Genomic DNA, 115,343 nt, shown 5'->3' on the forward strand with positions numbered 1-115,343 from the left:
TTACTTACAACAAAATCGAGATAGAATGCGAGCGCATTACGATAGAGTGGTAAGCAAAGCAGCACCAGATCTTTTTGCGTTAAGTTTGCAGTTAACGAAAGAGCAAGAACGCGAGTTTTTGAGTAATGTACAAGAACATTATCAAGAGCGAAACGCAAAATATGCCGATAAGACAGAAGACGAAGTGCGTGAAATTATTCTGGATAACACTGAAGAGTGGATGGAAGAATGGCTGGGGAATCTATCAGGAAATCAGCGTCAATTAGCTCAAAGATTTTCTCAGCAAGTTATTTTAAACAGCCCTTTATGGAGAGATTATCGAGCCACGGTATATCAAGAGCTCGAATACTTGTTCGACAACAAATCTAATGTTGTGACTTATCAAGATATATTTATGCGACTCTTGTTCGAGCCAGAGAGTTATTATAGTGAGCAGCTTTCTCTGAATATTGACTCTAACTTTGCATTGGTTGATCAACTGACATTAGATGTTTCTCGTTCGATGACCGATAAGCAATGGCGTCATTTTCGTGAAAAGGTTAAAGAGTGGCGAGTATTGGCTGAGGAACTTTTAGATTAAATTCATGCTTCAATGAGCGAAAGCAAAGCGCAAAAGCCTTTCTTATCAAAAAATGATTCAAAGCAAATTCTTATTGAGCTAAGAGCGTAACATAGCGTGAGGTTTGATGAGGCAACGTCAGCTTATCAATGCGTGATAAGGCCTCATCGTACAAAACAATGAGAATAAATATGAAACATTTAGTTGAAAGATTTCTTCGATACGTCACGTTTGATACCCAATCCAATCCACATGTGACGCTTTGCCCAAGTTCACCTGGTCAGCTTGTGTTTGCTGAGTTACTTAAAAAAGAGATGATCGAGCTTGGTTTAAGTGACGTGACTTTGGATAAAAATGGCTACTTGATGGCTAAACTGCCAGCCAATGTTGATTATGAGGTTCCTCCTATCGGCTTCATTGCCCATATGGATACCGCGCCGGATGCATCTGGCAAAAACGTAAAGCCGCAATTCATCGAAGATTACCAGGGTGGCGATATTGCATTAGGGTTGGGGGATGAAGTGTTATCTCCCGTGCAATACCCAGATTTACATCACCTACATGGCCACAATCTTATTACTACCGATGGCACTACATTACTTGGCGCGGATAACAAAGCCGGTATCGCAGAGATTCTTTCCGCGGTAGCTCTGCTACTGGAAAACCCAGACATTCCACACGGCGACATTTGTATCGGCTTTACTCCGGATGAAGAAATCGGTCGTGGTGCAGATTTGTTTGATGTTAAAAAATTTGGCGCGAAATGGGCATACACTATAGATGGTGGCCCGCAAGGTGAATTGGAATACGAAAACTTTAATGCAGCAAACGCTGATGTAATTTTTCATGGTGTTAGCGTTCATCCAGGTACTGCAAAAGGCAAAATGGTCAATGCGATGAACTTGGCTGCGAAATTTCAAGTTCAAATGCCCCAAGATCAAACTCCGGAAACAACCGAAGGTTACGAAGGGTTCTTCCATCTAAAATCGGCAGAAATGGGCGTTGCACGAAGCGAGCTAGGTTACATTATTAGAGACTTTGACCGTCAAAGACTTGAGGATCGAAAAGCCTTTATGCAGAAACTCGTCGATGAAATGAACACGGGTTTACGCCATGGTTCTGTAGAGCTAAAAATAAAAGACAGCTATTACAATATGAGAGAAATGGTTGAGCCTTACCCTCATATCATTGAGCTGGCAAAGCAAGCGATGGAAGCGTGTGATGTGGAACCGATTATAAAACCTATTCGTGGTGGTACAGATGGCGCTCGTTTATCTTTTATGGGTTTGCCGTGCCCGAATATCTTCACCGGTGGTTTTAACTTCCACGGAATTCATGAGTTTATTTCTGTTGAAATGATGGAAAAATCAGTACTCGTTATTGTCAAAATTGCTGAGCTCACAGCGAAAAAACACAGTTAAAAGACTACGTCGAGACCTCTTGCAGATTTAATAACAAAATAGCCCAGATCTTCCTGGGCTATTTAAATATTAAGATGGAATACTAGCGCACGTCTTTGTCTTCAATTTCAATGTCTTCTAGTGGTAACCAGTCGACTTTCACACCCGCTTGATCGAACATATCTTGACTGACTTGGATTTTATCTCCCCAGCGAGATAAAAAGTCTTCAGACTGCTCAGGGCAGTGTACGTGTGAGATCCCTGTTTGAATGATCTTTGCCGCGCAGTTAGGGCAAGGAAAATGCGTTACCCAAATATCACATCCGTCTAAGTCACGTTTTGAGAACAAAATTGCGTTCTCTTCCGCGTGCAGTGTTTTAAGGTATTTCAACTCGCGCTCATCGGTGTCGACACTGTCAGAAACACCATGCGGATAGCCATTAAATCCAACAGATACAATGCGATTCTGTTTAGTAATAACGGCACCGACTTGTGTTGATGGGTCCTTACTCCAAGACGCCACTAGTTCTGCCATCTGGTAAAAGCGTTTCGCCCATTTAGAAATCATAGTCATCCTCTCTGTCGAAGGCGTTGAATTAATTGAATGATAACCCATTTATATTAAAAAAATAGTCAAAATCGGGGTCTTGAGTATGAAGGCGTCACTTTTTACCTTTTTAGCCACAAAACGTTCTTATCTTGAGCACTGAATCTCACTTTACGCCCGAATACAATACTCCCGTTAGTGTTTCCAAGCACACGCTAAAATTCGCGATCTCCTAAGGCGTATATTAAATAGTTATGATTGAGTTGTATGTATATTGCTCATTGAATACCACTGTTAACTAAATTACTTTATTTTCCTTTTGTTTCTCATGTTTACATTTAGAAACACCTTGGGCGCTTTTCAGTGAAGTTTTCAGTGGCAGCAAGGAGTAAGGTTGATAGGAATTCAACAATATCCTGTTCTATAAAGACGGTAAATACATGCAAAAGAAACCACTTGTCGCACTAATGGCGGCTACAGCAATCCTCGCTGGATGCGGGGAAGCTAATAATGCCCAAACGAAAGGTCAAGCGCCTCTCGTAGTGACTCAGGATGTCACGGTTATCGACTACCAACCGAGCAAGTCTTATATCGGTCGCATTGAAGCAGTAGAAGATACCAATATTACCGCGCAGATTTCTGGCTACTTAAAAGCTCGTCACTTTGAAGAGGGGCAAATGGTAGAAAAAGGGCAGCTCCTTTACTCTATCGAGCCATCTTCTTTTGAAGCCCAAGTCGCGAGTGCTAAAGCCGCACTTGCACAAGCTAAAGCGGCGCTAAAAAAAGCCGAATTAGATCATACTCGAGGTAAAAACTTGTTGCCTCGCGGTAGTATCTCTCAATCTGAGTTTGATGCTTTAACTGCGGCACTTCTTGGTGCGAGAGCAGAGCTAGAAGCGGCAAATGCTCAACTTAAACTTGCTGAAGTTAACCTTTCCTATACTCAAATCCGAGCACCTTTTGGCGGACGTATTAGTGATACCAAAGTTAGTACGGGTGATCTGGTTTCTCCGTCATCTGGCGTGCTGACAACTCTGGTGAGTTTAGATCCAGTTCATACCTCATTTAGTGTGAGTGAGCGTGAGCGTTTAGCTATGGGTATGGATCAAGTAAAAGGTGATGGCTCGGCTGAATCAAACCGCGTTGAAGTTCAGCTTGAACTGGAAAATGGACAGTTTTTTGAGCATCTTGGTAAGCTTGATTTCTTAGGTAATCGTATTGACACCAAAACGGGTACGATTGCTATGCGCGCGCTAGTGCCAAACCCAGAGCAGAAGTTACTTCCGGGTCAACACATCAAAGTGAACTTGAGAGATAAGAACACGAAAGACGTTATTGTTATCCCACGACGTGCCGTACAGACTGACTTAGAAGGTGACTTTGTGATGGTGATGGCTGAGGGAAGTGTGGCAGAGCGTCGTAACGTCGAGCTTGGCCCTCAGGTTGAACAAGGCATTATCATTCGAGAAGGGCTCGATCAGGAAGATACGGTTATTACACAAGGCCTACAACGTGTGCGTAATGGTGTAGAAGTGCGCCTTCAAGCACCTGCTGAAGATAAGCAGTAGGGGGCACTATGTTAAGTCGTTTCTTTATTCAGAGACCTAAATTCGCGCTGGTTATTTCGATCATATTAACGCTAGCCGGCGCGATCTCACTGGCGATTTTGCCAGTGGCTGAGTATCCACAGATAAGCCCGCCATCAGTAAGCGTTTCGGCTTACTACACTGGCGCGAGTGCGGAAGTTGTCGAGCAGGCCATTGCGGACCCCATAGAGACCTCAGTCAACGGCGTTGAGGATATGATATACATGTCTTCAAAGAGCGCGAACGATGGCTCTTACAGCCTAAACGTCACGTTCGATGTTGGCACCGATCCAGATATGGCGCAAGTTAACGTGCAAAACCGCGTGTCACAGATTGAGTCAAAACTGCCTCAAGAAGTTCGCATGGTTGGTGTGACGGTGAAAAAGCGTTCACCTGACCTGCTGATGGTACTTAACTTCTATTCACCTGATGGCAAATACGATGATCAGTTCTTGATTAACTACATTAACTTGAATGTAAAAGATCAGTTGGCTCGTGCGAAAGGTATCAGTGAAGTTAACGTGATTGGTGGTGGCGAATACGCAATGCGTGTTTGGTTAGATCCTGAAAAAATGGCCAACCTTAAGCTAACCACGTCAGACGTATACGCCGCTTTGGCTGAACAGAACGTTCAAGTTGCGGCAGGGCGTGTAGGTGCAGCACCATACAACAATCCGCAAGAAGTTCAGTTTAACCTTGTGACCAAAGGTCGCTTGGAAAGCGTGAGTGAGTTTGAGAACGTAGTCCTTCGAGCTAATCCCAATGGCTCTACGGTTTATCTGAAAGATGTTGCTCGCGTTGAACTAGGCAAAAAGTTCTACGATGGTAACGGTAAGTTCCGTGGCCAGGACGCGTCAATCGTTGCGTTGTCTCTTCAATCGGATGCGAATGCGTTAGAAAGTGGTCAGGCCGTCATGGAGCTCCTTGAGGGCTTGAGCAAAAACTTCCCAGAGGGAATGGAATACGAGACCAGCTACGATACAACCGTGTTCGTATCTGAATCGATCAAAGGGGTAGTAAAAACACTGATTGAAGCGATTCTATTGGTGATTGCTGTAACTTACTTGTTCTTGGGTAGTGCGCGTGCAACGTTGATTCCTGTTGTCGCGATCCCCGTTTCTCTGATTGGTACGTTTGCCATCATGCAGGCAACGGGCTTCACCATTAATACGGTTACTTTGTTTGGCTTGATCCTTGCGATTGGTATCGTGGTGGATGATGCGATTCTGGTTATCGAAAACGTCGATACTACCATGGCGAAAGACCCAACTATTTCACCGCGTAAAGCGACGTTGCTAGCGATGAAAGAAGTAACGGGCCCAATCATCACGTCGACCTTGGTCCTACTTGCGGTATTCATACCTGTTGCCATGCTGCCAGGTATCACCGGTATCATGTATCGCCAGTTCGCTTTGACCATCTGTATTTCGGTTGTGATTTCATCCATCAATGCATTGACGCTGTCTCCAGCACTTTGTTCCCTGGTATTGAAGCAGGGTGGGGGCAATACCGCTAACTGGTTCCAGGCTTTCAACCGAGGCTTAGAGCGCATTACTACGCGTTATGGCCAGATCGCTGGTTTCTTGGTGAAGAAGTCTTTACTGCTCGTGACGTTCTTTATAGTTGCTATCGCAGCGGTCACTTTCTTTGCGAAAACCACCTCTACAGCGTTTGTTCCTCAAGAAGATAAAGGCATTTTGCTGGTTAACGTACAGCTACCAGATTCAGCCTCTTTATCACGTACTGAAGAAGTCACCAATGATTTAATGAAAATGATCGGTGAAGAACCTGGTGTGGATGGTGTGACGGTTGCGAACGGTTACTCGTTTATGACAGGCGCAGCAGCATCAAACGGTGCTTCTGTATTTATCAAATTGCATGACTGGGATACTCGTAACTCGCTGCAAGGAGAGCACTCTGCTAATGCTATCGCGGCACGTATTAACGGGCGAGCGGCGACAGAGTTACCTCAAGCGGTTGTTTTTGCGATGGGACCACCGGCGGTTCCAGGTATGGGCGCTGCGTCTGGTTTTGAGTTTGTGCTTGAAGAAACGCTAGGGCGAAGTCGTACCGACTTGTCGATGGTCATGGGAGAAATGATCCAAGCGGCTAACCAAGCGCCTGAAATTGCCTACACGTTTAGCACGTTCCGCGCGAATGTTCCGCACTACTACGTTGATATCGATCGTGAGAAAGCGCAGCAATTAGGTATTTCGCTGTCGTCTATTTTCCAAACCTTGCAAGGCAACTTAGGTTCGCTTTATGTGAATGACTTCACCATGTTTGGTAAGAACTTCCGCGTAACCATGCAAGCTGATAGCCAGCACCGTAGCAGCATGGAAGATCTAGAGCGTTTCCATGTTCGTTCTTCGAACGGTGATATGGTCCCGTTAAGTACGCTAGTGAGCTACGAGCAAGTGTTTGAGCCTGATGTGGCGTGGCGTTACAACATGTACCGCAGTGCTATCATTCAAGGCCAACCAGCTCCGGGTTACTCTAGTGGTGATGCGATTGCAGCAATGGAACGCGTTGCTGCTGAAGTTCTTCCGCAAGGGTACACGTATGAATGGACAGGTATGGCTTATCAGGAAGTGCTTGCGGGTAACCAAGCCATTTATGCGTTTGCGCTGGCTTTGATCTTCATTTACTTGTTTATGGTGGCTCAGTATGAGAGTTGGAGTATTCCACTGGCTATTATTTTGGTGGTCCCAGTAGCAACGTTAGGTTCCTTCCTTGCGTTGAATCTAACTGGCACGCCGCTTAACTTGTATGCCCAAATTGGTCTTGTCTTGCTCATAGCCTTGGCGGCGAAAAACGCAATTTTGATTGTGGAGTTCGCCAAGCAAGAGCGTGAAGAAAAAGATGCTGATATCGATAGTGCAGCGGTTAAAGGAGGCACGTTACGTTTCCGCGCTGTGAATATGACCTCTTGGTCATTTATCCTGGGTATCTTCCCGCTTATCTTTGCCGCTGGCGCGGGGCACGTGAGTCAAAACTCACTCGGCGTGTCGCTGATTGGTGGTCTATTGTGTGTGCTTCTAGCAGGTACATTCTTGATCCCAGGCTTCTACGCTCTGGTGCAAAGACAGCGTGAGAAAGTTCATGGCGGCAACACCAAGCTGGTTCCTCTTGATGATGAATAATCACATCCGAAGTGCGCAGTAAGCACGAAGTGACAATTGAAAAAAGCCCGAAGCAATGATTGCCTCGGGCTTTCTATTTTGAAAAAGGGTTATTTTAGCGCAGTTTTGAATTGTGCAACGGCTTCATCCATATCATGAGCTTGAGCAGAGACAGAGTTCACTTCATGCAAGCATTCCTGAGCGGATTGCATGTTATTCTCAGATATTGCGTTTAGCTCGGTGATTGAACCGCTAACTTGGTTCATAACGATACCTTGTTCTTCAATTGCTGAAGCTATGCGCTCCGAATTACCTTGAATTGAATGCATGTCAGTGATGATCTGCTGTAGGCTAGAATCCAGTTTTTCAGAAGCATTAAGTGTTTGTTGCCCTTGATCGTTACATTGATCAATATCAGCAACAACTGTAGACATTTGAGTTTGAATATCTGCAACGACCCGCGTGATTTCCTCTGTGGATTGATGAGTTCGGCTAGCTAGGGCGCGTACTTCATCGGCGACAACTGCAAACCCGCGGCCTTGTTCGCCTGCTCGCGCGGCTTCAATTGCTGCGTTGAGAGCTAGTAGGTTGGTTTGCTCTGCAATTTCTTGGATGATGTTCACGGCACCACCAATTTTATCTACATGCTGATTCAGCGAGCCAATCGACTGCTGGCTGTTTGATAAAATCGTGGTTAGTTGACCGATGTTGGTTACCGTCGCCTCAACAACTCCTCGACCTTGTTCGGCATTATTCGCTGCCTGATGTACGCCTTCTACCGCAACTGATGTGCTTTCAGAGATTTCACCTATTGTGGCAACCATTTGCTGAACTGCCGTCGCCATTGATGCAGTGTGGTCAGTTTGAGTGTGGAATTGCTCCATAACGCCTTCTAACTCACGATGCATATTATCGGTACTTGCAGTGAGTTGCGCCGATTTTTCTTGGGTACTACTAATTAGATGCTCAAGCTTATCCAATAGGTCATTGAGGTGATGACTGATATCAAATAGCTCGTCTTGACCTTTCAAATCAGATCGAAGTCCCATGTTGTTCGTTTCGCTGATACTTCGAATGGTGCCAAGTAAGCTATTCACTCGCGTATTGATTGAACGTGAAATTTGCCAAATCAATGCGAAAATAACGACTAAGATCAGAGCTGTAATGACCTGCTTGATGGTCGACATTTGTTCATCACGTTGTGCGGCAGCAGAGCTAAGGGCTGTGGAAAAGGTTTCAAATTGCTCTTCTACGGCATGGGATAATGCGCGAGTTTCACCGAGTAGGCCTTTGTCATAAGCAACCCCAACAACTTGCTTTTGGGCCGCCAATTGCTTACCTGTTTTGATAAGCTCCGGAGCATATTGCCCCTCAAGCAAGTCACTATTGAATAGTCCTGCTTTTACCGCAGAGTCAAAACGGACTAATGCCAATAACTGCTGGTGGTCTGAACGTTGTTTTGCTTCTAATAGTGCTTGTTCGTAACCAGCGAGAAGCCCACTCTTTGAATCAAGCCCGTATAGTTGGTAAGCGCTGACCAGATTCTGAAAGCCCCTTTGGTATGCGAGCAAGTCTTGCTTAAATTGTTGACTGGAAGGTAATTCATTACTCTTGAGTATGTTCGCAAGCTCTTTTTCTGTGTCTATAAACTTGTCAACATTGGCGTCAAACTTATTTAGATATTTGTCATTACTACGTAGTAGGAAATCTTTTTCATTTCTGCGTAAGTTGAGTAAGCGTATTTCTAGATCACCAACGAGTTTGATCGCGTGATTTAGATCATTGCTCTTGTTTTCAAAATGGGATGACGTACCCAAAAGGGCCACGATGCCTAAAATGGCGATAACTCCGAGGAAGTAGAGTTTTTGCCTAATAGTCATATTGTTGTTTCCTGAATAAGTAACTAAAAAGAGAAATCCAATGAGATTTCCAAGGGCTAGCAAACGTTGTTCAACTAACATGTCGAGAAAACGACATTCACTAATACAGCACTTTTTTACGTTGCTGTTTTTTCGCTCCGTGCTTGTTTTTTGTATCAAGTCGTCGGCGTTGAGAAGCGCGGGTTGGTTTCGTTTTAATACGCTTCTTCTCCTGTAAAGCGGCAGCTTTTATCAATGCTTGAAGCCGATTTAGGGCGTCTTCCTTATTTTGTTCTTGTGTCCGAAATTGTTGCGCTTTGATGATGATCACGCCATCTTTACTTATACGACTATCAGAAAGTGCAAGTAATCGCTCTTTGTAAAAGTCAGGTAAGCTGGAATGCCGGATATCAAAGCGCAGGTGTATAGCGGACGCTACCTTGTTAACGTTCTGGCCACCATTTCCTTGAGCTCTAATTGGGGATAATTGAATTTCCCACTCTTGAATTGTGACGGAGTTCGAAATTTTGAGCATGATAAGTAAATGCCGGTAAGGACGATTGAAAGAGCTGATAAATTAACATTACAGATGCACAAATAGAAGAAAAGACATGAGCACGATTGATTTTAGACCCTATGAGGGATTCATATTTGATATGGATGGTACTCTAATCGATACCATGCCAGCCCACTTGGCAGCTTGGCAAGCAACTGCTGAGCGTTTTGATTTTCCGTTTTGCCAGGAATGGTTTCACAGTTTGGGAGGGATGCCGAGCTTTAAAATTGTTGAGGAACTAAATCGTGTGCATGAGCTTTTATTAGATCCTAAAACTGTCGCGACATTTAAAATGGAAACATTCGCTGCTATGGAGCTTCATGGTGACGTTATTCCTTGCACGAACATCGTGTTAGAGGAATATTTAGGCCATAAGAAAATTGCAGTCGGGACTGGCAGCCAACGAGAAAGTGCCATGCGCTTATTAAGTCATGCAGGTTTATTAGACAAGTTGGATGTTGTAGTAACCGCGAGTGATGTAGAGAACCATAAACCCTTTCCAGATACCTTTTTGGTGGCCGCGGAACAACTCGACTTGGAGGCGTCACAGTGTCTTGTGTTCGAGGATACTGAGCTGGGGAAGCGAGCGGCGCATGCAGCTGGTATGGATTGCGTTATGGTGCAAGATAATGAGTTGATCTTTTTCCCAAAACCATAGTGGCAATATCCCTTAATATGAGATCAAAATGGGGTGCAAATGCACCCCATTAATTTTTACCACATCATCGATCATGAATCATAGATGCTTATTCTGGTTGAACTAGCTCTTGGTATTCAAATGAAGGTACCACAACTTCTACGCGACGGTTTTTCTCACGACCTTCGCGAGTGCTGTTGTCAGCAACTGGGTTTTCTTCACCCATACCTTTAACTGTCAAACGATCTGAACCAATGCCAGCTGCGGTTAGGTAATCAGCAACAGATTGAGCACGACGCTCAGACAGTTTTTGGTTGTATGCCGCAGGGCCTGAGCTATCCGTGTAACCAGTAATCTCTACTTGAGCTTGAGGATATTCGTTCAAAAATGAAACAAAGTTGTCCAGACGTTCAGAAACGGACTCTGTTAACTTAGCACTATCGAATTCAAACGTACCTGTACCATACTCTTCTTTGTGCACCTTGCTCATCATCACTGGTTCTGGATCTGGCTCGATCACTTCTTCCGTTACAACTGCTGCAACAACTGGAGCTGCTGCGAATTTGTAGTTAACACCGATACCAAAGAAGTTAGCATCCATGTCGTCCCACACGTCGTCAGACATGTCTTGGTAACGTTGGTATTCAGCGCGAACACTCCAGTTTCTATCGATCGAGTATTCAGCACCCAAAGAACCTGTTGGGACAAAGTCTGTTTCGTCATCAGACATCATGTAAGCACCACCGATCTTAGCAAACAGATTCCAAGAGTCGTTTAAGTGCCAGTTGAATTTAGGTGCAAGTGTTAAAGCCGTTAGATTGCCGTCAATCGTATTAATCGTATTAGCCCCTGACCTAGAGTTTCCTTCATAGTCGCCTAAGAAGTCTACGCCGTACTCTAGCCCGATGATATCGGTAAAGTCATAACCGATATGTAGTCCTGCACCGAACGCTTCATCATCACAAGGGCTATTTAGATAGCAAGCGTCGTCAAGTGTAGTCATGCCCACTTTGCCCCCGATGTACATTTCAGCTTGAGCAGAGTTTAAAAGCGCGCTACTACCAGCTACCACTGCTGCTACTGCAATTGCTACTTTGTTCATAATGTTTCCTTGTATTGATTGCATATTAACTTCTACTTCGTTTTATCAAAAAATTAGAAAAAACCAGCGTTTATAAGAAATTAGTTTAATATTCTAATCATTTCATATCAAGCAACAATATATTTGAACTTGATCAACATTTACTACCCAAAAATACCTCACAAACTTCTGATATTTCTTACATTGTAGTAAAGATTTTTTGGTGCATAAGAAAATTGATGATTATTTTGAACTTTTTTTCGTAAACTTTACTTTACACTGTGCGTGGTGGTTAACAGGTGGTTTTTGTTTGCATTTATTTGCAAAAACTGATTGCAAGTCTACGCCTAAGCCGATAAGTTACTTAAACGCTAGACAGAAAATGACCACAGCCCTTGATGCTGCTCGCTTTGTGAACAATGTTGCAATGAGTTCAGTTGGTAAAAATGGGGTCGGAAATAAAACCAGGAAGTAGAAGTAATGTTTCAAACTGATGATGTAAGAATAAATAGAGTAAAAGAGTTATTGCCACCTGTTGCAGTATTAGAGAAGTTCCCAGCGACTGAAACCGCTTCTTCGACCACTTTTGATTGCCGTAACGCCATTCACAATATTCTTGAAGGAAAAGACGATCGATTACTCGTGATCGTTGGCCCGTGTTCTATTCACGATCCGGCTGCCGCGGTTGAGTACGGTAAAAAGCTAAAAGTACTACGTGATGAACTGGGCGAGCAGCTTGAGGTTGTTATGCGAGTTTATTTTGAAAAGCCGCGTACGACCGTTGGTTGGAAAGGCCTTATCAATGACCCTTACTTAAATGACACCTATAAGCTAAATGATGGTCTACGTATCGGACGTAAACTTCTTCTTGATCTAACCGATATGGGCTTGCCAACGGCAAGTGAATTCTTAGATATGATCACACCTCAGTACGTGGCGGATTTGATCAGTTGGGGCGCTATCGGTGCTCGTACGACAGAATCTCAGGTTCACCGCGAGCTAGCTTCTGGTCTTTCTTGTCCTGTAGGTTTCAAAAACGGTACAGACGGGAATATTAAAATAGCGAGCGACGCGATTCGTTCTGCAAGCGCTTCCCATCACTTCCTTTCAGTAACAAAATACGGTCATTCCGCGATCGTAGAAACCGCTGGTAATCCAGACTGCCATATTATTCTACGTGGCGGTAAAGAACCAAACTACAGTGCAGCACATGTAGCTCAAATTAAAGATGAGCTGGACACCGCAGGTCTGCCGAAAAAAGTGATGATTGATTTTAGCCATGCTAACAGCTCGAAGCAGTTCAAGCGTCAAATGCTGGTGTCTGATGATGTATCCGAACAAATCTCTGCTGGCGAAGAAGCCATTTTTGGTGTGATGATCGAGTCTCATTTAGTTGAAGGTCGCCAAGACTTAGTGGATGGCAAAGCAGCCACTTATGGTCAGTCGATTACTGATGCATGTATTGGTTGGGAAGATACGGAAACGGTACTTCGTCAGCTTTCTGATGCAGTAAAAGCGCGCCGCAACAAGTAAGCTCAACAGAAAAACTTTTTAAAAGCGAAAAGTGAATAGTGAAGAGCCAGAGGTACTATGCCTCTGGCTCTTTTTGTTGAGAATTACTCTCATATCTTTCTATTGTTTCTGCTTTCCTATATGTTATCTGTATACGTTGTAACCAAAAGGAATTTGGAATTGAATCGTAATGTATGGCTTCTATCCCTCTGCCAAGCCTTATTAATGACAGGGAATATTTTACTCATATCTGTTATTGCCCTTATTGGCAAAACACTTGCGCCGTCATCAAGTTTTATCACATTACCAGTTGCACTGCAGTTTTTGGGACTGATGGCCGCGACAATTCCTGCGTCGCTAATTATGGGCAAGTTAGGGCGTCGCCTTGGTTTTAGCCTTGGTAATGTCATTGGCATTTTGGGTGCTAGTCTAGCGACGTATGCATTAAGTCAACAAAACTTCTATCTGTTCTGCATGTCTACGTTTTTGCTTGGTGTTGGTATAGGTTTCGGTACTCTATACAGGTTTGCTGCCATTGAAGTGTGTGAAGAGTCGGCAAGGCATAGGGCGATTTCGATATCTATGGCGGGTGGGGTGTTAGCGGCGATCCTTGGGCCTAATCTGGCCGTGTACTCGCAGCAGTGGTCAGATGATGGCTTATACATTAGTGCATTTGCTGTGCTTGTCGTGCTTTATATAACCGCGTTGGTTGTGCTACAAACCATTCGTTTTCCACCTGCACACACGCAGGCGCTACACGCTAAGGCGGATAAGCTGAGACTGATTATTCGTCGACCTAATTTCATGCTGGCAGTTATCGCGGCAATGGTTGCGTACGCGGTGATGAACATTTTAATGACAGCAACTCCTTTAGCGATGATTGGTTGTGGCTTTGATTTTGATAAAGCGGCGGGAGTGATCGAATGGCACGTGTTGGGTATGTTTGCACCTGCGTTTGTCACGGGCCGTCTGATAGAGCGGTTTGGCGCTAAGAATATGATTTTAGCGGGTGGATTGCTATTTGTTGCTTGTATTGGAATTAACATACATGGAGTGTCTATCTGGCATTTTAGCCTTGCTTTAATCCTGTTAGGAATAGGGTGGAACTTTATGTTTATCGCAGCAACCGGGCTGTTTAGTCAAAGCTATGAAGCGAAAAACAGAAGCAAGGCTCAAGCGTTTAATGAATTCTTCGTGTTCAGTTGTGTCACCATCACCGCATTACTATCTGGTTGGCTTGAGTCTACCGTAGGTTGGCAGAATCTTAATTTGTATGTTCTTCCATTTGTGTTACTCGTTATCGCGATGTTTGCGTTAAAAACGAATAAAAAGCCAGAATCACAAACCGCTTAATTAAGGCTTAATATATAACCCGGCCGATCGTGTCGGGTTTGTTTATTAGCTCAAATCAACAATCTCTTCTTTATCTTTTTATCGATAATGTGAATTCCCACAATAAAAATGTCGATTTGATAAGACTTTTTATCTAACTTTTTGTAATAAAAATAAAAATCCTGTATATATCTTGCCGAAAATCAATAAAAACTAAAGAAGTTTCGTCTATGTCAGCCAATATTTCTCATAAAGCTCAAGAAACTCTCGTGAGGGAGTCTGAGGAGCTCGTCTCAACAACGAACTTACAAGGTGTTATTACATATTGTAATGAAGCCTTTTGCCGCGTTGCTGAATACACTCACGAAGAACTTGTCGGTCAGAACCACAATATAGTTCGTCATAATGATATGCCTAAAGCCGCTTTCGGTGACATGTGGGCACGCCTTAAACAAGGTAAAGCCTGGCGTGGAATGGTTAAGAATGCCACTAAGTCTGGCGGTTACTATTGGGTTGATGCTTATGTCACCCCTATCTACGAAGACAACCATGTTGTTGGGTATCAATCAGTGCGCGTGAAACCAAAGCGAGAGTGGGTTGATATTGCGACAAAAGCCTACAAAAGCATGCGTGCTGCAGAGAAGTCTGGCCGAACTTGGTCGTTGAAAATCAATGAAACCATTCGCTATGCGATTCTACTTGGTGCACTAACCGCACCTGCAACCGCATATGCGTTGTCTGTTGAAGGGCCGTTGGCTTGGCTTGCAAGTGCGTTACCTGCAAGTGTTCTAGCTCTGTTATTCCGCCAAGAGTTAATTGATACACCTCAGCAACTTAAAAAGTTACAAAAGCAATATGACAGCGTAAGTCGCTTGATCTATTCCGGTAACACGGCATTTTCGATTGCCGATTTCCATATCAAAATGCTATCCGCAAGAATTCGAACCGTGTTAGGAAGAATGACTGACTCCGCATTGCCTTTGCAGCATTGCGCCGAAGAGCTCAGTCAAACAACGGCAGAAGTCTCGGCTGCATTAAATCAGCAAAATACCGATATTCATCGTGTGCGAGATGCTACCCAAGAGGTGGAGTCGTCGGCAAATTCGGTTTCTTCGAGTACCAATGATGCCCATATGTTGATTGATGATACATTGAAGTCATGCTTGATGGCGAAGGAGACCATTGATCAAACGCACACCAATCTAGCGAAGTTAAGCCTTCAAGCTGAAAAAGCGACGGAAACGACGTATCAACTGAGTGATCAGGCGCAGAAGGTGAACCATTTGATGGAAGAGATTGGTGGGATCGCAGAGCAAACCAATTTACTGGCACTCAACGCGGCGATTGAAGCGGCAAGAGCAGGGGAGCAAGGTCGTGGTTTTGCTGTTGTAGCTGATGAGGTCCGCGCGCTTTCTGGGCGAACATCCAATGCAACTGAACAAATCCAAGCCTCTATCTCCACTATGTTGGCAACGATTCAAAGTTGGCAGAAAGATATTCTGGCAAACAAAGAGCAAACCGATGCCTGTTCTCAAGTAGCAGAACAAAGCGCGTTGCGTTTGTCTGAAGTTGAACAGATGATGCAAACCATGAGTGGGCTGATGGTTGATGTAGCAGAAGCGGCGAATAACCAGTTAAAGCTATCTAGTGATGTAAACCAGCACATTCATTCTATTGCTTCGACCGCAGAACAAAACTTGGCAGCAACACATTCAGTTGAGCAAAATAGCCGACAGTTGAAAGACCAAGTACAAGATTTCTATCAGCTCGCACTTCGATTTGAAGACAAATAGTCGTAACGAAAGTTGTGATGTTTATGTCCTGGCTGCGTTTATGCGAATAGGAGCCAGATAAAAGAAAGCCCCGCCATTGCTGGTGGGGCTTTTCAGTTTTCACATTCGCAATAGAGAAAACTGACTATCTTTTTACTGCAATTACGCGAGTAGCTCTTTTGCTGTGTTCACTACGTTTTCAGTCGTGAAACCAAACATTTTGAATAGTTCGCCGGCTGGTGCAGATTCACCGAATGAAGTCATACCAATGATGCGACCGTCGAAACCTACGTACTTGTACCAGAAGTCAGCAATACCTGCTTCAATTGCGATACGTGCTGTTACGTCTGATGGCAGTACAGATTCACGGTAAGCGGCGTCTTGTTTGTCAAATGCATCTGTTGATGGCATTGAAACAACGCGTACTTTCTTACCTTCAGTAGTTAGCTGTGCTGCTGCTTCTACTGCTAGTTCAACTTCAGAACCTGTTGCGATAAGGATTAGCTCTGGCTTGCCTTCGCAATCTTTCAGAATGTAAGCACCTTTCGCGATGTCTGCTACTTGTTCTGCTGTGCGCTCTTGTTGCGCAAGGTTTTGACGAGAGAAGATAAGTGCTGTCGGTGCATCTTTACGTTCAATCGCTAGTTTCCAAGCTACAGCGGACTCAACTTGGTCACATGGACGCCATGTGCTCATGTTTGGTGTTAGGCGTAGCGATGCCATTTGCTCAACTGGTTGGTGAGTTGGACCATCTTCGCCAAGACCGATAGAGTCATGCGTGTACACTTGGATGTTCTGAATTTTCATCAGCGCAGCCATACGCATTGCGTTACGTGCGTACTCCATGAACATTAGGAATGTTGCGCCGTAAGGAACGAAACCACCGTGTAGCGCGATACCGTTCATGATCGCTGTCATACCGAATTCACGCACGCCGTAGTGGATGTAGTTACCAGAGAAGTCGCTTGCTTCTAGAGACTTAGAACCAGACCACATTGTTAGGTTAGAAGGTGCTAGGTCAGCAGAGCCACCCATGAACTCTGGTAGTAGAGCACCAAATGCTTCTAGAGCATTTTGAGACGCTTTACGTGATGCAATGTTTGCTGGGTTAGCTTGAAGATCAGCAATGATTTGGCTTGCTTTCTCTTCCCACTGTGCAGGAAGCTCACCGTTTACGCGGCGTTTAAATTCAGCTGCCAGCTCAGGGTACGCTGCTTCATAAGCTGCAAATTTCTCGTTCCACGCTGCTTCCTTAGCTGCGCCTGTTTCTTTCGCTGACCATTCTGCGTAGACTTCTTGCGGAATTTCAAAAGGACCGTGCTCCCAACCTAGTTCTTTGCGTGTTGCTGCGATTTCTTCTGCACCTAGTGGCGCACCGTGACAATCGTGTGAACCAGATTTGTTTGGTGAACCAAAACCGATGATAGTCTTAGTACAGATAAGTGTAGGACGTGGATCCGCTTTCGCCGCTTCAATTGCTGCGTTGATTGCGTCAGCATCGTGACCATCGACTGCAGGGATTACGTGCCAACCGTAAGCTTCGAAACGCTTAGGTGTGTCGTCAGAGAACCAACCTTCAACGTGACCGTCGATAGAGATGCCGTTGTCATCCCAGAACGCGATCAGCTTGCCTAGACCTAGAGTACCTGCAAGAGAACATGCCTCGTGCGAAATACCTTCCATCAGACAGCCGTCGCCCATGAACACGTAAGTGAAGTGGTCAACGATGTCGTGGCCTTCTTTGTTGAACTGTGCTGCTAGCGCTTTTTCAGCTAGAGCCATACCAACCGCGTTAGTGATGCCTTGACCTAGCGGACCCGTTGTGGTCTCGATACCTGGCGCGTAACCATACTCTGGGTGACCAGGAGTTTTAGAGTGAAGCTGACGGAAGTTTTTCAGATCGTCGATAGACAACTCGTAACCTGCAAGGTGCAGTAGAGAGTAAATCAGCATTGAGCCGTGGCCGTTAGACAGTACGAAACGGTCGCGGTCTGCCCACTCAGGGTTTGATGGGTTGTGGTTTAGATGAGAGCGCCAAAGAACTTCAGCGATGTCAGCCATACCCATAGGTGCACCTGGGTGACCAGAGTTAGCTTGTTGAACACCATCCATGCTTAGCGCACGGATTGCATTTGCTAGATGTTTACGATCCATAGTGATTACTTCTCGATATTTGATTTAAATAGAGGGAACTCGCCGAAACAAGTTCAAATAGAATTTTTTGAAAATAGTGCTGATGGTAAAAGCGAGTAGACGGGCTACTCGCTTTTGGTAAGCAATTAAAGCTTAGCTTCGATCATCGCTTCTAGTTTGCCTTGGTCAACGGCGAAGTTGCGGATACCTTCAGCCAGCTTCTCAACAGCCATTGGGTCTTGGTTATGTTCCCATAGGAACTCTGCGTGAGTCATTGGTGCTGGACGCTCAGCTGCGCCTTTAGAATCAACTAGTTTCTCAACTACTTCACCTTCAGCTGCTTCTAGTTCTGCAAGTAGAGCAGGAGCGATAGTTAGACGGTCACAACCAGCTAGCTCTAAGATCTCACCGATATTACGGAAGCTTGCGCCCATAACTACAGTTTTGTAGCCGTATTCTTTGTAGTAGTTGTAGATCTTAGTTACAGATAGTACGCCTGGATCTTCTTGAGCTTCGAAGTCACGGCCTTCTTTCGCTTTGTACCAGTCCATGATACGACCAACGAATGGCGAGATTAGGAATACACCCGCTTCTGCACAAGCACGTGCTTGAGCGAACGAGAATAGAAGCGTTAGGTTACAGTTGATGCCTTCTTTTTCTAGGATCTCAGCTGCGCGAATGCCTTCCCAAGTTGAAGCCAGTTTGATAAGGATACGGTCGTTAGTGATGCCAGCATCGTTGTACATTTTTACTAGTTGACGAGCTTTCGCTACACTGCCTTCCATATCGTAAGATAGACGAGCGTCTACTTCTGTAGAGATACGACCTGGGATAGTTTTTAGGATTTCTTTACCGATGTTTACTGCAAGCATGTCACAAGTGTCTTGAACTTGTTGAGCTTTGTCATTGCTCTGTGCTTTAGCGTATTCGATTGAAGCATCGATTAGAGGTGCGTACTCTGCGATTTGAGCGGCTTTAAGGATAAGAGAAGGGTTAGTTGTTGCGTCTTCTGGCTGATACTTTTTAATTGCATCAATTTCGCCAGTGTCTGCTACTACAGTCGTTAGTTTACGAAGTTGCTCTAACTTGTTGCTCATAATCGATCATCCTATTTAAATGGGCTTAAGCGTGATTTTTGTTATCACGGCTTGTGCATTTGCAAGCGAGTTAGCTAACCGTCTCATCGCATTTAATGAGACATCTGCTCAGCCAACTACGGAAAATTTCGTTACCGAACAAATGCTATGAACATTTGATCGATAGCTGAGTAAATGATGTGTCCATATTTATCCTATCTATGCTGAAAGTCAATCGCTGAAATGGACTTATAGTGAACTTCATCAACGTTTTTTTACTGTGTGTTTAGTGGTTAACCCAAATAAACGTTTGCCCTTATTGTTCAAAGCTTGAGCGTTGTCCAATAGGGTAAAAAATTGTAGTGAGAAAATGTTATTGCGATGAGCAAATGTAGCGTTTAAATTGATAAAGAACATATGCTAAGTCAATGAGCATATGTTCACTTATTGCATACAATATCGATCCTCTTAAAGGGCGAGAGAAACCATGAGCAGTTCTAATCAAGATATTTCCATTGAAAACACGGATTTGTTGACAGAGATTTCCGTCGCGTATTATCAAGACGGTGCGACTCAGGAAGAGATATCGAGAAAATTTGCCATATCACGCGCAAAGGTCGGGCGAATGCTCAAGCAGGCGCGTGATGAAGGCATTGTTGAAATTACCGTTAAATACCATCCGGTGTTCAGCGCCAAGATTGAACAACGTTTGATCGAGCGATTCGGCGTTAAGCGCGCGCTTGTTGCTCTTGATCAACCGAATGAAGAAGCGCAACGACTACAGGTATCGGGATTGGTGTCCAATTATCTCACTAGCACGCTCAAAAACGGCATGGTGGTGACGGTCGGACAAGGGCGCAACGTTTCGTCTGTCGCTCACCATATTGGTGTTATTACGCCGCGTGACTGTAAATTTGTGTGTGGCATTGGTGGTATTCACCCGCGTGGCGGTATGTATAACGCCGACCATATTTGTCGTCAGTTGGCGAAGAAATATGGGGGAACCTCTGAAACCCTTTATGCGCCGGCATACGCAGAAAATAGAGAACAGAAGTTGGCCTTCATGCAAAATGCAACCGTGAAACAAACGCTCGACCTAGCACGTAAAGCCGATGTTGCTTTGGTTGGTATTGGTGACATGAGCGAAAACAGTTACATGGTCGACTTAGGTTGGTTTACGCCTGATGAAGTGGTTCAGTCGAGACTTCAACAAGGTGTGGTAGGGGATTTTGCAGGTTATGACTTCTTTGATATTCACGGTAATGTAGCGAACACGGTAATGAGTGACCGAGTAATTGGACTTGGTATTGAAGAGTTTCGGCCGATCTCGGAAGTCATTGCGATCGCAGCTGAGAACAGCAAGCCACTCGCTCTACTCGGAGCATTAAGAACTGGAGCGATAGACGTGATCGCCACGAGCGTTAGTAACGCATTAACCGTGCTCAACTTAGATGAGCAAATGCACGGCAACGCGACATCTGAACGCTAACGGAAATAGTCGGCTTTTGATGTAGTCAGGCTATGAGGGGTGACAAATCACTCATAGCCAGTTTCTATTTCGAAATGACAAGTTTGGTTTAGAAGCTGCGTTTAGTTTATTGGAACACATCATCTTTAGATAAACGTAAGATACTTTGTTAAACAGACACTTGTCTTAACACTCGATAGGTAGAGAGTGGTCAGCACCCCATTCGGTCCAAGAACCGTCGTACACCGACAGATTGTCTAGACCAATTTGATACGCCGCGAGTAATAAAATGCATGCGGTTACACCGGAACCGCAACTAAAAATAATCGAATTGTCACTATCTATCGTTAGTGCGCTAAATATCTGTTGCAACTCTGAGTTTGGTTTAATGTGACCGTTGGTCAAGAGCTCTTGAAACGGTAAGCAAACCGAATTTGGGATGTGCCCACTACGTAGACCTTCTCGTGGCTCAGGCACTTCACCAAGGAATCGTGCTTTGGCTCTGGCATCGATGATGTTGGCACTTTTATTGGTTGAATGAGCAAGAACATCTTGTGCACTCAAAAAGGCATTTTGGTTGAGCTTACCTGCAAAGTTACCTTCTTCGCTTGGTTGCGATAGGGTACTTTCAACAGGGAATCCGGCTTCAACCCAAGCGGGAAGGCCGCCGTTTAAGACTCGAACATTATCATGTCCCATAGCTTTGAACATCCACCAAGCTCTTGGCGCGGCTAAAGTGCCAGAGTTGTCGTAAACCACAATCAAATCTTCGTTGTTCAAACCGAGTTGTTGCGCACTTTGGTTGAAGCCTTCTTCTGTTGGCATCATATGCGGCAGGGAAGAACCGGGTAAACAAAAGTCATTGTCGTAATCGAAGCGTAAAGTATTTGGAATCCACTTATCTTGAATCTTTTTGCCTTCAGAAGGGATTTGAAACGCAATACTAGCGTCGAGGAGCTTGACGTTAGGTTGGCCGAGAAAGCTATTGAGTTCATCAGTACTAATCAGTGCTTGCATTGTCTTTAGTTTGCTAGGTGGATAATCTTACTGTTTTACAACAAAAAAATCGCATGTTCAAAAGAACGATGCGATTTTTAAGCTTGAGATTGAAGATTTATGATGAAAGGTCGCTTTCGCCATGCCTTCAATCTATCTAGTTACATGGTCCAAGTGTTGTCTCCAGAAGTAATCACTTTCTGAATTGGGTCACTGCCGTCATAGAACCAAATTTCAACAAGTAGGCTACCTTGGCTATCAGAAACATTAAAGTCGACGTTTGCTGTACCGTTGTTGAGTGGAACCGATGCGACTTTGCTTGGATATTTTGCATCGTAGTTACCTGAACTGTTCTCGACAAACTCTTTGTACACGCTTAGGTGTGCACGTTGTGAAGAGAAACCACTGATGTTTACATTGAGCGTACCCTCCGTCACTGGGTTGTAGCTAAAGCCATCCGGTACTACTAGGTCCTGCATGGTTGCATTTTCTACAGTTACGGTAGTCTCTTCTACGGTTGTTTCTTCCTGTTGGGTTGTGTCTTCCTCTGCAACGGTGGTTTGGGTTGGTGAAGGTGGTGTACTGTTACCACCTCCGCCGCCACCGCCACAAGCCGTTAGTGCTAATCCCATGATGATTGTGATAAGTGCTTTCATAATGTTATCTCCCTATGGAATGTAGCATTTGTTAGGTGTTGGAGCGGTGTGCCAATCTGTGCTTCGTTCGCCACCAGACTCAGCCCAAGTTTGGAATTGAGGGTATGCATCGACCATGTCTACACGCTCTAGCGGCCAATCCCAATCTTCTACTATCAACAGTGCCCAAGGTAAGTTGTTTGCTGTTTTGAAGTACACACCTTGCGCAGGGTCACTTGCATCGACGCCGACACCGAAGAGGTTTTGGTCATCAAACTGTTCTGTTGGTGCTTGGTCTGCTAAGTGAACTTCCCACTTACGCCCTGGTTGGAAAGTAATACCATCGCCATGGTAAGTGCCCGGTGTTGCAAAGATGAACGGGTCGTATGGCATGGCTTGAATTGCTGAACGGTCAGAGCCTTCAGTGAAGTACACATTCAAGGTAAAGGTGAGTGAAACGTTATCATCACAGCCAGACTCGGTACGGAAGTAGCTACAGCTGCTCGCCGCGTGTGTGCTTAAGTCTTCACTGATGATGAAAATGGCTTCATCAGAAATACTTTCCAAGCCATTAGATGCTTGTTCTACACCATTGAAGGAGAGCGTTGTTAGTCCGTTTTCAATCGAGCTTCTTAAAACACCCGGTAGTCGGATTGCGAAGCCATTTTTGTAACTTGCGCCGTAAGCCGCTAGGTCACCAGTAATTTGAATATTCTCAACATGACCAGCAAGACTGGTTTCAGTGATGCGGAATTTCACGACCACATCGTTCATATCGTAGTCTGCGGTGTATGGCCAGTTATCTTCGTAAGCGACGGTGGCGTAATCTTCTGCACTCGGGAAATATTCCACTGAGTAGCCATTACCAGTGATGGTAATTGGGTAATCTTCCACCTCACCAGATGTCGAACCACCATCGTAGTTTAATCCGGTTTGTTGGCTAAAGCGGAATCGGCTCCAGCTAGACCCTTCCGTTGCAGCGGTTGAAACGACAAACGGTAGGGGATTATTACCCGCAGACAGTAGTTGGTCAGTAAAGACTTGTTCGCCTTCATCATTAAAGTCACCATCGCGGTTCCAGTCAAACCATGCTGATAGGTAACCAGAAGTAGAAGCAGTCACATTCACAATTGAGCTTAAGCCTGGGTCAAGTGCGGATACAAAACCAACACCATCTTCATCGGCTGTGCCCACAGAGTTGTCGTTTGCTTGACCGTCGGCATCACCATCAGGAGCGACTGAACCAAGCCAAGTTACACCGTCGACTTCGTGGCGAGGACCGTTTGACGCAAGTGTTGTGTGGTAGCTGTCTGGAGCATCACCGAAATCAATTGGCTCGTCTTCGTTAATCACCGGAGCATTTGCACAACGTGCGCCATCATTTTGGCTTGAGCTTGGACCGTTGGATACAAACTCAACCGCAGGAACGATACCTGCTGCGATATTGGCTGCGTTACCTTCCGAAAGGTCAACGCGATAGATTTTGCCATCTTGGTTACGTGACACGTAGTAGTTGCCGTTTACATCGAAGTAGCCAGCACCAAATGTGCCTTTCTCACCTGTGTCACCTATCGCAGTTGCGCTACCATTTGATGGGTTGAACTGATATAGCACACCAGAGTTGTTGTCGATGCCGTAAAGGGAGCCATCACCTGGATGAAATGCAAAGTCGGTTAGGTTCACAGTCGCTGTTGAGCTGATTTTCACGATGCTCAATGTCGCATTTGGATCAGAATCGAGCGGAGAAAGGTCAATGGAGAAAAGTCCTTTGCCTTTGCGGTACAAGTAGTAGACGTGGTTGTAAACGTCACCTACGTAAAACGTGTGGTCGGTAGGAAGACCCGAAACATCAAGTGTCTCTGCTTGGAAGTCTTGACCAAGACGAACAATCTTTTTGTTTGTGGTGTCGTAGCCGTAGATATAACGGTCAGTGAAGTTAAAGCCTACACCGTTGATGCCCGAAGCCAAACCTGTGTCGTCCTCTAAAAGAGTCGTAGAGCCTGTAACCAAATTGACGCCATAGATTTGAACCGGGGTTGATTGGAACAGGTATGCTTGGCTTGGGCACGTATCAAATGCCGCCGCTTGTGCGTAAGCGCTCGCTACTAGAGACCCAAGTAGTAGTGATGTCCTTTTCATAATTCGCCCTCTCATTGGTTCGTGATATATGTAATGAAAGGAATGTGCCAACTTTTAAGTTGTTGAATTTTATAGAGCTAAGATTTGTAAGAAGAAGGGTTGTAAATCTGATTGTCAAAATGAGAAAAAGCCCAACATCGAGTTGGGCTTTTTGGGAATGATTAGAGATATAGAGCTAACTACAAACCGGGCATGTGGGCATTTTCATCAGATTCATTTCTCGCCAAGACATGCTGAGCGCATCCAAAATCAGAATTTTGCCTTTCTTTGGTTGGCCGTAATCAGCAATCACTTTGATCGTCTCCATCGCTTGTACTGCGCCAACAATACCCACAACAGGAGCCATGACTCCGGCTTCGACACAACTTAACGCACCGCTGCCGAAGAGGGCACTTAAGCACTGGTAACATGGTTGAGTTGGGTCGTCGTAAGTAAACACACTCACTTGGCCTTCCATACGAATAGCCGCGCCTGAAATTAGCGGTGTTTTAGTCGCAAAACATAGGCGGTTAAGTTGATTGCGCGTATCGACGTTATCTGATGCATCGACAACAATAGTGTGTTGCTTAATCAGGCTCTCTAACGCGGTATCATCAAGACGTTTTGCGATGGTATCTACGACAATGTGCGGATTAAGTTCACGTAGTGCATTGGCCGCCGAGTCTACCTTCTTACGACCAATATCCGCATCGTGGTGCAGCACTTGGCGCTGAAGGTTAGAAAGCTCGACGATATCATCATCAATCAGCGTGATTTTACCGACACCAGCCGTCGCCAAATATTGGCTTGATGCGCAGCCTAAACCGCCAGCACCAAGCATTAATACCGATGCTTGCTTGAGTGCTTCTTGTCCTTCAAAGTCAAACTGACGAAGAATGATTTGGCGGTTGTAACGCAACATTTCCTGATCGGAAAGAATATCCACAACGTCTTCCTAGTAAAGGGTTGAGTTGAATAGTTGAATCTGAACCGTTTCGCCCACTTCAACTCGGCCGCGTTCACGTTCCAATACAACAAAACAGTTCGCTAGGCTCATTGAGCGGAATGCACCAGAGCTTTGGTTACCGGTTGTTTCAACGACAAACTTGCCATCTTCCAATGTATAGATACCACGTTGGTAATCGGTACGACCTGGCGCTTTCTTAAAGGCGGTTTTGGTTGTTGCTGGAATAGATTCGGGTGCTTTCCATTCTGTATGGCCTGCAAGTTTTGCCAGCATTGGTTGAACAAGCACGTACGTAGTAAGAACTGCAGAAACAGGGTTACCCGGCAGCCCACAGAACCAAGCTGTACTTAGCTTACCAAATGCGAAAGGTTTACCCGGCTTGATTGCTAACTTCCAGAAACCGATTTCACCAAGCTCTTCAAGAATGTCTTTGGTGTAATCCGCTTCGCCCACACTAACACCGCCTGAGGTCACAACCACATCTGCCAATGTTTGTGCTTGTTCAAAGGTTGCTTTCAGAGTCTCTGGGCAATCTGGAATGATACCAAGATCAACGGCTTCACAACCGAAGTTCTCGATAAGTGGTTTAATACCGTAACGGTTGCTGTCGTAGATCTGACCTTCGTCTAGCGGTTCGCCCAGTGGTTTAAGTTCATCACCAGTAGAGAAGAAAGCAACTTTTGGCTTACGTACTACTGTCACATGGCTAACACCAAGCGACGCAATCATCGGAATATCGCGAGGTGTCAAACGTGCACCTTTTGCCAGTACGATGTCGCCTTGTTTGATGTCGTCACCTGTTGGGCGGATGTTGTTTTGTGGCTTCACGTCGGTTTGGTTGAACTGAATGCCAGCATCTGTTACTTCAGTGTTTTCTTGCATGATAACGGCATCACAACCCTGTGGGATTTTTGCGCCAGTCATGATGCGAACACAGGTACCTTGAGGCCATTCACCTTCAAAAGGTTGTCCTGCAAATGATTTACCTGCCAGAGGCAATACAGAAGATGACTCAAGATCTTGAATGCGAATAGCGTAGCCATCCATTGCTGAGTTGTCGAATGGCGGTACGTGGATAGGAGACAAGATATCTTCTGCCAGTACAAAACCGAGTGCTTCAGCAAGTGGAAGAGAAAGCGTTGTTTGGATAGGTTTGATTCGCGATAACATTTTGTCCATCGCTTCTTCAATTGGCATCAAGCCAGGTGCGTCGCAGCAGCCCATTGAGAAAATCCTGTGTTCTTTTGTTTTGTGGCAACTTTACCATAAAAGGGGACTGAGTAAGAATGTCCACCTATAAAATATGGGTGTAATTATTCAAAAATCCGAGTATCCTTGTCAGCCATCCAAAAGGGGTAAAAAACCTGCGGAGCTCAAGAAAATCAGCTCAGTACCTTCATCTGATGTGACTTGGTGTAAAGACACGAACTGAGCAACTCAAAGCGAAAAGTATGAATGCAATTTTGATTGGGTTTGTACGAAGGCTGAAGTAAAACAAAAGAGGAAGTGGAATGTCAGGTCTTAGCGAGTCAGCGAAGTTAGTAAAAGAAGCGCTAGAGCAACGCGGTTTGGAAACGCCAATGCGTCCAAACAACGTAAGTCGTGAAGAGAAGAAAGAGAAGATCGAACACCACATGCGTGAGATTTTAGGTCTACTTCAACTTGACCTCACTGACGATAGCCTAGAAGAGACCCCTCACCGCATTGCTAAGATGTACGTTGACGAAATCTTCTCTGGTCTGGATTACTCCAACTTTCCTAAAATCACGGTGATTGAGAACAAGATGAACGTGAGCGAGATGGTTCGCGTGAAGGACATCACAGTGACCAGTACTTGTGAACACCACCTTGTGACCATCGATGGCAAGGCTGCTGTGGCTTACATTCCACGTGGCAAGATCATTGGCCTGTCAAAGATCAACCGTATCGTTCGCTTCTTTGCCCAGCGTCCACAAGTTCAAGAGCGTATGACTCAGCAAATTCTTGTTGCACTTCAAACGTTGCTTGAGTCCGATGATGTGGCAGTGACGATTGACGCAACACACTACTGCGTGAAATCTCGCGGTGTGATGGATGCAACCAGCGAAACCACGACAACAGCATTGGGCGGTATCTTCAAAAGCAACCCAGCAACGCGTGCCGAGTTTCTGCACGGTTTACGTTAGGTAACCAAGCACTATTCTAAGAGGATGGCAAACGCCATCCTTTTTTTATGCTTGTTTAGAAAATGACTTCATGATTTCTGGCCAATACATTTTGACGTAACCTGCCGATACCCAAACAACCAATACAGTCGCGATACTGAGCTCTAGAAAACCAAAGTCGTGTAGCCAGTGCCAGTGAGGGTGCGATTCGGCGAAAAAAGAAGTCAAGCGATGCATTGCGATGGCGCTGATCACGGAAGGAAAGGTTACTGCCGCGATAGAAGGTTGAAACTTCAAGCGAAGTAAGCGGAAGTAACATAAGTAGATCAATAACGTCATAGTGATGGCGATCCCGGCCAATGCGCCTGTCAGTATCGGATCAGGTAAGGGAAAGTTCACCAAGTATGCTGCTAATGACAAGTTTACCGGCGCGGCCATAATCGCGAGGGTCGGTCTTGCTCGCCTTGGTAGAGAGCCGAAAAACACCAAACGATACAACACGAGTGGCAGCATGAAGAAATAAATGCCGATGCACATCATCGCTAACGTTTCGGAGAATAAGTTGTGACCTAGTTGAGAACCGGCTAGTGAACTACTGATCAGCCCCACCGGATAAAGAAACCAACTCGGTACGATATTGGACATTTTGAAGTTCATTAGCTGAAAGCTAAAAAACAGCACCATCATAGTAAAATGCAGCAAAAGCGCCATAAACCAAAGTGGATAAGCGATGATAGGTGCTACAGCGGCAAGATAATCTGCAAGGATCAGTAACGCCATACTCATTGGTGCCATTAAACTACCACTCAGTGGGTGACGAATGTCGACCATGAATAATCGTGGATTCGCGGCATATTTTATGAGTACAGGGGCGAGTAAAAGTGCGCCGAGTGACGCCAAAAATGGGCGTATCGGTTCACCAATCTCAGGAACATAGAGTGCCCAAGCTTGCCCTAAACCTATCATACCTAGTGCCAACGCGGCTTGAGACGGCGGGACACTATAAAACTGCACAAGTCTTCTCCAGTTCAAATCTACTCCATTTGATTTTTGCCTGAATGAAACAAAACATGACGATTTGGATGAAATGCTCTATTTAAGTAGCGAATACTAACAAGTATGGAGAGGGGTTTCTCATGAAAGGTGGTGAGCAAATATCAGAGAATGATAATTTTGTGAGTTTGGTATCGAATATTTGGGAAAAGATGTAAAAATGCAGAGTTTATCGCTCCAAACCCTTCGATAGTCTGGAGCGAAGTGATAACAAAGAGAATGTTATGTTGATTGATTCTCCGGTAGATCCTGTTGGCGTAACTTTTCGTTTTTGATTGTGCGATGCAGCAACTGGCTGTAAATAGGTTGTCCACCCAACAATTGAGCAATAATCACAGCGCCCAAACAAGTAATGATCAATGGCAGGATTAAGTAGTAGTTATTCGTCATTTCAATCACTAACAGAATACCTGTAATCGGTGCACGTACCGTTGCAGCAAACAGGGCACCCATGCCCGCAATCGCAAATACACCAGGCTCGATATCAAGCGCAGGGAGCAAGACATCAGCACTTGCTCCGAACGCATAGCCAAATAAGGTTCCCAGAGCAAGCATAGGTGCAAAGATGCCTCCCGGCGCACCAGAACCAAAACAGAGCAGGGTTGTAATTACACGACCAAAGAAAAGCAAAACTAAAATAGATACCGAGTAGTTACCGTTAGTAATGTCAGGAATAAGGCCGATACCACCACCAGTTAGTTGGGGTACGTACAAAAGAAGCAAACCAAACACGCCTCCCAGTAGCGAACCCACAATCAAGTAGCGCTTACGATCGTTTTTGTGAATTGCGACAAAACTGTCTTGTGCCACGGTAATCAGTTTATTGAAGATCACGCCAAACACGCCAAACAATGCGCCAAGCAATAAAAACAGCCATAGGGTTTGAAGCTCTGGCGACTGGTATTGCGGCATAGTGATAACGGCGTCTTGCCCGTTGATGGCGCGAAACACTATGTTCGCCATAATGGCAGAAATGATCACTGCGCGAATTGAGATCAAAGAGTAGCGAAACTGAGGTCGCATTTCCTCCACAACGAACATAATGCCTGCGAGTGGGGCATTAAAAGCCGCAGCCAAACCGCCAGCAGCACCAGAAGCGAGCAGGGAGTGGCGGGTATCGTCATCCTTTACCCGGAATATATCGGTCACCATTCGACCTACAGCACCACCCATTTGAACGGTTGGACCTTCACGACCCAGCACCATACCTGAGCCAAGTGCGCCCATGCCGCCGAAGAATTTTACTGGTAGAACTCGCCACCAGCGCACTGGACGAATATTATCCATTGCCCCTTCGATTTCAGGAATACCAGAACCTGCCGCTTCTGGCGCAAAGCGGTGCACAAGAAAATAGCCAATAAAAGCTAAAAGTGCGCTAATGAGAACCGCTGCCAGCCACAACGGTAGAACATTACCAATTTCGCTTCTTAACCATTCTGTTCGTGTTTCAGAAACGAAATGAACGGCAAGCTCGAAATACGTACCGACAAAACCAGCCAACGTACCCACAATGGCGGCCATAATGAGAACAGAAAATGGTGTTGACCCTCGAGAGACAAACTGGTTAATCGCATCTTTCGGTACGTGCGCCAACACAGATTTCACAATTCTCTCGCGTTTGGTCATTAACAAGCTCTCCTGTTGCTGTGGGAAGGGACGAAAGAAAGTATACGCTTCGCAGAGTCTAGACCTAATCAATAAAGATGCAATTTAGCTTTTCACTATTGAGTGTTTGAAGTGTCGCGATATTATTCATTCACTCAGATTGTGCTATTGCTCTCATAATTTAGGGTAAAAAACTTGTTTTTTGAGAAAAATGAACCATGCTTTAAATGTAAAGCAACATGACTGCTTCAGAAGGAGGGATGTGAGGTTTTACACACAATTTGGATGGATTCAAACCCTACGGTAAGTCCTCGTTTTATGTTCGGGATGCATCAATAGACATCGCCGATTCGCACACTCACGATTGAGTAACGAGGTAGAGGCGCACGCACATGTGCGCCTTCTTAATTTCTGCGTCATAACTTTCATCACCACCTACAACTATTTTTCTCTTGAACATTTTCTTGCAGTTAGTAATGTCTTAGTTCGATGTCAACCAACTAGAGCAGTGCATGCGCTTTTATCTTCGACTCTTACTTTCTTTATGTTGTTGTTCGGTAACGTTTCCGGCACTTTCAACGCCGAGCTGGTGGCAAGACACGTTGTCAGCAATGCCATATTCCAATCTAAAAGAACGTATAGAAAAAAGTGGAAGCTGGTATGGTTGCGAAGTGCAGCTGCGAGACAACTCAACGTTTATCAGCGCATTTTGTTTGGATGATTTTTCGTACTACCAGCAGCACTTGTATGGTGAGGTGATTTTGAGAAGAGAAAGTGCTCAGTTCTCGTTTCTTACTGAATACGAGTGGCAGCGTCTGAATGACTTACTTCTCAACTTAAGAAAGGATGGGTTAGTTTTACGCAGAGTCACTATCGGAAAAGAGCAATATGATGTCGTTGAAGCTCTGGAAAAGAAATCTTCCGAGCTTGTCGATAAAGAAGTTATTTTGTTGATGAACCGCTATCCACAAGAAACGATTCGAAGTTTGCTTTGGGTAAAACCGGACGAGTTTCTTACGCCATCACCGTCCTTAAATGTGCACTTGCGCAGTGATGGCGAAATTATCGAGGTCAAAGTGACTCGTTTTTAGATTCTTTATGGAGAGATAGGAAGGTCGCCATTGCTGATTCATCCAAAAAACCATCCGATTTTTTGTGAGCGCGCAGGTATTGATAGCCTGCGATTAGCTTGCGGTGTAGCTCTTCTGCATCGTCTGACAACGGCTGATTCATAACGTGTTGAAAGGCAAGTTTGTACGCATCCATATCCACGACTTCAGCACGGCGATATAAATAACCACATCCCGTTGCTAACCATTCGAGAGAGCAATTGGCGCGCATTGCAATTTGATTTGCTTTGGTTAGGCTAGGTTCACTGCCTTTAAGGTATTTGCGTATTAAAGCTTCAGACACATCGACGCGTCGAGCGAACCCGCTGATGCTTTCTTCTCCGATCAGGGTGGCTAGGCGTTGGGCAAAAGACATATTTCGTACTCCAGTTCGAATTGCGAAAGTTTACCCGTTGAGCCGGTACGAAAACAAGACTACGATGAATGCAGATCAATTGAAGGAGAAAACCCATGGTTGCAAAAGTAGTAACTGCACCAAAAGGCCCAGAGTTCTCAGAGCTGGTTCAAGGATATTGGCGTGCAGTTGAGTGGGGAATGACGGCTCAAGAGCGTTTGTCATTTCTTAAGCAACACATTGAGTTAGGCATTACGACAGTCGATCACGCCGACATCTACGGTAATTACGAGTGTGAGGCGTTGTTTGGTGAAGCGTTAGCTTTAGACAAGAGTGTTCGTGAGCAAATTCAGATCGTGACGAAATGCGACATCAATTTGTGTGGCGATAAAACGCCAGAGCGTAAGATCAATCACTACGACACGAGCTCAGCACATATCTACCAATCGGTGAATAACTCGCTAGAACGTTTGAATGTGGATGAAATCGACGTACTTTTAATTCATCGTCCTGACGTGTTAATGGATGCGGACGAGGTTGCAGAAGCATTTTCTGAGCTTCACAAAGTCGGCAAAGTGAAGCACTTTGGCGTGTCTAACTTCACTCCACGCCAGTTTGAACTGCTGCAATCTCGCTTAGGTAAGCCGTTGGTTACTAACCAAGTGGAAATCAACCCACTTAACTTTGAGGTTGCTCACGATGGAACGCTTGACCAAATGCAAATGTTGCGTACGCGACCAATGGCTTGGTCTTGCCTCGGTGGAGGTTCAATTTTTAGTGGTGACAGTGAGCAAGCTGTTCGTGTCCGTAACGAATTAGAAGCAATTCGTGAAGAAGTGGGCGCAGCGAGTATTGACCAAGTAATTTATGCCTGGGTACGTCGTTTGCCATCTAACCCTATTCCAATCATTGGCTCTGGTAAAATCGAGCGTGTGCAAACTGCAGTTAATGCATTGAACATCGAACTTACTCGAGAGCAATGGTATCGCGTATGGGTGGCTTCTAAAGGTCATGGTGTGCCATAGAATTGATATCTTATCGATGAAATTGTTATTAAAGGCATCCTCTAGCAGGGTGCCTTTTTAGTTTTAGCGCGTTACTGTTTACCCATTATGGAAATGGAAAGAATGAAATTCGAGCAAAAATGGGCTTTGGATGTTAGCTGCAACTTTTTGCTTACTTTGGGTGGAGGAGTTTTACCCATGTTTGTTTTATGTCACTAAACAGCGAATGTGATGCTTGCTTTTTAGTCATTTTGTTCACTCATTCATTCATATTGCGTATGCTTATTGAATAATAAAGAAATAAAAAACTCGTCAGTTTTCTCGTATTACATGCTGTAACAATCTGTTAGACTCCGGCGCAGATTGTGGAATATAAAAAGGTGATTGAATGTCTTTTCCCGTACTCATCTGTGATGATTCAGCGTTAGCACGCAAACAGATGGCGAGATCACTACCAGCCACATTGAATGCCGATATTACGTTTGCTATCCACGGAAAAAACGCGCTAGAAGAACTCGAAAAAAACGAGTTTAAATTGATGTTTCTTGATTTGACCATGCCAGAAATGGATGGCTTTGAAACACTAGAGCACATGCAACGGTTGGGGGATAAAACTCCGGTGGTTGTTGTGTCGGGGGATATCCAACCTAAAGCGAAAGAGCGCGTGTTCGCACTGGGTGCAAAAGCGTTTATTCAAAAACCGATCGCCAAAGATGAACTCAAGAAGGCGCTTAAAGAGTTGGTCGAGCCAGAACCTCGTCCTCAAATTATCACGCCTGTCTCTATTGAGTTACCGATTTTACGTCGTCGCGATATTTACATGGAAGTGGCTAACGTTTCAATTGGTCGAGCAGCCGATGCGTTGGCGCGTCACTTTGATGTGTTTGTGCAACTACCTCTGCCGAACGTCAATATCTTTGAAGTGAGCGAACTTCACATGGCCCTACGCGACTTGGCGTCGCATGACAACGTATCGGGCGTTTGTCAGGGATTTTGTGGCGAAGGTATTGCTGGCGAAGCGCTAGTGATTTTGAGTGATTCAAGCGTATCTGATCTCAAAAAGTTGATGAAAGTACCAGCAGACAGCGAAGAGCTAGAAGAGCTTGAGCTGCTAATGGATATTTCTAATATTTTGGTGGGGTCGTTCTTAAATGGTTTAGGCGAGCAGTCTGAAGTCCGATTCTTCCAAAGTCCACCGGTACTCCTTGGTCAACATATCTCAATTGACTCGATCATTGAATCTACAACTGGAGCATTCAGCCGCACGATGACATTCGAAGTGAGCTACAACATTGAAGGAACGTCGATTCGTTGTGACTTGCTGTTTATGTTTGTGGATGAATCCTTGCCGCTGCTTGATAACAAACTGTCTTATCTAATGGAGGAGTTCTAATGTTGAATATGCCAGCAGAGTTTGAACAATTCCATTGGATGGTGGATATGGTACAAAACGTCGACATGGGCTTAGTGGTCATTGATCGAGATTACAATGTACAGGTCTGGAATGGGTTTATGACTCATCACAGTGGTTTGCAGTCTCATGATGCGATTGGTCGTTCTATATTTGATATCTTCCCTGAAATCCCACAGGAGTGGTTTAAATTAAAAACAAAACCAGTGTATGACCTAGGCTGCCGCAGCTTCATCACATGGCGACAACGACCTTACTTATTCTGCTGTCGCAATGTTCGACCAGTTACGCAGCAAGCGGAGTTTATGTACCAGAATGTTACGTTGAACCCAATGCGCACACCGACTGGAAAAATCAACTCGTTGTTTTTGTCTATACAAGACGCGACGGCTGAAGCTCTGATGTCTCAGAATCAATAGCGATAAAAAACTTTCTCAAAAGCCAAGGTCCGCCTTGGCTTTTTTGTATACTTATAATTGTGTTTCCCAATGCGTAGAACGTGAATATGGACTTTAATCTCGCCCTAAAACTCTACACCGCAGAGCAAGTAAAAAACGGTGAAACGCTGGCTGCGCAAATGGCTGGTGTTTCTATGTATAGCTTAATGCAACGCGCTGGTATGGCCGTGTATGAGCGCTTTTTACATCTGTATCCTAAATCAAAAAATATCTTAGTGATTTGCGGTAAAGGGAATAACGGTGGCGATGGTTACGTATTTGCATCTCTTGCGAAACAAGCTCAACTCAATGTACATGTTTTCCAAATTGGTGATGTATCTGCGCTAAAAGGTGATGCTTTGCGCGCATACCAAGATTGGCAGTCAATCGACGGTGTTAACAATGATTGGGATGAATGGAATACCGCATTGCTAGAAGCAGATGTGATCATTGATGCCATGTTAGGTACTGGTTTAAGCGGTGAGGTTCGTTCGGAGTATCGTCGCTATATTGACCAAATTAATCAAATTCATACCCCTGTGATTGCAGTCGACGTTCCTTCTGGTCTGTGTGCTAATACAGGTGCAGTTTTAGGTGATGCTATTCGTGCCGAGCATACTGTAACCTTCATTGGGGTTAAACAAGGCTTATGCACTGGACAAGCGAGAGATCGAGTTGGCGAGCTCTACTTTTGTGGTTTAGGCGTCAATACTAAGTTTGATACTATCGAAGTAGAAAGTGCATTAGGTATTGATCATCAGGTTGTTTCAAGATTAATGCCCAAGCCAAATCCAACGGTCCATAAAGGTGACAACGGGAAGTTGCTTTGTGTTGGTGGCAATCAAGGGATGTCTGGAGCGATTCGTTTATGTTCCTCCGCTGCGATTAGAGCCGGAGCGGGTTTAACTGCCGCAATTACTCACACGAGTAGCCTTATTCCACTGCAGGTTGGTTGCCCAGAAGTAATGAGCCAGAGCATCACCGCTGACTTACTCAGGGATACTGAGAACGACTTAACTAAACGCATTCGCTGGGCTGACGTATTAGTGTTTGGTCCTGGCTTTGGAGATGATGAGTGGGCTTATCAAGCCTATCAATATCTGGCTCAAGAGCAGAAACCTAAAGTTGTTGATGCTGATGGCCTCAATATTCTAGCGATGCTGAGCCAGCGATGCGATGGCACTCTGGTGTGCGACAACCATCGAGTGATCACGCCGCATCCTGGAGAGGCAGCTCGACTGCTAAATGTAACCATTCAACAAATAGAAAGTGACCGATACTCTGCTGCAAGACAACTGCAAGAGCGTTATGGCGGTGTAGTGGTTTTAAAAGGCGCGGGGACGCTTATTTACGATGGAACGAGAATGTACGTCTGTCTAGCGGGTAACGCCGGAATGGCGACGGGGGGAATGGGAGATGTGTTATCTGGAGTCATTGGTGCATTACTAGCCAAAGGTTTACCAATTTCTGTTGCCGCACGTTTAGGTGTGGTACTTCACAGTCATGCTGCTGATATAAACGTGAGTCAGAATGGTCAAATTGGTCTTTTGGCAAGTGATGTCGTTAGCACTCTTCGTACCGCTATCACCCAAGAGCTCTATCGAGTTTAATTAGATTTCATGCATTTTTGAGAAAATTGGTCGATTTTTTTGAGTACTTTTTTACGAATTAGCAGGGCATCTTAGTATTAGGTGATTGAGTTTTAGGCAGATTTGAGAGGTGATGCGTTTTAATTTTTAAGATATGATGCAAAGGTTTGCGCAATGGGTTAACTTAAGTGCTTTCTCAAGTTGTTGATAGTTATAAATAATAAGAGGTTTTGGTGACTTGGGGAGCGTTTTTGATATGCGATTTTCAAGATGGTATCACAAAAAAAATTCAAATATCAGACTTGTAGGAAATAAATCACAGCCTATAATGCTGAAAACCGGAGCGTCTGCCAACGCTCCGGTTTTTTTGTGTCCGAAGAACAGTGAACTCGTCTGCCAACGAAATCACTACGCACTCTGAAATGACACATATACATATGAATCAAGGAATTACACAATGCGTATCGAACAAGAACTTAAGTTAGGTTTTAAAGATGTACTGTTTCGCCCGAAACGTTCTACCCTTAAGAGCCGTTCTCAAGTAAATTTAACCCGCGATTTTACATTCAAGCATAGTGGTCGTCAATGGTCTGGTGTGCCAGTAATCGCAGCAAACATGGATTCGGTTGGTAGCTTTGCAATGGCTAAAGCGCTGGCTGAGCATGGTGTAATGACCGCTGTTCACAAACATTACACGGTAGAAGATTGGGCTGAGTTTTCTAAATCAGCAGATAAAGTAACCATGAATAACGTTATGGTGTCTACGGGAACATCTGACGCAGACTTCCAAAAAACCAAAGACATCATGGCACTTTCAGATGAATTTATTTTCATTTGTATCGACATTGCTAATGGTTACTCAGAGCATTTGGTCGAGTATGTTGAACGCGTGCGAGCAGAGTTCCCAGACAAGGTCATTTCTGCAGGCAACGTGGTTACTGGTGATATGTGTGAAGAGCTAATCCTAGCTGGTGCAGACATCGTTAAAGTGGGTATCGGCCCAGGCTCAGTTTGTACAACTCGTGTAAAAACGGGTGTTGGTTACCCGCAGCTTTCTGCAATCATCGAGTGTGGCGATGCAGCGCACGGCCTTGGTGGCATGATCGTCGGTGACGGTGGTTGTTCTTGTGCGGGTGACGTAGCGAAAGCATTCGGTGGTGGAGCGGATTTCGTAATGCTAGGCGGGATGCTAGCGGGTCACGAAGAGTCAGGCGGCGAAGTGATCGAGAAAGACGGCGAGAAGTTCATGAAATTCTATGGCATGTCGTCGAAGAGCGCGATGGATAAGCACTCAGGTGGTGTCGCTGGCTACCGTGCGGCCGAAGGTAAAACCGTATTATTGCCATACCGTGGTAGTGTTCACGGCACTATTCAAGACATCCTTGGCGGAGTTCGCTCAACATGTACATACGTAGGTGCAGCAAAGCTTAAAGAGCTAACCAAGCGTACTACATTCATCCGTGTTCAAGAACAAGAGAACAACGTGTTCGGTAAAGAGTAAATCGACTGAATGTAAAAAGTGTAAAAGCAACCATATATTGATATTTGGTGCAACCATAATTTGATATTGCCTCTTCATAAGTCTATTGCTTTTTATGTTTATGACATTTTTGAAGGGGCTATTTTATATCTGCTTTAGGATGAAATACCTAGCTAAGTGAGTTTGTTTAACACTTCTATCATGGCGTAGGTTTTTCCAACTTGAGCATTGTAATTTCTCAAACTTAACTAAGCGGCAATGAAAATACATGCTTAACCATAGGAGCCATCGTAATCGCTAAGTCATTAAATAGGCGAGGTCTTCCAGGTTGGTTCCCTTGCTTGATTTGCTTCCATAGCTGAACCGTCTCTTAATTAAAAATGTCCGTTAACAGCGGGTGATTAAAGCTTGGTTGTTGTGTTTCCAATTGGTTGTTCTGTAGCGAGGCTGGCTATTAGCCTAAGTATATGAGTGAACTTAGCTGCTCAGCTCATGGGTTGAAGATTTAGTTGCCTGATTTAGGAAACAAAGCTAGTACTCGGCACTAATTTGAATTTTAAGGTAATAAATCACGAATATAACAGTAGAAGTGAAAGACATGCGCTTAATCTGATTAAGCGCATTTTCTGTGTTTTAAGTTTAGTATTTCACTTCGTAGTTCAAGTGGAAGCGACGACCCGGTGCGTTGTAGTAACGTGAGTTGTTACGCTCTGATTGCGCGTACGCCGTCATGTAGTCTTCGTTGAATAGGTTTTCAACAGCGAAGCTTAACGTACCGAACGGAAGATCGTAGTCCACACCAGCGTTTGCAACGAAGTAGCTGTCTACTGCGTATTTCGCGCCAGAAGTGATTTCATCTTCTTTATCACGGTTGCCTGAGTAAACCAGCGTCATGTTGTAGCGACCGAATTCGTAAGCGTCGTAACTGATAACAGACGTTACTTTCAATGGTGCGATACGCGTGCCGTCTAGTGGTTCCCAGCCGCTGTCTTCGTTAAGTTTACGCTCACCTTCTTGCCAAGAGATCGTGCTGTCTGTACGAAGGTTAGCAAGAATGCTGTAACCAAGCGTTGCTTCCGCACCCCAAACTTTTTCTGGTGCACGAGTACTTTCTAGCGCATCGCCGGCTTCGTTTACGTTCAGTGTCGAACCTAGGTCAGATTCGCTGTAGAACGCTGCAAGAGAGTAGTCCGCTTCACCAAGGAAACCGCGCACACCCACTTCGTAGTTGTCAGTAGTAATTGGCTTGATAGCACCTTCAACTGTTGAGCTGTTGCCAGAACGAATGTCACGTAGTGCTTCGTTCGTTGACATACCTTGCGCGAAAGATGCAAACAGCTGGTGGTTGTCGGTCAGATCGTGTGTCACACCAATGTTGAATAGGAACTCGTCAAAGTACGGATCACCGCCTTGAACTTGATCACCTGCATTGTTGTGCGTGTTACCTACCGTGAAATCATCCACGCTTAGGCGAACGTACTCGTAACGGATACCGTAAGAAAGAACCGTGTTATCGCTTACATCAGTAATGAACTGTGCGAATGGTGCGATAGCAAATTGCTCTACATCCGGTGTGTTGTTGTAGAAACCGACGCTGTTTGGCTGTTTGAACGACTGTTGTTCAACGTCCATACCCCAAGTCACGAATGCCCAATCAATTTGGCTAGAGATGTTGGCTTTCACGCCGAAACGATCAAAATCTGTCTCGTTGTGGCCATATAGCGTTTGACCAAAGGTTGGAGAATTTGGGTTCTTATCTTTCATCGCAAGCGTGAACGTCTCAGTATCTTGAGCCATCCAGTAACCCGTTACATCGAGCATACCTAAGCTAAAGCCCAGATCTTGGTAACGCGCTTGGTAGTTAGCGAACGTACGTGTCACATCGTTTGGTTTCGCGCCATCTTTGCCTGCAACGCCGTTGTTGTAACCTGGGCCACAGTGAACCGCTTCGGCAGGTTTGCCGTTAGCTGCATCGCCATTCGCTGCACACCAGCCGTCGTTGTCAGTAATGTTACGAACGCCAACAGTCAAAGTCAGTGAACGATCTTCGTCGATGTTACGGTTCCAAACGCCGTTTACGTTTAGGTTGTCCATGTCATCTTCGTTGTTTACCGAAGGTAGGCGGTCACCGTTAGCATCGTAGCTGCCGCCACGTTGCTCGTAACCCAAACCTAAACGCCATTGATCTTTCTCATCACCGCCTGTCGCTTCTTGGTACACGTTCCAAGTGAACGCATCGCTACCAAACTCTTGGAAGCTTGTGCCAACTTTAGTGCGGTATTCTACTGCGCCTTCTTCTGGCATTTTGGTGATCACGTTGATGATACCGCCCTGTGCGCCAAGGCCGTATACCGCAGAACCACCGCGGATAACTTCGATACGCTCAACGTTTTGCGGATCAATCGCCGACAACTCTTGGCCAAAATCTAGGAAGCTGTTGTTTTGTGCAACACCGTCAATCAATAACAGAACGCGACGACCACGGATTTGGTTTTGACCTTTGCTGCTCAGGTTACCGTGAACAGAAGTCCCCATACCTGGAACCAAGGTTGAAAGCACATCGTTGATGCTGCGGCTTTGGCTCAATTGAGATTGAAGTTGTGCTTGGTCGATAACGGTCACAGAGCGAGGAACGTCGTTAAGCAGCTGTTGAGAACGGCTTGCGGTAACAACCATTGTTTCCATTGCTTGGACTTGGTCGTTACTTTCCGCTGAAACGCCGAAAGGTGAAAGAGTAATTGCACTTACCACTGCAATATTTAGCTTAGATAGTTTGAGTTTCATAACTTCCTGCAACTAAAAGTTGTCTTTTATAAACTTGTTAATAAATTGATTTAGCTAGCGATTATTGAGCACTTTGTAATTACGTGGTAGTCTAGCACGCAAAGAAGCAATGTAAATATCAATAATTATCATTTGTAATTTAATGGGCAGTTTTACAGCAGTCGTTATCATTTCAATAATTAGCCAAATGCTGTCTATTCAGCTTGCTTATGCAAGTGGATTAAACGCATCAGTTGTCGATGATCTAGACCATACTATTTCGACGTCGAATGTGACCCATTTCCCGCGTGTTGCAAGCGTGTCTACTTTTGGTGCAGAGCTAGTAATAGCAATGGGTGAGAAGCCTGTTGGTGTATCCGATTATCCTGGTGGATTTCCTCCTTATCTTTCTGCTTTAAATGACGTGCCAAGTCTTGGTAATCGTTCAAGAACCAGCTTTGAAGCTTTGTACGATGCGAAGCCAGATTTGGTTGTTGGTTTGGGGCGAATGTTAGAGCCTTACTATCAGCGCTTCGTCGAAATCGCACCGCCTCTCGGTTTTGATTTGATTACTTTAGAAGACAGTTTTTCTGCGGTAGAGCGTGCAAGCATGGCAATGGGGCGAGAAGAGCAAGGGAAATCACTAAATATGTGTTTTCAGACTTTTCTTGATGAAATGCAATCAAAGCTCGGTAATAGACAGTTTTCTGGTTTATTTCTGACAAGTGCTGGCGTCACTCCGCGAGCATACTACTCACACTTTATGTCCGTTGCTCTTATGGAAAAATTGAATATCCGAAGTGCGAATGGTGACTCGCCGTACGCGACGAAAACGCCTTTTTCTGGGCAAGTGGGTCTTGAGTGGTTGGTAAAACTCGATCCCGATGTGATTTTTATGTACCAGAACGCCGAGCCACAATTTACCGAATCGAAAATTTGGCAAAGCCTAAAAGCGGTGAAGAACAATCGAGTTTACTTGGTTGATATGACATGGCGAGAGCCAGAAGGGCCACTTTCACGAATTTGGGTCGCGATGGATATCGCCCACAAAGTGTATCCCGATCTTTTCCCTGCGCCTTCTGTTGAACGAGTTTATGAGGTGATCAATGGCTCATGTTCTTAGGATAACCAAACCAAGTGCGGTGATGGTTCGCAGTTTGGCGACGGCTTTGTTACTAGGTGTGGTTTATGTGTCTTTGTCGAGTGGCATTTACCATTTTGATGCCCAGCAGATCATGGCGTTTTTGATTTCTGATTCAAGCAACCAAGCATCCTTAGTGTTTTGGGAACTACGTTTACCTCGCACCTTAATCGCACTCTTTGGTGGGGCGGCGTTGGCGGTATCCGGCTCGCTCATGCAAGACATCGTTCGCAACCCGTTAGCGTCTCCAAACCTGACCGGTGTGATGTCTGGCGCTGCGCTTAGCGTGTTAACGGCGACCATGTTCTTGCTGCCATTGCCAACTTTGTTTTGGGGGATTGTAGGTGGTTTGCTTGGCGGTGCCATTACCTTATCCATTAGTTGGAAACAGGGCGTCACACCAGCGCGTTTGGCGTTAGCTGGCATTTCCGTGAGTGCGTTTTGCCAAGCAGCGGTGACCTACATTCTTCTGTCGGATCGCGTAGACAGTGAGTCACTGTTTTTCTGGTTAACGGGCAGTAACGCAGGCGCGAATTGGTCGGTGTTTACGCCGCTTGTTTATACCGTCATTCCTGCGTTTATATCGCTTGCGGTGACACATCGACAGCGTGGTTACTTACTGCTGGATGACACGGTTGCTCGTGGTTTAGGTATCGCGATCAACCGTTATAGATTGGCGTTTGGTTTTGTCTCTGTCGTGCTTACTGCGGTTGCGGTTGGTGCATTTGGTCCTGTCGGTTTTGTTGGCCTTGTTGCCCCTCATCTCGCTCGCATGATGGGGTTGGGACTTGGCGGTGCAGCTTTGATTGGTGCGGCACTCGTTACCGCAGCAGATCTCCTTTCTCGAACCCTGCTTATGCCGTTGGAAATTCCGATTGGCGTCATTACCGCGACTTTAGGTGCGCCTTGGTTTCTTATGTTGATTGTTCGTAAGCTGAGAGGGAAATAATGAAAACGCGTTTCTTATTCCCTTGCTTGGCTTTGCTGGTGTTCGCTCCTGCACTGTTTATCGCTTCTAACCCAGAGCTTAGACAAGCAGGTGAACTGTTTATTACTCGCGGTACTTACCACCCATTTTGGTCGCTAACGTTACCAAGATTTTTGCTGGCGATTATGGCGGGTATGATGCTGGCAGTATCAGGCTTATTGCTGCAAACCACCCTCAAAAACCCGTTGGCAGACAGCGGTATTTTAGGGGTGAACGCTGGTGCTTCTCTTGGTGCTGTTTGTGCGATTTTGTTGCCCGCTTGGTTTAATTGGAATATCACCACAGAAAGCGCGTTACTGCTGTTTTCAATGGCGGGTGGTTTGCTCAGTGCGATTCCTGTTTTGATCGTTAGCCGAATCGGAAATACCAGTCTCACTCTACTCACAGGTGTAGCGATCACGGCGATTCTTGGCGCGTTGAGTTCGGCGCTAATCTTCACCATTGGTCAGGGTAAAACCGATATCGCATTGCAATGGATGGCGGGTGGTATGTACGGCCGAGGTTGGGAACAAGTGAGTTATCTTTTGCCTTGGTTCTTGGCCTGTTTAGCGTTCATTATTTTGGTGTATTTGCCATTGAAATGGGTACGCTACGATGACGCGATTTTGCGTGGCATTGGTATCAACGGTGCTCTGCTGCGTTTGGGGATTCTTTTAGGTACGGTATTTATTACTGCGCCTGCCGTCTCAGCAGTTGGGCCGATTGGTTTTGTGGGATTGGTGATTCCGCACATTGCACGTTTGCTCAGTGCGAATGATCCTTTGCGAACCATGTTCACGACTTTGATTTTCGGCGCTGGCTTCCTCGCTCTTTCAGATGTTTTAGCCAAACACTTACTGTTCCCAACCGAAATTCCTGCGGGCGTGATTACCGCACTGCTTGGTGTGCCATTTTTCCTCTTCTTGTTAAGGAAACACTCATAATGACCCTATCTTCAAACGGGCTTGAAGGGCAATCGCTCACTTCAGGTTACAACGATACGATGATCTTGAACGATGTGAACATCTGTCTTCAAGAAGGTAAGGTGACTGCGTTCATTGGCCCAAATGGGTGCGGTAAAAGTACGCTGATGAAGACCTTAACCGGTGCGATAAAAGCGAAAAAAGGCGACGTGACTTTTAAAGGCAAAGCGCTTAACCAATGGAAGCTTAAAGATCTCGCTAAGCACATTGCGATTCTGCCTCAACATCCTACGGCACCAGAAGGTGTATTGGTTGAGCAGCTTGTTGCGCTTGGTCGTGTTGCTCATCGCAAGTGGTATCAGGGCAACAGTGAGCGTGACCAAGAAGTGATTACTGAATCGCTTGCCTCTGTCGGATTGGCTGGTTACGAAGAGCGTGTAGTGAGTACGTTGTCGGGTGGTGAGCGTCAGCGCGTTTGGCTGGCGATGTGTTTGGCGCAAGAAGCGCAGTGGTTATTGTTGGATGAACCAACCAGTTATCTCGATTTAGGTCACCAACTCGAGTTACTTGAAGTGCTCTATAAGTTGAACAAGGAACGCAACTTAACCATCGTTTATGTCCTGCATGAACTGAGCCAAGCTGCGCAGTTCTGCGATGAACTGGTACTAATGAAAAAAGGTCAGATTTTAAAACAGGGATCGCCTTTGGATGTGCTCACTGAATCGACCCTTGAATCGGTGTTTAAAGTGGAAGGAAAAATGGAAGTCATTGATGGCTACGTTTACTGTTTACCAAAAGCTTATGTTCGTGAGGAAGCGCGTTAATGGGAAACCTGTTTAATCAGTTTCGTACTTTGGTGGCTTTGCCTGAGAATGTTAAAACGCTGAGCATCACCGAGCAGCAAGCCATCTTGAATCACCATGAACCTTTCTTCCGCTTACGTTTTGCTGAACAGCCGAATGGCACTAAAGCCAGTGAATGGTTTGAGCGTGAGTTTCCTGCTGTTGTGCAAGATTACGCAGGTTCTATTGAGGCGAAATTGCCATTTGCCGTGCCGATTTGGCAGAAAGTGTTCAACGCGATTTTGCTGACGTCACTGGTCGGTCACCGTGTGGTGTTTGATCGCGTGTTGCAGTTAACACTCGATGATCTGTATCTGACGATTGGTGAGGACCATCGTGTCGCAAGCATTGAAGTGTCGAGTGCAATCCCTTTCTTTGCTCTTGAGGCTGGCAACGAAAACGCGATGCAAGTGGAGTCAGAACTGGCTTTAGATGAGAAACTTGCGCAAGTCATTACGACGCTCTCTGAGCCATTGGTGCCGCTGTACAAAAAGCAGAAAGTTAGCCCGAAAGTGTTTTGGGGGAATGCCTTGTACGCGTGTGATTTGGCGTTTTCTAAACTTGCGCATCAACCATTAGCCAATGACAGGTTAGATCTAGACGTGCAAGCGGCATCAAAGTGGCAGCAAAACCTATTTAACGCGGTAACACCAAAAGGCGGTGAGTTAAACACGGTAAAAAAGGTGACCTTTAATGGCTTTCAAAAGCTCTACGTGAGACGAGAAACGTGCTGTCTGAAATACAAAATTGAAGGCAAAGAGAAGTGCTCAACCTGTAACTTGCACGATTCAGAAATCCAAGAAAACATCATGCGTATGAACATGCTTGGGTTATTTCAGTAAAATCGATAAATTATCATTTTTTATTGACCACATGTAATTTCAGTAAAAGTCGCTTATTTGAAAAGGTTTTATGTGATTTAGAGCAAAGTTATGGTCTACTGTAGTTGCGGATAAATGACAGTAGGAAGAATACACGAATCGAAGTGGCTGTTGTTACCTGTTTGACTACTTATACCGTTGCCATTCCGCTGTTAATTCTGCTTTTTCTTTTCTCGCTGCAATCAGCATTTCTATATTTACGTCAGTGTTTGGGTGCCTTTGAATGTATCGCTCGTAATCAATCGGAACACCATTGATGTGCAGTTCAAGATGTAAATGCGGCCCTGTTGTTCTTCCTGTGTTACCCGTTTTCCCTATCACTTGTCCTCGGCTGATCTTCTCACCAATATGGACGTTGCGCTGAGATAAGTGTAGGTAGCGTGATACAGAGCCATTTGTGTGGCGGATATTAATATAGTTGCCAGCAAAACGGTTGTAGCGGGACTTTAAAACGATGCCATCAGCAATACTACGAATCGGTGTACCTACAGGTGTGGCATAATCAGTGCCTAAGTGCGGAGTCGTTATATTGGTCACTGGATGTGTTCGCTTTAAGTCATAGTCAGAGCTCACTCTGTAGTTTTTATCAAAGGGTGAAGAAAACATGAACTGATTATTTATCGACACACCATGCTCATCAAATACGTTGCCGTGACCATCATTGATAATAAATAAATCAGTTTTACTGCCTAAATAGTAAAAAGAACTAATGTAAGTTTCATTTTTACTATTTAATTTAGTTCTTAAGATAAAGTTATCACCTCTTTTAATAGAGTCAATAATATTAAACTTGCTTTTGATCAGTGCTAATAGCAAGTTGATCTCTTTTTGACTCACTCCTGATTTTAATAATGAAGCGACAAAAGAGTATTCAACCACACCGATAGTGATTTTTTGCCTACGAGTATTCTTTTTAATTGGTGGCTGCACATTCTCACTTTCGAATTCTAAAGGCTTGATGGTAGGTAGCCTATCCACAGGAGTGAGGAAGTAGTGAGAAAGCGATACGCTAATCAATATGATTAACGCAGTAGTGATAAGGGCTACGGTAGGAGCTTGCACACTCCTTTTTATTATTAAAATAGTCATTAGTTTTGTTGATTTATCAATACTGACAGTTGTGCGTAGAGTATAATATTTTAAATAAAAACTAGCATTAAAGCATGAGTAATTCCTCTGTTTTAACTAAGTTAATAATTATAGGATGTGAGAATAATTTTAATAATTCAGTCAAAGTGACGGTTGGCTTGGTGTTTATGCCTATTTTGTTGGTGTTAATGTCACGTTGAGAAAATATTTTTCAATAATATAATCTCGGGAAAATATATTTTGCCAAATTACTATGTTCGCTAAAAATACGCTGAAATTAACATTAGGTCTTACGCTTACATCTCTTTTATTGAGTGCATGTGGTGGTGGTGATGGAGGAGACAACACACCTCCAGCTAGAAGCAAAGGAAGCATTTCCGGTATGGTGTTTGACGCCCCAGTCAATGGCGCCAAGATTGAGGTTTTCGAGTTCAAAAATGGAAACTTAGGTCGGAAGTTGGCTAACACGACGTCTGATGCCTTCGGAAACTATCTGCTAGAGTTTGAATCGTCGTCAATGCCTCTTTTTGTTGTTGCAAAAGAGGGGAGTTATACCGATCCGTTTACAAATGAAACGGTATCTGTGAGTAATGCGAAGACACTTAAATTTGAAGGTGTTGTGAACTTTAAAGAGGGGAGTGAGCAAAAGTTAATGCTTACTCCGCTGTCGAACTTGGCAGCAGGCTTGGCAAAGTACAAAATTTCTCAGGGGGCCACAGATGAAAGTGCCTTTTCAACTGCTTTGGATAGTATCAATAGCATGTATGGTTTTGACGTAAATGAGACCAAACCTATTGATATTACCAAAGGTGGGCAAAGCAGTTTTGCTAGTACTGGGCATCAATACGGTGCTTTATTAACAGCATACTCGTCTTACTCTTACGATCTTATAAAAAAATACGGCAACAGCGATAACGTCTACACTTCGATGCACTTCGCTGACATCCAATATCGGGATGTTATTGCAGATGGTGTTCTTGATGGTCTTGAAGTGAGCAAGACTTCAGGAGCAGTGACTCCCCTCAGCTTTGGACAGAAAAAGATAAACAGCGACGTTTACACACGTGACTTATCTCAGCACGTTTTGATCGTGGTAAACGACCCAAGTATCAATATTTCAGGTACTGATGCTGCCGACTATGTCGACTTTAGTAAGAAGCTTAATGACTTAGGTACATATGGCAGTACAGATGGCGTCATTCCACCGCGAGATGGGACGGAGATTGATACCACAGCGCCTATCGTGACACGCATTGACCGTGATGTACTTGCAGGCACCGATAAAGTTGACCTAAAAATTGTTGATGATATCGGTGTAGAAGACGTATCCGCCTTTATTCAGTATCAGATTAATGGCTCTTGGTCTGGTGAATTTCAATGTAACGACATACAAGATTTTGGAAGCACATTCTGTTCGGTTGAATTTGATGATTTTGAAGTTGGCCTTCGAGAGACCAACGTTAAAGTTAACATTAATACCAAAGAGATCGATAGTGTAGATATAAACCCTGCCACTGGGCTCTCAAACGTAACAGCAGCACGGTTAGTCTTATATACAGCGGATGTACTGGGTAATGAGTTAATTCCAGGCAGCCATTCGGGTCTTCATATCAACTTTGAGTGGGATAACGATGCGCCTGTTATCGATATTACATCGGCGAGTGCAATTAATAACCAACTTAAAGAATACGTTCTGAAAGGGGTTGTAAAAGAAAGCTCGCAAGAGATTAGTTCGGTCAGTATTTCATTTAAAGATGGCTTACATGAGGGCGTCACATGTTCTCCTGTCACTGTAGAGTCTGGAAATGCTTGTGAGTTTAGTAAGGCTTACCCAACTGATGAATTCCTATCTACGACGGTCTTTGAGGTTCGAGCGAGGGATAGCAAAGGCAATACGGGCTCTGCGCAGCATGCAGTAAGTCGTGACGATCAAGCGCCAGCACAGACGATAACCTATCCTGAAGGTACGTCAATGACGTACGTAAATGTGGGGTTAGATGGTGAACGAACCACTTACGATGGTATCTACTCTCAAGATACGTACACCCCAGACAATGTTCAAGCAAGCCGCGATTTCCTGAAGATTGACTATGCGTATGCAAGTTTAGGGATTCAGAGCTCATTAAAAGGGATAGATTTTAGTAACTTCAACGCTAATTTATTGAAAGAGAATAAAATCCCTTATGTTCGTGTGAAAGTATCAGACGTAAATACCGATACGGTTTTAGGCTCCAACGCTAATAAGCTTAAGCTCGTCGTCAAGTACTACGTAAGCCAAAACAACGATAACAACTACTCACTTCAGCAAGTTATTGATACAACGGCATCCGATGACGATTACATCGCAAAAATTCCGCACGAAACGCTGTTAGATAGCAATGGGCGAGTTGAGGATGTCATTTATTACATTCCATTTGTAAGAGATATTTTGGGTGACAGCTTTAAATCGGTATCAGAAAACAGTAGTCAAAAGTTAGTCATTCAAACCATCGATGAGTCTGATAACGAAAGCACTCCAAGAGAAGTATATTTTAGAAGTAGCTTTGACCTACCAACCATAAAAGTGGTGACACCATTTATTGGTGCGCGAGCTCAACTTGAAGGGTTGAGCCCAAGTGGTGAATTCACTTCACTTGCAAGTTGTACCACTATCCAGCAACTGGAAAGTGACCAGTCCATGGCTCTTGACGTAGCGAGCTGTGAAACCACAACTGACGTAGTGAATTATGATTTCATGCGTGTTCGTTTAATTGGTATCGAAGGCAGTGAGCCATACTATTACCAATGGAAAAGAGATCCAGGGACCAAGAAAGTAACGGTTGACTTAAACAAGGCCAATATTGGTGTGTATTTTAAGCTCAAAGGTTCTCAAACTTACTATATTACTGAACTATCGACATATCAGACTGGTTTGTTTGATTTCCAGTGGGATCAAGTGACAGCGGGAGAGAAAACTTCAGAACGTGCGATTCAAATTCTTGATGAGGTGCGCTACGCGTTATCAGGTACGAATAACAACTCATTCTTTGGGTTTGACCCAACGGTTGTGTCTTATGCAACCAATGAAATGCTTACAACTAAAGCGATTCCAGACAAGCCATCAAATGACTATCTACACCGATTCCTTGTTGAAGCAATTGATAGTATTGCCGAGAGAATGCCAAGAAATAACTCATTAGATTTTGCATCTGCTATTTACGATGATTTTAGCTACGATGGAAAAGCAAATGGTATAGGGGCAGGAGGAAGTCAAGTTACGCTCGATTCTTACACGTTTGGCGCTGAAACTTACCGAAAAGACCTGGCGCAATCGTATTATGAAATCATGGCGAGCAAATACGGTATTGAGACCAATATCGCGCAGCTCTATGCTGATGATATTTCGATGGCTAATCCTGACTTAAATGGTAAGAACATTTTTGATACAGAGGGTAGCAGTATCGATACCTTGCCTCCGCAGCCAAAATTAACCATTGAAAGCGGTAGAGAGACGATGGTTGGTAATAGGCTTTATATCGCTGGCGAGGTTGTTTCTAAAATTGTCCTAGACGATCCTTCTGGTATTGTAGGAACCGACGCTTACGGCCCGAAGTTTAGCACGATGTGGTATCAAGCTAATGAGCCAAATATTGAAATACCACTGGACATCAACATCGTAGAAAACTCAGGCAGCAGCAATGCTTATCGAAAAGAGTACTTCTTCACCCTCAACTCCCAGTCTAGTGAACTAAAAGACATTATAGAGTTTGCCGTGGAGACCAGTGCTATGGACCCACATGGCAATGCGTATGGTTATAATGGTAAATCTCCGTTTATAGAATCGGTGTTTATTGATAACGATTTCCCTAAGGCCAGTTATCTTCCACCGAATGATGTCGATGGTAAACCTGTAGAAAACGGTATTTATTTAAATGCGAACAATACTCATGAATTAACCTTCAAGGTTGAGGATATTGTTGGTGATAAGCTTGCCTCGAGGGGCCTTGTTTTCTACCAGCAAACCGGTGAAAAAGTAACATACACACCAGAAAACTTTGCAACTAACTCAAAAGACGCGTTTAAAGTCAAACTATGTACGGGCGAGATTTGTTCAAATCAAGGCTCTACGATTTATCCTGGTGATGGAGATTGGTTAGTTGTTGCCGCAGCAGAGGACAACTTAGGTAACTCCGTTTCAGAGTTAACTAGCACCGCTCCGAGATTCAATATTCGTATCGACTCTGAAGCTCCTATTGTAAAAAGCGAGCAGGTTCAAAGCCGTTTAGGCGGTAATAACCAATGGACACCTGTCATTGATTGGGGGACGTTAAGCTCTGGCAATAACGTAAAAATAGATCTGCGCCGCGGATCTGGTCAGGCTCTGACATTAGAAAGCTGTGACCCTCTAACAGAGGCGTGTGACGTACCATACCTAGTTGGTGAACAGCCTGACGTCAAAGTCCAACTGGTTTCAAAAGCATTTGATTACGATGAATGGAATGAATTTTACGTCACTGCGACGGACAACGCTTACCCTGCCAATGTCAGCACAACAGGGAAATTCACCTTCCAAGTCGATAACAAAGGCCCTGAAATCATCCTAAATACGCCTTGGGTTGAAGACACATTGTCTAAAGAGAACTATGTCATAGGGCGTGAGTTCAATGTGCGATTTAAATCCGTAATAGACGATTCAGACCTTGAGCAAGTCTCGCTGTATCAAAGTGGTAAAGATTCGCCAATTAAGACAATTGTGCCAACGGATTCATCTAAAGAGTTTGTCATGTCTCTTATCAAGAGTGACACAGATAAAATAGACATTTCTGAAGATGAAAAAACAACGTCATTGTATGTAAAAGCAACCGATATTTATGGTTTTGAGTCTAGTTCTAACACGCACAAGGTTATTCTTGATCGTGATGGACCAACATTAGGATTAAGTGGTTTCAATGCGAATGACTACTACTTAGGTAACTATGTCTTTGACCTAACGGCGCTAGACCTAAATGCAAACGGTGATGTTTCAATTAATGGTGTCAATCGAGAAAGCCTAGAGTATTGGACGTTTAGCGATCTGGAGCCATTACCTGGCTCTCCAGGTAAAAAAATCAATGAAGATCTCAAAGTGAGTCTTGGTGATTTAGGTTCGGGTACACACAAGATTCGTTTAAAAGGGGCTGATGTTCGTGGCAACACAACCTTAACCAGTGATGAGCAAGATTTTACCGTCAAAGTATACAACTCAATCCCGCAGGTGACGCTGGCGATGAGTTACACGGATGGAACGCCAATTACAAACAACACCATCTATCAAGATGGGAATATCGTACTTACGCTTGATATTGTTGATGATAGTGGCGTTGATCGAATTGACTCAACGTATAGATTCTCTGGAGAGCAAAACGGGACTAACTTTACGTTCTCAGAAACTGCAGATGGCACTTGGACGGCAACGTTGCTTTCTACACAAATTGCCAAAGATGGTAATTATGAACTTGATATCAAGGTTTATAACAAAGTTCGTTACCTTGATGAAAAAGACCGAAAGGTTGGAAAAGTAAACCAAACCTTTAGCGTACAGCGTGAAGGCGTGGTTCTAACAGTTGAAAGCCCGCTGGACTTCCAAAATTACTTATCTGATGGTGTTCTTGATGTCACCTTTACTACATTGAGTGCGGTCAAAGCCAAAACGTTAGAGTGTTGGGTTCGTGAAGAATACAACTCTCTAGATGCGCCACCAACTAATGAGCAACCAACTTCTGGTGTTATCAACGTATCGCAAGAACCTTACAGTTGTAGTGTCAATGTTGGGCAAAACATGACCAAAGCACCTGTTACTTTGATCACTAAAACCTTGGGTACAAATGGGCGTGAAACGATCAACAAGTTCAATTTCTCGATGGTGGATATTGATGCACCGACAGTCGTAGATGGTAACTCATACAGTTTTAAAGGAAGTGATGTTTGGTTTGATGAAGCTTTGAAGAAGAAGATGCTCACATTTGAGCTCTCTTTTAATGATGCTTTATCAGGCGTGAATACCGAAAGTTCAGATGAATATCCAAAGTTGGTTCGTAATCTTGGCAACAAAGCTTATACACCAACGACTTGTGCCAAAGGTGTTGGAAATATCAAGTGTACGTATTCTGAATCGTATGCCGATATTATTGATGGCCTGAGTACAACTCAAGAATACAAAATCAAGAACTTATCTGATTTAGCAGGAAACTTGACGCCAGAGCACGATCTACTGCTTGAATTACCTAAAGGTTCGGTAGTCGTCGAAATTACTGATCCGGTCGGAAACACAACCATTAATGGTCAGCAGCTTGTCGCCAAATTCAGAATTAAGCTGTATGAAAACTCTAGACTAGACAATGTGATGGCCAGGTTTGGAACGGAATCCTACAACTATAAAGATAATCCGGAGAAGTTTGCACAATTAGAGGTGTGTGCAGATGACCCAACCTACAAGTGTTCAACATTTACAAGTGAACTTCCTAGCGATGCGGATGGAAAAACGATCAGGACAACGATTACCGCAACGGATGTGTGGTCGAGAGTCGGTGAAGCGACCGTTGATATTAAAGTTGACAACACACCTCCAAGTGTTGGCGATGAGATTATCGTAACCGAATCGCCAACAAATCCTGATAATGTTCGTTTTCGTTTCGACATAACGGACACTGGTAGCAGCCTGGCAACAGTAAACTATTCGGTTTTAAACCCAAGCCATCAAGAAGAAAGAGTAGAGGATGGGAACGGTTCATCTACGTACTTTGAACTACCGAAATCTCAGTTAGAGGGGCGTGGTTCAATCACGGTTGATATCAAAGCGACAGATAGCGTCGGACTGTATTCTGATATCAGAAAAGTCATTGATATTAGTGTTCCTAAAGTCACAGTTGATTTCGATGGAATTACGAGTTTGCAGGGTGGCAAACTGTTTTTAACCAAGGCGAGCCAGCCGTTTACGGTATCTACGGTGGAAGGAGAAAGAGTGAAAGCTTCACAATATTCTGTGGAGCTTATTCCAAGCCTCGGTGATTCCTTGCGTTACTCAGGTGATGTTATCTCTTCTAGTGGTAATGGAATGATGAACTTTGCCGTCGATAACCAAGGGGCATATACCCTTAAGGTGACGGTGACGGACTCAGTTGGAAGAGAGAATACAAGCTTTGAATTACTAGGCAAAAGTTATGATGGACAAGTGATCGAGTCTATTGTTGATTATGACGCTCCAAGTATTTCTGGCTTAAGTGCTAATCAAATCTCTAAGGTGCCGACAAACGATAAGTATCAACTAGAAATTAGTGCATACATTACAGATAAAAATTTAAATCTCGTCACGTCAAAAGCGGTGAGTGGTGGCAGCACTGTGGCTCCTCAAGCGATTACTGAGCCGACAACTGAAGCGGGGCCTTATGTTATAAGCTATTTGTTACCGAAAGGCGAGCATACGATCACGGTGGCAGCAACAGACAAAGTGGATAATAAGAACGAGAGCTCTATTGACGCACATGTGGAAGCTGCAACCGTTCCCGGGCTAAGTATATCTACTGCTTCAAGCGCCCCTCTTTTTGGAGGTGAAGAGATTACACTTACGTTTAACTTTACAGAAGAAGTTACTAACTTTGATATCTCAGATGTCCACCTTGTCGCTAGTGATAACGGCGCAACAGGAACGTTAAAGCAAGATACGTGGTCCACGTCAGACAACGTTACGTGGACGGTTAATTACATCAGTCCAGAAAAGCAAGATAAAAACATAACAATACAGGTAGAGGATGATAGCTACCAAAGTACCAACACCATTCCTGGAAAAGGAAGCAGTTTAAATATCGCGGTTGAAGGAACCTTACCAAAACTGACCAATGTGACATTTAACCCTGAGCATCAGAGCGTGGGGCAAAGCGTGAGTGTCTCGCTTGAGTTTGATAAAGAGCTCCAAGAGGCGACCGCTACGCTTGGCGGCAATCGCATTAGTTCTCTATCAGCAACGGTAGATAAAAAGGTCTGGGTTGGTGATGTACAAGTTCCGAGCACCGCGCTGTTAAGTGTCGACTTGGTTGTTAGTCAGTTTAAAGATTTGACTGGCAACATAGGTGAGGATAACACCGCTCACGAATTGCCGATCACGCCAACCTTAGCTATTACGCCAGTGGGCAATGTGGATGAAGCGCATGCCGCCACGCTACAATTTGAAGGTACGTCGACACGTTTTGATGGTCAGTCCCTGCGTCTTGAAGTGAAAGCCCAAGGCGGCGCGACGGTATTGAAAAGCAGCAGCGCAACGGTACAAGCCGGTGGCACTTGGACCAGTGACGCGATTGATATGAGTCATCAAACCAATGGCACTTACATCGTGATGGTGACGGGGACGAACTCAGCGGGCATTGAAGTGAGTGAAAGTCAGAGCTTTACACTGGCGCAATCTCTGCCAACGCTGACTAACGTGACGTTTACGCCTGAGCACCAAGCCATCGGCCAAAGCGTGACGGTAACGCTGGAATTCGATAAAGATCTGCAGTCCGCCGCGGCGGAGTTAGGTGGCACGACGATCACCTCATTAGTGGCAACCGCGGACCCAAGCGTTTGGACTGGTGATGTGGTGGTACCAAGTACGTCGGAGCTCAATGTGGCGTTGCTTGTTCGTGACTACCAAGACTTATCAGGGAATACCGGTAGCCAGAGCACGGCTTACTCCATGCCGATCACGCCGACCTTAGCCATCACGCCGGTGGGCAGTGTGGATGAAACGCTTGCCGCCACGCTACAATTCGAAGGCACGTCGACACGTTTTGACGGCCAGTCCCTGCGTCTTGAAGTGAAAGCCCAAGGCAGCGCGACGGTACTAAAAAGCAGCAGTGCAACGGTACAAGCTGGTGGCACTTGGGTCAGTGACGCAATGGATATGAGTCACCAAACCAATGGCACTTATACTGTGATGGTGACGGGGACGAACTCAGCGGGCATTGAAGTGAGTGAAAGCCAGAGCTTTACACTGGCGCAGTCTCTGCCAACGCTGACTAACGTGACGTTTACGCCTGAGCACCAAGCCATCGGCCAAAGCGTGACGGTAACGCTAGAATTCGATAAAGATCTGCAATCCGCCGCAGCGGAGTTAGGTGGCACGACGATCACCTCGTTAGTGGCAACCGCGGACCCAAGTGTTTGGACTGGTGATGTAGTGGTACCAGACTCGTCAGAGCTGAATGTGGCGTTACTAGTTCGTGACTACCAAGACTTATCAGGAAACACCGGTAGCCAGAACACGGTTTACTCCATGCCGATCACGCCGACCTTAGCCATCACGCCAGTGGGCAATGTGGATGAAACGCATGCCGCCACGCTACAATTCGAAGGCACGTCGACACGTTTTGACGGTCAGTCCCTGCGTCTTGAAGTAAAGGCCCAAGGCAGCGCGACGGTATTGAAAAGCAGCAGTGCGACGGTACAAGCCGGTGGCAATTGGACCAGTGACGCGATTGATATGAGTCACCAAACCAACGGCACTTACACCGTGATGGTGACGGGGACGAACTCAGCGGGCATTGAAGTGAGTGAAAGCCAGAGCTTTACACTGGCGCAGTCTCTGCCAACGCTGACTAACGTGACGTTTACGCCTGAGCACCAAGCCATCGGCCAAAGCGTGACGGTGACGCTGGAATTCGATAAAGATCTGCAATCCGCTGTGGCGGAGTTAGGTGGCACGACGATCACTTCATTAGTGGCAACCGCGGACCCAAGTGTTTGGACTGGTGATGTGGTGGTACCAAGCACGTCGGAGCTCAATGTGGCGTTGCTTGTTCGTGACTACCAAGACTTATCAGGGAATACCGGTAGTCAGAACACGGCTTACTCCATGCCGATCACGCCAACCTTAGCTATTACGCCAGTGGGTAATGTGGATGAAGCGCATGCAGCCACGCTACAATTTGAAGGTACGTCGACACGTTTTGATGGTCAGTCCCTGCGTCTTGAAGTAAAAGCCCAAGGCAGCGCGACGGTATTGAAAAGCAGCAGTGCGACGGTACAAGCCGGTGGCAATTGGACCAGTGACGCGATTGATATGAGTCACCAAACCAACGGCACTTATACCGTGATGGTGACGGGGACGAACTCAGCGGGCATTGAAGTAAGTGAAAGCCAGAGTTTTACATTGGCGCAGTCTTTGCCAACGCTGACTAACGTGACGTTTACGCCTGAGCACCAAGCCATCAGCCAAAGCGTGACGGTAACGCTAGAATTCGATAAAGATCTGCAGTCCGCAGCGGCGGAGTTAGGTGGTACAACGATCACTTCATTAATGGCAACCGCGGACCCAAGTGTTTGGACTGGTGATGTGGTGGTACCAAGCACGTCAGAGCTCAATGTGGGGTTGCTTGTTCGTGACTACCAAGACTTATCAGGGAATACCGGTAGTCAGAGCACGGCTTACTCCATGCCAATTACACCGACAATACACCTAGACGCTATCAACGATGTTACTGGAGTGGAAAGCGTGACAGTAAGTGGTAGCAGTGAACGATTTGAAGATGGTGAGTTCATAGATATCAAAGCAGTCGACGCTGATGGTACAGAAGCCACAGGCATGGCAACCGTGCTTTCAGACTCATGGACAACTGATTTAGATCTTTCAGGACTGAAGGAGGGGGTAGTGACGATTTATGTAAATGGTACCAACAAGCTTTCCGCCTCTGCGGAAGAGGCTCAAGCAACATTTAACTATGATCGTTTCGCAAGTACAGCCTCCTTAGGTGCTGTTTACAACCGATATTTTAGTGATAACAAAACTTTAAAAAATGCGGCATAAATAAAGCGAGCGTTTAGCTCGCTTTATTTCTTTGGGACTTTTTGTGATATTTATCAAAATAATTGCCTTTATTGATAAGTTACTCGAATTAATGAATCGTCTTAATACAAGGCTGAATAACTATAATAACTAGGCCAATGTTGCTTTTAGGTGTGTATGAAGTGATTGTGATGGTCGCTCGGCAGGTGCTGTGGTGAATGTGTCGCGTTGAAAATCTTTTTAAATATTATATATTTACGCTCGTTTCTATACTCTGAGTATAGTGTTCTGCATGAGGTCGATGGGTCATACCTCGCCTCTTTAACTCGCGATGAAGCAAATTTAATCCTAGCAAGCTTCAGAGCAGTTACTTTTGTGAGTGCGTAATGCGCTCACCTTTTTATTTAAACTTCCTCAGTAACAGTCAATTTGTTGTTTGTTGCTGAGGAGGGCACCTCATAAACTTCTGAATTTCCTCGTGCTTACCTGAAGCGCACGTTACTGCGATTTTTGTTAACTTCAGTCCATAAATTAAATTTTTTTAGATAGTAAGATTTTACCATTTTGACAGAGTGGGTGATGTTGATGGCTTTTATTGTGGTTAAATCGCATGTTTTAATAGTAAAAATCACCATTTTTTTGGTGTTTTTGATTTCGGGCGATTTTTCTATCTCGTTGAAAATAAATGGCTAAGTAAGTAGGATACGCAGACCAAATCGTACTTGTAAGCCTTATCAGCTTAATTGTCACCGCAGCCATATTTACGATGTTGGTTGTGGAGAATTCAAATGCATTTAGTTTGCAAATTTATACTTAGCTCGAAGCTATCCTCCAACGAGCTATCTTATGTTCTTACACCGGACGAGTGTATAGGACAGCTTTCGCGTTTGCGAAATTCAGATGACATCCTTAGAAACCTCCCTAAAGAATTGGCGCAAAAGATTTCCATCTCTGCCAAAAAAACGACCAGCGCATTGCTAGCTGCGATAAGAATCGAATTGGGAAAAGGCAATTGGGTGTCATTATCTACCGTTGCACGTCGGTCGCCATTGACGGACTCTCAGCTGCAAAGCTTCCCTAGACTTAAATCACTCGTTGACTCTGTATCTGCTTCGAATGAAAGCAAAGCTTTTAAAGCAGGATACAAGCAGGTTACCGAAGATGTTGCTTTAGTTCGTAGTTACACGCATGTCCCCTCTGAGCCAAGTCCAGATCAAAAAATCGTTGTCGAGTTTGCAGGGCAGTGGTCTAGCAACGCGGCATGTTTGATGTTGGGAAAAACCGAAGCTCAAAAAGAAAAAGTGACTGTAGGCAAGGCTGATACAGAAAACAAACACCGCAGCCTCGCGATATTTAAAGATCTCGAAGCTGAGGGCAAAACGCTCTATATCAAAATCCCTTGCACTGACCAGCCTCAGCCAATTTTGCTTAAACTCGCCGAAGACCTGCAACCCGTTGATAAAGAAACTCAGATGGATGAGTGGGATAACGTGTTGGTGCCTGTGGTTCCGCTGCACTTCCCTGGTAGCGATAAATCAGATGAAGCTGCAGAAGTGTTTAAATCAGGCTACGTGTATGTTGTTTGGAACAATAAAATTTGGCGCGAAGTGGCAATTACGGAAAATGGTTACTTTTCAGATACGGACATTAATAGTGTTCGTGAAGGCTCTAGACCCAAAAGGCACGCCGATATCTATATGACCAATCCTGAAACAGGCGGTGTTTTCGCTTATGAGCCTTTCCAAATCGTGCAGAACGGCAAGGTGGTAAGTGAAGGCTCTTTGAATGGCTCTGGAGAGGCTCGAGTGTTCAACTTAGTTGAGGAAGAAGTTGAGATAGTCATGACAGGCTATGAGCCACAAATCAAAGAAAAGATTGAAACAAATTTGAGCCCTATTAATGCTTCTAGCCCAGTGGAGCGGAGCGCGCAAGGTTACCCTCTCCCGCATATATGGCTTCCTTACAAGATTAAAGGTGAGCCTCAAGAAGTATATTTGGCTTATAACAGTAAACGATTGAGCGAGAGTGAACTATCTCAACTAGAAAGTGATCCCGGAACCAAGGCCATAAAAGTCACTGATCTTAACCATTATAGCAGTGAGAAAAGCTTTAAAATTGGAGACGGTTCTGTTCGTCTGCTCTCAGTATTACCAAGTGCTGCGACCTCAAAACCTGAAAAATACGCAATGTTACGAAGCCAGGTAAATAAAAATGTAGCGGTCGTGTATTTACTTAAATCTGTCGAGATAGTTTTCGAGTATCCGGGCTATACGACGCTGGACGAGTCAGATGATTACTTTGAGTTAAGGCAAAGCGATGGTGATTGGTCGCAGCGAGTGTGCTTGCGCCAATGTATAAAAAAAGAGAATGGTTCTAGGTTGATTCGTTTTACTGGTTGGCCTGCAGAGGTTAAAGAAGTGGATCTTCTCCGTGGTTATCAGGGCAATAGTCATCACGGAAGAGATAATAAAACGGTCATTTTTGCTCAAACACCCATTGCGGATTTACTGGCTTATAAGAAAAAAGATCAGCCAAGTTAACAAAACAACTTATTCGGGTTGCGTTGTCACATTATTAAACGCGATCGAGAAAGATAACGAAGAGAATATAAGATGAACCTACGTCATACATTATGCTTGATTACCTTAGCGGTCTTATCTGGTTGTAATCAAGAATCAGCCAAGGAACCAGAACAACACGCGCCAAAACCTCAGACGGTTCAAGACCGAATCGCAGAAAAAAATGCTCAACAGTGGGAAGATGGTCGTGTTTATATTACAGAAAACAATTACGTTATTTATGACAAAGAGACGGGTAAACCTAAACACTTTATTTTTAAAGCTAAAGAATGGCCACGTGAAGATCTCACCAATGAAAGCTCTTATGATTTACCACGTGTAGTGTTTCGTTGGGATAACGCCCGAAATGAAGCGAAAGACCACTATGATCAAAGGGATAAAGTGTGGAGTATCAAAACGGATGGGACGGACTTGCGTCTGGTCGCAGATGAGTTTGTTGGCAAAGTTCGTCTAATGCGTGTCTCTCCAAATAATCGCTACTTGGCTTTGGCCTATTCGGCCTCAGAAGGGATGTTTAAAGTAATTAAAGATCTTAAGACGGGTGAGTATATTGAACTAGGTCGTTCACGTGGCTACCCAGAGTTTCTATGGGCAGAAGACAGCAGCTATCTTTACTACGTAGACAAGTTTAAAGACTGGAAGTACACCTTAGCGACAGGCGACAAACAGCAAGTAGACACAGAGTTTAATGAGTATTCCGTGATTCAAAAAGGAAAAAGATACGTACTAAACGACTTTGGCGTTGCAGTTTATGATGAGGCAAAAGACGAATTTCTCTTTAGCACGGGAATTAATCCTGATGAACAAAATCTGGGTGATTATAAGTTTAACAAACGTAGTATTAGTCCAGACGGTAAGTACGCTTGGGGTGAAAGTAGGAAGTTTCGTTATCTAATTGATATCGAGCAGGATTCATTTCAACAAGAAGAAATTGTACCGCGAGCGGTAGGTAAACTGCGCTATTTTGAAATTTTGAGTAAAGATGCGAATTATGCTCGGGATGGAGCGGCGCGGGCCATCCTCAGTAAACTAAAAGAAAATAAAGAATTTGGTTCTTATTTAAAATGGGAGCAAATAGGGACGGGCCATAGTGCCAGTAACTCTTCTCTTTACAACGCCTTTGCCAACAATGGTGATTTTGTTAAAGGGGATGAACTGTGAGCACTCATGATACCAGTAACGCGATACCTTTGTGTGCAAATTACTATTTGTTTGGTGTTTATTATGAGGGGGAATTTAACTCTCAAACTAAAACAACTGAATTCCCATCTTGGCATTCAGAGGAAAGCTTGGTAAGAAAACAAATCGCTAATATTCGCCCTTTAGCGAAAGTGCCGATGCTTAACGTCACTGATAGCGATAGCCCTAAGCTTTGGGCTACCGACCATAAATTTAAGTTATGTTCACTGGGTAACGGAAAGCCCGATCAATATGGGGCTTTTGAGGTCCTGACACCAGAGCACACAATTCATGCGTTAGGTAGGGATCTACCCAAAGAGGGTGAGCAGACCTTCACTTTCCGCTTTCCGCCCTTGCCTTTAATAGCTTCACTTTCTGAGTTAAACCCCAAAGAGTTAGCTACAAAAGTTGCAGAGTTGAGTAGCCAGTTGGAAAACAGCGAAGCAAAACTCACCTTGACAGAGGTCAGCATTGAACAATTGGCTAAGCCTTACGAACCAGCTGCGAACGGGGGGCTCAGCGAAGAACAGGCAGAATATAATAAGTGGTATGAAGATGTAAGTGAATCGGGAGAGACACTAAAAGGCTTCGTTTTACCTGTTGTGGCGAGTTGCGCGGTGGTTTTTTCTGATCAAGGCTATGAAAGTGCGACGGTTACTTTGCAAAAGTTTGACTCAACCAAAGAAGGTGGGGAATACAAAACGATAGGCTCTTCAGTACAAGCGGCATTACCTGAAGATGAGCTTTCAGAAGAAAATGCTAAGCAATATCCATGCGCGATGTTTCACGTTGATCCTGCTGATTTTAAAGAAGGCTTATACAGTATCCGTGTCGAATTTATTCCAAGCCAGATGAAAAATGGTGTTCCACAGTTCATTAAAGACGCTCATATTCAGCAATTTTCTGAAGGCTTAGATACAGTCTATACTTACGAGCTACGTGAACAGATTACCTTTTCTTCAAGCACTCCGTTAGGGAAATTTGCCATTGTCAGTGGCGATATGATCTCCCTTGAGGAATCCTTGATTTATCAATACCCTCAGTACTTTGGAAATATGAAACATTACCTTCACGGTAATGTACAAGGTGTAACAGCCAATACGCCAGCTTCAAGGAGTATTGCGTTACTCAAGAATATCCGAGATGTGTCTGCTCAGCTAGGAGCAGGGCTGCTGAGCGGTAGCTTGCAAGACACTTTAGACCGTGATGGCCGCCAAGCGGTGTTTAATAACGTCTCGAAACTGTATTGGGATGCAGTTAAGTCCGAGATGCCGCCTGCGATGAAAGCGGCGGGCGAATTGTATTACGGTATTTACAGTACGAAAGAAGCGCTTGATAAGTTGCAGGAACTCCACACTCCAACTATCGCGGGTGTTGGTTGGAAGGCGCTATTTCACGATAAGGTTTTTAACACCAATGAAGCTCGGTCAAGCGCACTTGCACTTTCTTTAGAATCACGTCTGGGTAACCGACGTGTGGTTGCCGGGCGAGTTGCGGAAGCTTGGCTTTCTGGTGGTAAAACCGTTGGTTTTAATGGCTTCGGAACGGGATTGACAGCACTTAGTTTGTATAAAAAAGCTAAACAGCTGGTTAATCAAAATAAAAAGGTTGATAAAGCAGAGCAAGGAACAGAAGAAGTTACAAAAGACTACCTTGCTCAAATTCCAGTTTGGAAGACAGCTAACCATATCCAGGAAGAAAAACTAGAACAGGCTTTAAAAGATGCGCGTGATCAATCTGGCAATCAGATTGACGCCATTCTCGTAAATAGCTCTAGAGGCGCAGGAATAAAAATAGAATTTGCCTTTAACTCGCGTGAAAAAGAGTTAAAGGAGCATACACCTATATTTAAACAGCTTGCTGCTTCTCTTGCCAACGTTTTAGAGAATGAGCCAAACCTTAGAGTAGAGATAGAAGGGCATGCTTGCCAAGTCGGTACCGAGAAAGCAAATATGCAGGTCTCGGCAGAGCGCGCAGAATATGCGAAAAAACTGCTCATGAAGGAGTTCCCTGTTTTTGAAGGTCGTGTTTCGGTAGCCGCTTTTGGTGAAAGTAAACCTGTCTATGTTCCCAAACAAGGTGAAAAAGTCGACCGCAACAACCCTAATCTAAGACAAAACCGTCGGGTTGTAATCCGTATTTACCTGCAATCCCTGAACATATTCTTTCATCCCAGTCGCTATGGCTCGCATGCAATGGAACGCTCTAGGCTTGCTCTAGAAGCTGAGATGGTTGCGCAAGATAAAGCAGAAGTCGCACTGCGAATGGCGATTTTTGACAGTGTCGTTGACGTCGCTTCCTATATTCCTGCTATAGCTCCTGCGGCAAGAGGGTTTATGCTTGCCATAGAGGGGTCAAAGACAGCAATATCTGCGGTGAAAGTGATTGATAGTTTAATGTTGGACTCCTTCCTAGAAGAGTTAAAGCAAAGCCATGAGGTTGTCAGTGAGCTTGAAAGGCTGGCAAAAATACATATCGAGTTACTTAACGATTTGCGACGCAGTAAGGTAGATGTAGGTATTGAATGTAGGTCTTATCAGGAACTCATTACTCACCTTGAGAGCGAAGAAGTTCGTAAGGAGGTGTTAAAACGCTACCAACTACGAGCGCTTGCTATTAATGGCTTAGTGTTATTACTCGCTGACCTAGGATCTCAAACCAAACGGAATTCTAATATCTCGTTTAGGTTTTTGGTTGAGCGTTACAAGGTGAAGGAATACATTGAGAACTACATTTTGAGCGATGATTGGTCTGTACATACGATCAAAGGAAACACCTTAGCGGCTAACTGGAAGAACCGTTGTGATAACGAGTACTACACCGAATTATCGACAAAGATGCCACAAGGTGCGCAGCATTGGCCTGCTCCAATAACAACTAATAGCAAAGTTTCTCATCTCTCTATAACCGAAAACAGGGATAGCTTTAAAGCGTCAGGTGCATTTAATCAAATCTTCCCGATACAAACCATGTTGTTTGAACACCCAAATGAAACGATGTTTGATAACTTTACCGAGTCATTTAACCCGCAGGGAAGTGAGTTAAAGAAAGATGAAATCGGCTATTGTCGAATACTTGTTCAGTCAGCTCGTTATACTGAAAGTGATGAACCAGAATGGATGTCATATGATAGTTGGATTCAGCAATCTAGCAACAGTCGCCTAGGTCCATACGATAAAGTGAAAGTGCAGTTGATACTTAAAAAAGAACACAAGTATGCGAAGCCAGTTACGATTGGCTACGATCGCGTTGACGGGCTCGAAAATATTAAAGGCCCAGCTTTCAGTGACTGGATGCTGCCAATGAAGGTTAGTGACTTCAAAACTGATCCTGATGGGCGAATAAGTGCTTTTTACAAGCAACAGGGGATTGATGACGGCGCTACGTTGATTGCTATTGAGCATATTCCCTCATTCCGCTTCGGTGATGTGATGATCGACGGTATGAAACCAATGACCTCTAAAGCAAAGCTAATGTTCTCTGATGCAATGTTCAGTATGGCAGTTTCCGGAGCAGCGATATCGGGTCAGCCAAGCGACTATTTTGCAGAAGCGGATTCCTTTAAGCGCTATGTAAAAGGCGGAGGCTTCCAAAATATGCGTTACTGCTTGGGAATTAGAACGAATCAAGGGCAACATAGTTTTTACTTACCACAAGAGTACAGTCTGGGGCAGAAGTTTGATGATGCTGAAGATGAGTTGCAGATTGGCGCTTTAAGTACAGAAACTAGACTGGTTTTGCTTGATACCTACTTGGGAGAGCAGCAACTGCGTCTACGTGAACAGGACCTTATGGTAGAGAGCTTTACCTTAATGGCAGGTGAGGGAGACAAAAATACCATCCCTATACTTCATGGCATTAAACAGCAATTGGTGGCTATAGACACCAAAGCGTCTGGTTTGAACTTTTTCAGTGAAAGAAAGTGGTACCAATCGGCTGATAATATCTGGCGTGATGGTTTCTCATGGGGAAACAAAAAGAAAGACGATCCTGCCAGTATTTATGTACTGATTTTGGGTGAAAGTCATGAAAAAGCACTTTATGAACGTTTGGGTATGCCGTGGGAAGCAGTGAATATGTGCATTCAACTGGCGCTCGACGGAAATGATGGCAAGCCAGTTAAAGGTCCTCTTTACTTCACCGATATGTATCATATTGGTGAGTTTGCCTATAAAAACGAAGAATGGATGTTTACTGAATCTATTTCCGAAAACCATCGAGAACAAGTTGATGCCATGAGTGAGTTTATAGGTGAAGCTGTAGGTAGTCTCACTAAAGAGAATGAACTATCTAAGAGCAAAAACTATACGATGTACTGCATGAGGTTTAACTTGGAATATGTTGCACCAACGGGAGTTAGGTTAAAAGGTCTAAGACCGTTTGGTGGTGTAATTGGTGGTAAAGCGAACTTGGAGCTTTCGGTTGCTCATCTAAAACAAGTCGGATTAAATGGAGCTGATGACTATGATATTGGTCGTGATGCTGTAATTTCTATTCCTTCTTTAAATGCGGATAGTGCTTTGGCTGGTAATTTCTTTAGTGATATGCCTTGGTTAATTGAGAAAGAGTCGACAGAGGAAGGCGTAGACAAGTCTGCGGCTGAAACTTGGAAGCAGTATAACGAATCTCAACGCAAGAAATGGTTGAAAGATTGGATTGAGAAACAACCTGCGGTAACTCAAGCACCCAAGCCCTTGGAAAAGTCACTTGATAACCCTTCCTAGGTGCAAAAAAACCGCCTTCGGGCGGTTTTCTTTTCTTATCACTTCATACTGAATTTAGAAGTTTCTTTTTAACCCCCATCAACCAGCTGCAGAAATGTCGTATTTCTTCATCTTGTGGTTGAGTGTGCTCATTGGCAGCGCCAATTGCTCAGCGGCCTTCTTGGTGTGCCAATTACACGCATTTAAGCAATCGATGATCACTGTGCGCTCGTATTGGCTGACAACATCCTTAAGGCTCTTTGAAGCATCTTCTAAATCCGCTTGTGCTGGCTGCTCATAAGCAGGTTGTTCTGGAGTAGGTGAGGCTGCTTTCACTTCGACAGTTGGTACATCTTCTGGGATTTGTTCACCAAACTCGATATGAGTGATGGTTTCAAAATCGGACAGTAGTACCGAGCGCTCGATGATGTTTTTAAGCTCACGCACGTTCCCTGGGTATTGGTAGGCAAGCAGCTGTTTACGTACATTGGCACTTAACCCTGGCGCTTGCGGCAAACCTAGCGTGTTGGTTGTGTGTTGCACGAAATGTTCAGCAAGGGGAATAATGTCCGACTTACGGGCTCTCAGGGGCGGCAATGTAATAGGGAAGACATTTAAGCGATAGAACAAGTCGGCACGGAATCCGCCATCTTTGATTTGCTGCATAAGATTACAGTGGGTTGCAGCGATAACGCGCACGTCCACTTCAATCTCTTTGCTGGTACCGATAGGGCGAACTTTACGCTCTTGCAGTACACGCAGTAACTTCGCTTGTAGTAGCATTGGCATATCGCCAATTTCATCTAGGAAAAGCGTGCCGCCGTTGGCTGCTTCAAACAAACCGACTTTGTCTTTGTCCGCGCCCGTGAATGAACCTTTCTTATGCCCAAACAGTTCAGACTCTAACAACTGTTTGGGAATTGCCGCACAGTTTTGTACGATCAAAGGCTGTTCTGAACGGTTAGAGTTTTCGTGAATGTATTTCGCGATCACCTCTTTACCTGCGCCCGTTTCACCACGCAACAGAACGTCGACAGGAAGAGATAGCACCTTATCAAGACGATTCAAGACATTGAGCATTTCTTCGCTCTCTGCAATAGGACCTTGATAGGCTTTCTGAGTACGTTTTTTGAGCTGAGTGTTCTCGCGCACTAGGGCTTGATTGTCGGCATTGAGATTTTTAATCACTTGCCCATATTGCTCTAACCAAACGGCTTGACGAATGTTACTCGCTGCCATTCGACAAAACTCAGTCAAGGCTGCCTCGTTGTCAATGACATTCAAATCGAGTAAGACTAACAGCCCAATGGTTTTGCTTTCGCTATCAATCAAAGGCCAAGCCAGTAAGTTCTCGCTTTTTAGTCCCAATGTCTGCTCTGTTTGATAAATGCTTTCACAGTCGTAGCCGTTGTATTTGTATAACTCGTTAATCAACACCACTTCACCATTACGAATCGCAAAGTTAAATGGGTCGTTCTCACTGGCTGAGTCTAACTGTAATGCTTCCCAAGGGTGGGAAACGATAGTTTTATCGTTATGGTGAGCGGTACTTGGAATCAACGCCTGCCCAGTCTGGTCCAAAACGTAAATGATGCCGTGCTTTGCGAGGGTCATTTGTCTCGCAGCGGTCAACACGGCATCCAAGGTTTGGGTAAGCTGGCTGCGATCAGCCAAAGACTGACTGATCGCAAGTAGGGCGTTACTAAGTTCGCTATGGTTAGCTGAACGCATAGGTTAGTGTTCCTTGCTCATCGACAGACACTTCGATTTGCGTATGTGAATCATCCTTGTCATGCACTAATAGCTGAGTCGATAGTTGCGGCAGCAACTGACGGTTGATGACCGCGTCGATGTTACGCGCGCCTGTTTCAGCAAGGCGGCAGTTACCTAGTACGAACTCAACCAAGCTTTCTTCGTAGCTTAGCGACAACTTGTGATGGCTCTGTAGACGCTGAGAAACTTTATTCAGCTTGTGGTGAATAATTTCTGTCATTGCTTCATCAGACAGCGGAACAAATGGTAGTACTGACATACGTGCCAACAGCGCTGGTTTGAAATGTTGGTTCAATGTAGGACGAATAGCTTCTGCGATGATGTTCGCATCGATGTCTTTTGATTGATGAACCAAAGATTCAATCTCGTGCGTTGCAAGGTTACTGGTCATGATGATCAGCGTGTTCTTGAAATCGATGGTTCGGCCTTCGCCGTCGTTCAATGTACCTTTGTCGAACACTTGGTAGAACAGGTTCAACACTTCAGGATCGGCTTTTTCCACTTCATCAAGAAGAACAACAGAATATGGACGTTGACGAACCGCTTCTGTCAGCATGCCGCCTTCACCGTAACCTACGTAACCCGGAGGTGAACCGATTAGGCGAGATACCGTGTGCTTCTCTTGGAACTCAGACATGTTAATGGTCGTCATAAAGCGCTCACCACCAAACATTTGATCAGCAATCGCACGAGCCGTTTCGGTTTTACCCACACCACTTGGGCCAACGAGCAGGAATACGCCTGTCGGTGCGTCTGGGTTACCTAGACCAGCTTTCGCAGTTTGAATGCCTTCAGACAGTGCATCAATAGCGTATTCTTGGCCTTTGATGCTTTGTGTTAGGCTTTCTTTCAGTTTTAGTGTGGTTTCTGCTTCGTCTTGAAGCATCTTACCCATTGGAATACCAGTCCAGTCCGAGATCACGTGGCTGACTTCATCTGGACCCACTTCAAAGTGAACCAGTGGGTTGCCATTGCGGATTACATCTAGCTGTTCTTGGCAGGCCGAAATGGCAATGCGAACGGCTTCTTCATCCATTTCTGCATATGGAGAAACGTCTCGCTCTTGTTCTGAATCTTCGTCTGCAACAAGCTCTTCTTCATTTGTTTCGCCAAAGACCAGTTCATGTAAGCGAGAGCGTAGAGCAATCATCTCTTGGATCTGCTCTTTTTCTTTGTGCCATTGCGCTTCTTGTTCTGCTAGCTCTTCTTTCGTTGTTTCCATTGCCAGTTTTAGGTCTGGAATGTTAGCAAGGCTGTGCTTGTCGCCAGTTTGCTGCAGAGCATCACGCTCAAGTGCTTCAAGCTCGCGCTGTTGAGCTGCAAGTTCTTGCTGCAGAGTCTCAACAGAAGCAGGAATGGCATTAAGGCTGATGTTCACTCGTGCACACGCCGTATCTAGTACATCGATCGCTTTGTCTGGCAGTTGACGGCCAGAGATGTAACGAGCAGAAAGCGCTGCCGCAGCAGTGATGGCGTCATCACGCACGTAAACGTTGTGTGACTTCTCGTATGCTGGGCGCAGACCACGAATGATCAATGCTGCTTGTTCAGGAGACGGTTCGTCGAGTTTTACCAATTGGAAACGACGCGCAAGAGCAGGATCTTTCTCGAAGTACTTCTTGTATTCCGACCATGTTGTTGCGGCGATGGTTTTCACTTCACCACGCGCTAGGGCTGGTTTTAGCAAGTTTGCCGCGTCGCTGCCGCCTGCTTGGTTACCGCCACCAACAAGGGTGTGTGCTTCATCGATGAATAGAATGATTGGAGTTGGTGAGTTTTTCACTTCATCCAATACTGCGTTTAGGCGTTTTTCGAATTCGCCTTTTACGCTTGCACCAGCTTGCAGAAGACCCATGTCCAGGCCGTAAAGCTCAACACCTTTGAGGTTGTCTGGTACGTCACCTTGTACAATCTTAAGTGCCAAGCCTTCTACTACTGCGGTTTTACCAACGCCCGGTTCACCAACAGCAATAGGGTTGTTTTTACGGCGACGAGCAAGAATGTCCACGATTTGGCGGATTTCTTGGTCGCGGCAGAAAACAGGGTCGATTTCGCCTTTGCGTGCTTTACCAGTGAAGTCGGTTGTGAACTTGCTCAGTGCTGAGCCATCCTCACGAGCTTGTGTTTTCTCTGAAGTAGCAACTTGCTCCTCAATAGAGTGGCTTGTTAGCTCTGCAAAGTTACGCTTAAGGCTGTCAGGGTTTACCGCTTCAAGGATAGAGGCGTAACCATGTTGGCCGTAACGGAGAGGGTTGCTAACAAGAGTAAGGAGTAAGGCACCAGAGCGGATTTGTGTTTCGGATAGATCTAAAGAAGAAACCAGCCAGCTTTCTTGCAACCATTCGATTAATAAAGCAGAAAAAACAGGTTTGCTGCCATTTCCTTTGGCGTTGGTGTCGAGTGTGGATCGAACCGATTGTCTTAATAAGTTCTCAGAACAATCAAAATGACTTAATAAGACGTCAAAATCACTATTTGGCCTTTCTAATAGACTCAGTAAATAATGCTCAATTTGAACTTCGTTTGCTTTTTCAGAGACTGCAAGTGCAGCGGCGTCTTCTAATGCTACTTTTGCAATCGGGTGTAGACGCTGAATTAATGAAGAAAGGTTTATATTTATCATAGCCATTTTATTCTTTAGAGGAAAAGAGGTAGCGGCTATTATACTAAAAGTAATTGCGTTCTTTTTTTATCAAGATATTTTGACTATCGTTTGTTGGTTATTTTTAATGATTATTGTGACATTAATGTTTGTGGTTATTTTAATGGCGTTGTTATTCTAAATTAATTGATAGTAAAAGTGTCGGATTTATTAGTTTTAATGACTTTATTTACACGGTTTTATATGGTTATTTTCACTTTTTAAAGTTAGAACAATTTATTATTATCTTAATCCAACTTTTTGGTTTTTTATCCAATAAATTGTACTCAAGATATTAGTGAATAATGTCTTAATTTGATTAAGTTGTTGTTTTTGTTGTGCTTTTAAAGTTGGCACGGACTTTGATTATACCAAGTAGTCGCGGTGATAAGCGATTTGGTGATTTAAACAAAACAGATTTTAGAAAAGGAAATAGCGATGCCAACTCCAGCATATATGTCTATCCAAGGTGAGACTCAAGGCCATATTACTAAAGATACTTACTCTGCAGATTCAGTAGGTAACACATGGCAAGAAGCTCACGTTGATGAGTTCCTAGTACAAGAACTTGATCACGTGCTAACTGTTCCACGTGATCCACAAAGTGGTCAGCCAACTGGTCAACGTGTACACCGTCCACTTGTTGTAACTAAAGTTCAAGATCGCTCATCTCCACTACTATTCAACGCACTAGTATCTGGCGAAAAACTTCCTGAGTGTGTGATCCGCTTCTACCGTACTTCAGTTCAAGGTAAACAAGAGCACTACTACTCAATCAAATTGATTGATGCGCTACTTGTCGATATCCAAACTCGTATGAACCACTGTCAAGACGCAGCAACAGCTGACCGCGTGACAGAAGAAGTGCTTAAGTTCACTTACCGTGCGATCGAAGTAACTCACGAAAACTGTGGTACTGCGGGTAACGACGACTGGCGTGCTCCACGCGAAGCTTAATTGCTTGTCGCGTAAAGATTCAGGGCCAACGATTGTTGGCCCTAATTCGATTATTTGTATCAGGTAAAAGATATGGTGAATGACGTAGAATTTAAATTTGAAGTGCCTGGATGTGGGCATGAATTTCGGGTTGAGAGCTTTCATGTTCATGAAGAGTTATCTAAGCCTTTCCACATCAATCTCTCATTACTTTCACTTGATCCAGATATCTCGTTCGATGAGTTAATACGTAAAGCAGGAACATTGACACTTTACGGACAAGGTGTTGGGGCTGCGCGTGTGTTCAACGGCGTGGTGAATGAAGTTCGTTACTTAGGGACTGGACGTCGTTTTTCTCGTTATCAATTAGTCTTGGTTCCTCAAGCTTGGTTCTTATCTCAGCGCCAAGATTGTCGTATTTTCCAGCAAAAGTCAGCGCAAGACATCATCACAGAAGTACTCGATGATGGGGCAGTCACCGATTACCGATTTGAAGTGTCGGGTACTTATCCTCCAAAAGAATACGTTCTGCAATACCGTGAGTCTGACTTGCACTTCGTGCAGCGTATGATGGCTGAACACGGTATGTGGTATTACTTTGACCATAGCGATTCAAATCATACGATGGTCATTGTCGACAGTAATGACGCGATTGCACCTTTGATAAGCTCGCCACTAAATGCTTCTTACATTGGGCCGATTGTTTATCATGCCGATGGTGGCGGTGTTGCCGATCGCGAACATATCTCTGATCTCGAGTTAGTTAACCGCGTTAGAACGGGACAGGTTACGTACACAGATTACAACTACGAACACCCTAAAATTCCACAAGAGATGACACAGGCTGGCGAGTTAGACCAAGATCTCAAGCAGTTTGATTATCCTGGACGATACGTTGACCCGCTGATGGGTCAGGTGAGAACCACGGAGTGGATGTCGGAACACATAGTCGATAATCAACAAGTGGAAGCAACGAGTGACGTAATGCGCTTAGCATCTGGTTACAGCTTTAACGTCAGTGACCACCCGCGTTCTGAGATTAACCGCGATTACCTCATGTTGTCTGTAATGCACACAGGTCAAGATCCGCAAGTGCATGAAGATGAAGCGAGTGGTATGCCAACCACTTACTACAACCAGTTCTCGTGTATTCCACGTGATGTGGTGTTTAAAGCGCCTAAACTAGCGGCACCAGTAGTGGATGGCCCGCAAACGGCGGTCGTTGTAGGACCAGAAGGTGAAGAGATTTACACCGACAAGCTTGGTCGAGTGAAAGTACAGTTCCATTGGGATCGCTACGGTGATAACAACGAGCATTCAAGCTGTTGGATTCGTGTAAGCCAATCCATGGCGGCGCCAACATGGGGCGCAGTTTATTTGCCGCGTATTGGCCATGAAGTCGTAGTGACTTTCCTTGAGGGGGACCCAGATCGTCCGTTAGTTACGGGCGCAGTTTACAACGGTTTGCATTTCCCACCGTACTCTTTGCCAGAAAACAAAACTCGTACCACGTTCCGCACGCAAACGCACAAAGGAACAGGTTACAACGAGTTGAGTTTTGAAGACGAAGCGAACCAAGAAGAAGTCTATATTCACGCTCAAAAAGACATGTCGACCAAGGTGCTCAACAACCGTTACCGTGATATCGGTCAAGATGAATTCTTGAAGGTTGCACGTCACCAAACGAATGAAGTTCATGGTGACCATAAAGAAACCATTCATGGGCATAAAACGACACAGGTAAACAGTACGTTTACCGAGACAGTCGAGCAAGACGTTACCGTTACATACAACGCGAACGAAGCCCAGTATGTGAAAAACAATTCTGACTTAGAAATTGGTGATAACCGTACGACTAAGATCGGTAAAAATGATGACTTAGATATTGGCGAAAACAGTAACCTTACTATCGGTGCGTCTAAGAGTTCAGATATTGGTGCGGATGATAACCAGACGGTTGGTGGCAACTTAACGGTATCAGTGAAAGGGAATACCGCTTATAAAGCTGATGGTGCAACGCAAATTATCAGTGGCGACAAGATTGTATTGAAAACGGGTGGTTCCTCTTTAGTGATGAACAGTGATGGTTCAATAAAGTTATCAGGCTCGGCTATTACGATCGAAGGCAGTGACAAAGTCGTCGTGAAAGGTGGCAACGTAGTGGTTAACTAACAATGGAAAAACAACCTCTTACAACAGAAGTAATATCAAAGCAGCAAGCCGAATCAACGGCTTGCTTTTCGCGTTTTGGAAGAATAGTGGCTATCAATGAGTCTACGGGCAGTGTGCGAGTTGATTTTGATGGTAACCCATTTAAGCAGCCACTCACTGCGAGACTAGGACGTGGCTTTCGTCGTTCTGAGCTGCAAATGGCTATCGATAATCGATTAAGTTGTCGAGTTGAATTTTTGAACGACGACTTAAGCTTGCCTCTTGTGACGGACATTTTCTTCTCCATTCTGGATGACTCTGACGAGTTTGTATTGCGAGCGAAGAAGATGGTTATCGAGACAGAACAAGAGTTGGTAGTCAAAAGTGGTGAGACAGAAACTCGCTATAGCGGGCGCGATGGACGAATTACCACTAAAGCGAAGTACGTCACTTCTCAAGCAGAAAAAGCACAAAAAATTCAAGGCGGAACGATCGCAATTAACTAATTACCTAGCATTAGCTAATTTACGTCGAGTTAGCTAATTACTTTGTATTAACTAATTGCAATCGCGTTATGGCACGCTAATAACGGATAACTAGATGCGACAAAGAATCGGTGTCGAGCACCTAAAGGCACCCATAACCAATCAAGAAGTCGAAGGCGCGTTAGCAAAAGCTGATCGCGCTGTGAATGACCTTTCCCAGTTGCCAGTAACATGGCTGGATTTCTGTAATGAAAAGCTGTCCATTGCTTCTGAAAGTATCGGGTTTTTAATCAGGCAGCGAGTTCAAATTCACAAAAGGGGTTATCCAAGTCGTGAGTTGGCGTATCTCAAGCTGATCGAACGCCAAATTGAAGAACTGAAGCAGGTGTACTTGTCGTTTTATCGGCTAGCACCGGGGTTGATTCATCAGTTAAGAGGCCAGGAGCCAGAAATCTACAGCTGGCTGATGCTACAGGGCGAGTTGGGCTCAGAGTTGGATAACCTTTTGTGCGGATTGAGTTTACTCGAAGATATTGACGCTAAAACCGCAATGGTCATTGCCGTACAATCTCCGGTTGAATCTATGGATAGCACGCTTTCGGAGCTTATTGAGGGCAATGCGACATCCAGTGCGTTTTACTTTGAATGCTTACGTGTACGTCAAACATTAAGTGTTTCTCTCATCAAGCGCTGGCACAAAGCCAGCATCATTAGCTCTCAAGTTGCTTTGCCACTGCTCGTTTTACAAGACGTAAAAGAGGGGATTGATTGGCTTAATGACAATGCAGGCAGCGAACAATATCTATTTGAACGTTTGATTACCAAACGTGACAGAGGCACTTGGTTCCGTCAGTGCTTTGGCATCGAACCAAATAGATTACCATCAGCGCAAGTGCTCACTTACGCCAAGTTGCTTGAGTTAAAAGAGTTTGAGGCGTTTGATATCTCTTCTTCATTAGCACCTGTTGATTTTGCGCTGAGTGGTGATTGGAAACTGGTGCCCCAAATCATCGAGCACTTGGAAAGTCTGGAGGAAGCTGAAGGTGAAATTTGGCTTCAAGCCTTGTATGTCGTCTACGGAAAGCTTCTTCCTCTGACTCCGCAAGATGTTGGTGTCGAGTATGAATGGGAAGAGATCGTCGATCTGCTCAATGAGTGGGTGGAAGATGAAAAATATATCCAAAATCTACCAAGCCGCTTGGGTTACGCATTGACCTTCGAGTCTACGTTAGCTGCGATGCAAGATTCTAACGTTGATGTGCTGTTCCGCGACTGGCTATGGCGCCAAATCTGTATTCAATCCAGAGCCTACGTGCCTTGGGATATGGCAATGCCGATTCATCAACAAGACTGGAACTTTAACAATTTAAAGGCCGCACCTTCTGCGAGCGAACGATTCAACTTAAGGAATAGCAATGCAGTTATGGGATATTGAGGCGCACCCTGAGCTATCACTTAAAGGTCGTTTTCAACGTGACGAAAACGGCGATGAAGTGTGGGTTGTGGTCGCCAAACGCACATGGCAATTCGATGGTGTGGTTTGGCACGAATTAGGTGAAAGTGAAATCTTCGATGATCCCCAATATTTGGGCGAAGAAGGCTTCTCTGCGATGAAAGTTGACCACGAGTTCGCGTATACCAAAGACAACACAGATGTACTTGTTTACGGCAAAGCGCGCAGTTACGCGAAAAAGCCAGTGACATACCAAGAGTGTCGCGTGTTGATTGATGGTCATATCGATAAGATTCTCGCTATTCACGGGGAACGCGTATGGGTTGAGCATGCTGGCAGTATCACGCTGAGCAATCCAGTCCCATTTATTGAAAAAGACATTGATTACACTTGCGCGGTAGGCGGTGATTTACGTAACCGAATAGGTGGTGGGGTTGCCGACTCCAACAAAGAATTGCTTGAACAGAAAGTACCCTCGATTTTTTATCCCCGAGAGGACTGGAGTGCCGCCGCGAAAAAGCTACGCGTTGCGGGGTTCGGGCCTGTGCCTCCGTTCTTTGAGTCGCGCCAGAAGCTGGCCGGCACGTTCGATGACGATTGGATTGAGAATCGCAAGCCAATGTTGCCACTCGATTTTGATAAGCGGTTCTTCCAAAGCGCGCCTATTGATCAACAGTGCAAAGGCTTCCTTCGTGGGGGGGAGCGTTTGATGATGAGTGGTTTTTGTCATGATGACACGCTTTCATTTCGAATTCCTAAAGAAAAATACCGTGCGATCGCGACGTTCAAAGATCAAAGTTATCAAGCTGATATGGCGATGTACACCTTATTCGTTGATGCGGAAAAGAAAACTATATCAATCAGTTACACCGCTGCGTTTCCTTGTCAGGGCAAGGAGCATTTGTTGGTGTCGACATCCATCACTAAGTTGGAAGAGGTAAGCGAGCATGCATAATTCAACAGGCCGTTACGTGCTAGGGATGGAAGTGATGACGCCAACCGGTATGAATTTAGATATTGCTAGTGCAGTTTCGTATGCTGATTTAGGAAGATTCGACCAATGTGTAGGGGATGATGGTATCGAGCGTTTTACTTACGCCAAAATCGAATACACCAAAGAAAGTGAGCAGTTTGCGAAAACGTGTGAGTTAATCACCCACTTGCTTGATTCATTGTTAGCACAGTTACCACGTTCATTGAGACCAATACCTTTGCTTATAGCGGTGCCTGCGTCTGTTTCACTAGTAAAGGTGCAAGAATGGCTTGGTGAAAGTAACTATGCTGAATTTCTCTCTGTGGTGAATGCTGTTCATGCCAGTGGGCCCAGTTTCGTTCTCCAGGCCATGAAATCATTGGATAAATATGATGCTATGATGTGTATCAGTGTCGATTCCTTGGTGAGTTCGATGCAAACACTCATCGACGATGCGATGGTAATGAGTACCAATAATCCATGGGGCGTTATTCCGAGCGAGGGTGGGGCGGGTTTAATTCTTTGTCGAAAAAACACCGTAGAAACATTGAAACTTAAGCCTCAAGCGCAGCTTGGCTACATTGATACGGAATTAAACACTTCAGACCGAAGAGGCATGTTTCGACTTGTTCAACGTGCGAGTAAAAAGCTTGATTCATTTGGTGAAGTGTATTCCGATATGACGAACCTGCGCATGCATTCGGAAGATTACGGTTTTGCTCTGGGGGCTAAAGCAGAACGATTCACGAACCCAGAACAACCGCAGCTTATCAATGAGTTGTGGGGCACAATGGGCAGTTGTTCTTCTCTCGCTTTAATTGCCTTTGCGGTCAGAGAGCACCACTTTAAGCAACCAACTACGTTGTTAATGTTCGACTTTCATGGTGACAAAGGAGTTCTCCAATTACTGCAATGTTAGCGGGCACTCATCGATCAAATGGCAATGAAAATATACTCATATTATTAGGTTGAAGTTTGTAACACGAAAAAGCGTATAACTCATGCAGTGAAAGCGTAAGTAAAAAGGTCTAATAAGTTAGTAATAATAACTAAAATAATAGGCTTACTGTTTGTTTTAAATACCAACCTTGATACAAGTACGTTCAAGAAAATATTATTCAACTCTAATAATATTTATTCTATGAAAGAGTACTAAGTGTCTAATAATCAGAGTACAGCCAAAGGATATATCGATCAGTTGGTTGTTAAAGCTATTGAGAAAAAGAAACTGAATGAGCAAAGGCTAGCAGAAAAAAATAAGCCGAAGCTTGAGTACGTGCTTTTTTCACAGTTTGATGTATTAGACAAGCTTCCTTCTAGAAATGGTAAGACAACGGTTTACCATCTTGCAAAAAAAGGGCAGCCAGAGAAGCAAATCTGTTGCAAAGTTATCAATGATGACTCGCCAGAATTTGCGAGCAAAATGTTGATTAACGAAGCGAGCAGGCTGGAGCTTTCTCAACACCCTAGCGTGGCTAACTTTGTAAAAATCGGCAATGAATTTGAACGCCCATATTTGATGTACGAGTGGATCCAAGGTGAATCACTGGCAGAAAAAATGGAGCGTCATTCTTCTAAAGGCTTCCGCCACGACCACATCGCTTGGTTGGTGTATCAACTCGCTGGCGCTCTAGAGTTTATGCATACAAGAGGTATCTGCCATCTTGATATTAAACCATCTAACGTATTAGTGAGTGAAGGCGATTACGTTAAGCTCATTGATTTCGGCGCTGCTCGTTACATTGGAGAGACAGAACCTTACGCTGAGGCAAGCTTGAGCTACGCCTCCCCTCTTTATATAGAAACTGGCATCGCGGAACCGCAAGATGATGTTTACTCTCTCGCTTTGCTCGCTGGACATCTATTTTTAGGCTCAATATTTGGTGATGCTTGGAATAAGCAGTTAAAAGACCGAAAGCGTCCGGCTTTGATCCCGGCTCATATTTGGAAATTGCTGAAAGAAGTCATCAACAAACCAAGAGGGCATGGCTATACCGCTATTTCTTTTGCTCAACAGTTAGCGCGAATCGATACGCAATCAATTAGCTCAAATTCTAACGCACCAATTTTCAGTAGCTTGCGTAACGCGGACTTGCTGCTTACACACTGTAAGCCAAATGATAAAACGGCGTATGGTCGCTTTAAAATATTAGAGGCGAGCTTAGTGTTGAGTGTGCTGGCAACAGCAGGAAGCTATTTATATCAACAGAATAAAGATCAATTGGATGCCATTTTTCCCCGAGGAGTCGCTCCTGTAACTCACGTTATTACGCCCTCTGAAACGGCTTCTTTTTTGGCTCAGCCTCCATGGAAAATCAAAGAAGAATTGTCTCAAGCTAAACAGAGTATTGATATGACAGAAGCTTATCGAACAGCATATCAAGCTCAGCAGTTAAGCCTCTCGAGTTTATATGAAGAAAAACAGGCTCAGTTAACGTCGTATCAATCGTTAGCGGATGGCTTACCAATGGCATTAGTCGAATTACGTAAGGAGCTTGTCACCTTGCGAGAAACCCTTGTTCGTGACGGTGCTCTGTTTCCATATGCGGATGAGGCGTTGACTAAAGTGATGTCTGGGTTAAATGTCGCTTCTATCGATTCCATGAAAGTATCTGCCATAGCTGGCAGTCGAGATAAGCAGATTGCTCGCTTAATTTTAGATGGTGAAGCTAAGCTCGCAGAAAATGAAATGAAAGAGGCATGGTTATTAAACCAGTCACAAGCCTATTTCTACAACCAAATCTTACCAAAGGCTGTGATGGAAAATATTAATGACTCCATCGATAAACATGCAGAGGCGCACTTTTACACCAAAGCAATTGAAGAAGCTGAATTAGCCAAAGCCTACTTCGGTAATACGCCAGAACTAGACAAAAAAATAAAGGATTTAATCGTCGCAAGAAGCGAATTTATTTTGTTTAGCACCGTGATGGAGCAATCCGTTTACGACAAACAAAAGCTACATGAATCCCTTGCTGATTTAGAACGGAATGCACCAAGTAAATTTCCAGAAATCACGAAAATTCTAGATAGCATGGCGTCGGATGCGATAGAGCAGAGCCATCGATTATCTAAGCCAGCAAATGGCGCAATTGCGGTAGCGCGTGCGTTGAGAGATTACTTGACTGAAGGAGACGTGAATTTTGTCCAACATTGATATCGATCGTCTGCTTAATCCTATTTCTGATGAATCTCCAGTGGGTAACGATGCCCGTTACGAGTTTTGCTATGAAATGATGGAATCTGAAGTGAAGAAATTCGGTTCCTTGTTTGGCGAAACAGTAGATTGGAGCGTGGTAAAAACGCACGCGACTGAAGTTCTAGAGCACCACAGTAAAGACTTAAAAGCCATTTGTTACCTCGTTCGCGCGCTAACAGAAGAGTTTGGTCTGCAAGGCTTTGAACAAGGTCTAAAGCTGCTTAGTGAGGCGTTAAGTCGCTTTGGCGTTGAATTGTATCCTTCCCGAAAGCGGGGTCGAGATGGCGCGGTCGAATGGTTGAACCATCAGTTTAAACTGGTCAGCAGCAAGTTAGCGGAAAGTGCTCAATCATGGGATTTGGTATCAAACTGCATTTCGACTATTGAAGAAGTGCAGCGCCAGTACGACGAGGTTTACCAAGACTCAGAAGCGGATTTCTTTGAGATTCGCACTCAGCTCAACGTCTTATCTCAACAAGCTGCGGCGGATGACCAAATCGATGACGCATCGGTCACTGTTGAACAGGCGATATCTACGCCAACTGCACAGCCTGCCGCAGTAGAAACGCCGGCACAGAGCGAAGTGCAAACCGCACCGGTGAAGGCGGTTCCGCCGGCCACTAAACCTGCGCCAGTTAAGAAAGCGGTAGCAAAAGAAGTCGATGTCGATACGGACTTCTCTTCGCCCACGGCTTCTAAGCGCACCTTGAAGAAGGTTGCGGAAGTCATGCTTCATGCGAACCCAAGTGATCCGCTGGCTTACCGGATTTATCGTCATCTGACTTGGGATGACATTGATGGTCTACCCGACCATCAAAACAATCAAACGCCTTTGAGCTTGGCAGTGTCGTCCGATCAACAAGCGGAGTACCGAGATAAAGCAGACCAAGAAAGCGACATCGACACGATTAAGCGTTTGGAGCGCACATTAACGGATGCGCCGTTTTGGCTGACGGGCCATTACTTCGTGTATTCGATGCTTAATAACTTGGGCTTTGATGATGCAGCACTTGCTGTGAAACAAGAAGTGACGCGTTTTGTTGAATCGCTAGAGGGCATCGAGCACCTCTCATTTAAGAATTCTATACCATTTGCAGATGAAGCGACCTTGAGCTGGTTATCGACTCAAGATACTACTTCTTCGACTTCTCAACCCGTTGTTCAAACGGTTGTGATTTCGCAGGAAGACTCGCTGCCAATGGAGGATATCACTCTAGAAAATCTAGGGGAATGTGCCGCAGAGCTTGCCCGCAAACTTGAGCTGGATAGCTCGGGACGTGGGCAGTTCATGCTGTATTTACAATTGATAGCAGCTTACCAGTCTGTTGGATTATACCCGTTGTGTTTGCCGTATCTTGAGAAGGGGTGGGAAGTACAAAAAGCGTTTAATCTCGCGAGCTGGGAACCCCACTTATCGTCACAGTTAGAAGACCTAATTCGAAAAACACTCCATCGGTTATTTGGAAGCAAGGATCTTCTACCTGAGAAGTATGAAGAGTGGAAAGCAATTTACGACTAATTAAAGAGTTAGATAAGGAACGAATTATGTCACGTGACGGCTCGGTGGCTCCTAAAGAGCGAATTAATATCCGTTATGTTCCAGCAACTGGCGATACGCAAGAAGACGTAGAGCTGCCGCTAAGCATGATGGTAGTTGGCGACTTTACTGCGCGTGCAGATGAGACACCAATTGAAGAACGTACTCCAATTAACATCGACAAAGACAACTTTAACGAAGTGCTAGAGGGCATGTCTCCAAACGTTAAAGTCAACGTTGAAAACCGTCTTTCTGATGAAGAAGGCGGCCAGATTGGTGTTGATCTGACCTTCCAAAACATGAAGGACTTCTCTCCTGAAGCGATCGCGAAAAGTGTACCTGAACTAAACAGCCTACTTGAGCTTCGCGAAGCCTTGGTTGCACTTAAAGGTCCTCTAGGAAACGTGCCTGCGTTCCGTAAGAAGATCGCATCGGTTCTTCAAGATGAAGAAGCGAGAAAGAAACTGTTGGATGAACTAAGCATTGGCAACGACCAAGACGCGAAAGAAGAGTAAGGGATATCATGTCTGCAGAAGCACAAGCGCCAGAACAAGAAGCAGCCTTAGTTGAATCAGGCTCACTTCTGGATAGCATTCTTAACGAAACACGTTTAAAGCCAAGTGATGAAGGTTTTGACGTTGCAAAACGCGGCGTAGAAGCATTCATCAGTGAGCTACTAAGCAGTTCGAACACAGAGAAAGTCGACCAATCTCTGGTTGATCTGATGATCTCTGAAATCGACCAAAAATTGTCTAAGCAAGTTGATGCAATTCTTCACAACGAAGAAGTTCAAGCGATTGAATCAACGTGGCGTGGCCTTAAGTACCTGGTTGATCACACTGACTTCCGCGAGAACATTCAAATTGAACTGATCTCTGCGAAGAAAGACGAAGTTCTTGATGACTTCGAAGACGCTCCAGAGGTGGTGAAGTCTGGCCTGTACAAGCAAATCTACACACGTGAATACGGCCAGTTCGGTGGTAAACCTGTTGGCGCCGTCATTTGTGATTACGCTATGTCTGCCTCTTCGCCTGACATCAAACTGATGGAATACATGGCGAACGTAGGCGCAATGTCTCACGCACCATTCATCACGTCGGCATCGGCTAAATTCTTTGGCCTAGACAGCTATGAAGAGCTGCCAAACCTAAAAGATCTGAAGTCTGTATTCGAAGGTCCACAGTACGCGAAATGGCGTGGTCTGCGTGAGCACGAAGATGCACGTTATTTAGGTCTATGTACGTCTCGCTTTATGTTACGTACGCCATACTCTGTAGAAGATAACCCAATTAAGGCGTTTGACTACGATGAGCAAGTGACAGACAGCCATGATAACTACCTATGGGGCAACTCAGCGTACGCGATGGCGTCTAAGATCAGTGAATCATTTGCTAAGTACCGTTGGTGTCCGAACATTATTGGTCCTCAAAGCGGTGGTACTGTACAAGATCTACCGGTTTACAACTTTGAAGCTATGGGTCAAATCGAGACTAAGATCCCAACCGAGATCCTGGTTTCTGACCGTCGTGAGTATGAGCTAGCAGAAGAAGGTTTCATTGCGTTAACCATGCGTAAAGGTTCTGACAACGCGGCGTTCTTCTCTGCAAACTCTGTTCAAAAACCAAAAGTGTTTGCGAACACGCCTGAAGGCAAACAAGCCGAGATGAACTACAAGCTAGGTACTCAGCTTCCTTACATGTTCATTATCAACCGTTTAGCGCACTACATAAAAGTGCTACAGCGTGAGCAAATTGGTTCTTGGAAAGAGCGTTCTGACCTAGAAATCGAATTGAACAAGTGGATTCGTCAATACGTTTCTGACCAAGAGAACCCGCCAGCGGAAGTTCGTGGTCGCCGCCCACTTCGCGCTGCGAAGGTTGAAGTATCAGACGTAGAAGGCGATCCAGGCTGGTACAAAGTATCGATGTCTGTACGTCCTCACTTCAAGTACATGGGCGCAAGCTTCGACTTGTCTCTAGTTGGTAAGCTAGACCAATAACCCATTACTGAAACCATCAAGCAGCCAGTGAAGACTGGCTGCTTTTTTCGTAGGACCGCATATGGAAAAAGGTTACCGTCTTTTAGAGCGGATCGAGCTAGGAGAACCAAAAAACTGCTACGAGAAAGTGGTGTCTCATAAGCATTTGATTGAATCCATTCACTCGCATCTCGCTGACTTGTTGAATACGCACTCCGGCAACGCAATGATCGACAATGAGTATGGTCTGCCAGATTTTAACGACGTACTTTCTAACAACACAAACCTCGTTCGCCATATTCAAAAAAACATCACGTCAACCATAGAACGCTTTGAGCCCCGACTGTTTAATGTCGAGGTTCATTACCGTGAAGACCACCATAATCCATTACAACTCGGCTTTGGTATTCGCGGCGAAGTTTCCCATAACGGCGGTAAAGTCCCAATGTCGATCGATGTCTACATGGGAACCGACGGCCAATTTAACGTTTAGTAGGTGCCACTTGAGTAACAGTAAATACTTTCAAGATGAACTCACGTATTTACGCGAGTCGGGTAGTGAGTTTGCCAAATATCATCCGAAGTTAACTCACTTTCTCTCTGAAGGAACTTTTGATCCAGATGTCGAACGACTGCTGGAAGGTTTTGCTTTTTTGACCGGACGCATCCGCGAAAAGATTGACGATGAACTTCCTGAGCTAACGCAATCTCTGATGACTTTGCTGTGGCCACATTACATGCGTTCGATTCCGTCTTTGTGTATTAGCGAACTAAAACCGCATACCGGAAGTGTTACTGAGAAAACCGTGGTGAAACGTGGTGCGGAAATGGCCAGCGAACAGGTAGAAGGCACGCAGTGTTTGTTCCGTACTTGTTATGACGTCAATCTATACCCAGTTACGATTACTAACATCGAACAAACTAACAGCCGTACCAGTTCGATGATTGATGTGACGTTATCGACGGAGCATGGCCTGGAACTGTCTCGTATCGGTTTAGATACGTTGCGTTTGCACCTGCATGGTGAGATTCATATTACTCGCACTGTCTTCTTATGGCTGTTCCGTTATCTAGATTACGTCGAGTTGGATGTTGGTGGCGGCTACAAACATCGTTTAGGGCCAGAATACGTTAAGCCAGTCGGGCATGAAGAGGACGAGGCGCTGCTGCCTTACAGCAAAAATTCCTTTGCAGGCTACCGTTTGCTGCAAGAATTCTTCTCTTTGCCAGATACGTTCATGTTCTTCGACATTAAAGGCTTAGAGTGGCTAAAAGGCATTCCACAGCGCAGCACGGTCAAAATCAAATTCCACTTTAAGCGTGCTTTGCCTTCAGAGGTGGTGCTTAAAGATAAACACTTAAGGTTGCACTGCACACCTGCCGTTAACTTGTTTGAAAAAGACGGCGATCCAATCCGTTTAGAGCATCGACGAAACGAGTACAAGGTGCGTCCACAAAGTAACACTCAGGAGCATTACGAGGTTTATTCCATTGAGCAAGTGGAGAGCTGGAGTAAAGACGAGCGTCGCCGAAAACCACTGATTGAATTTGAATCGTTTGAGCACCAAATCAACCAGCGTGATAAGCGAGAGTTCTACAAATCCAAAGTGGGCGAGCGAGTAAGTGGGAGAGGGTTAGAGCGCTATATCTCATTCCATACTCACAATGGTGACATTGCGGATTTAGGGACTGAAACAGTATTGATGAAACTGCAATGCAGTAACGCGGACTTAGCGGAGCGCCTGTCAGTAGGAGATATCACGTACGCGACGCACAAGTCGCCAACGTATGCGACGTTTAAAAACATTACTAAGCCAACACAGTCAGTAAGTCCTCAGGTTAATGGTGAACTTCAATGGCAGTTGATTGCCAACATGTCGCTCAACTACTTGTCTTTGGCCAATATCGATGTGTTGAAAGTGTTGCTCTCGACTTACGACTTCCACTCTCGAGTCGATAGACAAGCCCACCGCGCGTCGATTCATCGACTTGATGGCATTATTTCTTCAGAGATGAAACCAATCGATCGCGTATTTCGTGGTGTATCTGTGCGTGGTAACCAATTCAAGCTCGTGACGGACTCTAAGTTCTTCGTAAATGAAGGCGATATGTTCCTTATGGCCACGGTATTGAATGAATTTATCCGTTTATATTCGAGTGTGAACTCCTTTACCGAACTAGAGGTGTTCGATGAAGCGACGGGCGAGGTTTACAACTGGGCAAGCCTAATCGGGCAGCAGACGATACTATGATTAACACACTTTCTGATAAGTCGAATGAGTTTAGTTTCTACCAAGCGGTGTTGCTGTTAGAGAAACACTACCAGCTGGAGCCAAACTCAAATTTTGTTGCCGTGGGCGAGAACAAATACTTTCACCAAGAGCGAATTGAGTTCAGCGTGTCGCCAAACCTGTCCTTTCCAAAGAGTGATATGGACTTTATTACTCATATGGAAAGAAACGGACAGCAATATTCACGTATTGAGACGAACTTTCTTGGCTTGCATGGTTCAAGCTCGCCCCTACCTGCGTCTTACACTGAGAAACTCGTCGGTCGTGATCCCGATGATAACCCAGTGAAGGATTTCTTCGACTTTTTCCACAACCGCTATACAAGCTTACTGTATCGTGTTTGGAAGAAATACCGATATCACGTGCAGTACAAAAGCGGGGCAAGCGATGCTTTTTCTGGGCGCATACTGCATTTGGCTGGTCTTTCTAGCGTTATGCAAGATTGTGAAGTCGCGGAGTTAGATCGAGCGAAGGTTCTGTCTTACGTGAACCAGTTATCTACGCGTACACGTTCACCTAAGCTTATTTCCGGTATTGTTTCGCACTACTTTTCACTGCCGAATGTGCGAATCGAAGAATGGGTTTATAGACGCGTAGAAATCGCTGAAAGCCAGCGTAACAAACTCAATCGTTCCAATTGTATATTGGGGCAAAGCTTACACTTGGGACAAAGCATTGCGGATTTGAACGGCAAGTTTAACTTGTGTATCGACAACATTGATTTTGAAACGTTTAAGCAGTTTTCCTACGATGGTGAGTTACATAAGACGCTGGTGGGCTTGATGCGCTTTATTCTGCGTGACCCAATGTCGTGGGACCTAAAGTTGACAGTTAACCTCGACAGTATTCCAGAAAACAAACTGGGTAATGGAGAAGGGAACCAACTAGGTCAAACGTTCTGGCTAGGCAACCCAGGGGATAAAGACGCCAAAATTCGACTTATCGGAAGCATATAAGAAAGCCGCTCAACGAGCGGCCCTTTATGTTTTCCTCAAAGAGGTCAGAAAAGCTTAACGACTGATCGGCTGATGCAGTACAACGGTAGTATCAAGCCTTTGAATGCCGTTAAATGATTCAATTTCATTACAAAGATGATGAATAGACTGCAGGTCGGGCGCTTCAATTAGGGCAATAATATCAAAGTTGCCACCAACAACGCTCGTTAAGCGAACCTCAGGGATTTCTTTAAGTGCATTCGTTACATCATTCTTCTTACCCTTTTCACAAGAGATCAGTAGATAACTAGCGGCTTTTCGCCCTTCATTTTCTACACGAATCTGTGCGGTATAGCCTTTGATAATACCGGTCTTTTCTAAACGATTAATTCTTTCTGCTACTGCTGTTCGAGACAAACCAATGTTTCGGGATAGATTCGCAATCGACTCTCGCCCATTCGACAATAGACTTGAAAGTATTTTTCGATCTAATTTATCTAAACCTTGTAAAGTCATGTTTGAAATCATGTGTTCTGCCTATTTTGTTTTTATATTGTTATTAAATCGACTCTGGGAGCGTAAAGTTATACAGCTCAGCAAGAGTGAATGGGTTTTTCTGTGTCAACGGAGTGATGCGTAAGCTCAAGTCCCTCCCTGACACTTTTATGTCACTGACAAAGCTGCCGTTATGAGTGTTTGTCAAGGTCGAGTCACCTAGCAATCTGTATATCGCCCATTGACCACTCTTATTTAAAACGTGCTGTCTGCCTTCATCGGTTACATCCTGGAGTGTGATACTAATATTGAAGTCACCATTTTGCGGTGGCCATGCCATTTCACGAATGCGGCTTGGACCGTGGTAGTAACTTATATTGGTATCTGCAATTTTTAAGCTCGCTCTAATCGCACTAGAATCAAGATCGAGTACTCTTGCACTAAACGGAATATGAACGCGGTTAGTGCTTTTATTAATTAATGTGTCTCGAATAACGTTATAGTTACGCAGTTGCACTAACAGAGCCGGAGAGATTGGCATCGTCTCGCCATCCACCTGTTTTGGCGTCCATAAATTGGTATCGTAGAACGGTGCAAAATTTTTCTGAATAAATGTGTCTAACAAACCACCGGAAGCAAACAGTAATTCAAAATCTTCAATTGAGATTTCCTCGGTCGCTGTTAGATCAAATGGGTATCGTCCTAGCCCTATCTCTTTAAACTTGGTGTAAATCTCGCTGTACCATTGGGTTTGAATGCCTTTAGCGGACTCTTTAATCATGACTGACCAGCTTTGTTGAACCACATCTAACAACCAGCTACGAACGGGTTCCGGTGATTTTTGGGCAATCTGTTTAAGTTTGATTAATGGGTCAGCTTCACTGCTGTTCATTCGATGCTGAGCTGCCGCTAGCGCCGCCATTTGCGGGTCAGGTGCATCAGCGATGTCTTTCATATACGTGCGAACACGGCTTAGCGCAGTTACGGTCTCATCCCAAGGAGTAGGGGAGTTTGGTGTTTCACTGACCTGAAGTTGGTTTAATAAGTGAAAAGCTTGTTCAACACGTTTCATTAACAAGTAATCAGGCTTAACTACTTCCTCTACTGCGTCTGATGCGGAGTCTGCCGCTGCCACGAGTTTCGGGTCTAGCTTTGAAATCAGAGCATTTTTTTCACCAACGGGTGAAAATTGTGTGTTGGCATAGACCTGCTTCAGTACGGTTGTCATTGGTGAAGAAGGACCCGAGATTAAGTCTATCGCGTTCGTTAGATCGCCGACATTGTCATAGTTTTGGACTTTTAGTTCACTCAGCGCATTGCGCCAATTACTGATGTAGTCGTCAGTATATTTTTTACGTACTTCCTCTTTGAAGGCTTCTTGTTCTTCACTAGTAGGAATAACGTGTTGTGACAGACCTAAAACCCAGTTGTCACTGATGACTTGTTGTGACATTAGGTCCACGCGTGGTCGATAAAAAGTACTAAAACCAGTGGAGGTATAGATCTTATCTACGATCAAGCGTTCACTATCGATTGGTGTGTTGAATACATTGCTAAACTCAAAACCCACAGCTCGTTGCAGATCTAGGGTTCCTAAATCAATCGAATTTGCTTCGTTTAAAATGCCTGCATAAACGAGATCAACATTCGAATTTGCTAGCAATGAGCGACGTGTTGCGCGAACAAGATCCATATTGATATCAATTGGATCAAACTGTGTGCGAAAGTAAGCGTCCAAATAGCGCATCGCCTGATTGACGACGTCACTTTGGTTGCTCAAATCGTTCATCATTTGGATAGTTTGATGACGCAAAAAACGGATATCACGCTTTGTTGGATCGTTTAGCATTAGATACCCCTTCAATAGAGGTAAAGCGCGTGTAAAAGTGTTTTGATTTTGTGTCAGTTGTAGACGGTAACCTTTCTCAATGAGAGGTATCAACTGTTGAGCAACGTCCTTAAGTAATGCTTCGTAAGCGATGCGAGTGCTTTGATCCAAACGGCTAATGTTGAGTGGTAATATCTCTTCATCCAAAGCCTTAGAACCTTTAAGCCACGCCCCATAAGAAGGCTCTATTGCTTTCGTCGCCTTCGCTAAAAGCTCATCGAATCTTGCATCTTGCTCCACTTGTGATTTGTCATCGATACTCAAGAGTTGATTCATCACATGTAAGTTACTGTCTAATGTCGTGAAAAAGAAGTAACTGCCCCCAGTAAGCAGGATAATAGAGCCGAGTATTGCCAAACGGCTTTGTCTCTGAATTAGACGAAGATACGTCTTGTTTTCGCCCGCAAAGTCGCTTTCCGGCAATATTTGTGAATCAATCAGAAAGCGAGAGAAATAAGGCGTTTCTGTTAACTGAGTATGCTCTGACGCGATAATAGGTAAGTTGAAGTAATTACTACAACTTTTTGCAAGTAAATTGTACTTGCGACCGCCTTGCAGACTCGAACTAAAGAAAATCTCACGGATGTCTAGTGAATAGACACCGTTGTTAACATCACATAGACGCTCAAGCACATAGCTGACCTCAGACTGACATAGCTCAAACTGCTTAGGGAAAGCGAGTATTGCTTGTTTCTCATCAATGTCCGTTGAATTAGCGGATGCATCTAGCGCATTACTTTCAAGCACTCTCACTAGATTTCGATAGCTATCGCGGTAGTACTCTGCAAATACACCTTTGGCTTCTTTTAGTGGGATAGAGAGGAACTCAACACGTGTCTTGAGAGAGCTAAAGTGCATGTATTCTTTAAAGCCGTCTAACTTGTCTAGCTTTGACATAATCAAATAGATTGGCAATGCTGAAGACGTTTTAGAGTTGATGGTACTCAAGCGCGCCAATAACGACGAAATGGTGTACTCTTTTTGTTCTGGCTCAGAGACGATCATGAACTCGAAATCGGTGAAGAATAGACAGCCTGAAAATGGCTTTCGAGGTCGATGATGAATAACTTCTTCAATGAACGTATTCCATAAAGAAGCATCACTGCTTGATACTTCCTGGAACACTAAGCGTTGGTCAGGTTTGATGTATACAGCGCTGTCAGATTCGTACCATTCAAAAAAGTCATTCTTAGCGGTTCTAGTGCGATCCATCGGTTTAATTGCACTAGAATTAAATAAAAATTGACGTCGCCCTGACCCTTTATTACCAAGCATCAGGTAAATTGGTTTCTTGCCTGAGTTAGCAAGAAGAGGCTGGATAACCATAGAAAGTGCTTCTTCCTCGGTTTCCAAATGTTGAGCTTTAGCGTTGTTCTTTTTCTTCAACCATAATGTGAATTGAAAAGTGACGTAAACCATGGCGATAACACCAAGGGTCAGCCAAAGATAAAGTTGATCGATTTCGTCAAGAAAAAGCAGATAAATAGTGGTGATAATTGCAACCACTAAAAACATCAATATAGTAGAAATCACCACTGGATTTCTAAACAGTTTTTGTTTGAACATAAGCCTAAAACTTCTTTAATTGTATTGTTATTTATTGTCAGTTTTTTCAGCTTGTAGCTGACTCAATTTATATAGGTAGATGTTCAGTAAAAGGGTTGCGCGGTCAATTTCCCTTTGCTGTGAATACTTTTCAGCGTATTCAATACGACCTAAAAGCGGGAATAACGAGTTACTGTATTCGTACGCCTTTTCAGAGTTCTTATCTACATTCTGTCTAGCTACGTTGGCAAACACCGTTCTTGCGTCTGAGAATCGCTTATAAACATCCATAAACTGGTCTTCTAAATGGGCGCTCTGTGTCAAAAAGTTTTGACGTAGCTGCTGTGCAGAAGACGAATCCGGATAGATTGCGATTAATTCATTGGTCAAGCTATCGAGCTCGCTGACGTTACTTACTTTTGCCGAGTCTAAAAACCAGTTATTCATCATAATATCGACACGATTAATGGCCTGCGTTTTCAATGACTGAGCATATTTTTTATTTTCGTAATCTAACGAGGCGACCAAATTTACAAGTTCATTAAGTGAAGCTTGATTAATTTTTTGCTCCAATGTTCGATAACGTTGTTGCTCGTACATGAAATGTGAACATATCGCAGTAACAATCAAACCAATAACGAAGTAGATCATAAATCGACCAGACTTTGCCGGTGATGCTTTCTCTTGGCTATTTAGGTTGGGTGATGACACCGGTGCCGGAGAGGGAGACACATTCACTTTAATTTCAGGTGCCTTCTGCGTTGCTGCAGGAGCGCTAGTGTTGGCTTGTTTTTTCTCGCGTAACTCAGCCGCAATTTGTTGTTCTTTTATCTGCTCAATCCATTGATTCAAAATACGGCGAATGCGACCTAATGACGGCGCTTCAATACCGTAATGAAGACGAAGCTCTTCCTCAATCCTCAAGCATAATTGATGTGCTGCCTCTATCAATGGAAGCTCTTCTGGTAACGCCCGATGCTTATTAATTCGTTTTTCAGTATGCTCTACCATCCATTCAATAGCGCTCATTCGTGCCTTTGACTTTGAATGCTCTGGATACGCGTTGAACCAATATACGACACACACATCAAGTATTGAGTTTAACCCTTCAACAAGGCCTCTTAAGCCGTCGTTATAGGTTGACGCAACGGTAAAGTAACAGCAACAACGTAGGTCTTTCGCTTGGGTACTCAAGATCTTTTTTGAGAGTGTTTGAACCGTTTTCCACGAGACTCTCCCTGTGACTTTATTCAGGTTGTTTATTTGACGTTTAATTTCGTCAAAATCCTCAGAACCATTAGGATTAGAGCCGCTTGGGTTATTTTCATCGATTGGTCTTCGAGCGAAGTCGGTAAAAAACATAAGGAAAGTTCCAACTGATCATATAGAAGTATTAAGTTATATAGGATTTCACTACTGTTATATTAAATTATAAGCAGTGCACATCTGCCGCAATTCTATAGACAAAATAAGCGGATTAGATAATAAAAATTCATTAAAAGAAATTAAATTACTTTTAGTGTGATCTTTGTTCATAATATTAATATCAATAGTTAAGTCTATTTATAAGAAGAAACTTATATATGAAGATAAGAACGTTGATTAAAAAGTAACTAAATTGTTATCGGAGATTACGTTTTGTTCAATTAGCAATCAAATTCTGTTACTTCTATTTAAATAGAAAGATTTACTGTCTCGTCACTTAATCTGTAGTCGGTTCTTTAGTTTTTGTTTGTAGGTAAAACAACCAACCTGATAGTTGAAATGTATTAAATTATAGGTGTTTTTTTAGGCTTATTGAAAAAGAGAATATAATTGATATCTTTCGCCTCTAAGTAGAATATCGGTTTTCCTAGAGGGACGAAATGCTAAAACCAAGTCAAATTGGGCTGATTTCAGCCATGTGTCTATTTTCTTCTGTTGCAATGGCAAAAGGGGAGCGATATGGACTCTCTACCAGTATGTTGACTATCGATAGCATTAAATACGATGAAGGTAAAAGTGGTGAGCAGGATACGCTTAGGTTCGGCTTGGTTCATACTCGTCCTATTGATGAAAACAATAACCGTTGGCGTTGGTGGTTAGGGCTAAACTATCTAGCAGAAGATATTGAAGCGCCAGCAAACGGCTTATATCAAGAAGCGACGAACTATGAACTTCGTGTTGTTCCTCAATATGCGTTGACTTCTTGGAGTGTTTTCACGCCATACGTTGGTGCGGGCTTGTCTGTCGGTTACTCGCAATATTCTAATCGCTGGCAAGTAGACCAAGAGGGCTATCGTTATGAGAGTGTTGAAGACATCGACCAGTTTGAGTTAGGTGCGGTTATGACCCTTGGTACTGCTATAAAGTTAGGCAGTAATCCTGACGCCCATATACAAATTATCCCGCAGGCCTCTTATATCCTTCCGGTTGTAAATGATGGAATTGGTGGGCTTGAACTATCAGTTTCTTTGCTCTTTTGAGGTTCGTAAATGTACTCAAATCAGCTAGCTTTATTTATCTCAAAGTGTCCAGAGGAATACACCGGTGCAAAGCATATTGAAATGCCTGAAAGTGGTGGTTCGATAGGTCGTTCCCCAAGCTGTAGCGTGTCTTTAGCCGATCACAACCGCTTTATATCGGGCACTCATTGTTTGCTCAGCGTGTATGGAGATACCTACTATATAAGTGACGTATCAACTAACGGCACAATGGTAAATGGGAATAAAATACTAAAAAATCAACCCGTTGCGATAGTTGATGGCGACATCATTTCTTTAGGGCAATATGAGATTGGTGTTTCTCTTGAGCACGTTACCTCAACACTAGACATCGCCGCTGATATTGCTCCTGAGCGAGTATCTAGCGATCCTCTGGTTAGTCTAGGAGATGCGGTTGTCGAAGAGGAAGAAAAAGTCGGTGCCTTAGAAGATTTGTTTATGGAGACTAAACAGGATGACATTGATTGTCATGATCCTGTTGCTCACCTTAACTTTTCGATGCAGCGAGATGACGATTACTTAATTCGTGATAATGAGCGTACAGAATCTGAACAACCTAGAACCGTGGAAAGCACGCGTCAGGTGGTCGATGACAGTTTCAGTATATATTCCGAATTCGATCAGCCAAGCCTAATCCCTGAAGACTGGATGGCTGCGGAAACCAAGAGTAACGCATCGGTCAATGATGCATTAGCGCCAGAAAGCGGTAAGGCACATAGAGCCGATATTGCCTCAGCTGAGGTGATGCAACCTGGCACGGTAGCCCCAGATAGCACGATTCAAAGACAACATCGTACGCATAATGTTACTGAGATGGTCGTAGAACAGGCTAACACAGGGTCAAAATGGGAAGAGATGACCCAATCTTTTACGCCTTCTCCTAACACTAATCAGCAACTTCAAATACCTACGGCAGAGCACGCGATAAACAGTACGACGAAAGCACAAGTCGATACTGATGCGGCCGTTTGCTCTCAAGATATAGCGCAAGCGTTTTTTGATGGTTTGGGTATTCGAAACCCAGAGTTGATGACAAACGAGGCGCAGTTATTCAAGCAAATGGGCACTTGCTTGCGTTTATGTATTGATAACCTACAGAAAGAGTTGCACGAAGTGGAATCGTTAAAAGATGAGCAGAGTGCGAGTGAGGCTAACTCGAACATTGCAGAGCTAATGCTTACTTTGAATAGTCAGCAATTACTGGCTCCAAATGAACTGGTTGAACAAATGCTCGATGAGCTGAACGACCACCAAGTTATGTTTAACAAAGCACTGAATGAGCTCATTTTAGAACAGTCAGAAACGAACGATCCCGTAGCATTTGCTAACAGGGTCGCTAGCCAGTCTTTGTTCTCAACTAAGTCAAAGCTGTGGGCCGAATACCTAGATTTCTACACTAATAATCGTCGCCTGCTTAATGAAACATCCTTAAAAGGGCTGATTAAGAAAAACTATAACAAAGTGATTAAGGGAAACCATGCGTAGTATCGCCGTATTACTCGGATTTGCCATGTTGTCCGGTTGTTCCATGTGGGATCAATTTAAAGAGTCCACTGGTATCACACCAGAAACTTCGTCGATTGAATTGGTTATTGAGGCATCACCTGTACTCAATGTGAGAAATGGGGGCCAGTCATCTCCAGTTATTCTCCGTCTTCACGAATTAAGTTCGCCAGTATTGTTCCGAAGCTTAGATTTCTTTGCCTTGTTTGAGAGCGATAAAGCGTCGTTGGGTGATGAGTACATCAAACGTTACGAATATCAAATACAGCCAGGTGGAAAAGTTCATGAAATGCTAACTCTAGACCCTGACACTCGTGCCGTCGGTTTTTCAGTGGCTTTTCGTGATATTGATGGTTCGTCTTGGCGAAAAGTGGAAGTTATTGAAGAGAAGAGCGAGTACTACATCAAGCTCAAGTTAGAGGGCAGTGAGTTAATTTCTGATAACACTCGCGGCATTGAACAGGTTTACTTTTAAGGGATAGAAACATGTCTTTATACAATCCAGTTGTTTGGCAAGATGGAATGTTCATGAAGCCGCAGCATTTTCAACAACTCGATCGTTCGCAAAGTAAACTATCGAGCCTACTGAGTGCCAATGCATCGCCTTTGCATTGGGGAATTAAACGTTTAGAAATCAACTCTCAGTTACTAGCACTGGGTAAAATCGGTATTACTCGTGCTGAAGGTATTTTACAAGACCGGACACCATTTGAGCTTCCGTTGCTTGCTGAGCTGCCTGAAGTGAAAGATGTAGATCCTTCGATTGCCGATAAAGTCGTTTATTTGTGCTGTCCGTTACCATCGGAACGTTCTGAGTTATTTGGTACCAAAAAAGACGGTGCGCGCTATACGATGGAATCTCAAGAAGCGGTTGACGCTTGTTATGATTCGGAAGACATGGCAAATATCGTCGTCGGTAAGCTTAACTTTTGCTTAATGTACGATCATGAAGATAAGAGTGCTTACACGTCTATTCCGATCTTAAAGATCTCAGAAGTGAAGCCTGATGGCAGCGTGATCTTAGATGATAGTTTCATTCCTACCTGTATCGATATTCATGCGTCGACAGTACTGAGTAAATTTGCGACCGAGTTTGCTTCTATGTTGAAGCATCGCGCGGAATCGATAGTTCAGCGATTAGGGGTGGTGGATCAACAAGGCGTATCATCGGTTTCTGACTTTATGCTATTGCAAGCGCTCAACCGATACGAACCCTTGTTTTGGCATTTCGCCAGCACAGAAGCTGTGCATCCTGAGTCTTTGTATCGAATTCTTCTTCAGGCAGAAGGTGAGCTTTCGACGCTGTGCTCAACGACACGCCGACCTATTGAGTTTACGAAGTACAATCATGGTGATCTTACTAGCTGTCTTTCTCGCGTCCTAGACAGTGCAAAAATGACATTGAGCGTGATGTCTGAGCAAAGAGCAATTCCACTGACCTTAAAAGATCAGAACTATGGCATCAGAACGGCAGCAATCCCTGACAATAAGATCATTGATACGACAACCTTTATCCTCGCAGTTAAAGCCGACGTGACCTTGGATGTTCTGCATACCCAGTTTGTCAGCCAAACGAAGATCGGTTCTATCGATAACATACGTGACTTGATTAACCTTCAACTGCCTGGGATTGAGATCAAACCAATGCCAGTTGTGCCACGCGCGCTGCCGTATCATGCTGGCTACACCTATTTCGAGCTCGATAAAACGGGCGAAGAGTGGATGGCGTTGAAGAACACTGCTGCGATTGCGATTCACGTTGCGGGCGATTTCGCTAACTTATCATTGCAACTTTGGGCCGTTCGTCTATGAGTTACGCAGAAACCGACGTCACCGTAGTCTTATTCCAACCAGAGCCTGGCAAACCAATGGAGGTAATGCCAGCGCCTGACTTATCGAGAAACATCGCAGTACAAGATCTATCTATCGACAACATGGGTATTAACCCGTTGGTGGACCAGTTCTCATGGTTGATCGCCAGTCTGTCTTGTATGTCTTCGATCCCTTGGCTTGATGACCCGATGCCATTTCGTGAACAAGTGGCACGTGAGATTCGAAAAGGCGAACGAAAACTTAATGAAATGGAGCTCGATCGTGCTTCGGTTCTTGTTATTCGTTACTGCTTGTGTGCGGCGATTGATGAATCTGTTTGTCGGCAAGAATGGGGAGCAAATAGTCACTGGAGCCAGAACAGCTTACTGTCTGAATTCCACAACGAAACATCTGGTGGTGACAAGTTTTTCGTTATTCTCGACCGCTTAAAAGCCGACCCTCGCAAATACCGTCACGTTATAGAGTTTCTCTATTTATTGCTTCAACTTGGTTTCCAAGGCAAGTACGGCCGTGAAGAGCGTGGCAACGAAAAGTTAGCGGAAATTGGCAGCACCATTTATCGATTAGTGCGAGATGACCGCCTAGCAGAACAAGAAAAAGTTTCTTTAATCAACCTTAAAGCTAAATACCTAAAGAAGCCGTTAAAAAGGGTAATTTCACCCAAGCTGATCTTAAGTCTTAGTGCGATGACGTTTGCGCTTATGTATGCGGCAACCTACATCGTCATAGACTTAAAATTCCAGCAACTGCTTGAAGTGTATAGATAACCAGAAATCTAAAAATGAGATCTTCTGCCAGTTTTAGGGCTTATTGTGAATATCACTGGTCTTTTAGTGAAATTCACTAGTTATTTAGAGAGATTGCAGTTTGCGATCTCTTTTATCATTCAATCAATAAAATTCAAATGGATTGGTTATGGGCGTAACAGTTGGTGCGAATGGACTTTCGGTAGTTCATAAAGGCTCAGGTGGTGAAGCGAATGCAACGCTCCCAGATGTTTGTTTAACTAAGGTCGGCAAGCCAGTCGTTCCTATCCCTTATGGCAACAATGCTAAATCAGTAGACCTTGCTGGTGGGACTACGACAGTCTCTATGGATGGCGGTAACAGTGTCGCTATCAAGGGCAGTACGTTCTCAAAAAGTACCGGCGATGCGGGCGGTGACAGAAAAGGCGTTGCCTCAGGCACGATAGAAGCCGAAGCAAAATTCATTTCAGCCTCACCAACGGTTAAATTTGAAGGTAAGGGCGTATGTCGCCTGTCCGATCAAATGACCATGAACAAAGCCAACACCATGTGTTTGGGTGGGGCACAAAACCCATCGGTTTCTGTTACGGAAGATCAGGAAGGGACGTATACGCTGGATATAGAATGCAAATATCCAAATGGGCTCCCTTACTCTAATGCACAATTTTCTTTAGTCGAACCTTCAGGTGCTGTCATTGGGAGTGGAGTGCTGGATTCTAGCGGAAAAGCAACTGTTAATGGTCTCGCTCTAAAAGAATGCAAGTTAGTGCTCAGCGAAACTCAAGACTCTTATACGCCGAACCAATCTTTAGCTGAAAATATTGTGACGGAAACTTACCCTGATCCGAATGATTTTTGTACGTTTGTCGCAGGTCGCCGCTCGCCATTTTGGGAAGATCGTGTTGGGGTTGCTAATGACTGGGGCATATTGATGTCCCCATCCTTCAGTGATGATGACTTTAAAGATATTGTGTTAGAGCAAAGCCGTATATCGTCTCCTTATGCGATTAGTCAAAATCACTCTAAAGATTTTTCTGATGTTTATGTTTCGGCACTTTATCACATCCAAACTGATACTACTGCGCTAGAGAAATATGAACCTTTAGTTGAACTGCTCTTGGAGCAAGTGCACGAAAATGGCGATATATTGAGAGTCTTATATCAAGCTGATGTGTTTGAGCCTCCCTATGAATTATTAGCGAAGCTTCGCTTTTTAGGGACTGGGAATACTGTGAAGTATTTGCAGTTTGTTTTATGGACGTTGATAAACAATCAAATCTGTTCATACATCGATGAGCTAAACAGTGAAATCATCGGTCGTTTAGATTTCATACAAAGCCAAGCTTCTGCAAGATCGTTGAGTTCTGTTGAAGAGGGTATAAACGGTTATAAAAAAGCACTTAACCACTTCAAACAAGCACTTCCTGACGTCATTAGCCAAATTTTTGAAACCAAAAATGACACCCTAATTTCTATATCGGCAATGGCCCTTGGGAGTACCGTTAACATAGCGAGCCAATCTAGCTTTGCTACTAATTTAGGTAGGGTTAATGCGGTGGTGTACACGAAGTCAAACAACTTGAACCGCCCATCATTTGTCACTTTTGACGATAACTTTTCTGACTAGGACATTTAAATCATGGATGCAGTTTTTCCGATAGCGCAACGAGAAGGTGACGCTTACTACACGCTCAGTGATTTTACGAAATTGTTTGATCAAGCTAAGAGCGGTCGTTATTTAATAGGACAAGGGTACGGTTGGCATAGTGGCGTTCACTTAACATCAAAAATGTTACCGTGGGGGAAAGGGCTCAGACCTATTCAAGCGATGCTTGATGGAAAAATAGTGGCATTTCGCATAAATCCTGATTACCTAACCTCAACGTACCAAGAGCAAGAGTTTAAGTATAGTAATAACTTTGTGCTTATCGAGCATGAGGCTGTAAACCCCGAAGATAGTGAAGATGTATTTAAGTTCTATACACTTTATATGCACCTTGCGCCACCTTCAGATATTGGCGCCAATTCATCTATAACCACGCGTTACCGTTTACAAGAAGCGAGAAATGTACGCACTTTCAAACATAGTGATGTGCCTACTAATTCTGGTGAAAAAAAACAGTCGATGTCTAAAGGAACATTACTTGAATACCTGTACGCAGAAGAGAAGGAGACCCATCCATACCAGATCGACAAAAATACCTACAAAATGATAAAGTGCCGTGTGGTAGAGAATGGTGAATCGGCAAGTGGTAGCGAAAAAGCACTGTTAAACAAGATTGTTTGGTTTGCTTCGGGTCTCAATAGTGACTTTGACATTTTAGAAGATTCCTCTGCTGTCCTATCAGAACCAGTTTCAGAACCTAAATGGATGTCGGACAAGGCGGCAATGATTAGGGACGGTAGTGTGGTTTCTTTACTCCCACTCCTATTTGGAGAGGGGATAAAGGTTTCAGCTGGGGAAGATATCGGCTACATGGGACTGCATGAGTACAGTAACGATGCAATTGGAACTAAGAAAGAAGATAATCGTGTGCATATCGAGATGTTCTCTTATGAGGAGCCGCCCGAATTTTTCAAAAAACAGATTTCTCCCAAAAATGCGGAAAAAAATCCACTCGTTGTTCTCGATGGGGCCGATAGTAGCGGTGCCGTTGATATGAGTAATTCGTTTATTCAGCAATTACTTGAATCTGTGACAGAAGATCAAGTAACGGACTTCTCCTCGTTCACTGCTCGCGATGCCAAAGTATACTTAGACGGTAAGCGTAAACACTTTGAGCGATTTATTGTGAAACATCCTACAGATTGGCATACAGCGTCGTCACAAAGTCTTTATGAATCAATCCATCAGACTGCGAAGGAAGCTCTAGATATTAAGTGCTCCGCTGGTTTTGTGACTGAAGAAGACTACCGTAACTCCCCATGGCGCGATCAAGTGATGGATAGCTTTGATCTTTTCTCACAATTCGAACTGGAAAGAGCAGATAAGTTCTCATGGATGCAAGATTTACATGGTGATTTGCAACTAAGCGATGATAAGAGCCTTTGGCATTATTGGCCTTTTACATTGAATGTTACGAAATTAAGTGAATGTAAATTATCAATTGACCACGAGTTTATAGGTGAACTTGAAGGTAGCAGAAAAAAAGGATATGTTCCTGACCCTAAGAATAGTAAGAGTGGGGTAACTATTGCTACTGGCTTCGATTTAGGAGCAAGAAACATAGTTGATTTGAGAAAACTCGAACTACCGAGTGACCTTATAACAAAGCTCACCCCATATCTAGGTATGAAGAAATTTGAAGCAGAATCTTTTTTGAAAAAAAATCCGTTAACTATTAATGAAGATGAGTTGCTTTTAATTAATCACGTAGTTAAAAAGCATGAAACTGAAAAAATCATAGCGTTGTATAATAAAAATTCTCAGATTGAATTTGCCTGCTTACCAAGTCAAGCTCAAACTGTAATTGCTTCCGTTGCCTATCAATATGGTTATCTACCTCGTGAAACTAGAAAGTTCTGGTTTCAAGCTGTAAACCAGAAGTGGGAAGAAATGTATGATAATCTAATGGACTTTAGGGATCTATATCCAACACGCAGAAAAAAAGAAGCGTTATTACTTAAGGAAATTATTGAATGAATTATAATATACTATTAATTACTTTGGCTGTGATTTGGTCAGGTTTGACTAGTGCAGCTTCAATGACGGATATTTATGAATTGTTAGACTTTACATCATTCCCTAACTCACTGAACCCCAAAAGCATCGAAGAAAGGCATTTTTCTGATTTTCAAGGTGAATTCAAACTTGCAGTACCAAAAATAACAAAAGATGAGATTGTAATAGATGATGACCATTGGTATTACAAGATTGAGTTAATGGAAATTAAAGGTGATAATGTGTACCTTTGCTTTCATGATAAATCTAAGGTCGGCACTTATGACTCTGTGCAACCTATTGTTGTTAGAAGATATGGGAATGATTTTGTTGCTTTAGCATTGGACCCAACTTCTTCAAACCAAGAGTGTAAGTAATTATACCGATTTAGACTTTGGGTTTTAATGTAGAAGAAATAAAATAGCTGTTTATTTAGTAATTAGTTTTATACAGTGATTACGGGCAGATATATTCCTATAAGGAATAGTCACTATTAATAAATGTAATTAGAGTTGGAGTCAATTTGGTTAATGTTTCATATGTTCCTTAACTTTACTCAGATTACATCCTTACTATTTTTCTTCTCTTCCGTTCTAAGTAAATGCTGCGTGTGAGCAAAGCTCAGTTGTATTCACATGTAATTTGGAAAATAAAGACAGTGGCTTGAAAGCTTGTTTTAATCAAGCCGAGAATTCGATGTACTTCGTTGTTGACGAAAATGGATTGAAAACAGTTTATGCCCCACGAAAGGGGAAGAGTTTAGATAATTATAAATGGATAGATATTTCTCTTGAAGAACCTGAATTCATTCCTTTGAAATTTGAAGTAAATGAAAACAAGAATGCGTACTTTTCATTGACTAGAGGTGGTGGACGGTTGAGTGTCGTTGCTAGCTTCGTTGACATGATTGAAGATGAAAATGCTGTTGAGTACTACTGTGAATGGGAAACTGAAACAGCTCTGGATCCCAACGTTAGATTAAAAATAAAACACGTAAAGCCCAATGGGTTTGAAGCTTGGGATTAAATAGCAATAGATTCCAGTGAGAGCCTAAATAAAATTCATTGTAATAAAGAGTTAGCTTTTCTAGAAAATTTACTCGAGACGTTTGGATAAGAAACGTTCAGATAAAAAGCGCCGAAAGGCGCTTTTTATTTTCTTTAAAATAAAGTATGGTCTCCCTCCTTTTAAAATGGTAAGTGTTGAATAATTCAACAGTGGTTAGGTAAATGAATAAAATAACTAAACTCGCTTTGACTTTGTCCGTATTGACATCTGTTGTTGGGTGTCAACTGGTCTCAAATACGCCGATGCAATCGACAGCAACGAAGGAAATAATTGAAAAAGCAAAGGCAGAGTTTGATGGACAACGTTTTTATAAGTTGAATGAATATGATGAAGAAATCAACGTTTCAGATGACGGTGTCATTACCTTCAAGTCTTACTTACCACGCAGCGGCGGCTATGAATGGGTACCAATTGTGATACGCGATACTAGTTTTCGTGTTTCTTGCGATTATTTCAGTGAATATGTTGAAGCTGGAATGGTTGTTCAGGTTCAGTTTGTAGGTAAACGCGGGCGCATTGAAAATTACGACAAGCAACGTTGTGAAGAGTTTGGCGAGCCAACATGGCAATAAGATCTATGGATAATTAAAGCGCCGACAGGCGCTTTTTATTTACGTTTTAGTTAACCGTTAGAAAAGATGTAGACCAATCTTCGGAAGATTAGGCAAGCAATGCGTAGTATCTGGTCACAAGTTGGTATGAACTTGCCTTTTAGAAAACGCTAATAAAATCGCTAAACAGCTACATGCTAATAGAACGACACCTAAGTTTTGTGCTGTTCCAGCCATCGCTAATCCCGTCCCGATCATGATGTAGTACATGAGCCCAAATAAAGCGCCTGCGCTACCTACCTGTTGTTTATAATCAACGAGTGCGTCACTGAGTATATTGGGTATCGCAATCCCATAAGACATGACGACTAACACCATTGGAGCAACAAACCAGATTGATTGGCTCAGAATCAACACACCGACTGACCCCAAACTAAGCAATACTGCTGAGAGCCAAAGTAGTTGGCTTTTTCGAACATTTTTAGACACTAGGGATTTGTTTAAATAACTCCCAAGCAGAGTGCCTAACCCCAGTACCATGCCACTGTATCCAAATTGTTCGGAGTTATACCCAAGTGCTGAGAAAGTAAATGCGCCAAGCTGGTAATAAGAAAATAGAGCAATGTTATACAAAGCAACCAATAATCCTGAGCGCCAAATTCGCGCGTCTCTTACCATTTTCCAGCTAAGTTGATGCAACCGTACTGGTGTCTGTTCCTTCTGTGTTTCAGGAAGCTTAATAACGTTATAAGCGAGCAATACTAACGCGATTAAAAACAAGGCAAAAAACACATAACGGTATCCACCAAGCGCTGTAAGCTGCCCGCCTAATAGCATGCCAACTACCGGGCTGATTGATATACCCATTCCCATTAAGCTAAAGACTTTACTCAGTTCTTGACCGTCAAACGCGTCACGAAGCATGGTCTGTGTGACAACGGATCCTACCGCGACACCAAATGCGCTTAGGGCTCGCGCGGTCATGACAACAGCAAAGCTTTCGGTTTGAGTTGCGAGTAAAGATGCGCAACCATAGATAAAGAACCCAATAAGCATGGTGGGCCTTCTTCCCAGTTTATCTGCGAGAACTCCCCAAACTACAACGCCAATGGCAAAAGCTAGGAAGTAAATCGACAATGTTTGGGCTGCTTGTGCGTGGTTTACATCAAATGAAAGAGCGATTGAGCTCAGCGCTGGGCTATAAATAGTTTCTACAATTTGCGGAAACATCAACATAACCAGCATGAGCCATAAAGAGGGCTTAGTATTCATATTGTTACCCATCGTTAATGAAGTTGGCGGGCAGTATAAATGAGGCTATGATTGATCTAATAACAACATAAAAACCAAATACATCAACATTCGGACAAAATGGCGCTTATTAACGAAAAAACACAATTTGATGCAGACAAGATTACTAATTATGTAGTGGGAATTGCTGCGGATATTGGCAAGCACGACTCAGGTATGCATAAGCACAAGAAAGGGCAGTTATTGTACGCACCTCAAGGTTGTATGAGTTTTGCTCTGGAAGACTCGATTTGTATTTTGCCACCGACAAAGGCGGTTTGGATACCAACTAATACGCCGCATCGCGCACTAATGACGAATGTGGTGGCGTACCGATCTTTGTATTTTGATTGTGAGGAGTTTGCCTGTCCGAGTAAGATCACGATGATAGAAGTGAATAATTTACTCCAAGCTCTTATTGATAAAATGTCATTTTGGGAGTGGGATAAGCCTAGCAGCGAGATGGTAAATACGACGGCGCTTTTTTGGGAGGAGTTTTATGCTGCGAAACGTTATTCGTTTCAGTTGCCTTTGCCATCGCATCGGCGCTTAACAACGTTTCGTCGAGAGTTGGTTGAACCTTCATTTCTAGCTCCTTCGCTTACTACTCTTGCAAACAAAGTAGGGGCGAGCACCAAGACGGTAACACGATTATTTAAGTCGGAAACGGGCATGAATTATCAAGATTGGCGGCAACAGTGGAGGCTTTTAAAAGCAGTTGAATTGTTATCAACGGGCATGCCAGTCAGCGCAGTTGCCGATTGGCTGGAGTTTTCGTCAGACAGTGCTTTTATTGCATTTTTCAAAAAGCAAACTGGACAAACACCTCTGACGTTTATGAAAACCAAGCCTTAAGCGTCAAAATGCTCACACTCTTTCTAAAACAAACCCCAGGTTCACAGGCTCAGCCTATAAAGCATACATAGACAGGTACCAACGTGCAGGTTACTTGTCTTTACTCTGCAGTTTGCGAAAGTATTGCGTAGTAAAATCAACAAAGGCTCGGATGCGTTTTGGTTGATGTCGGTCGTGATGATAAAGGAGTGAAAATTCCACACTCGGAATGCTCCAATTGGTAAACACTTCTTTTAGCTTGCCTGTCTGGAGTTCTTGTTGACAATAAAGTTCTGGCACACGGATGATGCCATTTCCCGCCAAGGCTGCTTTTATCATTACTCTGCCACTCTTACATCGTAACTGTCCACGTATCTGGTGTTCCGTTGACTGCTTTGTATTCGTGTTCTCAAATGCCCACCGTGTCACACTACCTGTCAAACAAACGTGTTTTTCTAAGTCCTTTGGATGCGAAGGATAGCCATATGTTTCTAAATAGTTTGGGCTTGCGTATGTCCCCATTTCCACATCGATCAGTTTGCGAGCGATAAAGTTGGAGTCGTCTAACTTTCCCATTCGAAAAGCGATATCGAATTCATCTGCGATTAAATCGACACGATGGCTGCTAAAATCTAAGTTAATGCTCACTTGTGGGTGTTGGATTAGAAACTGAGCAACGATATCTGCGACAACGTCTTCTCCTAAATAGCCCCCCACACAGTTGATACGAATGTCACCTCTTAAGTCTTCTACATCATCAACCACTGCCATAACAGCTTGATCAATATTGTGAAGGGCAGTTTCACACTGTTTATACAGAACCTTGCCTGCTTCGGTGAGGTTCAGTGTTCGAGTGGTCCTTTGTAGCAAAGTGACACCAATCTGTTGCTCCAGATTTGTTATTTGACGTGAAACGTGTGAGCGAGAAACGCCAAGTTGCTCTGCTGCTTTCGTGAAGTTTCCTAGTTGAGCGATTAGGACGAAAGAGCGAATATCCGCAAGGTTGATGTGTGTTTGCATGATGACTTCTTCATAATTAAAAAAGTATTGTTGTAGTATAACAACAGTGTTTCAACTAGGTCGGTATATATCAACAAACAAAGTTTTCTTAAACTTACCGCCACTGATGTAAACCGTTCGATTAAGGATTCAAAATGAAAAAGTTAATTGTTATTACAGGCGCCAGTTCAGGCATTGGTGAAGCGATTGCACGTCACTTCAGTGAACAGGGCCATGCTCTTCTTTTGTTAGCAAGACGTGTAGAACGTTTGGAAGCATTAAACTTACCAAATACGCTTTGTGAAAAGGTAGATGTGACCGACAAAGCTTCTTTTGAGGCTGCAATTGAGAAAGCTGAAGCGTTGTATGGTCCGGTAGATGCACTTGTAAATAACGCAGGCGTTATGCTTCTAGGTCAGATAGATACTCAGGAAGCATCGGAGTGGAAGCGCATGTTTGATGTGAACGTAATTGGCTTACTCAATGGCATGCAGTCCGTCCTAGCACCGATGAAAGCACGTAACAGTGGTACGATCATTAACATCAGCTCTATCGCGGGCAAGAAAACATTCCCTGATCATGCTGCTTATTGCGGTACCAAATTTGCGGTTCATGCTATTTCTGAAAACGTACGTGAAGAAGTTGCGTCATCGAATGTTCGCGTTACGACGATTGCACCTGGTGCAGTGGAAACGGAATTACTTTCACATACAACGTCTCAAGATATTAAAGATGGCTATGACGCTTGGAAGGTGGATATGGGCGGCGTGTTGGCAGCAGACGACATTGCACGAGCAGTGCTGTTTGCTTATCAGCAACCGCAAGGTGTATGTGTTCGTGAAATTGCTTTGGCACCGACAAAACAACAACCTTAACATTGAGTTACGGCGATTTTAGGTCACTAAAGCCGTAAAACTTTGCATATCGATTCGTGATTGAGATGGCATCTTTAAACTAAGTTGCGTGAAAATTTAGGTCATCCATTTAAATCCGGACACTAAGTGTGTTATTGCTTATACCCAAGTTACTCAAGGTGAGAAAAAACTTTGAGTAATTTGGGTTTTTATTTGGTCTCAATTTTAGGTAGCGGAATTTATTTAGGTCGAAGGCGATAGTTGTGAAGAAAGGAGAGTGTGACGTAAAACAAAATGAAGCAATATCCGTCTCTTAATGAGAATTGATTTCATCAACGTCACAAGCCGTTACAATTATCCGTTAGGTATTATACTTTGTGGATGGTTAATATTTAACCAAACAAGGAGGTGTGTATGAAACGATTCGCAAACATACTTTTTGCAACACAAGGATTGCCAGGCCATAGTGACGCCCTCGAACAAGCGATGAGGATTGCATCTAGCAACAAAGTGCCTGTCTCAGGGCTAATAGCGTGTCCTGATTTCCCAACAGACATGATCCAGTATCAGCAAAGTTATGAGCAATCGCTGCAAGACTCCCTCAAACAAAGTATTCACGAATACAGACAGAAGCTGGGACTCTCTGAAGAGGATCTCGCATTTCCTCTTACTGTGAAAAGCAGTGAAAAGCCCGCTGTCTGTATTATTCAAGAAGCATTAGCTGATAACAAAGATCTCATCATCAAAGAAGCTGAACCGCTCGGTGAAGGTGCTGAGGGTTTCAAAGCTATTGATATGACTCTGTTACGAAAATGCCCTTGTCCGCTTTGGTTGCACCGACCAATTGATAAGCCAAGAGATAAGCGCCGTGTTGCTGTGGCTATCGACCCATTAACGGCAAGCGATGAACAGCACTCATTAGCCGTGCGTTTACTCGAATTATCGCGTTCGATAGCCGACACCTGCGATAGTCGTTTACACGTGATTTCTTGCTGGGAGTATTACTTAGAAAACTACCTTAATGGTAACGCTTGGATTCAAGTCGATGATGCTGAGTTGAAACATGAACTCGACAAAGCAAAAGCCGATCATAAACAAGCTCTGCAACAGCTGTTGGAGGAGTCTGGGATTACAGGTGAAATTGTGATTCACCACCTGCATGGAAAACCCGACGAAAAGATTCCAGATTACGTAGAGAGTATTGAGGTAGACGTGCTGGTAATGGGAACCTTAGCGAGAACTGGTATATCTGGCTATGTCATTGGTAATACGGCTGAAAATATTTTGCAATCGATTAACTGTAGTTTGGTCGCTCTTAAGCCCGATGGCTTTGTCTCACCGATTCAGTAATTGGGGTGTAACAAAGTTGGGTTTAAGTGATGTTTTAGGTAAAGGAGGGAGATGGATCTCTAGAACATGGAATTATCAATGTATCAATAAGTTATCAGAGGAGAGTGACATGAAAAACCTATGCCCGAAATGCCACACAGAAATGATAGAACGTTCGAATGTTTATGTTTGTCCGAGAAATGATATCGGTGACTGCACCTACGATGCATTCGAGTTAGCTGATGACGATAATCCATATACATTCAGCCAAGAACACGTAAGTAGTGACCTACGTTCTTATGCCGTAGCAGACAGCAAATAGCGGTTTGTATCGGCGTTCCTCTAAGTAGCACTCAGTGATTACTGTTTGCTACTTTTCCCTTGGTTTCATGATCGTTTTTGAAGCGCTTGGGTTAAAACAATACAGTGGAGTTTGTCATTTGCGCCGAATAGGGCGTACCTTCTTATAATAACGAATGGGCTGCGATGTTGAATAACATAACGGGTAAAGAAAACCTGCCGAAAAACCTAGATAATCAGTTGGTCTTACTGATTTTCCCTGCGCTGCCAGTTTTAATCTTCTCTTTTCTCTTCTATATCTATACTCCTGCAGGCGTGAGCTGGAATGCGGAATGGATACCAAGCCTCGATATCAACCTTAGCTTTAGATTAGATGGTCTTTCATTTCTTTTTGCGGGACTGATCAGTGGGATTGGCGCACTGATTCAAATCTACGCTTTGGCTTATTTACGAGAAAGTGATAGCCGGTTTTCCTTTCATTTGTATCTAACCCTATTCATGCTTGCCATGCTAGGGATTGTGATGAGCGATAACATTCTGTTGTTATTTGTTTTCTGGGAACTCACCACCATCACTTCTTATTTACTGATCGGGTTTAATCACGAAAATAAAACGTCTCGGAAAAACGCCTTGCAGTCGCTGATTGTTACTGGTGCTGGTGGACTAGCGTTGCTAGCTGGTCTTATCTTGCTGGGAGCAATGGCAGGGAGTTATGAGCTAAATACCATTATCGAGCAGGCAGACACTATTGCGCAGCATGAATGGTTTATCCCATCTCTAGTGCTCATACTACTCGGTGCATTTACTAAATCTGCGCAATTCCCGTTTCATTTTTGGCTACCTAACGCGATGGCAGCTCCCACTCCGGTCAGTGCGTATTTACACTCGGCAACAATGGTAAAGGCAGGCATTTACCTATTAGCACGTTTATCGCCAGTTTATGCCCACAGCGAGATCTGGTTTTATGCTTTAGTCATCACTGGGAGTATCACGGCCATTTGGTGCACATTTGTCGCATTAAAACAAACTGACTTGAAGCTGATGCTAGCCTACAGCACGAATGTTGCTTTGGGTAAATTAACATTATTACTAGGTATGGGCACAGATTTGGCCGTTAGTGCAGTATTGATGTTTATTCTCGCTCACTCTTTCTATAAAGCTGCGCTGTTTATGGTGGTGGGTAATATCGACAAAGCGACAGGAACACGAGATATTGATCAATTGTACGGCCTGAAGTCAGTTCTCGTCATCAGCATGGTTGCGGGGAGTTTGGCTGCATTGTCTAAAGCGGGGTTCCCGCCGTTGTTAGGCTTTTTGAGCAAAGAATACATGTACAAGTCCGCAGTAGAGCTCAATAACTGGATCGCCTTTGTACTTTTAATCGTGAATATACTGATGGTCGCGCTAACCATTATGCTTATTGCGAGACCATTCTTTGCTCGCCGTGATCTCGTGCCGATTGAAACTAAGCCAGTTGAGACAAAAAAAGCCATGTGGATCTCGCCTTTGCTCTTGGCAGTTGGCAGCCTCCTAGTTCCGTTATTCGGTTTGAATTGGTTAGATCGCAATATTATTTTTCCGGGCTCTGCTGACATTCTGCCCACAGCAACTCTTAAAGAGACATCACTATGGCATGGCGTGAATGTACCGTTAGTGTTAAGCGTTATTACGCTAGCGTTGGGGTATGTGGTGTACCGTGTTTATCCTACTGTGTCTGCATTTTTTCAGCGGCTACATCTATTCGTCCCCAAAGCGGAGAATATTTTTGAACGACTATTAGATGGCATGATGACAGTGGCGAAGTGGCAAACGGCGCGGTTACAGCAAAAGAAATTGAGTCGCTATGTCCTATTATTTTTCACGGTACTTGCCGTTGCGTTACTGAGTCAGGTAGCGCTTATTCCTCTGCCTTTGGTTGGCGAACTTTCAAGTGTCACTTTCTATGAGATTGGTATTGCCTTATTGTTGATTGGTGCTGCGCTCGTATGTACGTTGTCCCACGCAAGACTTCTTGCGATTTCTGCGCTTGGTATGATTGGCTTCATGACCACGCTTGTTTTTATGATTTATAGCGCCCCGGACGTTGCGAAGACTTTACTGTTAGTGGAAACATTAATGGTGGTCTTTCTTGCATTGTTAATGCGTCATATGCCACGTCTAACCACTGTGCCCAAGCATTCAATAAAACGTAAAGTAGCGAATATTTGCATAGCAGGTGTGATAGGTGTTTCGGTTACTTTACTTTTGTTAGGAATCACGTCTCAGCCGATGGACTCTTCGGTGTCAGATTTCTTTGCAGAAAACAGTGTCCCGGGTGGACATGGGCGAAACATTGTTAACGTTATTCTGGTCGACTTTCGCGCATTTGATACATTGGGAGAAGTTGTTGTCGTTGTTATTGCAGGGATTGCTGCAGTGAGTTTGCTTAAGACAAGAGCGAAAAAGCAAAATCGTATCCAATCATTAATTTTTGCAACCACGGCACACATTGTTTCGGCACTCATGCTCGTATTTTCAGTGTATCTGTTGTTACGTGGTCATAACGAACCGGGTGGTGGCTTTATTGGTGCGTTGATTGCCGTTATTGGTTTATCACTTCTCATGTTCGCGGAATCACCGAAATACGTTCGTTCTAGGTTGTATTTCAAACCGTTTCTCATTGCGTTATCTGGCATCGCATTGAGCTTAGTTTCTGGTGCTTTGAGCTTTGCGTTTGATAAACCGTTTTTGACCGGACTGTGGTGGAAAGACGTGATACCACTAGGGACGCCATTGGTTTTTGATGTTGGTGTTTACCTTGCCGTTATAGGTGGCGTGATGGGTATGCTGCTTCGTATTAATGAGGAGCTAGAGTGATGGAAATAGTCTGGAGTGTTGTCGTTGGAGTATTTGTCGCAGCAGGTGTTTATTTAATGCTTGAAAAGCATATCTTGCGCCTTTTGTTCGGCATCATGTTACTCAGTAGTGCGGTTAACCTTGCTATTTTTACCGCTGGAAGGCTGACGCCCGGAGAGCCGCCATTGATTGGCGATAATGCTCTTTTACCACCAGATAGCGCGGCAAATCCTTTACCTCAAGCGCTTATCTTAACTGCGATAGTCATCGGTTTTGGACTACTTATTTTTGCTTTAATGCTGTTCTATCGAGCTTATAAAGACACTGGAACTGCAAACGTCGATGAAATGCAACGTTCTGAGGAGGGTCAATGAGTTCGATTTTGCTTACGTTACCGGTTGTTCTCTCGCTGAGTACGGCGTTGACTATCTTCTTCGTCCGTCGCTCAACAAAAAGTGTTGAGTGGTTGAGCGGTGTAAGTGCGATTTCGAACCTTTTCGTTGCGGGCTTTCTCACAGAAAGCATCATAAGTAATGGTATTCAAGCCGTTGCTTTTGGTCAGTGGAGTGCGCCATTTGGTATCGTGTTTGTCGCAGATTACCTCAGCGTTGCTATGGTGATGATAACGGCGGTGATTGGTGCGATATGTGTTTTCTACGCGATGGCGGACCTTCACCGAAAGCCCTCCTATAGCAATTACCATGCGTTAATGCACGTGTTGCTTGCTGGCGTTTATGGTGCTTTCCTGACTGGAGATATTTTTAATCTGTATGTTTGGTTTGAGGTCATGCTCATTTCATCATTTGGTTTAATGGTGTTAGATGCAACGAAAACTCAAGTTGATGGTGCAGTAAAGTACGTGATGTTGAACCTGATTTCGACGCTGGTATTTTTGCTTGCTATCGGTTTATTGTATGGAGCAACGGGCACCTTGAACTTGGCCGATCTCTACACCAAAGTAGGGGAAAATGAATTGAGCATCAACATGATGCTGTCCGCGCTATTTTTGTTTGCCTTTTCTATTAAAGCGGCACTCTTTCCTTTATTTGCTTGGTTGCCAGCTTCTTATCACACGTTACCAAGCGGTGTGGTGGCACTGTTTGCCGCGTTGCTTACTAAAGTCGGTGTATACGCGTTGATAAGAGTCTTTACCTTGGTATTTCCGCTCGCCGAGAGTGGTTGGCAACCGACGTTAATTTGGGTCGCAGGGCTAACCATGTTAACGGGCGTTTTAGGAGCGGCTAGCCAATTCGACATTAAGAAAATTCTTTCTTTTCATATTATTAGCCAAATAGGCTATATGATCATGGGGTTGGCTATTTACACTCCCTTAGCTTTAGCCGGTGCCATTTTCTACATTGTTCATCACATCATTGTAAAAGCGAATTTGTTCTTAATAGGTGGATTCATCGAGCGCAAATATGGCTCTAGTCAACTTGAACATTTGGGTGGGGTATACAAAGCTATGCCTTGGTTAGCGTTCTTGTTTCTTGTCCCTGCGTTTTCTCTGGCCGGTTTCCCACCGCTATCGGGTTTCTGGGGAAAGCTATTGGTCATCAAGTCGAGCATACAGGCTGAGTATTACTGGTTAGCAGGTACCGCGTTATTGGTGGGGTTGCTTACTGTCTACTCGATGACGAAAATTTGGAGTGAGGCATTTTGGAAAAAGCCATTTAGAGAGAAGCCAGAACAGACTCTGCAGGCCAAAGTACATTGGTTGTACTGCGTTCCAATTATTGTATTGACAACGTTGACGCTAATCATTGGCTTAGTGGCGGAGCCTTTTTATCAATTTTCCGTTCAAGCTGCAGAACAACTGTTAAATCCGACTGAATACATCAGAGTGGTGTTAGGAGGAAATGCATGATCTATCTATTCCTCAATTTTTTCTTAGCGTTAGCGTGGATGATGCTTAATGGCAGCTATTCGAGTCTGAATTTTGTTGTCGGATTTACGGTCGGCTTTTTTGCTTTAAGGTTGAGTCAACCATTTGGATTGAAAACGAGCTATTTTCAACGTTTTGCATCTGCATTGAAGTTATTGGTGTACTTCGCTTATGAAATGGTTATATCGGTTGCGAAAGTGGTGTGGGACGTCGTGACACCTACTCATTTGAGTCAGCCTGATATCGTTTATGTCCCTCTGGAGGTCGATTCTGACCTAGAAATCACATTACTGGCGAACATGGTTTCTTTAACACCGGGTACGCTTAGTTTGGATGTTACGGCTGATAAAAAGTATCTTATCGTTCATGCCATGTTTGCACCTGAACATGAAGAGGTTATTCGCGGAATTAAAGATGGGTTAGAGCATCGAATTTTGGAGGTGACGCGTGGATAGTTGGCTGCAAATAACGGTCACTTTTGCCTATTCTGGGCTACTACTCAGCTTTGTTATGGCTTTTGCTCGTTTAATTCTAGGACCAACGCTAGCTGATCGAGTTGTGGCGTTAGATCTGATTTCATTTATCACTATCGGATTTATTACGGTTTACACCTTAGACAGCGGTGAGGACGCTCTGTTAGACATCGCCATTACATTAGGTTTGGTCGCATTTCTCGGCACGATCGCATTTGCACGTTTGATCGTTAAAAGAAAGGAGAAAGAATAATGGACGTGTTGATTGGACTATTTTTATGCTTAGGAACATTGTTGACCTTGGTTGCAAGTCTAGGTGTCCTGAGGCTTCCTGATTTGTATACCCGAATGCATGCAGCGACCAAAGCTGGAACTGTCGGAGTGAGCTGCTTGTTATTAGCGGTCGCTTTCTCACTCCCTGAAGTTACCGTGATCTCTCGGGTTATCGGTACGATGTTGTTTATCGTTCTCACTGCGCCAGTCGCCTCCCACCTGCTCGGCAGAGCAATGCGAGAGGTCGGATATAAGATTTGGCGCAATGATTAACCATTAGCGTCGAATAGTACTACGTCCTAGTTGAAATAAACTCGAAGCTGTATTGATGAAGTCGGAAGTAATTGACGGTATATTCAAATGCACGACCATCTTCTAGGTAACCAGTGGACTCAACTTTTAGAATAGGGGAAGCTTCTGATTCATTCAGGTATGAGGCCGTCTCTGTATCTAACAAATACGGTTTGACAGACTGACTGCTTTTCGCAATTTTCAATCCTTTGCTATTTTCAATGTACTCATATTTAGAACCATTCATTATGGCTATGCTCAAGTCTGGAAATAACATTGCTGGCATATGAGTGACTTCGTAAATTTCAGGCTCATCATTAATACATCTGAGTCTATGTATTTCATATGTATCATCATTGGGCGAGAGATTTAACTGCTTAGCAACCTGCTCATTCGGCTTTTTAAGTTCGAACTTTATGACTTGAGAGCTAGGCGTTTTCCCCTGTTTACTGACTTCCTCGATAAAACCCAGCAAATGTAAGGCATCATGTTGGGCTTTTAGATCGTTTACATAAGTTCCACTACCTCTTGTCCGACTAATTAAATTATTGTCGACCAGAATTTGTAAGCTTTTTCTGATGGTTACGCGGCTTACGGAAAACTCTTCTTGCAAATCACTCTCTTTTGGAAGCATCGATTTAGGTTGTAGTTCCCCATCTTTGATCTTTTTTTCTAATCGTTCCGCAATGTCTATGTATTTGGGTTTCATAATACCTCGCTAAGTCTTGGATCATGATAGCAAGAATGTGATCTGAGATGTAGTTAATACTTTTCCTTAGGATCTTTGTGTGATTTTTATCTCGTATCTTTGTGCTTACACTTTAAATGTATCATAAAGGTATTAATGCTTATTTTATACATTTGCAGGGTAAACATTTGAGGTAGCGGAATGAAACGTCAAAAATTAACGATTGTTGGTGCTGGCAGTACATACACACTTGGTATGATGAACAGCCTTATTGCTGAAAAAGATAACTTTCCACTCGCAAAAGTCGTGTTTTACGACATAGATGAGAAACGCCAAGAATCGAATGCATTAGCTACTGAAATTCTATTGCGAGAACACTATCCAGAAGTTGAAGAGTTTGTTTATACAACGGATAAATCTGTCGCATTCGCAGATTCGGACTTTTTCTTTATCCAGATCCGCACTGGTGGGTTGGCCATGCGCGAGCGCGATGAACAAATCCCGCTATCCAACTCTTGTGTTGGGCAAGAGACATGTGGCGCGGGAGGAATGGCATATGGACTTCGCTCTATCGGCGACATGATCCAGCTAGTGAACGAGATCCGACAAACGTGTCCAGATGCGTGGATTCTTAATTACACCAACCCGGCGGCAATTGTCGCTGAAGCTTTAAATCGTGAATTTCCGCATGATAAGCGAATTCTAAATATCTGTGATATGCCAGCAGCGATTATGGTCAGCTATGCGCAATTGTTAGGGTGTGAAATTTGGAACTTTGTTCCTGAATATTTTGGGCTTAATCACTATGGCTGGTTTACCAAAATTCGTAACAAACAGGGTGAAGACTTAACGGATAAAATTAAAAATATCATCCTAAAAGAAGGGATCAGTGCGGTTGATGCGGAAATAGCGGATGACCCATCGTGGCAAGCCACATTCAAAAACATGAGAACAATGCTTGCTGATAATCCAGAGTTTTTGCCGAATACGTATCTTCAATACTATTTGTACCCTGAAAAAATGGTGGTGAAAGAGGATATCAATAATACTCGCGCAAGGCAGGTAATTAACGGCCGTGAGAAACGAGTGTTCGAATTGAACGCAAGAATAATTGAAGCGGGCACCACGAAGCACGAAACACTGCATGCCGATATCCATGGTCGATACATGGTGAGAGTCGCGGCTTCGCTAGCCTACAACTTGAGCGATGTGTATCTCGTCATCGTACCGAATAATGGTGCTATTACAAATTTACAAAATGACGCCATGGTAGAAGTTCCAGCTGCGCTAACTAGTGATGGACCGAAAGCTTTTACTGTAGGAAAAATCCCAACCTTCCAAAAAGCCATGATTGAGAGCCAACTTGGTTACGAGAAATTAGTCGTGGATGCTTGGTACGAAGGAAGTCAGCAAAAGCTGATTAATGCACTCACACTTAACCGTACCGTGGTTAATGTGCCAAAAGCTAAAGAAATAACAAAACAATTACTAGAAGAAAATAAAGCCTACCTTCCTCAATTTTTTCAATAACAACTGGACGTTCGGAGCCTACTTGTAGGCTCCGTGAATGAAACAAGAGGTTTATATGAAAGACATTATTCAAAGGTTCGGGGCCGCGATGTTTGTTCCCGTTCTATTATTTCCAGCAGCGGGCATGTTATTGGGTTTCTCTGTTGTGCTGTTAAATCAAGAAGTGTTTCCTTGGGCACTAGAGGGGAGTGCTTGGGTTAAAGTCTCGACGATCATTTTACAGGCATCACTCGCTGTATTTAAAAATATGGCA

Annotated in this window: 84 protein-coding genes and 1 pseudogene (2 of these 85 cut by a window edge); 61 read left to right on the forward strand and 24 right to left on the reverse strand. The window is 44.0% G+C overall.

The window, feature by feature from the left end:
* Together R7F64_RS10580 and pepT are read left to right on the forward strand one after the other, a co-directional pair.
* A protein-coding gene (locus R7F64_RS10580; RefSeq protein WP_318071663.1) for a DUF6279 family lipoprotein crosses the window boundary here: on the forward strand, positions 1 to 580 show its 3' portion. Its footprint begins 284 nt before the window's first position; the window shows 580 of its 864 coding nt (coding positions 285-864); the start codon falls outside the window, past its left edge; the stop codon is at positions 578 to 580.
* Between the two features lie 170 nt (positions 581 to 750).
* Positions 751 to 1,980 carry a peptidase T gene (gene pepT / locus R7F64_RS10585; protein ID WP_031781280.1) on the forward strand — a complete coding sequence of 410 codons (1,230 nt, stop codon included), beginning with the start codon at positions 751 to 753 and terminating at the stop codon, positions 1,978 to 1,980.
* Between the two features lie 82 nt (positions 1,981 to 2,062).
* Here pepT and R7F64_RS10590 read toward each other — a convergent pair whose 3' ends face one another.
* Positions 2,063 to 2,527 carry a dCMP deaminase family protein gene (locus R7F64_RS10590; protein WP_005373515.1) on the reverse strand — a complete coding sequence of 155 codons (465 nt, stop codon included), beginning with the start codon at positions 2,525 to 2,527 and terminating at the stop codon, positions 2,063 to 2,065.
* A 419-nt stretch (positions 2,528 to 2,946) separates the two neighbouring features.
* On the opposite strand from R7F64_RS10590, the gene vmeY reads away from it, so the two are divergent.
* Together vmeY and vmeZ are read left to right on the forward strand one after the other, a co-directional pair.
* Positions 2,947 to 4,074: a multidrug efflux RND transporter periplasmic adaptor subunit VmeY gene (vmeY, locus tag R7F64_RS10595; protein ID WP_318071664.1), complete on the forward strand. Its 1,128-nt coding sequence runs from the start codon at positions 2,947 to 2,949 to the stop codon at positions 4,072 to 4,074.
* 8 nt (positions 4,075 to 4,082) lie between these two features.
* Positions 4,083 to 7,235 (forward strand): multidrug efflux RND transporter permease subunit VmeZ, encoded by a 3,153-nt coding sequence (gene vmeZ, locus R7F64_RS10600; RefSeq protein WP_318071665.1) that lies wholly within the window; start codon positions 4,083 to 4,085, stop codon positions 7,233 to 7,235.
* An 89-nt stretch (positions 7,236 to 7,324) separates the two neighbouring features.
* Here vmeZ and R7F64_RS10605 read toward each other — a convergent pair whose 3' ends face one another.
* Positions 7,325 to 9,094 carry a methyl-accepting chemotaxis protein gene (locus R7F64_RS10605; protein ID WP_064354851.1) on the reverse strand — a complete coding sequence of 590 codons (1,770 nt, stop codon included), beginning with the start codon at positions 9,092 to 9,094 and terminating at the stop codon, positions 7,325 to 7,327.
* A gap of 100 nt (positions 9,095 to 9,194) precedes the next feature.
* On the reverse strand, positions 9,195 to 9,608 hold the full coding sequence (gene arfB / locus R7F64_RS10610; protein ID WP_017635196.1) for an alternative ribosome rescue aminoacyl-tRNA hydrolase ArfB: 414 nt from the start codon (positions 9,606 to 9,608) through the stop codon (positions 9,195 to 9,197).
* A gap of 76 nt (positions 9,609 to 9,684) precedes the next feature.
* Between arfB and R7F64_RS10615 the strand changes: the two genes are divergently transcribed.
* Positions 9,685 to 10,287 carry a beta-phosphoglucomutase family hydrolase gene (locus tag R7F64_RS10615; RefSeq protein ID WP_262629288.1) on the forward strand — a complete coding sequence of 201 codons (603 nt, stop codon included), beginning with the start codon at positions 9,685 to 9,687 and terminating at the stop codon, positions 10,285 to 10,287.
* Between the two features lie 88 nt (positions 10,288 to 10,375).
* On the opposite strand, the gene R7F64_RS10620 is transcribed toward R7F64_RS10615, so the two are convergent.
* Positions 10,376 to 11,368 carry an OmpA family protein gene (locus R7F64_RS10620; RefSeq protein ID WP_005373499.1) on the reverse strand — a complete coding sequence of 331 codons (993 nt, stop codon included), beginning with the start codon at positions 11,366 to 11,368 and terminating at the stop codon, positions 10,376 to 10,378.
* Positions 11,369 to 11,570: 202 nt separating this feature from the next.
* On the opposite strand from R7F64_RS10620, the gene R7F64_RS10625 reads away from it, so the two are divergent.
* The 4 genes from R7F64_RS10625 to R7F64_RS10640 all read left to right on the forward strand — a co-directional run bounded on the left by R7F64_RS10625 (position 11,571) and on the right by R7F64_RS10640 (position 15,984).
* Entirely contained in the window at positions 11,571 to 11,822 is a 252-nt protein-coding gene (locus tag R7F64_RS10625) for a hypothetical protein (protein ID WP_318071666.1), read from the forward strand.
* 5 nt (positions 11,823 to 11,827) lie between these two features.
* Positions 11,828 to 12,880, forward strand: coding sequence for a 3-deoxy-7-phosphoheptulonate synthase AroG (gene aroG / locus R7F64_RS10630; RefSeq protein WP_017635200.1), 1,053 nt, complete (start codon positions 11,828 to 11,830; stop codon positions 12,878 to 12,880).
* 159 nt (positions 12,881 to 13,039) lie between these two features.
* Entirely contained in the window at positions 13,040 to 14,212 is a 1,173-nt protein-coding gene (locus tag R7F64_RS10635; RefSeq protein WP_021035943.1) for an MFS transporter, read from the forward strand.
* Positions 14,213 to 14,421: 209 nt separating this feature from the next.
* On the forward strand, positions 14,422 to 15,984 hold the full coding sequence (locus R7F64_RS10640) for a methyl-accepting chemotaxis protein (protein WP_017819900.1): 1,563 nt from the start codon (positions 14,422 to 14,424) through the stop codon (positions 15,982 to 15,984).
* 141 nt (positions 15,985 to 16,125) lie between these two features.
* On the opposite strand, the gene tkt is transcribed toward R7F64_RS10640, so the two are convergent.
* Together tkt and tal are read right to left on the reverse strand one after the other, a co-directional pair.
* Positions 16,126 to 18,117: a transketolase gene (gene tkt / locus R7F64_RS10645; RefSeq protein ID WP_005373489.1), complete on the reverse strand. Its 1,992-nt coding sequence runs from the start codon at positions 18,115 to 18,117 to the stop codon at positions 16,126 to 16,128.
* A 125-nt stretch (positions 18,118 to 18,242) separates the two neighbouring features.
* On the reverse strand, positions 18,243 to 19,193 hold the full coding sequence (gene tal / locus R7F64_RS10650; protein WP_005373488.1) for a transaldolase: 951 nt from the start codon (positions 19,191 to 19,193) through the stop codon (positions 18,243 to 18,245).
* Positions 19,194 to 19,659: 466 nt separating this feature from the next.
* On the opposite strand from tal, the gene R7F64_RS10655 reads away from it, so the two are divergent.
* Positions 19,660 to 20,661 (forward strand): sugar-binding transcriptional regulator, encoded by a 1,002-nt coding sequence (locus R7F64_RS10655; protein ID WP_005387670.1) that lies wholly within the window; start codon positions 19,660 to 19,662, stop codon positions 20,659 to 20,661.
* A 165-nt stretch (positions 20,662 to 20,826) separates the two neighbouring features.
* Here the strand turns inward: R7F64_RS10655 and R7F64_RS10660 are convergent, their stop codons facing one another.
* The 5 genes from R7F64_RS10660 to moeA form a co-directional block, all read right to left on the reverse strand.
* The gene (locus R7F64_RS10660) at positions 20,827 to 21,657 is read right to left on the reverse strand and encodes a sulfurtransferase (protein WP_258634291.1); all 831 of its coding nucleotides are present in this window, start codon (positions 21,655 to 21,657) and stop codon (positions 20,827 to 20,829) included.
* A 140-nt stretch (positions 21,658 to 21,797) separates the two neighbouring features.
* A complete protein-coding gene (locus R7F64_RS10665) occupies positions 21,798 to 22,292 on the reverse strand; it encodes a hypothetical protein (RefSeq protein WP_213906157.1) in 495 nt (164 codons plus the stop codon).
* 12 nt (positions 22,293 to 22,304) lie between these two features.
* Entirely contained in the window at positions 22,305 to 24,410 is a 2,106-nt protein-coding gene (locus R7F64_RS10670; protein ID WP_205461073.1) for an LruC domain-containing protein, read from the reverse strand.
* A 175-nt stretch (positions 24,411 to 24,585) separates the two neighbouring features.
* A complete protein-coding gene (gene moeB / locus R7F64_RS10675; protein WP_053349250.1) occupies positions 24,586 to 25,335 on the reverse strand; it encodes a molybdopterin-synthase adenylyltransferase MoeB in 750 nt (249 codons plus the stop codon).
* A gap of 9 nt (positions 25,336 to 25,344) precedes the next feature.
* Positions 25,345 to 26,580, reverse strand: a complete 1,236-nt coding sequence (gene moeA, locus R7F64_RS10680; RefSeq protein ID WP_149192114.1) for a molybdopterin molybdotransferase MoeA — start codon at positions 26,578 to 26,580, stop codon at positions 25,345 to 25,347.
* A 287-nt stretch (positions 26,581 to 26,867) separates the two neighbouring features.
* Between moeA and folE the strand changes: the two genes are divergently transcribed.
* A complete protein-coding gene (folE, locus tag R7F64_RS10685; protein WP_005373478.1) occupies positions 26,868 to 27,521 on the forward strand; it encodes a GTP cyclohydrolase I FolE in 654 nt (217 codons plus the stop codon).
* Between the two features lie 45 nt (positions 27,522 to 27,566).
* On the opposite strand, the gene R7F64_RS10690 is transcribed toward folE, so the two are convergent.
* Together R7F64_RS10690 and clcA are read right to left on the reverse strand one after the other, a co-directional pair.
* Complete coding sequence (locus R7F64_RS10690) at positions 27,567 to 28,514, reverse strand: TDT family transporter (RefSeq protein WP_005373475.1); 948 nt, start codon at positions 28,512 to 28,514, stop codon at positions 27,567 to 27,569.
* Positions 28,515 to 28,775: 261 nt separating this feature from the next.
* Positions 28,776 to 30,179 carry a H(+)/Cl(-) exchange transporter ClcA gene (gene clcA, locus R7F64_RS10695; protein ID WP_005373473.1) on the reverse strand — a complete coding sequence of 468 codons (1,404 nt, stop codon included), beginning with the start codon at positions 30,177 to 30,179 and terminating at the stop codon, positions 28,776 to 28,778.
* Between the two features lie 491 nt (positions 30,180 to 30,670).
* On the opposite strand from clcA, the gene R7F64_RS10700 reads away from it, so the two are divergent.
* Positions 30,671 to 31,249, forward strand: a complete 579-nt coding sequence (locus R7F64_RS10700; RefSeq protein WP_137282754.1) for a hypothetical protein — start codon at positions 30,671 to 30,673, stop codon at positions 31,247 to 31,249.
* Here R7F64_RS10700 and R7F64_RS10705 read toward each other — a convergent pair.
* Complete coding sequence (locus tag R7F64_RS10705; protein ID WP_005387686.1) at positions 31,230 to 31,643, reverse strand: helix-turn-helix domain-containing protein; 414 nt, start codon at positions 31,641 to 31,643, stop codon at positions 31,230 to 31,232. The genes R7F64_RS10700 and R7F64_RS10705 overlap by 20 nt on opposite strands.
* A 95-nt stretch (positions 31,644 to 31,738) precedes the next feature.
* On the opposite strand from R7F64_RS10705, the gene R7F64_RS10710 reads away from it, so the two are divergent.
* The 5 genes from R7F64_RS10710 (at position 31,739) to R7F64_RS10730 (ending at position 37,564) form a co-directional block, all read left to right on the forward strand.
* On the forward strand, positions 31,739 to 32,647 hold the full coding sequence (locus tag R7F64_RS10710; RefSeq protein WP_005387688.1) for an aldo/keto reductase: 909 nt from the start codon (positions 31,739 to 31,741) through the stop codon (positions 32,645 to 32,647).
* A 367-nt stretch (positions 32,648 to 33,014) separates the two neighbouring features.
* On the forward strand, positions 33,015 to 34,019 hold the full coding sequence (locus R7F64_RS10715) for a response regulator (protein ID WP_005373466.1): 1,005 nt from the start codon (positions 33,015 to 33,017) through the stop codon (positions 34,017 to 34,019).
* Positions 34,019 to 34,456, forward strand: coding sequence for a PAS domain-containing protein (locus R7F64_RS10720; RefSeq protein ID WP_005373463.1), 438 nt, complete (start codon positions 34,019 to 34,021; stop codon positions 34,454 to 34,456). The genes R7F64_RS10715 and R7F64_RS10720 overlap by 1 nt, the downstream gene beginning before the upstream one ends.
* 86 nt (positions 34,457 to 34,542) lie before the next feature.
* On the forward strand, positions 34,543 to 36,084 hold the full coding sequence (locus tag R7F64_RS10725; protein WP_137282753.1) for an NAD(P)H-hydrate dehydratase: 1,542 nt from the start codon (positions 34,543 to 34,545) through the stop codon (positions 36,082 to 36,084).
* Positions 36,085 to 36,520: 436 nt separating this feature from the next.
* The gene (locus tag R7F64_RS10730; protein WP_053304513.1) at positions 36,521 to 37,564 is read left to right on the forward strand and encodes a GMP reductase; all 1,044 of its coding nucleotides are present in this window, start codon (positions 36,521 to 36,523) and stop codon (positions 37,562 to 37,564) included.
* 618 nt (positions 37,565 to 38,182) lie between these two features.
* Here R7F64_RS10730 and R7F64_RS10735 read toward each other — a convergent pair.
* Positions 38,183 to 40,327: a TonB-dependent receptor gene (locus R7F64_RS10735; RefSeq protein ID WP_213966607.1), complete on the reverse strand. Its 2,145-nt coding sequence runs from the start codon at positions 40,325 to 40,327 to the stop codon at positions 38,183 to 38,185.
* A 142-nt stretch (positions 40,328 to 40,469) separates the two neighbouring features.
* On the opposite strand from R7F64_RS10735, the gene R7F64_RS10740 reads away from it, so the two are divergent.
* Genes R7F64_RS10740 through R7F64_RS10760 form a run of 5 tightly spaced genes read left to right on the forward strand, consistent with a single transcriptional unit; the run spans position 40,470 to position 45,021 of the window.
* Positions 40,470 to 41,429, forward strand: a complete 960-nt coding sequence (locus R7F64_RS10740) for an ABC transporter substrate-binding protein (protein ID WP_047101249.1) — start codon at positions 40,470 to 40,472, stop codon at positions 41,427 to 41,429.
* Positions 41,413 to 42,396: a FecCD family ABC transporter permease gene (locus R7F64_RS10745; RefSeq protein WP_213966606.1), complete on the forward strand. Its 984-nt coding sequence runs from the start codon at positions 41,413 to 41,415 to the stop codon at positions 42,394 to 42,396. Before R7F64_RS10740 ends, R7F64_RS10745 begins: the two co-directional genes overlap by 17 nt.
* Positions 42,396 to 43,358 carry a FecCD family ABC transporter permease gene (locus R7F64_RS10750; protein ID WP_213886143.1) on the forward strand — a complete coding sequence of 321 codons (963 nt, stop codon included), beginning with the start codon at positions 42,396 to 42,398 and terminating at the stop codon, positions 43,356 to 43,358. Before R7F64_RS10745 ends, R7F64_RS10750 begins: the two co-directional genes overlap by 1 nt.
* Positions 43,358 to 44,161: an ABC transporter ATP-binding protein gene (locus R7F64_RS10755; protein ID WP_318071667.1), complete on the forward strand. Its 804-nt coding sequence runs from the start codon at positions 43,358 to 43,360 to the stop codon at positions 44,159 to 44,161. The genes R7F64_RS10750 and R7F64_RS10755 overlap by 1 nt, the downstream gene beginning before the upstream one ends.
* A complete protein-coding gene (locus tag R7F64_RS10760) occupies positions 44,161 to 45,021 on the forward strand; it encodes a (2Fe-2S)-binding protein (protein WP_213966603.1) in 861 nt (286 codons plus the stop codon). The genes R7F64_RS10755 and R7F64_RS10760 overlap by 1 nt, the downstream gene beginning before the upstream one ends.
* 165 nt (positions 45,022 to 45,186) lie before the next feature.
* Here R7F64_RS10760 and R7F64_RS10765 read toward each other — a convergent pair whose 3' ends face one another.
* Positions 45,187 to 46,149 carry a M23 family metallopeptidase gene (locus tag R7F64_RS10765; protein ID WP_318071668.1) on the reverse strand — a complete coding sequence of 321 codons (963 nt, stop codon included), beginning with the start codon at positions 46,147 to 46,149 and terminating at the stop codon, positions 45,187 to 45,189.
* Positions 46,150 to 46,402: 253 nt separating this feature from the next.
* On the opposite strand from R7F64_RS10765, the gene R7F64_RS10770 reads away from it, so the two are divergent.
* The 4 genes from R7F64_RS10770 to R7F64_RS10785 all read left to right on the forward strand — a co-directional run bounded on the left by R7F64_RS10770 (position 46,403) and on the right by R7F64_RS10785 (position 65,405).
* Positions 46,403 to 56,944, forward strand: coding sequence for a tandem large repeat (locus tag R7F64_RS10770; protein WP_318071669.1), 10,542 nt, complete (start codon positions 46,403 to 46,405; stop codon positions 56,942 to 56,944).
* A gap of 767 nt (positions 56,945 to 57,711) precedes the next feature.
* Positions 57,712 to 59,463 (forward strand): hypothetical protein, encoded by a 1,752-nt coding sequence (locus tag R7F64_RS10775; protein ID WP_318071670.1) that lies wholly within the window; start codon positions 57,712 to 57,714, stop codon positions 59,461 to 59,463.
* A gap of 72 nt (positions 59,464 to 59,535) precedes the next feature.
* Positions 59,536 to 60,663: a hypothetical protein gene (locus R7F64_RS10780; protein ID WP_054577785.1), complete on the forward strand. Its 1,128-nt coding sequence runs from the start codon at positions 59,536 to 59,538 to the stop codon at positions 60,661 to 60,663.
* The gene (locus R7F64_RS10785; RefSeq protein ID WP_047101263.1) at positions 60,660 to 65,405 is read left to right on the forward strand and encodes an OmpA family protein; all 4,746 of its coding nucleotides are present in this window, start codon (positions 60,660 to 60,662) and stop codon (positions 65,403 to 65,405) included. The genes R7F64_RS10780 and R7F64_RS10785 overlap by 4 nt, the downstream gene beginning before the upstream one ends.
* 78 nt (positions 65,406 to 65,483) lie before the next feature.
* On the opposite strand, the gene R7F64_RS10790 is transcribed toward R7F64_RS10785, so the two are convergent.
* Positions 65,484 to 67,115, reverse strand: coding sequence for a sigma-54-dependent Fis family transcriptional regulator (locus R7F64_RS10790; protein ID WP_318071671.1), 1,632 nt, complete (start codon positions 67,113 to 67,115; stop codon positions 65,484 to 65,486).
* Positions 67,102 to 69,780, reverse strand: coding sequence for a type VI secretion system ATPase TssH (gene tssH / locus R7F64_RS10795; RefSeq protein WP_318071255.1), 2,679 nt, complete (start codon positions 69,778 to 69,780; stop codon positions 67,102 to 67,104). Before tssH ends, R7F64_RS10790 begins: the two co-directional genes overlap by 14 nt.
* A 456-nt stretch (positions 69,781 to 70,236) precedes the next feature.
* Between tssH and R7F64_RS10800 the strand changes: the two genes are divergently transcribed.
* The 13 genes from R7F64_RS10800 to tssG all read left to right on the forward strand — a co-directional run bounded on the left by R7F64_RS10800 (position 70,237) and on the right by tssG (position 85,757).
* On the forward strand, positions 70,237 to 70,755 hold the full coding sequence (locus R7F64_RS10800) for an Hcp family type VI secretion system effector (protein WP_005373415.1): 519 nt from the start codon (positions 70,237 to 70,239) through the stop codon (positions 70,753 to 70,755).
* Positions 70,756 to 70,827: 72 nt separating this feature from the next.
* Entirely contained in the window at positions 70,828 to 72,906 is a 2,079-nt protein-coding gene (gene tssI / locus R7F64_RS10805) for a type VI secretion system tip protein VgrG (RefSeq protein ID WP_005373412.1), read from the forward strand.
* A 2-nt stretch (positions 72,907 to 72,908) separates the two neighbouring features.
* Positions 72,909 to 73,391 carry a hypothetical protein gene (locus R7F64_RS10810; protein WP_017633762.1) on the forward strand — a complete coding sequence of 161 codons (483 nt, stop codon included), beginning with the start codon at positions 72,909 to 72,911 and terminating at the stop codon, positions 73,389 to 73,391.
* 94 nt (positions 73,392 to 73,485) lie between these two features.
* Positions 73,486 to 74,805 (forward strand): hypothetical protein, encoded by a 1,320-nt coding sequence (locus tag R7F64_RS10815; RefSeq protein WP_318071672.1) that lies wholly within the window; start codon positions 73,486 to 73,488, stop codon positions 74,803 to 74,805.
* Entirely contained in the window at positions 74,786 to 75,778 is a 993-nt protein-coding gene (locus tag R7F64_RS10820; protein ID WP_017633760.1) for a DUF2169 domain-containing protein, read from the forward strand. Before R7F64_RS10815 ends, R7F64_RS10820 begins: the two co-directional genes overlap by 20 nt.
* On the forward strand, positions 75,771 to 76,715 hold the full coding sequence (locus R7F64_RS10825) for a hypothetical protein (protein ID WP_318071673.1): 945 nt from the start codon (positions 75,771 to 75,773) through the stop codon (positions 76,713 to 76,715). The genes R7F64_RS10820 and R7F64_RS10825 overlap by 8 nt, the downstream gene beginning before the upstream one ends.
* A gap of 237 nt (positions 76,716 to 76,952) precedes the next feature.
* Positions 76,953 to 78,953, forward strand: a complete 2,001-nt coding sequence (locus R7F64_RS10830; RefSeq protein ID WP_318071674.1) for a serine/threonine protein kinase — start codon at positions 76,953 to 76,955, stop codon at positions 78,951 to 78,953.
* Entirely contained in the window at positions 78,940 to 80,514 is a 1,575-nt protein-coding gene (gene tssA, locus R7F64_RS10835) for a type VI secretion system protein TssA (protein WP_234499411.1), read from the forward strand. The genes R7F64_RS10830 and tssA overlap by 14 nt, the downstream gene beginning before the upstream one ends.
* Before the next feature lie 26 nt (positions 80,515 to 80,540).
* The gene (gene tssB, locus R7F64_RS10840; RefSeq protein WP_005373381.1) at positions 80,541 to 81,047 is read left to right on the forward strand and encodes a type VI secretion system contractile sheath small subunit; all 507 of its coding nucleotides are present in this window, start codon (positions 80,541 to 80,543) and stop codon (positions 81,045 to 81,047) included.
* An 8-nt stretch (positions 81,048 to 81,055) separates the two neighbouring features.
* Positions 81,056 to 82,531 carry a type VI secretion system contractile sheath large subunit gene (tssC, locus tag R7F64_RS10845; protein WP_005373378.1) on the forward strand — a complete coding sequence of 492 codons (1,476 nt, stop codon included), beginning with the start codon at positions 81,056 to 81,058 and terminating at the stop codon, positions 82,529 to 82,531.
* Between the two features lie 61 nt (positions 82,532 to 82,592).
* Positions 82,593 to 83,003, forward strand: a complete 411-nt coding sequence (tssE, locus tag R7F64_RS10850) for a type VI secretion system baseplate subunit TssE (protein ID WP_033906409.1) — start codon at positions 82,593 to 82,595, stop codon at positions 83,001 to 83,003.
* A gap of 10 nt (positions 83,004 to 83,013) precedes the next feature.
* The gene (tssF, locus tag R7F64_RS10855) at positions 83,014 to 84,762 is read left to right on the forward strand and encodes a type VI secretion system baseplate subunit TssF (RefSeq protein ID WP_318071675.1); all 1,749 of its coding nucleotides are present in this window, start codon (positions 83,014 to 83,016) and stop codon (positions 84,760 to 84,762) included.
* Positions 84,759 to 85,757: a type VI secretion system baseplate subunit TssG gene (gene tssG / locus R7F64_RS10860; protein WP_258656426.1), complete on the forward strand. Its 999-nt coding sequence runs from the start codon at positions 84,759 to 84,761 to the stop codon at positions 85,755 to 85,757. The genes tssF and tssG overlap by 4 nt, the downstream gene beginning before the upstream one ends.
* Positions 85,758 to 85,811: 54 nt before the next feature.
* Here the strand turns inward: tssG and R7F64_RS10865 are convergent, their stop codons facing one another.
* Genes R7F64_RS10865 through R7F64_RS10875 form a run of 3 tightly spaced genes read right to left on the reverse strand, consistent with a single transcriptional unit; the run spans position 85,812 to position 91,026 of the window.
* Positions 85,812 to 86,264 carry an Lrp/AsnC family transcriptional regulator gene (locus tag R7F64_RS10865; RefSeq protein WP_005373369.1) on the reverse strand — a complete coding sequence of 151 codons (453 nt, stop codon included), beginning with the start codon at positions 86,262 to 86,264 and terminating at the stop codon, positions 85,812 to 85,814.
* A 31-nt stretch (positions 86,265 to 86,295) separates the two neighbouring features.
* Positions 86,296 to 89,685: a type VI secretion system membrane subunit TssM gene (gene tssM, locus R7F64_RS10870; RefSeq protein WP_318071676.1), complete on the reverse strand. Its 3,390-nt coding sequence runs from the start codon at positions 89,683 to 89,685 to the stop codon at positions 86,296 to 86,298.
* 27 nt (positions 89,686 to 89,712) lie between these two features.
* Positions 89,713 to 91,026 (reverse strand): type VI secretion system ImpA family N-terminal domain-containing protein, encoded by a 1,314-nt coding sequence (locus R7F64_RS10875; protein WP_213971994.1) that lies wholly within the window; start codon positions 91,024 to 91,026, stop codon positions 89,713 to 89,715.
* Between the two features lie 503 nt (positions 91,027 to 91,529).
* On the opposite strand from R7F64_RS10875, the gene R7F64_RS10880 reads away from it, so the two are divergent.
* From R7F64_RS10880 to R7F64_RS10925, 10 genes and pseudogenes are all read left to right on the forward strand, one after another.
* Positions 91,530 to 92,129, forward strand: coding sequence for a hypothetical protein (locus tag R7F64_RS10880; protein ID WP_054574680.1), 600 nt, complete (start codon positions 91,530 to 91,532; stop codon positions 92,127 to 92,129).
* 9 nt (positions 92,130 to 92,138) lie between these two features.
* Entirely contained in the window at positions 92,139 to 93,632 is a 1,494-nt protein-coding gene (locus R7F64_RS10885; protein ID WP_318071677.1) for a type VI secretion system-associated FHA domain protein, read from the forward strand.
* The gene (gene tssJ, locus R7F64_RS10890) at positions 93,625 to 94,125 is read left to right on the forward strand and encodes a type VI secretion system lipoprotein TssJ (RefSeq protein ID WP_005386118.1); all 501 of its coding nucleotides are present in this window, start codon (positions 93,625 to 93,627) and stop codon (positions 94,123 to 94,125) included. Before R7F64_RS10885 ends, tssJ begins: the two co-directional genes overlap by 8 nt.
* Before the next feature lie 11 nt (positions 94,126 to 94,136).
* Complete coding sequence (gene tssK / locus R7F64_RS10895) at positions 94,137 to 95,462, forward strand: type VI secretion system baseplate subunit TssK (protein WP_005373357.1); 1,326 nt, start codon at positions 94,137 to 94,139, stop codon at positions 95,460 to 95,462.
* Positions 95,459 to 96,250, forward strand: coding sequence for a type IVB secretion system protein IcmH/DotU (icmH, locus tag R7F64_RS10900; RefSeq protein ID WP_025767903.1), 792 nt, complete (start codon positions 95,459 to 95,461; stop codon positions 96,248 to 96,250). Before tssK ends, icmH begins: the two co-directional genes overlap by 4 nt.
* 148 nt (positions 96,251 to 96,398) lie before the next feature.
* A pseudogene (locus R7F64_RS24520) lies at positions 96,399 to 96,846 on the forward strand (DUF4150 domain-containing protein); the annotation flags it as partial.
* Positions 96,847 to 97,868: 1,022 nt separating this feature from the next.
* The gene (locus tag R7F64_RS10910; protein ID WP_081007922.1) at positions 97,869 to 99,872 is read left to right on the forward strand and encodes a pesticin C-terminus-like muramidase; all 2,004 of its coding nucleotides are present in this window, start codon (positions 97,869 to 97,871) and stop codon (positions 99,870 to 99,872) included.
* Positions 99,869 to 100,267: a hypothetical protein gene (locus R7F64_RS10915; RefSeq protein ID WP_318071678.1), complete on the forward strand. Its 399-nt coding sequence runs from the start codon at positions 99,869 to 99,871 to the stop codon at positions 100,265 to 100,267. Before R7F64_RS10910 ends, R7F64_RS10915 begins: the two co-directional genes overlap by 4 nt.
* Positions 100,268 to 100,586: 319 nt before the next feature.
* Positions 100,587 to 100,916 carry a hypothetical protein gene (locus R7F64_RS10920; RefSeq protein ID WP_021707559.1) on the forward strand — a complete coding sequence of 110 codons (330 nt, stop codon included), beginning with the start codon at positions 100,587 to 100,589 and terminating at the stop codon, positions 100,914 to 100,916.
* Positions 100,917 to 101,119: 203 nt separating this feature from the next.
* Positions 101,120 to 101,530 carry a hypothetical protein gene (locus R7F64_RS10925; RefSeq protein WP_017820364.1) on the forward strand — a complete coding sequence of 137 codons (411 nt, stop codon included), beginning with the start codon at positions 101,120 to 101,122 and terminating at the stop codon, positions 101,528 to 101,530.
* 114 nt (positions 101,531 to 101,644) lie between these two features.
* On the opposite strand, the gene R7F64_RS10930 is transcribed toward R7F64_RS10925, so the two are convergent.
* Complete coding sequence (locus tag R7F64_RS10930; RefSeq protein WP_054574677.1) at positions 101,645 to 102,781, reverse strand: multidrug effflux MFS transporter; 1,137 nt, start codon at positions 102,779 to 102,781, stop codon at positions 101,645 to 101,647.
* Positions 102,782 to 102,880: 99 nt separating this feature from the next.
* On the opposite strand from R7F64_RS10930, the gene R7F64_RS10935 reads away from it, so the two are divergent.
* Complete coding sequence (locus tag R7F64_RS10935) at positions 102,881 to 103,654, forward strand: helix-turn-helix transcriptional regulator (RefSeq protein ID WP_318071679.1); 774 nt, start codon at positions 102,881 to 102,883, stop codon at positions 103,652 to 103,654.
* 90 nt (positions 103,655 to 103,744) lie between these two features.
* On the opposite strand, the gene R7F64_RS10940 is transcribed toward R7F64_RS10935, so the two are convergent.
* Positions 103,745 to 104,653, reverse strand: coding sequence for a LysR family transcriptional regulator (locus R7F64_RS10940; RefSeq protein ID WP_318071680.1), 909 nt, complete (start codon positions 104,651 to 104,653; stop codon positions 103,745 to 103,747).
* A 134-nt stretch (positions 104,654 to 104,787) separates the two neighbouring features.
* Between R7F64_RS10940 and R7F64_RS10945 the strand changes: the two genes are divergently transcribed.
* The 9 genes from R7F64_RS10945 to mnhG all read left to right on the forward strand — a co-directional run bounded on the left by R7F64_RS10945 (position 104,788) and on the right by mnhG (position 112,854).
* The gene (locus R7F64_RS10945; protein WP_005373333.1) at positions 104,788 to 105,507 is read left to right on the forward strand and encodes an SDR family oxidoreductase; all 720 of its coding nucleotides are present in this window, start codon (positions 104,788 to 104,790) and stop codon (positions 105,505 to 105,507) included.
* Positions 105,508 to 105,900: 393 nt separating this feature from the next.
* Positions 105,901 to 106,836, forward strand: a complete 936-nt coding sequence (locus R7F64_RS10950; protein WP_005373330.1) for a universal stress protein — start codon at positions 105,901 to 105,903, stop codon at positions 106,834 to 106,836.
* Positions 106,837 to 106,945: 109 nt separating this feature from the next.
* Complete coding sequence (locus R7F64_RS10955; protein ID WP_005373328.1) at positions 106,946 to 107,137, forward strand: hypothetical protein; 192 nt, start codon at positions 106,946 to 106,948, stop codon at positions 107,135 to 107,137.
* A gap of 164 nt (positions 107,138 to 107,301) precedes the next feature.
* The gene (mbhE, locus tag R7F64_RS10960; protein ID WP_017820361.1) at positions 107,302 to 109,971 is read left to right on the forward strand and encodes a hydrogen gas-evolving membrane-bound hydrogenase subunit E; all 2,670 of its coding nucleotides are present in this window, start codon (positions 107,302 to 107,304) and stop codon (positions 109,969 to 109,971) included.
* Positions 109,971 to 110,324, forward strand: coding sequence for a Na+/H+ antiporter subunit C (locus R7F64_RS10965; protein ID WP_017633704.1), 354 nt, complete (start codon positions 109,971 to 109,973; stop codon positions 110,322 to 110,324). The genes mbhE and R7F64_RS10965 overlap by 1 nt, the downstream gene beginning before the upstream one ends.
* A complete protein-coding gene (locus tag R7F64_RS10970; RefSeq protein WP_318071681.1) occupies positions 110,321 to 111,817 on the forward strand; it encodes a Na+/H+ antiporter subunit D in 1,497 nt (498 codons plus the stop codon). Before R7F64_RS10965 ends, R7F64_RS10970 begins: the two co-directional genes overlap by 4 nt.
* Positions 111,814 to 112,290 (forward strand): Na+/H+ antiporter subunit E, encoded by a 477-nt coding sequence (locus tag R7F64_RS10975; protein ID WP_005373320.1) that lies wholly within the window; start codon positions 111,814 to 111,816, stop codon positions 112,288 to 112,290. Before R7F64_RS10970 ends, R7F64_RS10975 begins: the two co-directional genes overlap by 4 nt.
* A complete protein-coding gene (locus R7F64_RS10980) occupies positions 112,283 to 112,561 on the forward strand; it encodes a cation:proton antiporter (protein WP_005373317.1) in 279 nt (92 codons plus the stop codon). The genes R7F64_RS10975 and R7F64_RS10980 overlap by 8 nt, the downstream gene beginning before the upstream one ends.
* Complete coding sequence (gene mnhG, locus R7F64_RS10985) at positions 112,561 to 112,854, forward strand: monovalent cation/H(+) antiporter subunit G (protein ID WP_005373314.1); 294 nt, start codon at positions 112,561 to 112,563, stop codon at positions 112,852 to 112,854. Before R7F64_RS10980 ends, mnhG begins: the two co-directional genes overlap by 1 nt.
* A gap of 19 nt (positions 112,855 to 112,873) precedes the next feature.
* Here the strand turns inward: mnhG and R7F64_RS10990 are convergent, their stop codons facing one another.
* The gene (locus R7F64_RS10990) at positions 112,874 to 113,581 is read right to left on the reverse strand and encodes a GntR family transcriptional regulator (protein ID WP_047101298.1); all 708 of its coding nucleotides are present in this window, start codon (positions 113,579 to 113,581) and stop codon (positions 112,874 to 112,876) included.
* Positions 113,582 to 113,761: 180 nt separating this feature from the next.
* Here R7F64_RS10990 and R7F64_RS10995 point away from each other — a divergent pair, with 180 nt between their 5' ends.
* Positions 113,762 to 115,090: a 6-phospho-alpha-glucosidase gene (locus R7F64_RS10995; protein ID WP_318071682.1), complete on the forward strand. Its 1,329-nt coding sequence runs from the start codon at positions 113,762 to 113,764 to the stop codon at positions 115,088 to 115,090.
* Between the two features lie 55 nt (positions 115,091 to 115,145).
* On the forward strand, positions 115,146 to 115,343 hold the 5' portion of the coding sequence (locus R7F64_RS11000; protein ID WP_318071683.1) for an alpha-glucoside-specific PTS transporter subunit IIBC. It continues 1,353 nt past the right edge of the window; only the first 198 of its 1,551 coding nucleotides appear in the window; the start codon lies at positions 115,146 to 115,148; its stop codon lies off the right edge, out of view.

The sequence above is a fragment of the Vibrio sp. Vb1980 genome (assembly GCF_033338615.1).
In the GTDB taxonomy this organism is placed as follows: Bacteria; Pseudomonadota; Gammaproteobacteria; order Enterobacterales; family Vibrionaceae; genus Vibrio; species Vibrio alginolyticus.

Bases quoted from the DNA above. Each gene is read 5' to 3' on its own strand.
- R7F64_RS10720 (WP_005373463.1), top strand. From the start codon at position 34,019: ATGTTGAATATGCCAGCAGAGTTTGAACAATTCCATTGGATGGTGGAT.
- R7F64_RS10825 (WP_318071673.1), top strand. From the start codon at position 75,771: ATGCATAATTCAACAGGCCGTTACGTGCTAGGGATGGAAGTGATGACG.
- R7F64_RS10780 (WP_054577785.1), top strand. From the start codon at position 59,536: ATGAACCTACGTCATACATTATGCTTGATTACCTTAGCGGTCTTATCT.
- R7F64_RS10915 (WP_318071678.1), top strand. From the start codon at position 99,869: ATGAATTATAATATACTATTAATTACTTTGGCTGTGATTTGGTCAGGT.
- tssE (WP_033906409.1), top strand. From the start codon at position 82,593: ATGGAAAAAGGTTACCGTCTTTTAGAGCGGATCGAGCTAGGAGAACCA.
- R7F64_RS10655 (WP_005387670.1), top strand. From the start codon at position 19,660: ATGAGCAGTTCTAATCAAGATATTTCCATTGAAAACACGGATTTGTTG.
- R7F64_RS10815 (WP_318071672.1), top strand. From the start codon at position 73,486: ATGCGACAAAGAATCGGTGTCGAGCACCTAAAGGCACCCATAACCAAT.
- pepT (WP_031781280.1), top strand. From the start codon at position 751: ATGAAACATTTAGTTGAAAGATTTCTTCGATACGTCACGTTTGATACC.
- tssB (WP_005373381.1), top strand. From the start codon at position 80,541: ATGTCACGTGACGGCTCGGTGGCTCCTAAAGAGCGAATTAATATCCGT.
- R7F64_RS10990 (WP_047101298.1), bottom strand. From the start codon at position 113,581: ATGAAACCCAAATACATAGACATTGCGGAACGATTAGAAAAAAAGATC.
- R7F64_RS10605 (WP_064354851.1), bottom strand. From the start codon at position 9,094: ATGACTATTAGGCAAAAACTCTACTTCCTCGGAGTTATCGCCATTTTA.
- R7F64_RS10775 (WP_318071670.1), top strand. From the start codon at position 57,712: ATGCATTTAGTTTGCAAATTTATACTTAGCTCGAAGCTATCCTCCAAC.
- R7F64_RS10700 (WP_137282754.1), top strand. From the start codon at position 30,671: ATGCGCTTTTATCTTCGACTCTTACTTTCTTTATGTTGTTGTTCGGTA.
- tssI (WP_005373412.1), top strand. From the start codon at position 70,828: ATGGTGAATGACGTAGAATTTAAATTTGAAGTGCCTGGATGTGGGCAT.
- R7F64_RS10945 (WP_005373333.1), top strand. From the start codon at position 104,788: ATGAAAAAGTTAATTGTTATTACAGGCGCCAGTTCAGGCATTGGTGAA.
- clcA (WP_005373473.1), bottom strand. From the start codon at position 30,179: ATGACCAAACGCGAGAGAATTGTGAAATCTGTGTTGGCGCACGTACCG.
- R7F64_RS10755 (WP_318071667.1), top strand. From the start codon at position 43,358: ATGACCCTATCTTCAAACGGGCTTGAAGGGCAATCGCTCACTTCAGGT.
- R7F64_RS10925 (WP_017820364.1), top strand. From the start codon at position 101,120: ATGAATAAAATAACTAAACTCGCTTTGACTTTGTCCGTATTGACATCT.
- folE (WP_005373478.1), top strand. From the start codon at position 26,868: ATGTCAGGTCTTAGCGAGTCAGCGAAGTTAGTAAAAGAAGCGCTAGAG.
- tal (WP_005373488.1), bottom strand. From the start codon at position 19,193: ATGAGCAACAAGTTAGAGCAACTTCGTAAACTAACGACTGTAGTAGCA.
- R7F64_RS10930 (WP_054574677.1), bottom strand. From the start codon at position 102,781: ATGAATACTAAGCCCTCTTTATGGCTCATGCTGGTTATGTTGATGTTT.
- tkt (WP_005373489.1), bottom strand. From the start codon at position 18,117: ATGGATCGTAAACATCTAGCAAATGCAATCCGTGCGCTAAGCATGGAT.
- R7F64_RS10665 (WP_213906157.1), bottom strand. From the start codon at position 22,292: ATGAAAGCACTTATCACAATCATCATGGGATTAGCACTAACGGCTTGT.
- tssM (WP_318071676.1), bottom strand. From the start codon at position 89,685: ATGTTCAAACAAAAACTGTTTAGAAATCCAGTGGTGATTTCTACTATA.
- R7F64_RS10910 (WP_081007922.1), top strand. From the start codon at position 97,869: ATGGATGCAGTTTTTCCGATAGCGCAACGAGAAGGTGACGCTTACTAC.
- R7F64_RS10970 (WP_318071681.1), top strand. From the start codon at position 110,321: ATGAGTTCGATTTTGCTTACGTTACCGGTTGTTCTCTCGCTGAGTACG.
- icmH (WP_025767903.1), top strand. From the start codon at position 95,459: ATGAGTTACGCAGAAACCGACGTCACCGTAGTCTTATTCCAACCAGAG.
- R7F64_RS10615 (WP_262629288.1), top strand. From the start codon at position 9,685: ATGAGCACGATTGATTTTAGACCCTATGAGGGATTCATATTTGATATG.
- R7F64_RS10865 (WP_005373369.1), bottom strand. From the start codon at position 86,264: ATGATTTCAAACATGACTTTACAAGGTTTAGATAAATTAGATCGAAAA.
- R7F64_RS10975 (WP_005373320.1), top strand. From the start codon at position 111,814: ATGATCTATCTATTCCTCAATTTTTTCTTAGCGTTAGCGTGGATGATG.
- R7F64_RS10760 (WP_213966603.1), top strand. From the start codon at position 44,161: ATGGGAAACCTGTTTAATCAGTTTCGTACTTTGGTGGCTTTGCCTGAG.
- R7F64_RS10935 (WP_318071679.1), top strand. From the start codon at position 102,881: ATGGCGCTTATTAACGAAAAAACACAATTTGATGCAGACAAGATTACT.
- R7F64_RS10640 (WP_017819900.1), top strand. From the start codon at position 14,422: ATGTCAGCCAATATTTCTCATAAAGCTCAAGAAACTCTCGTGAGGGAG.
- moeA (WP_149192114.1), bottom strand. From the start codon at position 26,580: ATGGGCTGCTGCGACGCACCTGGCTTGATGCCAATTGAAGAAGCGATG.
- R7F64_RS10620 (WP_005373499.1), bottom strand. From the start codon at position 11,368: ATGAACAAAGTAGCAATTGCAGTAGCAGCAGTGGTAGCTGGTAGTAGC.
- R7F64_RS10735 (WP_213966607.1), bottom strand. From the start codon at position 40,327: ATGAAACTCAAACTATCTAAGCTAAATATTGCAGTGGTAAGTGCAATT.
- tssK (WP_005373357.1), top strand. From the start codon at position 94,137: ATGTCTTTATACAATCCAGTTGTTTGGCAAGATGGAATGTTCATGAAG.
- vmeY (WP_318071664.1), top strand. From the start codon at position 2,947: ATGCAAAAGAAACCACTTGTCGCACTAATGGCGGCTACAGCAATCCTC.
- vmeZ (WP_318071665.1), top strand. From the start codon at position 4,083: ATGTTAAGTCGTTTCTTTATTCAGAGACCTAAATTCGCGCTGGTTATT.
- tssH (WP_318071255.1), bottom strand. From the start codon at position 69,780: ATGATAAATATAAACCTTTCTTCATTAATTCAGCGTCTACACCCGATT.
- R7F64_RS10920 (WP_021707559.1), top strand. From the start codon at position 100,587: ATGTACTTCGTTGTTGACGAAAATGGATTGAAAACAGTTTATGCCCCA.
- mbhE (WP_017820361.1), top strand. From the start codon at position 107,302: ATGTTGAATAACATAACGGGTAAAGAAAACCTGCCGAAAAACCTAGAT.
- R7F64_RS10740 (WP_047101249.1), top strand. From the start codon at position 40,470: ATGGGCAGTTTTACAGCAGTCGTTATCATTTCAATAATTAGCCAAATG.
- mnhG (WP_005373314.1), top strand. From the start codon at position 112,561: ATGGACGTGTTGATTGGACTATTTTTATGCTTAGGAACATTGTTGACC.
- arfB (WP_017635196.1), bottom strand. From the start codon at position 9,608: ATGCTCAAAATTTCGAACTCCGTCACAATTCAAGAGTGGGAAATTCAA.
- R7F64_RS10765 (WP_318071668.1), bottom strand. From the start codon at position 46,149: ATGACTATTTTAATAATAAAAAGGAGTGTGCAAGCTCCTACCGTAGCC.
- tssG (WP_258656426.1), top strand. From the start codon at position 84,759: ATGATTAACACACTTTCTGATAAGTCGAATGAGTTTAGTTTCTACCAA.
- R7F64_RS10820 (WP_017633760.1), top strand. From the start codon at position 74,786: ATGCAGTTATGGGATATTGAGGCGCACCCTGAGCTATCACTTAAAGGT.
- R7F64_RS10770 (WP_318071669.1), top strand. From the start codon at position 46,403: ATGTTCGCTAAAAATACGCTGAAATTAACATTAGGTCTTACGCTTACA.
- R7F64_RS10955 (WP_005373328.1), top strand. From the start codon at position 106,946: ATGAAAAACCTATGCCCGAAATGCCACACAGAAATGATAGAACGTTCG.
- R7F64_RS10730 (WP_053304513.1), top strand. From the start codon at position 36,521: ATGCGTATCGAACAAGAACTTAAGTTAGGTTTTAAAGATGTACTGTTT.
- R7F64_RS10715 (WP_005373466.1), top strand. From the start codon at position 33,015: ATGTCTTTTCCCGTACTCATCTGTGATGATTCAGCGTTAGCACGCAAA.
- R7F64_RS10880 (WP_054574680.1), top strand. From the start codon at position 91,530: ATGCTAAAACCAAGTCAAATTGGGCTGATTTCAGCCATGTGTCTATTT.
- R7F64_RS10950 (WP_005373330.1), top strand. From the start codon at position 105,901: ATGAAACGATTCGCAAACATACTTTTTGCAACACAAGGATTGCCAGGC.
- R7F64_RS10875 (WP_213971994.1), bottom strand. From the start codon at position 91,026: ATGTTTTTTACCGACTTCGCTCGAAGACCAATCGATGAAAATAACCCA.
- R7F64_RS10810 (WP_017633762.1), top strand. From the start codon at position 72,909: ATGGAAAAACAACCTCTTACAACAGAAGTAATATCAAAGCAGCAAGCC.
- R7F64_RS10790 (WP_318071671.1), bottom strand. From the start codon at position 67,115: ATGCGTTCAGCTAACCATAGCGAACTTAGTAACGCCCTACTTGCGATC.
- aroG (WP_017635200.1), top strand. From the start codon at position 11,828: ATGTTTCAAACTGATGATGTAAGAATAAATAGAGTAAAAGAGTTATTG.
- R7F64_RS10965 (WP_017633704.1), top strand. From the start codon at position 109,971: ATGGAAATAGTCTGGAGTGTTGTCGTTGGAGTATTTGTCGCAGCAGGT.
- tssC (WP_005373378.1), top strand. From the start codon at position 81,056: ATGTCTGCAGAAGCACAAGCGCCAGAACAAGAAGCAGCCTTAGTTGAA.
- R7F64_RS10590 (WP_005373515.1), bottom strand. From the start codon at position 2,527: ATGATTTCTAAATGGGCGAAACGCTTTTACCAGATGGCAGAACTAGTG.
- R7F64_RS10725 (WP_137282753.1), top strand. From the start codon at position 34,543: ATGGACTTTAATCTCGCCCTAAAACTCTACACCGCAGAGCAAGTAAAA.
- R7F64_RS10710 (WP_005387688.1), top strand. From the start codon at position 31,739: ATGGTTGCAAAAGTAGTAACTGCACCAAAAGGCCCAGAGTTCTCAGAG.
- R7F64_RS10670 (WP_205461073.1), bottom strand. From the start codon at position 24,410: ATGAAAAGGACATCACTACTACTTGGGTCTCTAGTAGCGAGCGCTTAC.
- R7F64_RS10745 (WP_213966606.1), top strand. From the start codon at position 41,413: ATGGCTCATGTTCTTAGGATAACCAAACCAAGTGCGGTGATGGTTCGC.
- tssJ (WP_005386118.1), top strand. From the start codon at position 93,625: ATGCGTAGTATCGCCGTATTACTCGGATTTGCCATGTTGTCCGGTTGT.
- R7F64_RS10750 (WP_213886143.1), top strand. From the start codon at position 42,396: ATGAAAACGCGTTTCTTATTCCCTTGCTTGGCTTTGCTGGTGTTCGCT.
- R7F64_RS10885 (WP_318071677.1), top strand. From the start codon at position 92,139: ATGTACTCAAATCAGCTAGCTTTATTTATCTCAAAGTGTCCAGAGGAA.
- R7F64_RS10940 (WP_318071680.1), bottom strand. From the start codon at position 104,653: ATGCAAACACACATCAACCTTGCGGATATTCGCTCTTTCGTCCTAATC.
- R7F64_RS10800 (WP_005373415.1), top strand. From the start codon at position 70,237: ATGCCAACTCCAGCATATATGTCTATCCAAGGTGAGACTCAAGGCCAT.
- R7F64_RS10705 (WP_005387686.1), bottom strand. From the start codon at position 31,643: ATGTCTTTTGCCCAACGCCTAGCCACCCTGATCGGAGAAGAAAGCATC.
- R7F64_RS10995 (WP_318071682.1), top strand. From the start codon at position 113,762: ATGAAACGTCAAAAATTAACGATTGTTGGTGCTGGCAGTACATACACA.
- R7F64_RS10660 (WP_258634291.1), bottom strand. From the start codon at position 21,657: ATGCAAGCACTGATTAGTACTGATGAACTCAATAGCTTTCTCGGCCAA.